At 38.6% G+C, this 113,032-nt stretch carries 128 protein-coding genes and 4 pseudogenes (1 of these 132 cut by a window edge); 107 read left to right on the forward strand and 25 right to left on the reverse strand.

Features of this window, described 5'->3' with window-relative positions; translation table 11 throughout:
- Nucleotides 1-201: IS3 family transposase (locus tag AC1Q6O_RS07500; protein ID WP_492401032.1), on the forward strand; the 201-nt coding region annotated here is incomplete at its 5' end.
- A 59-nt stretch (nt 202-260) separates the two neighbouring features.
- Here AC1Q6O_RS07500 and AC1Q6O_RS07505 read toward each other — a convergent pair.
- Both AC1Q6O_RS07505 and AC1Q6O_RS07510 read right to left on the reverse strand, forming a co-directional pair.
- Nucleotides 261-902: pseudogene (locus AC1Q6O_RS07505) on the reverse strand (HAD family hydrolase).
- Nucleotides 903-984: 82 nt separating this feature from the next.
- The gene (locus AC1Q6O_RS07510; protein WP_089984886.1) at nt 985-1,752 is read right to left on the reverse strand and encodes a sporulation protein; all 768 of its coding nucleotides are present in this window, start codon (nt 1,750-1,752) and stop codon (nt 985-987) included.
- Nucleotides 1,753-2,064: 312 nt separating this feature from the next.
- Here AC1Q6O_RS07510 and AC1Q6O_RS07515 point away from each other — a divergent pair, with 312 nt between their 5' ends.
- From AC1Q6O_RS07515 to AC1Q6O_RS07525, 3 genes are all read left to right on the forward strand, one after another.
- Nucleotides 2,065-2,802 (forward strand): urease accessory protein UreH domain-containing protein, encoded by a 738-nt coding sequence (locus AC1Q6O_RS07515; protein ID WP_090003141.1) that lies wholly within the window; start codon nt 2,065-2,067, stop codon nt 2,800-2,802.
- Between the two features lie 26 nt (nt 2,803-2,828).
- Nucleotides 2,829-3,539, forward strand: a complete 711-nt coding sequence (locus AC1Q6O_RS07520; RefSeq protein ID WP_427422115.1) for a cytochrome c biogenesis CcdA family protein — start codon at nt 2,829-2,831, stop codon at nt 3,537-3,539.
- Nucleotides 3,540-3,606: 67 nt separating this feature from the next.
- Entirely contained in the window at nt 3,607-5,088 is a 1,482-nt protein-coding gene (locus tag AC1Q6O_RS07525; RefSeq protein WP_089984879.1) for a multicopper oxidase family protein, read from the forward strand.
- Between the two features lie 52 nt (nt 5,089-5,140).
- Here the strand turns inward: AC1Q6O_RS07525 and nhaC are convergent, their stop codons facing one another.
- Nucleotides 5,141-6,523, reverse strand: a complete 1,383-nt coding sequence (nhaC, locus tag AC1Q6O_RS07530; protein ID WP_008175805.1) for a Na+/H+ antiporter NhaC — start codon at nt 6,521-6,523, stop codon at nt 5,141-5,143.
- A 544-nt stretch (nt 6,524-7,067) separates the two neighbouring features.
- On the opposite strand from nhaC, the gene AC1Q6O_RS07535 reads away from it, so the two are divergent.
- From AC1Q6O_RS07535 to AC1Q6O_RS07565, 7 genes are all read left to right on the forward strand, one after another.
- Nucleotides 7,068-7,688 (forward strand): DUF47 domain-containing protein, encoded by a 621-nt coding sequence (locus AC1Q6O_RS07535; protein ID WP_008175806.1) that lies wholly within the window; start codon nt 7,068-7,070, stop codon nt 7,686-7,688.
- A 15-nt stretch (nt 7,689-7,703) separates the two neighbouring features.
- Nucleotides 7,704-8,720: an inorganic phosphate transporter gene (locus AC1Q6O_RS07540; RefSeq protein ID WP_008175807.1), complete on the forward strand. Its 1,017-nt coding sequence runs from the start codon at nt 7,704-7,706 to the stop codon at nt 8,718-8,720.
- A 48-nt stretch (nt 8,721-8,768) separates the two neighbouring features.
- Nucleotides 8,769-8,891 (forward strand): hypothetical protein, encoded by a 123-nt coding sequence (locus tag AC1Q6O_RS07545; protein ID WP_346038125.1) that lies wholly within the window; start codon nt 8,769-8,771, stop codon nt 8,889-8,891.
- Between the two features lie 342 nt (nt 8,892-9,233).
- A complete protein-coding gene (locus AC1Q6O_RS07550; RefSeq protein ID WP_346038124.1) occupies nt 9,234-9,932 on the forward strand; it encodes a response regulator transcription factor in 699 nt (232 codons plus the stop codon).
- A complete protein-coding gene (locus AC1Q6O_RS07555) occupies nt 9,929-11,380 on the forward strand; it encodes a HAMP domain-containing sensor histidine kinase (RefSeq protein WP_008175812.1) in 1,452 nt (483 codons plus the stop codon). Before AC1Q6O_RS07550 ends, AC1Q6O_RS07555 begins: the two co-directional genes overlap by 4 nt.
- Nucleotides 11,377-12,447, forward strand: a complete 1,071-nt coding sequence (locus AC1Q6O_RS07560) for a LolA family protein (RefSeq protein ID WP_346038123.1) — start codon at nt 11,377-11,379, stop codon at nt 12,445-12,447. Before AC1Q6O_RS07555 ends, AC1Q6O_RS07560 begins: the two co-directional genes overlap by 4 nt.
- A 9-nt stretch (nt 12,448-12,456) precedes the next feature.
- On the forward strand, nt 12,457-12,678 hold the full coding sequence (locus tag AC1Q6O_RS07565; RefSeq protein WP_043990014.1) for a hypothetical protein: 222 nt from the start codon (nt 12,457-12,459) through the stop codon (nt 12,676-12,678).
- Between the two features lie 137 nt (nt 12,679-12,815).
- On the opposite strand, the gene AC1Q6O_RS07570 is transcribed toward AC1Q6O_RS07565, so the two are convergent.
- Both AC1Q6O_RS07570 and AC1Q6O_RS07575 read right to left on the reverse strand, forming a co-directional pair.
- Nucleotides 12,816-13,169, reverse strand: coding sequence for a DUF4260 domain-containing protein (locus AC1Q6O_RS07570; protein WP_089984868.1), 354 nt, complete (start codon nt 13,167-13,169; stop codon nt 12,816-12,818).
- Nucleotides 13,156-13,596: a MerR family transcriptional regulator gene (locus AC1Q6O_RS07575; protein ID WP_346038122.1), complete on the reverse strand. Its 441-nt coding sequence runs from the start codon at nt 13,594-13,596 to the stop codon at nt 13,156-13,158. Before AC1Q6O_RS07575 ends, AC1Q6O_RS07570 begins: the two co-directional genes overlap by 14 nt.
- 114 nt (nt 13,597-13,710) lie before the next feature.
- On the opposite strand from AC1Q6O_RS07575, the gene AC1Q6O_RS07580 reads away from it, so the two are divergent.
- The 3 genes from AC1Q6O_RS07580 to AC1Q6O_RS07590 all read left to right on the forward strand — a co-directional run bounded on the left by AC1Q6O_RS07580 (nt 13,711) and on the right by AC1Q6O_RS07590 (nt 17,082).
- Nucleotides 13,711-14,217, forward strand: a complete 507-nt coding sequence (locus tag AC1Q6O_RS07580) for a sigma-70 family RNA polymerase sigma factor (RefSeq protein ID WP_089984866.1) — start codon at nt 13,711-13,713, stop codon at nt 14,215-14,217.
- Nucleotides 14,210-15,400: a hypothetical protein gene (locus AC1Q6O_RS07585; RefSeq protein ID WP_090003148.1), complete on the forward strand. Its 1,191-nt coding sequence runs from the start codon at nt 14,210-14,212 to the stop codon at nt 15,398-15,400. Before AC1Q6O_RS07580 ends, AC1Q6O_RS07585 begins: the two co-directional genes overlap by 8 nt.
- Nucleotides 15,401-15,633: 233 nt before the next feature.
- Nucleotides 15,634-17,082 carry a tetratricopeptide repeat-containing diguanylate cyclase gene (locus AC1Q6O_RS07590; RefSeq protein WP_036225173.1) on the forward strand — a complete coding sequence of 483 codons (1,449 nt, stop codon included), beginning with the start codon at nt 15,634-15,636 and terminating at the stop codon, nt 17,080-17,082.
- A 47-nt stretch (nt 17,083-17,129) separates the two neighbouring features.
- On the opposite strand, the gene AC1Q6O_RS07595 is transcribed toward AC1Q6O_RS07590, so the two are convergent.
- On the reverse strand, nt 17,130-17,684 hold the full coding sequence (locus tag AC1Q6O_RS07595; protein WP_089984862.1) for a GNAT family N-acetyltransferase: 555 nt from the start codon (nt 17,682-17,684) through the stop codon (nt 17,130-17,132).
- Nucleotides 17,685-17,850: 166 nt separating this feature from the next.
- On the opposite strand from AC1Q6O_RS07595, the gene AC1Q6O_RS07600 reads away from it, so the two are divergent.
- The 9 genes from AC1Q6O_RS07600 to AC1Q6O_RS07640 all read left to right on the forward strand — a co-directional run bounded on the left by AC1Q6O_RS07600 (nt 17,851) and on the right by AC1Q6O_RS07640 (nt 26,092).
- The gene (locus tag AC1Q6O_RS07600) at nt 17,851-18,321 is read left to right on the forward strand and encodes a DUF2975 domain-containing protein (protein WP_008175822.1); all 471 of its coding nucleotides are present in this window, start codon (nt 17,851-17,853) and stop codon (nt 18,319-18,321) included.
- A 10-nt stretch (nt 18,322-18,331) separates the two neighbouring features.
- Nucleotides 18,332-18,544 carry a helix-turn-helix domain-containing protein gene (locus AC1Q6O_RS07605; RefSeq protein WP_008175824.1) on the forward strand — a complete coding sequence of 71 codons (213 nt, stop codon included), beginning with the start codon at nt 18,332-18,334 and terminating at the stop codon, nt 18,542-18,544.
- Between the two features lie 205 nt (nt 18,545-18,749).
- Nucleotides 18,750-19,397, forward strand: a complete 648-nt coding sequence (locus tag AC1Q6O_RS07610; RefSeq protein WP_346038119.1) for a TetR/AcrR family transcriptional regulator — start codon at nt 18,750-18,752, stop codon at nt 19,395-19,397.
- Between the two features lie 38 nt (nt 19,398-19,435).
- Nucleotides 19,436-21,754, forward strand: a complete 2,319-nt coding sequence (locus AC1Q6O_RS07615) for an ABC transporter permease (protein ID WP_089984860.1) — start codon at nt 19,436-19,438, stop codon at nt 21,752-21,754.
- A gap of 3 nt (nt 21,755-21,757) precedes the next feature.
- Nucleotides 21,758-22,516: an ABC transporter ATP-binding protein gene (locus AC1Q6O_RS07620; RefSeq protein ID WP_008175829.1), complete on the forward strand. Its 759-nt coding sequence runs from the start codon at nt 21,758-21,760 to the stop codon at nt 22,514-22,516.
- 124 nt (nt 22,517-22,640) lie between these two features.
- Nucleotides 22,641-23,159: a sigma-70 family RNA polymerase sigma factor gene (locus tag AC1Q6O_RS07625; protein ID WP_043990017.1), complete on the forward strand. Its 519-nt coding sequence runs from the start codon at nt 22,641-22,643 to the stop codon at nt 23,157-23,159.
- Nucleotides 23,146-23,808, forward strand: coding sequence for a TIGR04104 family putative zinc finger protein (locus AC1Q6O_RS07630; protein ID WP_171365403.1), 663 nt, complete (start codon nt 23,146-23,148; stop codon nt 23,806-23,808). Before AC1Q6O_RS07625 ends, AC1Q6O_RS07630 begins: the two co-directional genes overlap by 14 nt.
- A 148-nt stretch (nt 23,809-23,956) precedes the next feature.
- Complete coding sequence (locus AC1Q6O_RS07635) at nt 23,957-24,508, forward strand: biotin transporter BioY (protein ID WP_008175833.1); 552 nt, start codon at nt 23,957-23,959, stop codon at nt 24,506-24,508.
- Nucleotides 24,509-24,526: 18 nt separating this feature from the next.
- Entirely contained in the window at nt 24,527-26,092 is a 1,566-nt protein-coding gene (locus AC1Q6O_RS07640; protein WP_107921864.1) for an amidohydrolase, read from the forward strand.
- A gap of 27 nt (nt 26,093-26,119) precedes the next feature.
- Here the strand turns inward: AC1Q6O_RS07640 and AC1Q6O_RS07645 are convergent, their stop codons facing one another.
- A complete protein-coding gene (locus tag AC1Q6O_RS07645; RefSeq protein WP_089984854.1) occupies nt 26,120-26,329 on the reverse strand; it encodes a hypothetical protein in 210 nt (69 codons plus the stop codon).
- A 221-nt stretch (nt 26,330-26,550) separates the two neighbouring features.
- On the opposite strand from AC1Q6O_RS07645, the gene AC1Q6O_RS07650 reads away from it, so the two are divergent.
- The 7 genes from AC1Q6O_RS07650 to AC1Q6O_RS07680 all read left to right on the forward strand — a co-directional run bounded on the left by AC1Q6O_RS07650 (nt 26,551) and on the right by AC1Q6O_RS07680 (nt 32,940).
- Nucleotides 26,551-28,323 (forward strand): glycerophosphoryl diester phosphodiesterase membrane domain-containing protein, encoded by a 1,773-nt coding sequence (locus tag AC1Q6O_RS07650; protein ID WP_008175836.1) that lies wholly within the window; start codon nt 26,551-26,553, stop codon nt 28,321-28,323.
- Nucleotides 28,324-28,441: 118 nt separating this feature from the next.
- Nucleotides 28,442-29,392, forward strand: a complete 951-nt coding sequence (locus AC1Q6O_RS07655) for a stalk domain-containing protein (RefSeq protein WP_008175837.1) — start codon at nt 28,442-28,444, stop codon at nt 29,390-29,392.
- A 109-nt stretch (nt 29,393-29,501) separates the two neighbouring features.
- Entirely contained in the window at nt 29,502-30,035 is a 534-nt protein-coding gene (locus AC1Q6O_RS07660) for a cysteine hydrolase family protein (protein ID WP_008175838.1), read from the forward strand.
- Nucleotides 30,025-30,570, forward strand: coding sequence for a GNAT family N-acetyltransferase (locus tag AC1Q6O_RS07665; protein ID WP_008175839.1), 546 nt, complete (start codon nt 30,025-30,027; stop codon nt 30,568-30,570). Before AC1Q6O_RS07660 ends, AC1Q6O_RS07665 begins: the two co-directional genes overlap by 11 nt.
- A 22-nt stretch (nt 30,571-30,592) precedes the next feature.
- Complete coding sequence (locus AC1Q6O_RS07670) at nt 30,593-31,474, forward strand: DMT family transporter (RefSeq protein ID WP_342532629.1); 882 nt, start codon at nt 30,593-30,595, stop codon at nt 31,472-31,474.
- Between the two features lie 633 nt (nt 31,475-32,107).
- Nucleotides 32,108-32,317, forward strand: a complete 210-nt coding sequence (locus AC1Q6O_RS07675; RefSeq protein ID WP_008175842.1) for a hypothetical protein — start codon at nt 32,108-32,110, stop codon at nt 32,315-32,317.
- Between the two features lie 86 nt (nt 32,318-32,403).
- Nucleotides 32,404-32,940 carry a GNAT family N-acetyltransferase gene (locus AC1Q6O_RS07680; protein ID WP_008175843.1) on the forward strand — a complete coding sequence of 179 codons (537 nt, stop codon included), beginning with the start codon at nt 32,404-32,406 and terminating at the stop codon, nt 32,938-32,940.
- A 71-nt stretch (nt 32,941-33,011) separates the two neighbouring features.
- On the opposite strand, the gene fumC is transcribed toward AC1Q6O_RS07680, so the two are convergent.
- A complete protein-coding gene (gene fumC / locus AC1Q6O_RS07685) occupies nt 33,012-34,403 on the reverse strand; it encodes a class II fumarate hydratase (RefSeq protein ID WP_008175844.1) in 1,392 nt (463 codons plus the stop codon).
- Nucleotides 34,404-34,678: 275 nt separating this feature from the next.
- A complete protein-coding gene (locus AC1Q6O_RS07690) occupies nt 34,679-34,894 on the reverse strand; it encodes a hypothetical protein (protein WP_008175845.1) in 216 nt (71 codons plus the stop codon).
- 525 nt (nt 34,895-35,419) lie between these two features.
- Here AC1Q6O_RS07690 and AC1Q6O_RS07695 point away from each other — a divergent pair.
- From AC1Q6O_RS07695 to AC1Q6O_RS07715, 5 genes are all read left to right on the forward strand, one after another.
- Nucleotides 35,420-36,148, forward strand: a complete 729-nt coding sequence (locus AC1Q6O_RS07695) for an AAA family ATPase (RefSeq protein WP_043990020.1) — start codon at nt 35,420-35,422, stop codon at nt 36,146-36,148.
- Entirely contained in the window at nt 36,145-37,368 is a 1,224-nt protein-coding gene (locus AC1Q6O_RS07700) for a GNAT family N-acetyltransferase (RefSeq protein ID WP_008175849.1), read from the forward strand. The genes AC1Q6O_RS07695 and AC1Q6O_RS07700 overlap by 4 nt, the downstream gene beginning before the upstream one ends.
- A 136-nt stretch (nt 37,369-37,504) precedes the next feature.
- Nucleotides 37,505-37,642 carry a hypothetical protein gene (locus AC1Q6O_RS07705; RefSeq protein WP_008175851.1) on the forward strand — a complete coding sequence of 46 codons (138 nt, stop codon included), beginning with the start codon at nt 37,505-37,507 and terminating at the stop codon, nt 37,640-37,642.
- Nucleotides 37,643-37,712: 70 nt separating this feature from the next.
- Nucleotides 37,713-38,231, forward strand: a complete 519-nt coding sequence (locus AC1Q6O_RS07710) for a GNAT family N-acetyltransferase (protein ID WP_008175852.1) — start codon at nt 37,713-37,715, stop codon at nt 38,229-38,231.
- A gap of 316 nt (nt 38,232-38,547) precedes the next feature.
- On the forward strand, nt 38,548-39,759 hold the full coding sequence (locus tag AC1Q6O_RS07715) for an MFS transporter (protein ID WP_096364218.1): 1,212 nt from the start codon (nt 38,548-38,550) through the stop codon (nt 39,757-39,759).
- 74 nt (nt 39,760-39,833) lie between these two features.
- On the opposite strand, the gene pdxR is transcribed toward AC1Q6O_RS07715, so the two are convergent.
- Nucleotides 39,834-41,216: a MocR-like pyridoxine biosynthesis transcription factor PdxR gene (pdxR, locus tag AC1Q6O_RS07720; protein ID WP_346038118.1), complete on the reverse strand. Its 1,383-nt coding sequence runs from the start codon at nt 41,214-41,216 to the stop codon at nt 39,834-39,836.
- A 111-nt stretch (nt 41,217-41,327) separates the two neighbouring features.
- Here pdxR and AC1Q6O_RS07725 point away from each other — a divergent pair, with 111 nt between their 5' ends.
- Nucleotides 41,328-41,768, forward strand: a complete 441-nt coding sequence (locus tag AC1Q6O_RS07725) for a GNAT family N-acetyltransferase (RefSeq protein WP_089984837.1) — start codon at nt 41,328-41,330, stop codon at nt 41,766-41,768.
- Nucleotides 41,769-41,867: 99 nt separating this feature from the next.
- Here AC1Q6O_RS07725 and AC1Q6O_RS07730 read toward each other — a convergent pair whose 3' ends face one another.
- Nucleotides 41,868-42,551, reverse strand: coding sequence for a class I SAM-dependent methyltransferase (locus tag AC1Q6O_RS07730; protein ID WP_090003158.1), 684 nt, complete (start codon nt 42,549-42,551; stop codon nt 41,868-41,870).
- A 229-nt stretch (nt 42,552-42,780) separates the two neighbouring features.
- Here AC1Q6O_RS07730 and AC1Q6O_RS07735 point away from each other — a divergent pair, with 229 nt between their 5' ends.
- The 5 genes from AC1Q6O_RS07735 (at nt 42,781) to AC1Q6O_RS07755 (ending at nt 45,107) form a co-directional block, all read left to right on the forward strand.
- On the forward strand, nt 42,781-43,380 hold the full coding sequence (locus tag AC1Q6O_RS07735; RefSeq protein ID WP_239354487.1) for a CPBP family intramembrane glutamic endopeptidase: 600 nt from the start codon (nt 42,781-42,783) through the stop codon (nt 43,378-43,380).
- A gap of 71 nt (nt 43,381-43,451) precedes the next feature.
- A complete protein-coding gene (locus AC1Q6O_RS07740; RefSeq protein WP_090003159.1) occupies nt 43,452-43,637 on the forward strand; it encodes a helix-hairpin-helix domain-containing protein in 186 nt (61 codons plus the stop codon).
- Nucleotides 43,630-43,797 (forward strand): hypothetical protein, encoded by a 168-nt coding sequence (locus tag AC1Q6O_RS07745; protein ID WP_008175876.1) that lies wholly within the window; start codon nt 43,630-43,632, stop codon nt 43,795-43,797. The genes AC1Q6O_RS07740 and AC1Q6O_RS07745 overlap by 8 nt, the downstream gene beginning before the upstream one ends.
- 8 nt (nt 43,798-43,805) lie before the next feature.
- Nucleotides 43,806-44,438: a hypothetical protein gene (locus AC1Q6O_RS07750; RefSeq protein WP_008175878.1), complete on the forward strand. Its 633-nt coding sequence runs from the start codon at nt 43,806-43,808 to the stop codon at nt 44,436-44,438.
- Between the two features lie 360 nt (nt 44,439-44,798).
- Nucleotides 44,799-45,107 (forward strand): RNHCP domain-containing protein, encoded by a 309-nt coding sequence (locus AC1Q6O_RS07755; RefSeq protein ID WP_043990023.1) that lies wholly within the window; start codon nt 44,799-44,801, stop codon nt 45,105-45,107.
- 52 nt (nt 45,108-45,159) lie between these two features.
- Here AC1Q6O_RS07755 and AC1Q6O_RS07760 read toward each other — a convergent pair whose 3' ends face one another.
- Nucleotides 45,160-45,657, reverse strand: coding sequence for a hypothetical protein (locus AC1Q6O_RS07760; RefSeq protein WP_008175881.1), 498 nt, complete (start codon nt 45,655-45,657; stop codon nt 45,160-45,162).
- A 92-nt stretch (nt 45,658-45,749) separates the two neighbouring features.
- Here AC1Q6O_RS07760 and AC1Q6O_RS07765 point away from each other — a divergent pair, with 92 nt between their 5' ends.
- The 7 genes from AC1Q6O_RS07765 (at nt 45,750) to AC1Q6O_RS07795 (ending at nt 51,307) form a co-directional block, all read left to right on the forward strand.
- Nucleotides 45,750-46,490 carry a sulfite exporter TauE/SafE family protein gene (locus tag AC1Q6O_RS07765; RefSeq protein ID WP_008175882.1) on the forward strand — a complete coding sequence of 247 codons (741 nt, stop codon included), beginning with the start codon at nt 45,750-45,752 and terminating at the stop codon, nt 46,488-46,490.
- Nucleotides 46,491-46,502: 12 nt separating this feature from the next.
- Nucleotides 46,503-47,438: a PD-(D/E)XK nuclease family protein gene (locus AC1Q6O_RS07770; RefSeq protein WP_090003160.1), complete on the forward strand. Its 936-nt coding sequence runs from the start codon at nt 46,503-46,505 to the stop codon at nt 47,436-47,438.
- A 45-nt stretch (nt 47,439-47,483) separates the two neighbouring features.
- A complete protein-coding gene (locus tag AC1Q6O_RS07775; protein WP_492401033.1) occupies nt 47,484-48,137 on the forward strand; it encodes a hypothetical protein in 654 nt (217 codons plus the stop codon).
- Nucleotides 48,138-48,731: 594 nt separating this feature from the next.
- The gene (locus tag AC1Q6O_RS07780; protein ID WP_346038116.1) at nt 48,732-48,863 is read left to right on the forward strand and encodes a hypothetical protein; all 132 of its coding nucleotides are present in this window, start codon (nt 48,732-48,734) and stop codon (nt 48,861-48,863) included.
- 141 nt (nt 48,864-49,004) lie between these two features.
- Nucleotides 49,005-49,157 (forward strand): hypothetical protein, encoded by a 153-nt coding sequence (locus tag AC1Q6O_RS07785; protein WP_008175886.1) that lies wholly within the window; start codon nt 49,005-49,007, stop codon nt 49,155-49,157.
- Nucleotides 49,158-49,372: 215 nt separating this feature from the next.
- On the forward strand, nt 49,373-50,536 hold the full coding sequence (locus AC1Q6O_RS07790; protein ID WP_346038115.1) for an MFS transporter: 1,164 nt from the start codon (nt 49,373-49,375) through the stop codon (nt 50,534-50,536).
- Between the two features lie 111 nt (nt 50,537-50,647).
- Nucleotides 50,648-51,307 carry an MBL fold metallo-hydrolase gene (locus AC1Q6O_RS07795; RefSeq protein WP_043990052.1) on the forward strand — a complete coding sequence of 220 codons (660 nt, stop codon included), beginning with the start codon at nt 50,648-50,650 and terminating at the stop codon, nt 51,305-51,307.
- Between the two features lie 36 nt (nt 51,308-51,343).
- Here AC1Q6O_RS07795 and AC1Q6O_RS07800 read toward each other — a convergent pair whose 3' ends face one another.
- The gene (locus AC1Q6O_RS07800; protein ID WP_107921875.1) at nt 51,344-52,510 is read right to left on the reverse strand and encodes a Ger(x)C family spore germination protein; all 1,167 of its coding nucleotides are present in this window, start codon (nt 52,508-52,510) and stop codon (nt 51,344-51,346) included.
- A 137-nt stretch (nt 52,511-52,647) separates the two neighbouring features.
- Nucleotides 52,648-52,893: a YkuS family protein gene (locus AC1Q6O_RS07805; RefSeq protein WP_008175890.1), complete on the reverse strand. Its 246-nt coding sequence runs from the start codon at nt 52,891-52,893 to the stop codon at nt 52,648-52,650.
- Between the two features lie 320 nt (nt 52,894-53,213).
- On the opposite strand from AC1Q6O_RS07805, the gene AC1Q6O_RS07810 reads away from it, so the two are divergent.
- The gene (locus AC1Q6O_RS07810; RefSeq protein WP_089984824.1) at nt 53,214-53,405 is read left to right on the forward strand and encodes a transmembrane Fragile-X-F protein; all 192 of its coding nucleotides are present in this window, start codon (nt 53,214-53,216) and stop codon (nt 53,403-53,405) included.
- Nucleotides 53,406-53,460: 55 nt separating this feature from the next.
- On the opposite strand, the gene AC1Q6O_RS07815 is transcribed toward AC1Q6O_RS07810, so the two are convergent.
- Nucleotides 53,461-54,036 carry an LOG family protein gene (locus AC1Q6O_RS07815; RefSeq protein WP_492401034.1) on the reverse strand — a complete coding sequence of 192 codons (576 nt, stop codon included), beginning with the start codon at nt 54,034-54,036 and terminating at the stop codon, nt 53,461-53,463.
- Between the two features lie 80 nt (nt 54,037-54,116).
- On the opposite strand from AC1Q6O_RS07815, the gene AC1Q6O_RS07820 reads away from it, so the two are divergent.
- Both AC1Q6O_RS07820 and AC1Q6O_RS07825 read left to right on the forward strand, forming a co-directional pair.
- The gene (locus AC1Q6O_RS07820) at nt 54,117-54,434 is read left to right on the forward strand and encodes a MazG nucleotide pyrophosphohydrolase domain-containing protein (RefSeq protein WP_089984818.1); all 318 of its coding nucleotides are present in this window, start codon (nt 54,117-54,119) and stop codon (nt 54,432-54,434) included.
- Between the two features lie 78 nt (nt 54,435-54,512).
- On the forward strand, nt 54,513-54,908 hold the full coding sequence (locus AC1Q6O_RS07825; protein ID WP_255250339.1) for a GNAT family N-acetyltransferase: 396 nt from the start codon (nt 54,513-54,515) through the stop codon (nt 54,906-54,908).
- 16 nt (nt 54,909-54,924) lie between these two features.
- Here AC1Q6O_RS07825 and AC1Q6O_RS07830 read toward each other — a convergent pair whose 3' ends face one another.
- The gene (locus AC1Q6O_RS07830; RefSeq protein ID WP_008175907.1) at nt 54,925-55,377 is read right to left on the reverse strand and encodes an NUDIX domain-containing protein; all 453 of its coding nucleotides are present in this window, start codon (nt 55,375-55,377) and stop codon (nt 54,925-54,927) included.
- Nucleotides 55,378-55,473: 96 nt separating this feature from the next.
- Between AC1Q6O_RS07830 and AC1Q6O_RS07835 the strand changes: the two genes are divergently transcribed.
- Complete coding sequence (locus AC1Q6O_RS07835; RefSeq protein ID WP_008175908.1) at nt 55,474-55,971, forward strand: hypothetical protein; 498 nt, start codon at nt 55,474-55,476, stop codon at nt 55,969-55,971.
- Between the two features lie 70 nt (nt 55,972-56,041).
- Here AC1Q6O_RS07835 and AC1Q6O_RS07840 read toward each other — a convergent pair whose 3' ends face one another.
- Nucleotides 56,042-57,214 (reverse strand): multidrug effflux MFS transporter, encoded by a 1,173-nt coding sequence (locus AC1Q6O_RS07840; protein ID WP_043990054.1) that lies wholly within the window; start codon nt 57,212-57,214, stop codon nt 56,042-56,044.
- A gap of 369 nt (nt 57,215-57,583) precedes the next feature.
- Here AC1Q6O_RS07840 and AC1Q6O_RS07845 point away from each other — a divergent pair, with 369 nt between their 5' ends.
- From AC1Q6O_RS07845 to AC1Q6O_RS07875, 7 genes and pseudogenes are all read left to right on the forward strand, one after another.
- Nucleotides 57,584-58,132 (forward strand): GNAT family N-acetyltransferase, encoded by a 549-nt coding sequence (locus tag AC1Q6O_RS07845; protein WP_239355034.1) that lies wholly within the window; start codon nt 57,584-57,586, stop codon nt 58,130-58,132.
- A gap of 110 nt (nt 58,133-58,242) precedes the next feature.
- Complete coding sequence (locus AC1Q6O_RS07850; RefSeq protein ID WP_342532660.1) at nt 58,243-58,482, forward strand: hypothetical protein; 240 nt, start codon at nt 58,243-58,245, stop codon at nt 58,480-58,482.
- A gap of 815 nt (nt 58,483-59,297) precedes the next feature.
- Nucleotides 59,298-60,053, forward strand: coding sequence for an alpha/beta fold hydrolase (locus AC1Q6O_RS07855; RefSeq protein WP_089984812.1), 756 nt, complete (start codon nt 59,298-59,300; stop codon nt 60,051-60,053).
- Nucleotides 60,050-60,895, forward strand: a complete 846-nt coding sequence (locus tag AC1Q6O_RS07860; RefSeq protein WP_090003163.1) for a DUF2785 domain-containing protein — start codon at nt 60,050-60,052, stop codon at nt 60,893-60,895. The genes AC1Q6O_RS07855 and AC1Q6O_RS07860 overlap by 4 nt, the downstream gene beginning before the upstream one ends.
- A 231-nt stretch (nt 60,896-61,126) precedes the next feature.
- Complete coding sequence (locus AC1Q6O_RS07865) at nt 61,127-61,702, forward strand: dihydrofolate reductase family protein (RefSeq protein WP_089984807.1); 576 nt, start codon at nt 61,127-61,129, stop codon at nt 61,700-61,702.
- A gap of 761 nt (nt 61,703-62,463) precedes the next feature.
- Entirely contained in the window at nt 62,464-62,964 is a 501-nt protein-coding gene (locus tag AC1Q6O_RS07870) for a hypothetical protein (RefSeq protein ID WP_089984806.1), read from the forward strand.
- A gap of 28 nt (nt 62,965-62,992) precedes the next feature.
- Nucleotides 62,993-63,163 (forward strand): annotated as a pseudogene (locus AC1Q6O_RS07875) (DUF2268 domain-containing putative Zn-dependent protease); the annotation flags it as partial.
- Nucleotides 63,164-63,568: 405 nt separating this feature from the next.
- Here AC1Q6O_RS07875 and AC1Q6O_RS07880 read toward each other — a convergent pair.
- Nucleotides 63,569-63,889 carry a YflT domain-containing protein gene (locus AC1Q6O_RS07880; RefSeq protein ID WP_089984804.1) on the reverse strand — a complete coding sequence of 107 codons (321 nt, stop codon included), beginning with the start codon at nt 63,887-63,889 and terminating at the stop codon, nt 63,569-63,571.
- Between the two features lie 392 nt (nt 63,890-64,281).
- On the opposite strand from AC1Q6O_RS07880, the gene AC1Q6O_RS07885 reads away from it, so the two are divergent.
- From AC1Q6O_RS07885 to AC1Q6O_RS07910, 6 genes are all read left to right on the forward strand, one after another.
- On the forward strand, nt 64,282-64,815 hold the full coding sequence (locus tag AC1Q6O_RS07885) for a hypothetical protein (protein WP_346038111.1): 534 nt from the start codon (nt 64,282-64,284) through the stop codon (nt 64,813-64,815).
- Nucleotides 64,816-64,831: 16 nt separating this feature from the next.
- Complete coding sequence (locus AC1Q6O_RS07890; RefSeq protein WP_139150586.1) at nt 64,832-65,329, forward strand: GNAT family N-acetyltransferase; 498 nt, start codon at nt 64,832-64,834, stop codon at nt 65,327-65,329.
- Between the two features lie 301 nt (nt 65,330-65,630).
- A complete protein-coding gene (gene trhO / locus AC1Q6O_RS07895; protein WP_008175955.1) occupies nt 65,631-66,572 on the forward strand; it encodes an oxygen-dependent tRNA uridine(34) hydroxylase TrhO in 942 nt (313 codons plus the stop codon).
- A 284-nt stretch (nt 66,573-66,856) separates the two neighbouring features.
- Nucleotides 66,857-67,750, forward strand: a complete 894-nt coding sequence (locus AC1Q6O_RS07900) for an SDR family oxidoreductase (RefSeq protein ID WP_089984799.1) — start codon at nt 66,857-66,859, stop codon at nt 67,748-67,750.
- Between the two features lie 899 nt (nt 67,751-68,649).
- Entirely contained in the window at nt 68,650-68,805 is a 156-nt protein-coding gene (locus tag AC1Q6O_RS07905; RefSeq protein ID WP_181897678.1) for a hypothetical protein, read from the forward strand.
- A gap of 102 nt (nt 68,806-68,907) precedes the next feature.
- A complete protein-coding gene (locus AC1Q6O_RS07910; protein WP_089984797.1) occupies nt 68,908-69,327 on the forward strand; it encodes a YxiJ family protein in 420 nt (139 codons plus the stop codon).
- Nucleotides 69,328-69,438: 111 nt separating this feature from the next.
- Here AC1Q6O_RS07910 and AC1Q6O_RS07915 read toward each other — a convergent pair whose 3' ends face one another.
- Complete coding sequence (locus AC1Q6O_RS07915) at nt 69,439-69,834, reverse strand: hypothetical protein (protein ID WP_008175965.1); 396 nt, start codon at nt 69,832-69,834, stop codon at nt 69,439-69,441.
- 190 nt (nt 69,835-70,024) lie between these two features.
- Here AC1Q6O_RS07915 and nagZ point away from each other — a divergent pair, with 190 nt between their 5' ends.
- The 6 genes from nagZ (at nt 70,025) to AC1Q6O_RS07945 (ending at nt 75,924) form a co-directional block, all read left to right on the forward strand.
- On the forward strand, nt 70,025-71,725 hold the full coding sequence (gene nagZ, locus AC1Q6O_RS07920) for a beta-N-acetylhexosaminidase (protein ID WP_089984795.1): 1,701 nt from the start codon (nt 70,025-70,027) through the stop codon (nt 71,723-71,725).
- A gap of 66 nt (nt 71,726-71,791) precedes the next feature.
- Entirely contained in the window at nt 71,792-73,228 is a 1,437-nt protein-coding gene (locus AC1Q6O_RS07925) for an AcpB/EbpR/MafR family transcriptional regulator (RefSeq protein ID WP_237068771.1), read from the forward strand.
- Nucleotides 73,229-73,429: 201 nt separating this feature from the next.
- Nucleotides 73,430-74,137, forward strand: coding sequence for a purine-nucleoside phosphorylase (gene deoD, locus AC1Q6O_RS07930; protein ID WP_008175971.1), 708 nt, complete (start codon nt 73,430-73,432; stop codon nt 74,135-74,137).
- Nucleotides 74,137-74,277 carry a hypothetical protein gene (locus AC1Q6O_RS07935; protein ID WP_164908691.1) on the forward strand — a complete coding sequence of 47 codons (141 nt, stop codon included), beginning with the start codon at nt 74,137-74,139 and terminating at the stop codon, nt 74,275-74,277. The genes deoD and AC1Q6O_RS07935 overlap by 1 nt, the downstream gene beginning before the upstream one ends.
- Nucleotides 74,278-74,343: 66 nt before the next feature.
- On the forward strand, nt 74,344-75,525 hold the full coding sequence (locus AC1Q6O_RS07940) for a NupC/NupG family nucleoside CNT transporter (RefSeq protein ID WP_008175975.1): 1,182 nt from the start codon (nt 74,344-74,346) through the stop codon (nt 75,523-75,525).
- A gap of 213 nt (nt 75,526-75,738) precedes the next feature.
- On the forward strand, nt 75,739-75,924 hold the full coding sequence (locus AC1Q6O_RS07945; RefSeq protein WP_008175977.1) for a hypothetical protein: 186 nt from the start codon (nt 75,739-75,741) through the stop codon (nt 75,922-75,924).
- 67 nt (nt 75,925-75,991) lie between these two features.
- Here AC1Q6O_RS07945 and AC1Q6O_RS07950 read toward each other — a convergent pair whose 3' ends face one another.
- On the reverse strand, nt 75,992-78,169 hold the full coding sequence (locus AC1Q6O_RS07950) for a DNA topoisomerase III (RefSeq protein WP_008175979.1): 2,178 nt from the start codon (nt 78,167-78,169) through the stop codon (nt 75,992-75,994).
- Nucleotides 78,170-78,460: 291 nt separating this feature from the next.
- Between AC1Q6O_RS07950 and AC1Q6O_RS07955 the strand changes: the two genes are divergently transcribed.
- From AC1Q6O_RS07955 to AC1Q6O_RS07965, 3 genes and pseudogenes are all read left to right on the forward strand, one after another.
- Complete coding sequence (locus AC1Q6O_RS07955) at nt 78,461-78,940, forward strand: RNA polymerase sigma factor (RefSeq protein WP_492401035.1); 480 nt, start codon at nt 78,461-78,463, stop codon at nt 78,938-78,940.
- Between the two features lie 20 nt (nt 78,941-78,960).
- A complete protein-coding gene (locus tag AC1Q6O_RS07960) occupies nt 78,961-79,458 on the forward strand; it encodes a YbhB/YbcL family Raf kinase inhibitor-like protein (protein ID WP_253734967.1) in 498 nt (165 codons plus the stop codon).
- Nucleotides 79,459-79,480: 22 nt separating this feature from the next.
- Nucleotides 79,481-79,600: pseudogene (locus AC1Q6O_RS07965) on the forward strand (hypothetical protein); the annotation flags it as partial.
- A gap of 64 nt (nt 79,601-79,664) precedes the next feature.
- On the opposite strand, the gene AC1Q6O_RS07970 reads toward AC1Q6O_RS07965, so the two are convergent.
- A complete protein-coding gene (locus tag AC1Q6O_RS07970) occupies nt 79,665-80,279 on the reverse strand; it encodes a TetR/AcrR family transcriptional regulator (protein ID WP_008175985.1) in 615 nt (204 codons plus the stop codon).
- A gap of 380 nt (nt 80,280-80,659) precedes the next feature.
- Here AC1Q6O_RS07970 and AC1Q6O_RS07975 point away from each other — a divergent pair, with 380 nt between their 5' ends.
- From AC1Q6O_RS07975 to AC1Q6O_RS08035, 13 genes are all read left to right on the forward strand, one after another.
- Nucleotides 80,660-81,412, forward strand: a complete 753-nt coding sequence (locus AC1Q6O_RS07975) for an SDR family NAD(P)-dependent oxidoreductase (protein WP_008175990.1) — start codon at nt 80,660-80,662, stop codon at nt 81,410-81,412.
- A gap of 528 nt (nt 81,413-81,940) precedes the next feature.
- A complete protein-coding gene (locus AC1Q6O_RS07980) occupies nt 81,941-83,299 on the forward strand; it encodes an aspartate kinase (protein ID WP_089984789.1) in 1,359 nt (452 codons plus the stop codon).
- 104 nt (nt 83,300-83,403) lie between these two features.
- Nucleotides 83,404-83,586: a hypothetical protein gene (locus AC1Q6O_RS07985; RefSeq protein WP_025115645.1), complete on the forward strand. Its 183-nt coding sequence runs from the start codon at nt 83,404-83,406 to the stop codon at nt 83,584-83,586.
- A 205-nt stretch (nt 83,587-83,791) separates the two neighbouring features.
- Nucleotides 83,792-84,475, forward strand: coding sequence for an adenosylcobinamide amidohydrolase (locus tag AC1Q6O_RS07990; RefSeq protein ID WP_342532688.1), 684 nt, complete (start codon nt 83,792-83,794; stop codon nt 84,473-84,475).
- On the forward strand, nt 84,472-85,428 hold the full coding sequence (gene cbiB, locus AC1Q6O_RS07995) for an adenosylcobinamide-phosphate synthase CbiB (RefSeq protein WP_008181892.1): 957 nt from the start codon (nt 84,472-84,474) through the stop codon (nt 85,426-85,428). The genes AC1Q6O_RS07990 and cbiB overlap by 4 nt, the downstream gene beginning before the upstream one ends.
- Nucleotides 85,415-86,509, forward strand: a complete 1,095-nt coding sequence (locus tag AC1Q6O_RS08000; protein WP_089984782.1) for a pyridoxal phosphate-dependent aminotransferase — start codon at nt 85,415-85,417, stop codon at nt 86,507-86,509. The genes cbiB and AC1Q6O_RS08000 overlap by 14 nt, the downstream gene beginning before the upstream one ends.
- Nucleotides 86,506-87,114, forward strand: coding sequence for a histidine phosphatase family protein (locus AC1Q6O_RS08005; protein WP_008179843.1), 609 nt, complete (start codon nt 86,506-86,508; stop codon nt 87,112-87,114). The genes AC1Q6O_RS08000 and AC1Q6O_RS08005 overlap by 4 nt, the downstream gene beginning before the upstream one ends.
- A gap of 12 nt (nt 87,115-87,126) precedes the next feature.
- Nucleotides 87,127-87,702: a bifunctional adenosylcobinamide kinase/adenosylcobinamide-phosphate guanylyltransferase gene (locus AC1Q6O_RS08010; protein WP_492401036.1), complete on the forward strand. Its 576-nt coding sequence runs from the start codon at nt 87,127-87,129 to the stop codon at nt 87,700-87,702.
- 20 nt (nt 87,703-87,722) lie between these two features.
- A complete protein-coding gene (gene cobS, locus AC1Q6O_RS08015; protein WP_089985163.1) occupies nt 87,723-88,499 on the forward strand; it encodes an adenosylcobinamide-GDP ribazoletransferase in 777 nt (258 codons plus the stop codon).
- Nucleotides 88,472-89,071 carry a histidine phosphatase family protein gene (locus AC1Q6O_RS08020; RefSeq protein ID WP_492401037.1) on the forward strand — a complete coding sequence of 200 codons (600 nt, stop codon included), beginning with the start codon at nt 88,472-88,474 and terminating at the stop codon, nt 89,069-89,071. Before cobS ends, AC1Q6O_RS08020 begins: the two co-directional genes overlap by 28 nt.
- On the forward strand, nt 89,023-89,415 hold the full coding sequence (locus tag AC1Q6O_RS08025; RefSeq protein ID WP_043990657.1) for a bifunctional adenosylcobinamide kinase/adenosylcobinamide-phosphate guanylyltransferase: 393 nt from the start codon (nt 89,023-89,025) through the stop codon (nt 89,413-89,415). The genes AC1Q6O_RS08020 and AC1Q6O_RS08025 overlap by 49 nt, the downstream gene beginning before the upstream one ends.
- A gap of 32 nt (nt 89,416-89,447) precedes the next feature.
- Nucleotides 89,448-89,939, forward strand: coding sequence for an ECF transporter S component (locus AC1Q6O_RS08030; RefSeq protein ID WP_089984778.1), 492 nt, complete (start codon nt 89,448-89,450; stop codon nt 89,937-89,939).
- Nucleotides 89,940-89,950: 11 nt separating this feature from the next.
- On the forward strand, nt 89,951-90,625 hold the full coding sequence (locus AC1Q6O_RS08035) for a hypothetical protein (RefSeq protein ID WP_492401038.1): 675 nt from the start codon (nt 89,951-89,953) through the stop codon (nt 90,623-90,625).
- 187 nt (nt 90,626-90,812) lie between these two features.
- On the opposite strand, the pseudogene AC1Q6O_RS08040 reads toward AC1Q6O_RS08035, so the two are convergent.
- Nucleotides 90,813-90,962, reverse strand: a pseudogene (locus AC1Q6O_RS08040) (transposase); the annotation flags it as partial.
- A 460-nt stretch (nt 90,963-91,422) separates the two neighbouring features.
- On the opposite strand from AC1Q6O_RS08040, the gene AC1Q6O_RS08045 reads away from it, so the two are divergent.
- The 6 genes from AC1Q6O_RS08045 (at nt 91,423) to AC1Q6O_RS08070 (ending at nt 98,225) form a co-directional block, all read left to right on the forward strand.
- A complete protein-coding gene (locus tag AC1Q6O_RS08045) occupies nt 91,423-93,156 on the forward strand; it encodes an ABC transporter ATP-binding protein (protein ID WP_043990655.1) in 1,734 nt (577 codons plus the stop codon).
- Nucleotides 93,153-94,964 carry an ABC transporter ATP-binding protein gene (locus AC1Q6O_RS08050; protein WP_008179832.1) on the forward strand — a complete coding sequence of 604 codons (1,812 nt, stop codon included), beginning with the start codon at nt 93,153-93,155 and terminating at the stop codon, nt 94,962-94,964. The genes AC1Q6O_RS08045 and AC1Q6O_RS08050 overlap by 4 nt, the downstream gene beginning before the upstream one ends.
- Nucleotides 94,965-95,012: 48 nt before the next feature.
- A complete protein-coding gene (locus tag AC1Q6O_RS08055) occupies nt 95,013-95,435 on the forward strand; it encodes a DUF1801 domain-containing protein (RefSeq protein ID WP_089984774.1) in 423 nt (140 codons plus the stop codon).
- A gap of 147 nt (nt 95,436-95,582) precedes the next feature.
- Nucleotides 95,583-96,566 (forward strand): alpha/beta hydrolase, encoded by a 984-nt coding sequence (locus AC1Q6O_RS08060; protein ID WP_492401039.1) that lies wholly within the window; start codon nt 95,583-95,585, stop codon nt 96,564-96,566.
- Nucleotide 96,567: 1 nt separating this feature from the next.
- A complete protein-coding gene (locus AC1Q6O_RS08065; RefSeq protein ID WP_089984770.1) occupies nt 96,568-97,239 on the forward strand; it encodes a response regulator transcription factor in 672 nt (223 codons plus the stop codon).
- On the forward strand, nt 97,236-98,225 hold the full coding sequence (locus AC1Q6O_RS08070; RefSeq protein WP_089984767.1) for a sensor histidine kinase: 990 nt from the start codon (nt 97,236-97,238) through the stop codon (nt 98,223-98,225). Before AC1Q6O_RS08065 ends, AC1Q6O_RS08070 begins: the two co-directional genes overlap by 4 nt.
- A gap of 33 nt (nt 98,226-98,258) precedes the next feature.
- On the opposite strand, the gene AC1Q6O_RS08075 is transcribed toward AC1Q6O_RS08070, so the two are convergent.
- The gene (locus tag AC1Q6O_RS08075; protein WP_090003178.1) at nt 98,259-99,128 is read right to left on the reverse strand and encodes a DMT family transporter; all 870 of its coding nucleotides are present in this window, start codon (nt 99,126-99,128) and stop codon (nt 98,259-98,261) included.
- Between the two features lie 99 nt (nt 99,129-99,227).
- Complete coding sequence (locus AC1Q6O_RS08080; RefSeq protein ID WP_342532708.1) at nt 99,228-100,100, reverse strand: LysR family transcriptional regulator; 873 nt, start codon at nt 100,098-100,100, stop codon at nt 99,228-99,230.
- A 140-nt stretch (nt 100,101-100,240) separates the two neighbouring features.
- Here AC1Q6O_RS08080 and AC1Q6O_RS08085 point away from each other — a divergent pair, with 140 nt between their 5' ends.
- The 13 genes from AC1Q6O_RS08085 (at nt 100,241) to AC1Q6O_RS08145 (ending at nt 112,008) form a co-directional block, all read left to right on the forward strand.
- Nucleotides 100,241-101,446, forward strand: coding sequence for an MFS transporter (locus AC1Q6O_RS08085; RefSeq protein WP_089984764.1), 1,206 nt, complete (start codon nt 100,241-100,243; stop codon nt 101,444-101,446).
- A 29-nt stretch (nt 101,447-101,475) separates the two neighbouring features.
- The gene (locus AC1Q6O_RS08090) at nt 101,476-101,859 is read left to right on the forward strand and encodes an SRPBCC domain-containing protein (protein WP_008179824.1); all 384 of its coding nucleotides are present in this window, start codon (nt 101,476-101,478) and stop codon (nt 101,857-101,859) included.
- Nucleotides 101,860-101,968: 109 nt separating this feature from the next.
- A complete protein-coding gene (locus tag AC1Q6O_RS08095; RefSeq protein ID WP_036125356.1) occupies nt 101,969-102,685 on the forward strand; it encodes a toast rack family protein in 717 nt (238 codons plus the stop codon).
- Between the two features lie 201 nt (nt 102,686-102,886).
- On the forward strand, nt 102,887-103,411 hold the full coding sequence (locus AC1Q6O_RS08100) for a tubby C-terminal domain-like protein (protein WP_008179821.1): 525 nt from the start codon (nt 102,887-102,889) through the stop codon (nt 103,409-103,411).
- Between the two features lie 108 nt (nt 103,412-103,519).
- Nucleotides 103,520-104,278: an alpha/beta hydrolase gene (locus tag AC1Q6O_RS08105; protein WP_008179819.1), complete on the forward strand. Its 759-nt coding sequence runs from the start codon at nt 103,520-103,522 to the stop codon at nt 104,276-104,278.
- Nucleotides 104,279-104,455: 177 nt separating this feature from the next.
- Nucleotides 104,456-105,397 carry a VOC family protein gene (locus AC1Q6O_RS08110; RefSeq protein WP_427071676.1) on the forward strand — a complete coding sequence of 314 codons (942 nt, stop codon included), beginning with the start codon at nt 104,456-104,458 and terminating at the stop codon, nt 105,395-105,397.
- Between the two features lie 28 nt (nt 105,398-105,425).
- The gene (locus tag AC1Q6O_RS08115) at nt 105,426-105,632 is read left to right on the forward strand and encodes a (4Fe-4S)-binding protein (RefSeq protein WP_276526269.1); all 207 of its coding nucleotides are present in this window, start codon (nt 105,426-105,428) and stop codon (nt 105,630-105,632) included.
- Between the two features lie 15 nt (nt 105,633-105,647).
- Nucleotides 105,648-105,917, forward strand: a complete 270-nt coding sequence (locus AC1Q6O_RS08120) for a GNAT family N-acetyltransferase (protein WP_089984755.1) — start codon at nt 105,648-105,650, stop codon at nt 105,915-105,917.
- Nucleotides 105,918-106,271: 354 nt separating this feature from the next.
- The gene (locus tag AC1Q6O_RS08125) at nt 106,272-106,709 is read left to right on the forward strand and encodes a hypothetical protein (protein WP_089984752.1); all 438 of its coding nucleotides are present in this window, start codon (nt 106,272-106,274) and stop codon (nt 106,707-106,709) included.
- Between the two features lie 160 nt (nt 106,710-106,869).
- Nucleotides 106,870-108,552 carry a methyl-accepting chemotaxis protein gene (locus tag AC1Q6O_RS08130; RefSeq protein ID WP_492401040.1) on the forward strand — a complete coding sequence of 561 codons (1,683 nt, stop codon included), beginning with the start codon at nt 106,870-106,872 and terminating at the stop codon, nt 108,550-108,552.
- Nucleotides 108,553-108,625: 73 nt separating this feature from the next.
- A complete protein-coding gene (locus tag AC1Q6O_RS08135; protein ID WP_492401041.1) occupies nt 108,626-109,570 on the forward strand; it encodes a hypothetical protein in 945 nt (314 codons plus the stop codon).
- Nucleotides 109,571-109,804: 234 nt separating this feature from the next.
- Nucleotides 109,805-111,364: a right-handed parallel beta-helix repeat-containing protein gene (locus AC1Q6O_RS08140; RefSeq protein ID WP_239355050.1), complete on the forward strand. Its 1,560-nt coding sequence runs from the start codon at nt 109,805-109,807 to the stop codon at nt 111,362-111,364.
- Nucleotides 111,365-111,816: 452 nt separating this feature from the next.
- On the forward strand, nt 111,817-112,008 hold the full coding sequence (locus tag AC1Q6O_RS08145; protein ID WP_008179801.1) for a hypothetical protein: 192 nt from the start codon (nt 111,817-111,819) through the stop codon (nt 112,006-112,008).
- Between the two features lie 72 nt (nt 112,009-112,080).
- Here the strand turns inward: AC1Q6O_RS08145 and aac(6') are convergent, their stop codons facing one another.
- Nucleotides 112,081-112,515: an aminoglycoside 6'-N-acetyltransferase gene (gene aac(6') / locus AC1Q6O_RS08150; RefSeq protein ID WP_008179797.1), complete on the reverse strand. Its 435-nt coding sequence runs from the start codon at nt 112,513-112,515 to the stop codon at nt 112,081-112,083.
- A 166-nt stretch (nt 112,516-112,681) separates the two neighbouring features.
- On the opposite strand from aac(6'), the gene AC1Q6O_RS08155 reads away from it, so the two are divergent.
- A protein-coding gene (locus tag AC1Q6O_RS08155) for a class I SAM-dependent methyltransferase (RefSeq protein ID WP_492401042.1) crosses the window boundary here: on the forward strand, nt 112,682-113,032 show its 5' portion. 246 nt of this gene lie beyond the right edge of the window; the window shows 351 of its 597 coding nt (coding positions 1-351); it begins with the start codon at nt 112,682-112,684; the stop codon falls past the right edge of the window.

Consider the following 113,032-nt stretch of genomic DNA (forward strand, 5'->3'; position numbering starts at 1 on the left):
TGTTTGGACAACGCAGTCATCGAAAATTTCTTTGGCTTATTAAAATCTGAACTCCTGTATCTACAAGAATTTGAATCTATGGCACATTTTGAACAGGAGCTCAATGACTATATTCACTACTACAATCACAAACGAATGAAAGAAAAATTAAAAGACCTAAGCCCGGTGGAGTACCGAACTCAGGTCTTAGCAGTTGCTTAACTAAATATGTCTAACTTTTTTGGGTCAGATCTATTTCTCGTTGGCCATTGCCTATCATTTTATTGTTTGTTGTTTAAATAGTCGATGATGGAAGGTAATTCTGACAAATCATCAATGATGGCATCTGCCTCAACATGATCCCATTGAGCATCCTTTTTCCAAATACCTTTCATGCCAACAGCTTGAGCACCCTTCACATCATTTTCAGGGTGATCTCCTAAAAAAATGCTGTCATGAGGATAAACCTGTAGCTTGTCTAAAGCTCTCATAAATAGTTGGGGATCAGGCTTTTTAATATTCTCCCATTCAGAAACTAAAATCACATCAAAATATTTCTCAATGGCTAAAGCTTTAATATTGTCCATTTGAAAATGACCATAACCATTCGTAATGATTCCTAGAAGATTTTTATCCGTTTTCAATTGTTCTAATAGGCTAATTAGATTTGGGAAGGCGACACAATAATTTTTGAATTCATTGATGTAATCTAGCAGAAGCTCCTCCCAAGTGAGAGCTACTATATTAAATTCCTGCACTAATTGCTGATATAGTTAAATAAAACGAGACACATAGCTTTCTTTTGGAATATGATTCAATGTCATACCTAGTCGCTCATATTGCGACTCTATAAAAAATTTTACAGATTCATCTCTATTTAACAAAGTTCCATCTAAATCAAATAATACCGCTTTTATTCCCATACAATAAAGCCTCACCTTCATAAAAGGAGCTAGAAGAAAAACTAAAGTAGTTGAAGTGCTCTTCAACTACTTTTTAGTGAAATTATATATGCTTTGAAATAATTTGTTGGAATTTTTCTGGAAGCGTCGGTAAATCGTGCAGCGTAATTGTTGTTCGAACGTAGCTTTCATCCATCTCTAAAGCCTCTGCGAAGAAGCTCCCAATCCCTCTTACTTTGCGGTCAATTTGTAAAAGAATTTCTGCTGAATGATTGGACTGGGACAGGAAGACCATTTCAAGTTCATCTAAATGGCCTCTAAAGGAACCTGTTGGTACAAATTCAAACTCCTGTACAAATGGATAATACCCACGGAAGCGAGCTGGGGCTTGCTCACATTCTGCTTCTCGTAAACGAAAACCTAATCGACCTATAGCATCAAGTATTTGCGCTGCAAGGCTTGTTGGCTCGACACGAATATAATCTTTGTCACTTGGGTCAACTGCGTTTTTAATATCGAGTCCAGTTTGAATCCATACTTGCGTTTTGCCTGCACTAATCGGTGTTTCAAATGGCAGTGTCAACGAAATGGGAATGACCTTCTCTTCACTAGCAGCTAGTGTAAAAGGCTCTGTCACTTTGACTTTCTGTAGAGTGGCCACCTCTGTATGTTTATGATCATTTGACTCTCGTACATATGTCGTATTAATGGACAAATAGATGGAATCCACTTGTTGTTCAACTTGACCGCCACGCACGATGATTTCCCCTCGCATGACTTCCCCAGCTCGATAAGTATCCTTTTCCAACCTTGTATCAACTGTTGCTGAACCTATGCCAAAACTTGCTAGTGCTTTATGAAAAAAAGACATTCTTACATTCCTCCTACGGACATTGTTAGCTATACATACGCACAGTTTGAAAAAAGGTTTCAAGACTCGTAAATTTTTCACCATACTAATTGAAAATCCAAAAGGGGATGCAGTACCCCAAACGGAACGAACCGCTTTCTATGTGTAGATTCGTATTAATGCCTCTACCAACAAAAAGACAAACTTTGATCACATCATCGTCTTCTAAAAGCAGGAGAATCGATTTCTGCATCATTTATTCATATTTAACCTTTATACTAGTTTTGGCTAGTTTGTAAAGCTGAAATGATGAACAGATTGAAGGTGTTTAAATTGTATAGTTTTTTGTCAGCTATTAGTCAGTTTCTAAGTGAGCCGATTAATCAATTTTTAAATGCCTATGAGCATTCAGCATGGGCTATGGCACTGCTATTAGGTCTCATAGGGGCACTAGCTCCATGTCAAATAACCGGCAATATGAGTGCTATTACATTTTATGGAAATAAAACGCTGCAAATGAAAAATAATTGGCAGGAGATACTGTTTTTTATTCTTGGCAAAATAGTTGTTTTTAGTGGACTTGGGCTTTTTGCGTGGTTATTTGGACAATCGTTTGAAACTAAAATGACATTGTATTTTCCCATTTTCCGTCAGGCCATTGGACCAATTATGCTGATGACAGGGCTCGTTTTATTAGGTTTATTGAAGCTGAAATTTTTAAATCGTCTGTCGACGCTTATTCCTCCTGTTATGAAAGGGGGCAAACTAGGCTCCTTTTTAATGGGCGCTAGCTTCTCTATTGCCTTTTGTCCGACCATGTTTGTCCTATTTTTTGTATGGCTAATGCCCATCGTAACTAACACAACCTATGGGTTTATCTTACCTAGTATTTTTGGGGTTGCCACTTCTATACCATTACTCATCATGTTGCTTTTCATTTATCTGTTCGATGCGAAGCGACTCATTTTACGAACAAGCATGAAGATGGGGAGAGTTATTCAAAAAGTGGCAGGCATATTATTACTATTATTAGGTATAGTGGACACTATTACATATTGGGGAATCACTTAACATGAAAGATGTAAGGAGCGCTCAAAATGAATCCAGATATAAATCTTTTATTAGCCTTTGGTGCAGGGTTTCTAAACTTTATTTCGCCATGCACCTTACCGCTCTATCCTGCTTTTATTTCTTATATTACAGGGATGTCACTGGATGAGCTTCAGGGTGACAATAAAAAATTAAGAACGATGGGTATGTTGCATACACTGTTCTTTTTAATTGGATTTTCGGTGATTTTTATTTTCTTAGGATATAGCTCATCTGTTGTCGGATGGTTTTTCTTCCAGTACCAAGATGTATTGCGACAGGTTGGAGCTATTTTAATTGTTCTCTTTGGTTTAATAATTATAGGGGCTCTATCTCCGAAGTTTTTAATGCAAGAAAAACGTCTTTCCTTTAAAAATCGTCCTACAGGCTATTTAGGCTCCTTTTTCATTGGGCTTGCCTTTGCAGCGGGATGGACCCCTTGCACAGGTCCGATTACTGGGGCAGTTTTTATGATGGCTTCTCAACATCCAGGGATGGGCATGTTTTATATGGTAGCCTATGTTTTAGGGTTTGCCATACCGTTTTTCCTGCTATCACAATTTGTCACGAAACTCGCATGGATACGAAAATATAGTCAAACGATCACAAAAGTGGGTGGCTATTTCATGATTGTGCTAGGAATTGTTTTATTTTTCGACGGTTTAACAGTAATCATCATTTGGCTAAGTCCATTGTTCGATGGTTTTTCAGGATTTTAACGCTCTTCATTATTTCTCCATACTTCTTTGTTACAGTACTTTTGTCGTAACAAAAGGAGGAAAATAGATGAAATCTAAAATGCGGTTTTCATTACTGACAGTATTGATTGTACTTATAGGCGGGTGTAGTGCTAGTAAAACAGAAGACCATGTTTCGACTAAATCAATGAACAACGCTCATGAAGGAATGGGTATGACAAATGGTCATATGAGTCATACAAATCCTTTACAGCTTGCTCCCTCTACAGGAGAAAATGAGTTGGCTATACCTCCATTACTAGAACCAGATGGAAAAAATCCAGCTCACTATTCAATTGTGGCACAAGAAGGGACAACAGAGTTTTATCAAGGTGTCCAAACAGAGACCTATGGCTATAATGGTTCCTTTTTAGGGCCAGTGATTCGAATCCAATCGGGACAAACTGTACAATTTACAACTACGAATGAAATGAGTAAAGAGACAACATTCCATTGGCATGGTTTAGAAATACCGGGTGAGGGGGATGGTGGCCCACATGAACAAATAGAGCCTGGTCAATCGAAGAAGCTAACTTTTCCTATCCGCCAGCAAGCAGCTACTTTGTGGTTTCACCCTCATCCAGAAGGACAAACGGCTGAGCAGGTATATAAAGGGCTAGCTGGGCTCATTTATGTGGAGGATGAAAATTCACAGCGTTTAGGATTACCTCAACAATATGGCGTAAATGATATTCCGTTAATTTTTCAGGACCGCCAATTTGATGATCAACAACAATTAAATTATCAACAGTTCAAAAATAATGATGGGACAATTGGTGATACATTGCTTATTAATGGTACACTCAATCCGAAGCTCCATGTACGCCGAGAGCCTGTTCGCCTTCGATTGGTGAACGGCTCCAATGCCCGGAATTTCACCTTTATGCTAAGTACGAATGAGGAATTTCAACAAATCGCCACAGATGGAGGATTTCTAAATAGCCCTGTTCCACTAAATAAACTGACCTTAACACCAGGTGAACGTGCTGAAATTATCATCGATTTTTCCAAGCTAAGTACTTCCATTGATTTATCATTGATAAATGAAGAAGGTGTAGTCCTGTTACCGTTTACGATCACAAATGAACGCACTACTCCACAGAAGATGCAGGATGTATTTAATCAATTCTCTACAACTAGTGAAGAACAACAATTACCTGTATCTAAACGTTTAGAGCTATTTGGTATGGGGACGATGGTAACGATTAATGGCAAGCAATTTGATCGTACTAGAATTGATTTTGTACAACAACAAGGAGTGACGGAAATTTGGGAAATTTACAATAAACCCGATATGATGGGCGGCATGACTCATCCGTTTCATTTACACGGTACGCAATTTAAAATTGTATCCATTAATGGTCAGGCGCCACCGCTTAATGAACAGGGCTGGAAAGATACGGTGTCCATTGAACCAGATGAAACAGTTAAATTGGCAGTGAAGTTTCAAGATAAGGGTATCTATATGTTCCATTGCCATTTATTAGAGCATGAAGATAATGGCATGATGGGACAAGTGAAGGTAGAATAGAAACTTTTTGAAACATAGAAAAGGTAGCTGATCAACAATCAGCTACCTTTTATTATTGCTCAAGCTTAGTTAATGTTTTGCCGCTCCAACCAAAAAGTACAGTTAGAATTGGCCCAAGTAAACAGAAGAAGGTGAATGGTAGGTAATCCAGTGTGGAAATTCCAAGGACACTTGTGATGAAAATACCACAAACACTCCAAGGTACAAGTGGATTGACAACCGTTCCAGCATCCTCCATGACACGAGATAAGTTTTTAGGTGCTAGCCCAACCTTCGCAAATTGAGCTTTAAATGCTTCACCTGTTAACAGGATAGATAAATACTGCTCACCGATTAATGTATTAACTCCAATGCCGGTAAGAGCGGCGCCTGTAATAACGGAACCAGCACTTTTAAATAAGCTTTCAACCTTAGCTAAAATACTTTGTATAATACCAAGTGTGAACAAAAGACCACCCATTGTTAAGGCCAGTAAGACAAGAGCAATTGTAGCTAGCATACTATTCATGCCCCCGCGTGTCAGTAGGGCATCTACTTCCTTATTACCAGAGTGAGAGACATAGCCATCAAATAAAACTTTGAAGACGTCTGAAGCTGGTAGGGGATCTAGTGTATAAGATAGACCTACACCAAGAATAGAAACAACGGCTAATGTAATAACGGCAGGAGCTTTATAAAAAGTCATCATAACGAGGACGACAATTGGTAATAATGTATACCAATGAATAAGTCCTGTAGTTAATAATCCTTCTTTAAATTGCTCCACCGTGTCAAAAGATGTTGCTTCGCCTGTTGGCGATAAAATAGCGTATAGTACGAATGAGATCAGGAAAGCAGGGATTGTTGTCCAGCCCATATTTTTAATATGTTCAAATAAATCTACACCGACTGTTCCTGAGGCAAGATTGGTTGTATCGGATAATGGTGACATTTTATCACCAAAAAAAGCACCAGAAACAATTGCACCAGCTGTTATGGTTAATGAAATGTCCATGGCACCTGCGATACCCATAAATGCCACACCGACAGTTGCTACTGTTGTTAACGAACTACCAACAGAAATACCAACGATGCTACAAATTAAAAAAACAATGGCAAAGAAAAAGTTTGGTGAAACAGTTAAAAAACCATAATAGATGAGCGTAGGGATTGTTCCACCCATAATCCAGCTCGAAATTAAAATACCAATAAAGAAAAAGATGAAAACAGCGCCCAATCCAGCACTAGCACCCGCAATCATTCCACCCTCTAAATCGCGAAAGGGGACTTTTTTTAGTAATCCATAGGCTAGTAAAAAAGAAATAACTAAAAAAATCGGAATATGGGGTGTTGCTTTTAAATACCCAATACTAAAAGACATTGTGGCAATAATTAAAAGTATAACGAAGCTTGCCTCCATAAATCGAGGGTTGCTTTTAGCTTCTATTCGAAACATATGAAACCTCCTAATAAATACTTCTTCGCTTCAATGCGGTGAAGCCCAAAAGTATTATAGCACGCTAATATTTTTTGTCAATTGACAGAAAATTGCAGAATTCCTTCAAGTCAATGCTCTTAGGTTGGTGTCCTTACTTTTATGTATAAGCAGGAACAAGGACGAGCATAACAAATAGGAAAGGTGACATGTTTCGACATCTATAGGTAAAAAATAGCAGAGGAAATACTTATTTCGAATGTAAATAACGTTTACAATTCCTTAACATTTCATGTGGTAAATAAATAGGGAGAAAAAAGATTATTTCAAGTATTTTTATAAAAATAACAGAAAAAACGGTCATATTTAAAGAAAAAATAGTGATTTTTATTATTTGATTTCCAACGTTTTCAACTTGGAAACCAGCCTAAAAATAAATGTGGCAAATTTTATATTACAGTTTTGTAAAATCAACATAGAAGTGTTTAAAATTTTGTAGAATTGTGTAAATGTTTTGTTATGATGTTTCAGAAATTGATAATTTTTATTTTACAGGAGGAACAAGATGTTCAACTCAAACAAGCAAGATCCATTTTTTCAGTCATTATTAAAAATCGCTAAAAATGTGAATGAGGGAATTTATTATGCTCATAATGCCCATATTCAAGATATAGATGCGTTAAAAGAAATTGCCGATACAATGAAAGATTATGAAACAAGCGGTGATAAATTAATTCATGAGCTTATCGTAATGCTTAATAAATCATTTATGACACCAATCGAGCGAGAAGATATTTTAGCTTTAGCCAATAAATTAGACGATGTAATTGATGGAATGGAAGGCTGTATTGCCCACTTCAATATGTACAATTTAACAGAAGTAACGGAGCCAATGCGTCAATTCCTAACATATATTGCGAAGAGCACTGATGAGATGGTACAAGCCATGGAGCTATTAAATAATAAAAAGCTTGTAGAGATGCGTAAACATGCGATTCAAATTAAAGATAATGAACGTGAATGTGATGAAATCTTCCGTTCCTCTATGAAACAGTTATTTATTCAAGAAAAAGATCCAATGCGCCTCATTGTTTTCAAGGATATTTATGAGCAATTCGAGGATATTGCTGATAGCTGCCAAACAGTGGCAAACACAATTGAAACAATAATTATGCGTAACGCATAAGATGGAGTGTAACAAATGGATACAATCTTACTAATTACCATATTAGTCGTTATATTCGCATTAGTGTTCGACTTTATAAACGGCTTCCATGATACAGCGAACGCTATTGCAACGTCTGTATCAACCCGTGCATTAAAACCACGTACAGCGGTTTACATGGCTGCGGTTATGAACTTCGTCGGAGCTATTACATTTGTTGGGGTAGCCAAAGCTTTAACAAAAGATATTGTGGACCCGTTTACCTTAAATGCCTATGATGGCGATATCACAGGTTCTGTTGTTATATTAGCAGCTCTATTATCTGCCATTACATGGAATTTACTTACGTGGTATTTTGGAATTCCATCAAGTTCTTCCCATACATTAATTGGGTCTGTAGCAGGTGCCGCGATTGCAGCAGCTGGATTCAGTATTCTAAACTATGCTGGATTTATAAAAATCTTACAAGCACTGATTTTCTCACCTCTACTAGCGTTCGCCGCTGGTTTCCTAATGATGACCATATTAAAGGTCATCTTTAAAGATATGAATTTATACCGTACAAATAAAGGCTTCCGTACCATGCAAATCGGAACAGCGGCCTTACAATCATTTACACACGGAACGAACGATGCCCAAAAAGCGATGGGTATTATCACACTCGCTTTAATCGCAGGTGGATTACACACAGGCGACGATATTCCTTTCTGGGTACGTTTTGCAGCAGCAACAGCAATGGGTCTAGGTACCTCTGTAGGTGGTTATAAAATCATCAAAACAGTGGGTGGCAAAATCATGAAAATTCGCCCAGTGAATGGAGTTGCAGCTGACTTAGCTTCGGCTTCTATTATCTTTGGCGCGACATTAATTCACTTACCAGTATCCACAACACATGTTATTTCTTCATCTATCATGGGTGTAGGAACAGCACACCGTGTCAAAGGCGTTAAATGGGGAATGGCCCGTAAAATCGTCACAACATGGGTCATCACTATGCCAATCTCAGCAGTAATGGCAGCATTAATTTACTATTTTTTAAGTTTATTTTTCTAGTTCAATCCGAAGAATGCACAATCACTGTGCATTCTTTTTTTGTTTGGGATGAAGTGGGGCGGAGTGACGGATAGAGGGAGGAAAGTGACGGATATAACGGCAAAAGTGACGGATAGCGAGGGCAAAGAGATGGATAGAGCAAGGAAAGTAGCGGATAGCCCTGCGGAGTAGAGGAAAACGCGGAGGAAACGATAGAACAAGCAGAGTGACGGATAGAACAAGCAAAGAGACGGATAGCGAGGGCAAAGAGATGGATAGAGCAAGGAAAGTGGCGGATAGCCCTGCGGAGTAGAGGAAAACGCGGAGGAAACGATAGAACGAGCAGAGTGACGGATAGAACGAGCAGAGAGACGGATAGCGCGGCCAAAGTAACGGATAATTCCTCAGAGAAGAAATGAAAAACCCCAATCATTTGTGCAAAATGGGGATTCGTTCTATGTTAAATATAAAGAAAGTGTAAAGTTCGGAGAAAATCGTTTTTTCCGTAGTAAGGTTAGTGCAGGAGGAGAATGGATGAAGGTCAAGTTATTACTGATTGAGGATGATGCAGCTATTGGTCGCATTGTCAAAGATACAATGGAGCAAGAGGACTATCTTGTAACATGGGCCACTACGGGTCTTGAAGGGCTGGCAGATTTTCAGGAGCAACCATTTGATTTAGTGTTGGTGGATTGGATGCTACCAGAAATGGATGGTCTCACGGTTTGTCAAAATATACGTTGGGAAAGCGATGTCCCCATCCTTATGATGAGTGCTCGTAAGGAAGAAGCGGATAAGGTGGAGGGCTTGCAAGGAGCGGATGATTATATCGCAAAACCGTTTAGTTTAGAGGAATTAAAGGCTCGTGTGGCATCGCATCTTAGACGCTGGAGACGCTATAACAAGCAAGAAGAAGTAGAAGAGCAAACTGCCTATGCAAATGGATTAATCATTGATTGGCAACGAGAAATAGTGAGCATTAACCAGCAAGAAATAGCATTAACTCAAAAGGAATTTGCTCTTGTCAAGCTACTCGCAAAAAATCCGAGCCAAACCTTTACGAAGAAGGAACTGTATCAGTATATTTGGCAGCAAGCAACTTTAGAGGACACTCATACTGTCACAGTACATATAAAGGCACTAAGAGAGAAGCTTAATGATTCGGTGAGACATCCATATTTTATTCAAACTGTGTGGGGCAGGGGTTATCGTTTTATTGGTGAACCGTTATGAAAATTAAATCTTGGTTACTTATCACTTTTTTTATTGTCATGGTGTTGCCCATATCTGGTGCTTATAGTCTATATGTGTGGATAAATGCTTATTATCAAGATAAAAATGTTGCGGAATACTTTGACAAGTGGACAGAGCTAAATCAGGTAAAAGCGATCGTTGACAATCCAGCACTATATCAAAAAAATGCAAATTTAGAAGAGATAGAAGAGCTGACCAATGGGCAATTGGCGATTACACTTTACACCAAGTCAGGTTTTGTCTTATATTCCTCAAACCCTTTACAATCAGGCTATGTATGGAAAGAGCGTATATTTAAAGGTTTATATGATTTACAACAATCATACAACGCCTTTACCTACAAGGAGCCAGTATATCACAATGGGGACTTGTTGGGCATCTATGAAATTCAATTAATAAGAACTGATTGGGTAAAAGGTGTAGAGAAGCGTTCATGGCTTGTCATTATAGGCTCTATCTTGCTATTTTTAGTGATTTATATAGGGGTCATTTTGTTGCTTAATCGGAAACTTAATCGACCATTACGAGAACTGATGCATCAAATGCGAAATTTTGCCAAAGGTGAGCATATAGAATCCAATTTAAGTACAAGAAAAGATGAGATTGGTTCACTCGCCCAAACATTTGTGGCGATGCAACATGAAATTGAAAATACCCGGGTTTCCTTAAAAGTAGAACAACAGCAAAAAGAGATGATGATTGCAAGTATCTCCCACGATTTAAAAACGCCTCTTACCGCTATTCAAGCCTATGCGGAATCCTTACTAAACAATGACTTATCACAACAGCAGCAAGAAGAATATCAGCAGGTCATCATCACGAAGGCCGATCGAATGAAGCATATGCTAGAAGATTTATTGATGTTTACATTACTCCAATCAACGAGCTATGAATTAGAGCTGGTAGACGTTGATGGGGAAGAGTTTTTTGAGATGGCTTTGTCGGACTATGAACCGTTATGTGAGGAACAAGGTTTTACATTAGATGTATTCTGTGATGTAGATGGGCTGTATGCTGTGCATCCTAAACAACTTCAGCGTGTGATTGATAACTTATTGAGCAATGCATGGCGCTATGGTGAGATCGGCACATCTATTGGTTTAGCGGCGGTTAAAGCTGGAAGTTTTCCGGAATGGGGGTTTGATTTCCTGAAGCCAGCCCTAACGAAGCAAGAGGGTATGTATATGATCGTGCAAAATAGCGGGCAGGGCTTGCCACAAAAGGACATTGTAAAGTTATTCGAGCCCATGTATCAAGCGGATCATGCAAGATCAAAGGCTGGAGAACGGGGCACGGGACTTGGCTTAAATATTACGAAACAAATTATTGAAAAACATGGTGGTACAGTAGAGCTGCTTTCTAGTGAGAATATTGGAACAGCTGTTGTCTGCTGGCTCCCACCTAATAAAGGAGTAGACGAACTATGAGTTGGAAAAATTCATGCCGAGCAGCAGGCTTAATCGCTGTCATGACATTTAGTTTAGTAGGCTGTAATACCGAGGCATCGTATTCACCCCAGGAAATTATTGAGCAGACGCTCCAAGAATCGAAGCAACCGCTTACCTACTATGGCGAATATACGTTAGATATGGGAGAGCTAGGTGGCAAAGCTCAGGTAAAAGAATGGGTCAAGGATAAGTATAGACGTATAGAAATGAAAGGTGACAATGATGAACATGTCATCACGGTCAAAACTGACTCTGAGCTGATAAGCTATGATGTCACGGAAAATACAGCTTTTAAAATGGCGTATCCACAAGGCGAACTTGACGGGCTACGATCGCCTAGGGAAGAGGTACAGCTTGTTTTTAATTTGGTGAAAGATACTCATGAGATTAAGATAGCAGGCGAAGAGAAGGTCGCTGGGAGAGACACATATAAAATTGTCGCAAAAACTAAAAAAACCGAATCACTATTTGGGGATATAGAAGCATGGATTGACAAAAAAACATGGCTGATGTTAAAAATGAAGTCAGATAATGCAGGTAATCAAATAATCACCGAATACTCAAAAATAATTGTTGATGAAAAAATAGATGATCAACAATTTATACTTGATCTACCAGAGGATGTAACGATCCAAGAAATTAGCGGTGAAGATACTTCAGAATTAATTTCATTGGACGAAGCAAAGCAACAACTAGAAAAGTTTTTAATGGTTCCGCAAGAAAATGGCCTTTCTATAGATAAAATTTCAATGGTTAAAGGATTAGAGGATCGACCAGAATATTCCTTTGACTTTGGATTAGATGGGCAGCCAGCTTTTTTCATCACTATTTTTAAAACGGATGAGAGTATGAGTGAAATTGGTCCCATCTTAAATGAAAAAGAGATGGATATTCGAGGACAAAAAGGAACGGTTATGGATGATAAAAATTTCCGCTCGATTGCTTGGCAAGAAAACGGCTACCAGTATAGTATCGTTGGCGAAAATCCAGAGTTAACGATTGAGGATCTTGTAAGCTATGCACAACAAATGGAATTTGTTCAATGAGGTGATGCTATGAAAAGGGCACAGGGGTTGAAGAGTCTTGCATTGTTTTTATTTACTACTATTTTTTTATACGGGGTAGGCGATACCTATCAAGTTTCTTGGCTACAATTTCATTTTACGGGCCGATATGATGAAGTCGGTTTTTATTTCAGCTTTACTTCACTTATTCCGATATTGATTGGATTATTGATGGTAGGGCTTTATGAATCACTTTTAAAACGATTAATATAAAAAGTTTAGAAGCAGGATCTCGGTTGAGGGTCCTGCTTTTTATAGTAGGAGTACAATATTGTTTTATCATTGACCACGTTTTTTTTATGGTTTTGCTCAACCATTGATTTTCCTTTATTCAGACTTCTTCTTGTTCATTATGCTATCTGCTGTAAATGTGTTTTTGTAAAGGCTTCATCATATTTTAAGCCATAACCGAGTGCTCGATCTAAGAAAATATGTGCCAGCCAAATCAAGGCAACCATCAGTAGTGTTGGGATGGAGAGCGTATAGCCAATTACGAGAAGGATAGCGGGTATGAAGAAGCTATGCCCCGTATTATAGCAAAGGGCACCCATTTTTAAATTGATTATATAACCGGCCATCGTTATATCAGGCAGCAATAAAAATAAAATAAATGATAGCCATGAAAAATCTAAGTGCGCATAGAAAAAGACCGTCAAGATAAAGGCGATGACATATTCTAGAGAGATAATTTTACGTAGTTTCATTGTAACCACGACCTTCCTGTAAATTTTGGTACATATCTTCAATAAGTGAATTAATTTTTTCTTTATTGTTTTTAAATTGTCCATCAGCCATTAATATTTTAGTTAGCTGTAGCGATTGTCGTGCATGCTGATAAAAGTGCATGAGCTGTTCAATATGGGCAATCTTTGCAGAAAATAGTTGTACCGTTTCTTCATTACACTCTGTGGATATAGGTTTTTTTTCGAGTGTCAGTAAATAGTTGATTTCTTGTAAGGTAAAGCCGAGCTGGCGTAGGACGAGAATAAATTTCATGGTCTGTTCACATGTGCCATCATACACACGGTAACCATTGTTTAATTTCTGTGGATGTAAGAGTCCTTCTTTTTCGTAATAACGGACTGTATCGGTGGATAATTGAAACTTCTCGGCAAATTGTTTAATTTTCATATGAGCACCTCCTACAATCATCCTAACATTGGAGTATGCTCCAAGGTCAATACACTTTTAGAAAAAATTTGAAACGGAGATTCATTGGGAATCGTTTATTGTGTAGGAGGGTAGGTGGGTGGCATACTTGAACAAATCATTGATGAACATGGAGAGCATTTATTGCGTCTCGCTTATTTTTACGTAAAGAACCGGCAAACGGCGGAGGATATTGTACAGGAGGTTTTTATTAAATTCTCTCAGTGTAATTATGAGGAACGTGGGCAGCTACGTGCTTTCTTATCCACTTTAACGATTAATCAAAGCAAGGATTATTTAAAAAGCTGGCATTATAAAAAACTACTTGTACAAGAAAAAGTGTTTCCTATGAAGTGGAATAAACAGCGTGATGAGCTAGTCGTGGCGGAGGAGCGATCCTCTGTGGGAGCGGCAATATTAAAGCTATCACTTCTGTATCGAGAGCCGATTGTTCTTTATTATTTTGAAGAAATGAAAATACATGACATTGCCCGATTATTAGGGGTTTCAGATAATACGGTGAAAACAAGGCTGAGACGGGCAAGAGAGGCATTAAGGTCCTATCTAAAACAGGACGAATGGGAGGTGCTAAAGGATGAATAAAGTACACAAAGAATTGGTCAAAGTAACGGGGGATATGACGAGTAGCAAAGAACGTGTTAAACAACATGTGCTACATTCTAAGAATTCCAACAAGAAGCCTTATCGATTCACACTTTTATCGGTCGTGCTCACCCTATGTGTGGCAGGTTTTATATTGGTACAGCTGTTAGGGAAGGAAACGACCCAGACGACTATATGCTTTGATGAAACACAGCTAGATCATTTTGAGCGTATAACACAAATGATGTGGCCCAATCAAAACAAGGAATATTATAAAGAAGAGGCTTATCGTTCGTATGAGAAGCTTGTTGCCGCATATTTTTTTGCAGAGTCATTAGGAATTACCTATACGAAGGATGAACTTGAGACGGAGAGAAAAAACTTCGTTGAGCAAATGGAAATGCTACAGCAATCACCTAAAAATAAAGCCTTTTTTCGAGGTGTAGAACCGAGTAAATATGTGGATGTTTATATGGAACCTCTCCTGCCAATGTATACAGCTAGAACGAAGCTCTACGCGATGTATAAGGAAAAATATCCAACTTTTTATGCCTATAAAGGCGTAGCAGATATTGAGGCTATTCGGTATTTCCAAATGAATTTTGCTGAACAGGCGACGGCCTTTCAAAAGGAAAATAACATCGTGAACCCTTCTAGTACATCTGGCACCTCTTTAGTGGGAACCGTTGCAAAGGTTGAGTCAAATGCCTTTTTATTTATCGAGGGTATTATTCCAAAAGATTTCGATCATATGACAGAAGAACAGCTGGAGGAAAAGTATGAGCAAGCTGACTGGTACCCTGTATTAGCCGATTTTCCTGTAGAACAAGGGGACTATATTACCCTTCATTCGACTGAAACGGGTAGCATAGAGGAGAATGGGGTTGTCAGGAAATATGGCTTATTAAACGATGTGGAGGTATTAGAGCCTGATGTCACTGTAGAGCTAAATCTGCAAAATGAACAAGAAGTAGCTGAATTCTTGCAGGATATGCCCTGGCAGAGGGCTGACTATATGCGAAGGCCCCCTGATTACTCCCTTCAGGTGGAAGGGGTGCGTATTGAAATATGGAAAGGCTATGGAGGTTCACTTTACCTCCAAAAGATAGGGAGTGGAGAAATCAAATTAAGCTCCGAAAAGGCCAAGAAATTAAAAGAATTACTAGGTATAGAAGAATCTTAACAAGTCTCTGTGAAAGAGGCTTGTTTTTTGTTAGCGAGAAAATTATAGTGAAAGTACTATGTTAAATTTACCATTAAAATATAAAATTAGAAACATAGGATAATATACACAATAATTTGTTTGTCTAGTATTAATTGCTTAATTTTGTAAAAATAAATGAGTCCAAAGAATTGTAATATTTTATTCATGCAGGTAGTATTAAAGAAGTAAGGTTGAAGATAAGGGGGAGCGGTATGAACGTACAAGAATTTGAAGAATTATGGATTACGCTCAATGAATTATATAACGCGGATCGTTTTTTAGAATATATAGAAATAAGTAGTGCCGCAATCGAAAGTGCCATTAAGCTTGGAATGTATGATAAGGCAATCCTTTTATTACGCTATAGCTGTGCCAGTTATTTTCAAACAGGTGATTTACAGCTATCGATTAGTGTACTTGAACAATATCGTGAGCTAACTTTTCAACATGGCAATGATATTGACCTCATTCAGTATTATAATATAGCCGCGATTTATTGGGGGACATTTGGTCACTTAAAGAAATCTGAAGAGCTGATGCTAAAGGGCTTAAAAATTGCTGAATCTATTCAACATGTGGAGAGCTTGGGGAAAATTTATAATAATCTAAGCGATTTGGAAATATCGATGGGCAATTATCGTACAGCCAAGGAATTCGCCTTAAAAAGTCTTTATTACTCGAATGCGTTTGAAGTGCAGCATAAAGAGCCTTATACAGGAATTATGTATCCAAAAACAAACCTAGCCGTATCACTTATATGGCTGGATGAGTTTGATGAGGCCAATGTACTATTACAAGAACTACTAGCCACGATTCATAACCCGCCCTATTCAAAAGTACAATTAGAGGTTTTCAATGCCTATGCCATTCTCTGTGAACGACAGGGACGTGTAAGTGAAGCTATTGATTTATATCAAAAGACTAAACATTATGCTTTGCAAAACAATGATCTGTCTTTGCTTCAAATTATCTATAATTCATTAGTGAAGCTTATAGAGGATCAGGGCAATAAAATTGTTTTATGTGCTGTTCAGAAAGAATATATTAATATTTTGTTAGAAATTCAACGTGAAAATTACTCTCATGTATTATTTGAAATGGAGTATAACGATCATAAGAAGCAATTTGAAAAAAATGCTTATTTCGATCCGCTGACGAATATTTACAATCGACGCTATTTTGATGAAAATGCAAAGAGGATGCTCGAAAAAGCAGCTGAAGGTAATCAGCAATTAGCGTTAATGATGGTGGATTTAGACCATTTTAAAGAAATTAATGATATGAATGGTCATCTATTTGGAGACGATGCATTAACGAATACCGCCAAAACATTGCAAGATTATTTTCAACCCTTTGAATCGATTGTCGCACGTTTTGGTGGAGATGAGTTTATAATCCTCAGTCAAGTAAAAGAGGGAGAAACGGTGCAAACATTGGCCGACAATCTTTATCAAACCTTAACGGCTTTGTCACTTACGGTGAATGGTGAAACAGTTCAATTGGAATTTAGTATTGGTGTTAGTACTAATGATTTTGGCAAGATAAAGATAGTGGAAGAGCTTATCCAACATGCGGATGAAGCGCTTTACAAGTCCAAGCGTAATGGACGCAACCAAATTACACACTATAACCATTATTGTGATGTGGGAAATGGTATTTAAAGAGTAAGAGGCATAACTTTATAAGTAGGTGCCTCTTTCATGTACGTTTACAAGCTATGGTAAGGATTAATAATGCCGTAAAATATGATATCCTCAAAAGTACCGTTTTTAAAAACATGATCCTTTAACGTTCCCTCATACTGCATGCCACACTTCTCCATGATTTTGCCAGAGGCAGGATTGGAAAGAAAATACTGCGCATAAACACGATGATACTGTTTTTCCTTACAAGCAAATTCAATGATGGCACAGGCAGCTTCTGTTCCATAGCCATTTCCCCAATACGGCTCACCAATCCAATAAGCCATTTCTCCATTTTGGTGTTGCTGACGATTCGACAGTCCAATGGCCCCATATAATTGCCCACTTTGTTTGTCCGTTATGGCAAATTCATAGAGCTGCTCTTGCTCAAAATTTTGTTGATGATTGGAAATCCATGACAATGCACAGTCTAAGGTATAGGGATAAGGTAAATTTAACGTGCTTTTATATAGAGCAAAATTATTACACAATGCACTTACTTCAGGTGCATCCGCTTCTGTGAATAGTCGGAGCATAAGACGCTCTGTTTCTATTGTTTTTTTTGCAGCTTGGTAATTCATTGAAATACCCCCTTCAACAATGATAAAAACGATTATAGCACAATAAAAAGAAAAATAAACCAAATAATGGATATTATTAATACCATGAAATTAGATAAAAATTTATTGAAAAACGATAAATTATATGGTAAATTGAACAGGATATTAAATAAAAGAGGTGCGTAATATGAAACGGGAAACACTCTTTTTAAAGATTGCTGTTTTTCTAATGGGGTTGCCGGTTTTTGCCTTATGTATATGGGTGGTGCCACGTGTTGCTTTAGATACAGCTCAGCATTCACCGGTCTTAACAATTACTGCATTACTTGGCGTCTATGCAACGGCAATTGCTTATTTTGTTGCTCTATATACGACGATCAAGCTGCTAAGCTATATTGATCAAAACATTGCATTTTCAGAGTTATCAGTGAAAGCTTTAATTAAAATTAAATATTGTGCAATTGTCATTAGTAGTGTTTACGTGGTTGGCATGCCACTGATATACTATGCTGCGGAAGTAGACGATGCCCCAGGTCTTATACTTATTGGAATGGTCATTATTGGTGCTTCTTTTGTAGTTGCAGTTTTTGCTGCTGTTCTTCAAAAGCTTCTAAAAAATGCCATCGATATCAAATCAGAAAATGATTTAACGGTTTGAGGTGAATACTATGGCGATGATTATCAATATTGATGTCATGTTGGCAAAACGGAAAATGAGTGTAACAGAACTTTCAGAGAAGGTTGGCATAACGATGGCGAATCTTTCTATATTGAAAAATGGTAAGGCGAAAGCGATTCGCTTTTCAACGTTAGAGGCGATTTGTGAGGCGTTAGAATGTCAGCCAGGGGATATTTTAGAATATAAAAGGAACGAAGAATAAAGACTGTAGGTAAAAGCCGTCGAGCACGCTCGATGGCTTTTGTCGTTTTTTCTTGGCGGGTCATCCGTATTTAATTGGAACGAGGTAGCTTTTTTTATTGAAAAAAGACTGTAGAAAATATTGCCATATGGAATATAGTTGTGCTACGATAAAGCTAAGATAATTCGACAGTCAGTCGGTCGGTCGATTATAAGGGGTTGTTAAGATGAGGGAAATGAAAAAGGCAGAAGAACGCAGAAATGAAATTTTAGATGCAGCAGATGAACTGTTTACGCAGAAGGGATTTGATGGCACTAGCACAAATAATATTCTTGAAAAAGTAGGAATTGCACGCGGTACTCTTTATTATCATTTTAAATCCAAGGAAGATATTATGGATGCCCTCATCGAACGTTATACGGAAACGATGTTAACGAGGGCAAGGGCAGTGGCACGGGATAGTAGCATTGCGGTGAATGAGCGCATATTGAGGGCTGTGATGGCATTAAATATGCAGAATGAAAATGGTCAGGAAATTATGGACCATATTCATAAGCCGCAAAATGCATTAATGCATCGAAAAATACAGCAGGTGGTCATGAATCATGTACCGCCATTATTGACGAGTATCATCCGTGAGGGTATTGAACAAGGGATTTATCATACACCCTACCCATACGAATGCATGGAGATGATTGTCGCATATACAAATACCGTTTTTGATGATGATTTGGTGTTGTTGTCAGATGAAGAGCGGGCTGCTCGTGTCCCAGCATTTATCTTCAATGTGGAGCGAATGCTTGGCGTGGAAAGCGGTAGTTTGTTGTACATGATGAAAATGTTTGGTCATGAAGGGGAAGGCGGGACGAAATAATTGTACTTAGGGTCTTAAAACTGACAAAGGGGTGACCTATGTATTTCAAAATTGTACGGAATGATATAGCGAATAGTAAGCTGATTACAAGTTTGACAACACTGTTTGTAGCAGGTGCGGCTATGCTTGTTACGCTTTCGGCCGTTCTTATTGTTCATTTATCAACTTCTATTGATACATTATTAAAGCAAGCGGAAACACCACATTTTCTACAGATGCATTCGGGTACTATCGATCAAGCGCGTCTCATTGACTTTGCCGAGCGAAATGAGCTGGTGGATGAATTTCAGATCAACGAATTTCTCAATGTAGATGGTGCCAAGATCAACATTGCAGGCAACACACTTGCACAAAATGTTCAGGACAATGGACTGACTACGCAAAGTGAGAAGTTTGATTTTTTACTAGACCTTGATGGCCATGTAATTGAAGCGGATAACGGAGACATTTATGTACCTGTAGGCTATATGAAGGACGGCACAGCCAAGCTAGGTGATACAGTGATGGTCCATAATAAGCCCTTTACGGTTGCAGGTTTTTTACGGGATTCGCAAATGAATTCCATGTTAGCATCATCCAAGCGATTCCTCGTGAGTGAAGAGGATTATGCAGCGATTCAGGCAGCCGGCACTATTGAATATTTAATAGAGTTTCGTTTGAAAGATTTGGCTGATTTAAGAAGCTTTGAAGAGGACTATCATCGTGCACATTTAGAAGCGAACGGACCAACGATTACATGGCCGCTCTTCAAAATGCTAAATGCCATATCGGATGGTTTGATGATCGCTGTTATTTTATTAATCAGCGTACTCGTGGTGGTCATTGCATTTATGTGTATCCGTTTTACATTGCTAACTAAAATGGAAGAGGATTATCGTGAAATCGGTGTAATGAAGGCCATTGGTATACGTGTTTCAGATATTCAGAAAATGTATTTTGCAAAATATGGTGTAATAGCGGCAATTGGCTGTGTGCTTGGCTTTATACTTTCCTTTATGGTGAGGGATATTCTTTTAGCCAATATCCGCCTATATATGGGGGATACAGCCAATACATCATTGGTCTGGCTATTCACCATTATCGGTCTGGTGCTAGTATTTGCTTCTATCCTAATTTATGTACAATTAATGTTGAAACAGTTTCGCAAGCTTTCGGCTGTTCAGGCTATCCGATTTGGCGTGATACAAAGTAAAGCAAAACATGGGAAGTGGCTAAATATTAGCTCCAATAAAAGCCTTCCAATCAATCTCTTTTTAGGCGTGAAGGATGTGCTTTCCCGTAAAGGTTTATATGCCACAATGCTTACTGTCTTCATAGTAGCAACTTTTATTATCATTGTGCCTCAAAATTTATACCATACCATTTCCTCCAAAAATTTTATTACGTATATGGGGATTGGCAATAGCGACATCCGCATCGATATTTCGCAAGGCAGTCAACATGTTCAGGATGTAACAACTGTGGTCAAAACGCTAGAGCGTGATCAAGATATTACAGATTATACGGTTTTGACGACGAAAAAGTTTACAACCATTACAAATAATGGGGTGGAAGAAAGTCTAAAAATTGAGTTGGGCGACCATACCGTTTTCCCAGTAGAATATGCGCAAGGGAGTGCGCCGAGAGCTCAGGATGAAATAGCACTTTCTGTTCTTAATGCGGAGGAGCTTCAAAAAAAAGTGGGCGATACCATTTTACTTATCATCCAAGGTGAAACGAAAACCCTAACCGTAAGTGGCATCTATTCGGATATTACAAATGGTGGAAAAACAGCGAAGGCAGCATTCTCTGATGATTCCACAGAAAGTATGTGGAATGTCTTCTATGGTTCGCTATCGAAACAATCGGAAGTCGAAAAAAAGGTTGCAGAGTATACAGATAGCTTCCATTTTGCCAAGGTTTCAGGCATCGATGAATATATTTATCAAACATTTGGAACGACCATCAGCTCTATGAAGCAAGTATCGAGTGCGGCACTTATAGTAGCTCTCTTTATGTGTGTGCTGGTGACACTGTTGTTTATGAAAATGCTGATCGCAAAGGATCGATCTCCCATCGCTATCTTGAAATCGATTGGCTTTACAAACGTCGATATTTCCATACAATATGCGGCACGATCAGTTGTTGTCTTAATACTGGCTATTTTTGTGGGGACATTGCTCGCCAACACATTAGGGGAAATTCTGACGACCACGGTCATTGCATCCTTTGGTGCAGCTTCATTTAATTTTATAATTAATCCACTAGCTGCCTATGTTTTTTGCCCATTAGCCCTCCTATGCGTCGTACTTCTAGCAACGCTTATTGGGACTGTTAAGGCGGGACAATTAAAAATAATGGATTATATAAAGGAGTAGAACATGAAAAAACTTGTGACTGGTGAACAAATAGTCAAGTCATTTCAGGTCGGAACAGAACGACATGAGGTTTTAAAGGCTGTATCCATCGATTTATATGAAGGCGAGTTCGTTTCTATTATGGGTCCCTCAGGTTGCGGCAAATCAACCTTACTGTATGCTCTTAGTGGTATGGATAGCATTGATCATGGTCGGGTTTCTTTTGATGGAGTTGATGTAGCAACACTCCATGACAAGGAGCTAGCCGAGCTCCGCCGAACGCGAATGGGCTTTGTGTTTCAACAGCCAACCTTTCTTAAAAGCTTAAATATCCTTGATAATATAGTATTACCCGCAGTACGTGATCAGCGAAAAAATGTGGATGCATTAACGGAAAAAGCACAAAGCATCATGAAAAAAGTAGGGATTGCAGACTTAGCAAAGCGTGATATTACGCAGGTTTCAGGTGGCCAGCTTCAGCGGGCAGGCATTTGCCGTGCTTTAATTAGTAGTCCATCGATGATTTTTGGTGATGAACCAACAGGCGCATTGAATTCAACGTCTGCTCAGGAAATTATGGATATTCTAGCCTCTATCAATCAAGAAGGTACAACGGTTATGCTTGTGACACATGATCCGAAAATAGCTGCACGAACGGAGCGTATTCTCTTTATGAGTGATGGTTCTATCATCAGTGAATTGCGTTTACCACCATTCATCGGTAAAGATTTGGATGATCGAATGGCAAAAGTTGCAACGACGATGCGAGAAATTGGTATTTAATAGATGAATTCAAAAAATCCGCAACGACTTGGCAGTAGCCGTTGCGGATTTTTTATTTTTTTTAGAAAAAATGAATCGCTTTTGCAATAGCGTCCGTCAGTAGTATAGAAAGTAGGTGAGAGCAATGATGGATATTGAACAAGTGATCGAGGAGCATGGGGATTACTTACTAAAGGTCGCCTATTTATATGTGAAGAATAAAGCGACAGCGGAAGATATTGTGCAGGATGTGTTCATCGCTTTTTATCAAAAGCAGGAGCAGTTTCGCCGGCAAGCATCATTGCGTACATATTTAGTAAAAATGACAGTCAATCGGAGCCATGATTATTTACGGAGCTGGAAAAGTAAACGCCTGACATTATTTGAAAAGATTACGGGCCGCACAACGGCGATTACACCAGAGAAGGAAGTGCTCGAGAAGTCGGTCAAACAAGAGCTGACAGAGGCGTTATTTACGTTATCGGTCGCTTATCGTGAGGTTCTAATTTTGTATTATTTTGAGGAGATGACAACTGTAGAGATTGCACAGCTTGTCCGATGCCCAGAAGCGACAATTCGTACAAGGCTACAACGAGCGCGTAAACAGCTGGCAACAGCAATCGGTGACTTTGATTGGGAGGTGCTACGTCATGAATCAATTTAAAGAAGAGCTATTAAAGGAACTACAAGATATAAAATTCCCTGAGAAGCGTAAACAATTAATCGCAGAAAAGGCTAGACGGAAAGGAAAGCATAAAGTAGGTAATCAATGGACGTACCGCGTCGTACTAGCAACCTTTACTGTATTGGTCATTAGTTTTAGTTATCTTTTGTCAGAGCAGAAGGAACAGCGCTCCACAGGTCACCAAGCAGCAACTATACAGTCCGATGCCTGGAGCTGGTGGACAATATTCAATTCTGATTATGTTCGAGGAATTTTGTTGTTGGGCTTTTTTATCGGTGCTGCTTATATTGTCAAGCGTGTATTACTAAAAAAAGGATATGGACTTCCTATTTGTATAGAATGCGGGGAGAGCTGGTCTGAAAAGGAGGCACGCAAATTGTATCGCAAAAATGGAGAAATTGTGTGCCCTCATTGTGGACAAAAACAGTATCGTACGAAAAAATCCATGCAATTAGGGGGCATGCTTTCAATGCCGATACCACTATTCATTATGTTGCAACATGTGTTCCATAACTACTTCATCGGTTTTATTTTCTTTCTAGTAGGGGTGCTGATTTTTCTTTATCAAGTCGTGCCATATGTCTTTAAGCTACAAGACAAGGATTCTATGAATGAACCTTTATGGTAATAATAATAGCGAAGAGAAATTGCGATAGTTATCTAGCAATTTCTTTTTTTTACACCAAAATACATTGACAAGCGTTTTCATTTGCTTTATCTTTGTGTTAACTTATTTTTATTATTAGTTAACGTATAGCAAAGGGAGGCTTTTTACATTGAAAAAAGGAAGTACATATCAATATGTGTTAGCGGCATTTGGAGCAGCGATTATTGCTGTTTTGGCACAGGTGACCATTCCACTACCTCTAATTCCAATTACAGGACAAACTTTAGCAGTCGGCATTGTCGTGACTATTTTAGGGACAAGATTAGGAACATTATCTGTTCTATTATATATTTTACTAGGAGCAGCTGGTTTACCAGTGTTTAGTGGAATGTCTGGAGGTCTAGGGATTTTAGTTGGTCCGACAGGGGGATATATTGTAGGATTCCTTGCCACAGCGATTATTATGGGCTTATACTTAGATAAATTTGGTATTACATTTACCCAAGCGATTATTGCAAATATCATCGGCATGATTATTACGTTATCATTTGGTACGGTATGGTTAAAAATCGTAGCAGATTATACATGGACAGCAGCCTTCTTGGGTGGTACTGCACCATTTATAGTAGTAGGGATTGTCAAAGCGGTAATGGCGGCATGGATTGGTGTGATTGTCCGTCGCCGCTTAGAAAGAGCACATTTAATTGAAGCAATAGCATAGGACATAGGGGGAATTGTTTTGGCAACATTATGGACAGGTGGAAAGATTTACACGATGGCTCAGGTTGGTGAAACAGTAGAAGCAGTCCTTGAAGAAGATGGGAAAATTGTGGCGACAGGCTCAGTGGAGAGCTTGTCGCCATTAGCTACTTCTACTCGACATTTACAAGGCAATGTCATGTATCCAGGCTTTGTAGATAGTCATTTACATATTATTGGTTACGGGGAAAAATTAAAGCATATTGATGTATCGGCTATTACGAGTAAAGAGGCGTTACTTGAAAAGCTTCAAGAGCGTATGTCCAAGGCATCCCCCAAAGAATGGGTCATAGCGATTGGATTAAATGAAAACCAATTTGAAGAGCCCATTTTCCCAACTTTAGCAGAGCTGGATGCGCTTGGTGAAGCCTATTTAATCATCAAGCGTAGCTGTCACCATTTAATTTTAGCTAATTCTAAGGCACTTGCTTTTGCAGGGATTACCAATGCTACACCTTCACCAGAGGGGGGGATCGTTGAAAAAATAGATGGTCAGCTCACGGGCGTATTAAAGGATGCGGCTTTATATTTAGTGGTCAATCAGATGCCCCATATTACACCTGTATATATAGAGGATGCTTTAGTGAAAGCGGTTGCCTCATTACAAGCATATGGTTTAGTGGGAGGTCATTCGGAAGATTTAAGCTATTACGGACCGCCAAGCCAACCCATTCAAGCCTACCGTAAAATAGTGGAATCTCAGCAATCTTTCAAAGTTCATTTATTGCAGCATCATACCGTATTTAAGGAGGTAGAAAAGTTGGATACTACTTCCTCGCCTTTCTTGGAGTTCGGTGCCATGAAAATCTTTATTGATGGAGCCTTTGGCGGAAGAACGGCAGCACTACGTCAACCATACAATGATGATCCAGACAATACAGGAATGCTTATTCATACGACAGAGCAATTAACGAAGTATGTGCAGCTAGCTCGTCAATATGGACAAACTGTCGCCGTCCATGCAATCGGAGATTTAGCCATCGAACTGATTTTAGATGTTTTTACGGCACATCCACCACAGGCTGGTCAGCTTGATCGGGTAATCCATTGTAGCTTGGTCGATGAGGGCATATTAACTAAACTAGCTGAATTGCCTGTTGCTATCGATATGCAGCCGCAATTTGTACAGGGGGAGTATGACGCCGAGCTATTAAAGCTTGGAGAGGAGCGCGCTCAAGGCTTACATCCTTTAAAGTCACTTCTTGACCGTGGACTTGTGGTGGCTGGTGGTAGTGACGCGCCGATTGAAGTACCGAATCCATTAATCGGAATCTATGCTGCTGTCACAAGATGTAATGTGGGAGAAAAACATGATGGCTATAATCCTAAGGAGAAAATTTCTCGTTTCGAAGCGGTCCATTTGTATACAGGGGGAGCGGCTGAAATCATTGGACAGCAGCACAGTCGTGGTAAAATTGCAGAAGGCTATACAGCCGATTTTACGATTTTAAAAGAGGATATTTTCACTGTGGCTATAGAGCAACTACCTCACATTGAAGTATTTTGTACTGTGGTAGATGGTAAGATTGTATATGAAAATCGCTGAAGGGTAACCTTGCAGCGATTTTTTTAGTTATTTCCTATTTGTAAAATTATTTACTTGGTGTTCTAAGCTTGTCACTCGTTTTGTTAAGTCCTCTACTTGCTGTTGCATGGTTGGTGGAGGAGGCACAGGTATTGTTGCTTTCATTTTTTTGATCATACGAATCATGCCGAAAAAGATAGCTAAAAACAGGCATAGAAGAACCGTTGTACTAATCATATCGCCAATGTCGAATTTCATGTTTGCGCTCCTTTCGCTACGGGGTATCTAGTTATATACAGGATAGCTTCGAGAAAAGTTTCAAGAAAATGGAGAACGTCACGATAAATACACAAATCTTTTCTCTCCAAGCTGCATAGGATACTTGAACATATTGCTATTTTATTGCTTTGAGTACTGTGCCGTGGCGGTCAAAACATACGTTAGAAGAGAGCGATTTTAACTGTAACAGGGGTGATTATGTGCACAAGGCAGGACAAGTAATGCGACAGGCTGTTTATAATATTTATATATATCGATTTGACTATGTACAGGTTTTCGCATTAATTAGAATCTTTCAGTTTTTATTAATGATCCCTGTAAGCTCTACGATGTTAAAGCTCATGCTCAGAGTAACAGGATATACACATATTACCGAGCAAAATTGGCAAAGCTTTGTGGCCCATCCCTTTGTCATTATGATGATTTGTCTATTAATCTTGTTGTTCTTATTATTTGTTTATTATGAAATGGGCTTTTTATTTTTAATGGCCTTTCATCAACAAAGAGGAATGCGCTATCGATTTTTTTCTATATGGCAACAACTGAATCGTAAGGTTGTTTATTTTTTTAGTGTCCAAGTACTATTTTTAATCGTCTATCTTGCTCTATTAATGCCACTCGCTTCTTTCATGCTACCACTCACCTTAACCCAATCCATCTCACTTCCACATTTTTTAACAGAAGAAATCATGAGTAGTCGAACAGGTAGGTTAGCATATACCGCAGTGGCAAGTATTTTAGTAATGATCGGCATTCGGAGTATTTTAACGTTACCTATTTTTACGATCCAGCCAAACATTTCTATTTTACGTTCATTCAAGCAAAGCTGGCGATTTTCCAAAAGAGGTTTATTGGAGCTTTTAGCCTTATTGGTCATGCTTTTAACAGGGCATCTATTCGTCATGCTCAGTATAACGGTAATTAGCACGGTTCCACTTTATTTAATGGAACGCTTGCTACCAAATGCCGCATTGGTGACAGCGGGGTTAACGCTCGCCTTTTTAGAAATGGTCTTTGTGGTGCTCTTTAGTTTATTACAGGCTATGTTTTCACAAGTCATGGTTGCCATTACTTACAATACACCGGTTATAGGGAAAATCAACAAATCGGGTAAGCATAGGAAACGACGTTATAAACCTTTACTGCTCATTAGCTTTGTTGTGTTTGTAGTATTAAGTATGATCAATATCAATTCTTTAGAGAAAAGTGTCTATGCACCCGATACAAAAATTATTGCCCATCGAGGCTATGTGGCTGGCAATGTTGAAAATACGATTAGCGGGCTAGTGAGCGCGGCTAATGCCGGTGCAGACCTCATTGAAATTGATATTCAGCAAACAGTGGATGGTGAATTTGTCGTATTCCATGACCGTACATTGCGGCGATTGGCAGGTAAAAACGGGGTCATTGCTAATATGACCTTAAGTGAATTAAAAACGTTAACGATTCATCAAAATGGCTATAGTGATAAAATTGCCTCTTTAGAGGATTGTATCGAAATTGCTAAAGCTTTAGATGTTGCGTTACTCATTGAGTTAAAGGTACATGGCAAGGAAACGGAAGATGTGTTACCCAAATTAGTGGAAAAGCTACGAAAATACAAGGTCCTGGATTCGTATTATGTGCAATCTACAGATGGACAGAAAATGACCCAATTAAAAAAATTAGTACCGAATCTAAGAGTGGGTATTGTCTACGCGCTTAATATCGGTCCAATGGAAGAAGGTGTGGATTTCATTGCCTTAGAGGAGTCATGGGTAACAGAGCAGCTTATTGAGGAGCTGAAGCAGAACCCGATGGATTTATTCGTGTGGACGCTGAATGATGACCGTTCGTTACAAACCTTTATCGAGAAAAATGTGAGCGGCGTCATTACCGATCATCCTGATGTTGCCCACGATTTAAGGACAAAACAAAGCGAACATCAATACTTCTTGCAACGCATCCTAAACCGATTGAAATTTATATTTTAATAAGGAATGTGATACCTGTATAATGACTGCTTTCAAAAAAATTTGGTCATATTGTAACCTTTTTCATATGAGGACGACTACTTCTATGAATTCGTGAAATGAAGGAGATGCTTTTTGTATGAAAATGAAGAAGGTCGTACCATTTGCTATGACAGCATTATTAGTAGGGAGCGCAATGGGCGTTCCAACTGCATCAGCGAGCGAGGTTGAGGCTGTTGTGAATACTTCAGAAACTAACGAGCAACAAGCTCAGCCAGTTTTTGTTAAAGTAACTGGAAAAGTTGAAAACGTTGATGTCCGTGACAACGCAACCTACTATACGGTGGTAGAAGGTGAACAGACGAATATTGTGGTTGTCGATAAAGATTCATTAGTATTCGACAATATGGGGAAAGAAGTGAAGCTTCAAAAAGGGGATAAGGTGTCAGCTTACTCTTATGCGAAAAAGCCTATGCTTGCTATTTATCCACCACAGTATAACCCAGAAGTAATTATTGTAGAAAAAGATAATATGGGCAGTGTGGAAGTCGATTACTTCGATAAAAACTTAATCGATACTGACAATTATTTGAAATTAAATGTGGGGGAAGATACAAAAATTGAAAGTGTTTCTGGCAAAGAGCTAAAAGCTAGTGATTTAGAAGAGCAGCACTTAGTAGTGTTCTATACAATCGCAACAATGAGTATTCCTGCCCAAACACCACCTTCAAAGGTTATCGTGTTAGATAATATTGAGAAGGAAGAGCCAGTTGAAGTGGACCCAGTGCCAACGCCTGAACCAACACCAGATAATGGAGCCATTGAAGAGATTATTCAAAAAGATTTTTATGAAGTAGAAGGGACAAAAATGGTTCCTCTACGATTAATCGTAGAAAAGCTTGGCTTTGAAGTAGAAGTAACGCCTAAAGGTGCAATTATTTCTAAAGGTGCTGTTTCCTACACAATTACTCGTGGTCAAAAAGAATATGGCTATAATAAAGCGATTCGCCAATTTGACGTAGCACCTGCTTTATTAGAGAGTGGTAAAACATATGTGCCGGTTGAGTTTGTTGAAGAATTAATGAAATAAAGAGGTTGAAGTATCTAGCAAATCGCTAGGTACTTCTTTTTTTATATTTTCTTCCAATAAAAAATTCAGTACAATAATTAAGAAAAAGTCGCAAATAAAGGAGAATCCTATGAAACAAGCTCTAATCATTATCGATATACAAGAAGCCTTCTTTTTAGACAGCCAACAGAATCTATGGAATGACGAAATGGTCATCAACAATATTAATTCGTTAATTGCATGGGCGCGCCACAATGAAGTACCTATTATTTTTATTCAGCATACTGATGCCGAGGATGTAGACTTCGCTTACGGTCAGCCTGGATGGGAGCTATATCATGGTCTTCATCAACAAGCGGAGGATAAGGTGATTCAAAAACCAACATGGGATGCCTTTTTTCAAACTGAGCTTGCCCAATACTTGCAGGAGCAACATATTGAGCAATTAATATTTGCTGGTGCACAAACGGAGTTTTGCCTTGATACAACGATTCGTAGTGCTTTCAGTCATGGCTATCATCACAATATTTTAGTGGAGGATGCCCACAGTACATTATCTAATGATGTTCTTGCAGCACCACAAATCATTCAGCACCATGAATGTATCTGGCACAATCGATTTGTACGAATTCAGCCAGTTGCGGAGTTCCAGCATGCTGATTAACAAAAAAAACTATCAATATAAAGAGTTGTGCTATACGGTCCGTTGTGCCGAACCGGACGATGCCCAAGCCTTGTCAGATTTACGTTTACAATTAGATGGTGAAACGGAAAACTTTGACCGAGCACAAGGGGAGGGGTTCATTGATCGAGTAGGATTCGAGCAGCTCATTTCCAATGACCTAGCAAGCCCTAAAAATCTATGTTTAGTAGCAGTCGTTGATGATCAACTTGTAGGATACTCAAGATGTGAGGGTTCTACATTGATAAGGCTTGCCCATAAGGTTATTTTTGGTGTCGGTGTCAGGAAGGATTTTTGGGGCTATGGCATTGGTAAAGCCCTGATGCAAGTATCGATCGACTGGGCAGATGCTAATGGTATTCAGAAAATGGCATTAGAAGTGTTAGAATCCAATGATAAGGCCGTTCAGCTCTATCAAAAATGTGGCTTTGAGGTAGAAGGTATTTTAAAACATGATAAGCGCCTCTCAGATGGACAATACTATCACACTATCATGATGGGCAGATGGAAGGTATAGGGAAGTTGAAGGAATTTACAGTATGACGAATTTTATGTATATATTTTGTTTAATCGTTTGGGGTCTTAACTTTATTGCTGTAAAAATACAAGGGACCCCCGTTAGTTTAGAATTATCGTTAACCTATCGTTTAGTCATAACAGCTCTATTATTTTTAATACTTGCATGGTTCATGAAACCACAGGGGAAACCACAAAAGCAGGATATTCCTTTTATCATTGTTTTTGGAGTTTGTAATTTTGCATTCAGTTATTTATGTTTGTATTACGCGACGATGCTCAGCTCGGCAGCCATGGTCACGTTAATTTTTTCATTAAAAGTAATATTAACGCCTATTGCTTTACGAATTTTTCTGAAAGAGCCGTTACATCGTCGTGTTCTTCTTGGCGGTATTTTAGGCGTTATGGGAGTGGGTGTATTAATCTATCCAACTTTACATAGTTTTTCTGGATTAGCTGATTTCAAAGGGATTCTGATTGCGTTTTTAGGAACGCTACTGACAGCAATCGGTGATGCTAGTTCTGCCAGAAATGCGAAGCGCCAAATTGACCCGATTTATGCCAATGCGATTGGCTTTGCTGTTGGTAGTGTGGTCATGTGTGGAATTGTTTGGATGGAAGGACAAAAAATGACGATTCCGACATCCATTACTTATTTATCGGCATTGCTGTATTTAACAGTTATTGCCTCGTTTCTGGCCTGGCTATTTTATTTAAAGCTAGTCGAAAGGATTGGAGGAGCAAAAAGTGGCTATATGGTCGCATTATTTCCTGTTATTGGAGGCATTGCCTCTGTTCTGATTGGTGAATCTACAGTAAGCATTTATTTGATCGTGGGCTGTCTATCCAGTTGTATCGGAGCGGCGATTGCCTTAGGGTTTAAAATTAAGCCTATTTTACGATGAACGAAAACCCTTATCTTTTCATAAACTAGATAAGAACGTTTGAAAAGGGTGAGGGAGTTGGCATTCGTTCCGAGAAGCAGAGAAAAAGATCAGGATCATTGGGATATCGATCGTTGGGAAAATGATGGTGGCAGCAGTATAGGGGGAAAGGGGAGGCATATTTGTCTCCCTAAAAATAGTTGAAACCTTTTTCATCTCTGTTCGTATGAATTAGTAGAAACAGATTAGATTTGAAAAGGGAGAACTGAAATTTTTGAGCCATTGAACAAAACGATTACTTTTAATTATTTACTTGATTGTTATTGCGGATGCGTATTACACAACATTGTATATGGAACCCAAAACACCACCGCAACATCAAACGATCAAAGCAACGGCTATTACCGTGAACATATTACGGTAGCAAGCCAAATAAAAAGAAACGGACAACTCGTCGTTTCAAACCGATGACCATTCAGCCATTTCAAAAGAAAATACTGGACGAAATGGTCATGTTCATAAAGAGTTTAGTCGTACGTCCATCAATACTTATATTTTTACGATATCAACAGCTTCGTTGCTGACGCCCTGTCCACTGACAGGGTTTTTTTATGATAAGCATCAAAATGGCATGAACCAAGGGGGGAAAAGGACATGACGAAAATTTATTTGATGACCATTACTAAAGGAAATGATGAGCAGGATTACGAGCAACAGATGAACGAAAAAATATTTGAGAGAAAGTCAGACCTAAAAGAGTATTTAAACAAAGAAGGCTATTTGAAAGAATCCACCTATCAATATGTGAAAATAACGGAAGAGTCTATATTTGTTGCTGAAATTCAAAAAATTAAACTTAAATAATAGTGTTACTAAAAAATAAATGAAGCAATTTTCGCTCTATTCATATAAAATATGGAAGATATAACATACTTGAAAGAGGTGGCCACATGTTCCCTACTTTAAATACTGATCGATTAGTATTACGAGAAATTACAGAAAATGACGCACAAGCTATTTTAAATTGCTTTTCTAACCCTGACGTATTACGTCATTACGGTCAAAATCCATTAACTAGTTTAGAGCAAGTTAAACAAATCATTAATCGCTTTTCAAAAAACTATGAGGAACAACAAGGTATTAAATGGGGGATAGAACTAAAGGGGAGAGAAGGCCTAATAGGTACTATTGGATTTCAAGAATGGTCAACAGAGCATAAGAAAGCTGAAATCAGTTATGCCCTTTTCCCTGACAGCTGGGGAAAAGGCTATGCACGAGAGGCATTGGACCAAGTGATTTCGTTTGGCTTTCAAGAGATGGCGTTATTGCGGATAGGAGCCATCGTTTTCACAGAAAATGATGCTTCTAACAAGCTATTAACAAAAGTAGGCTTCGAAAAAGAAGGCTTACTAAAGAAATATATGCATCAAAATAATGTGCCATATGATACATATATTTATTCTCTAATCAATATTGAAAAATCATAATCAACGTTCATGAAAAATAAAAGGATTGGGGACATAACCCCAATCCTTTTACCTATTTTGTTACACTTAAATCATTTCACGTTCGGATAAATCATTGTAGCTGGATCTACATATTCATCGAATTGTTCTTCTGTAAGCAGACCACTTGCGATAGCTGCTGCTTTTAACGTCGTGCCTTCTTTATGAGCTTTTTTCGCAATTTTTGCTGCGTTTTCATAGCCGATATATGGATTTAATGCTGTTACAAGCATTAATGAGTTTTGTAAGTTATGATCAAGCACTTCTTTATTTGGCTCAATGCCAATTGCACAATGGTCATTAAATGATTTCATTGTATCTGCTAATAGGCGAGTTGATTGTAAGAAGTTATAAATAATTACTGGCTTAAAGACGTTTAGTTCAAAATTCCCTTGAGATGCTGCGAAAGCAATCGTCGCGTCATTACCTACTACTTGTGTAACTACCATTGTCATCGCTTCACTTTGGGTAGGGTTTACTTTACCAGGCATGATAGAAGAGCCTGGTTCATTTTCTGGAATTGTGATTTCACCAATCCCTGAGCGAGGCCCACTTGCAAGCCAACGAACGTCATTAGCAATTTTCATTAAATCAGCCGCTAAAGCTTTAAGAGCACCATGCGCAACAACGGCTTCATCATGGCTTGTTAAGGCATGGAATTTATTCGCAGCAGAGGTGAATGGTTTACCTGTTAGCTCACTAATTTCCGCTGCAACACGATCCCCAAATTCTGGGTGAGCATTGATACCAGTACCAACCGCTGTTCCACCAATCGCAAGCTCTTTCATATAGTCGATATTTTGAAGAATCATGTGCTCTGATTTTGCCAGCATGGCTGCCCAGCCACTAATTTCCTGACCTAATGTAAGAGGTGTTGCATCCTGTAAATGCGTACGGCCAATTTTTATAATATCTTTAAATTGAGCTGCTTTGTCTTCCAAAGTCGATTTTAATAAACGAAGTCGTGGTAATAAGTAATCTTCCACTTTTAAAACTGCCGCAATATGCAATGCAGTAGGGAATGTATCATTCGAGCTTTGTGATTTATTGACATCATCATTTGGATGAATGCGGTCTGCCTCGCCAGCATCCTGTAATAGTTGGTTCGCACGGTGTGCAATGACCTCATTAACGTTCATGTTTGATTGTGTACCACTACCAGTTTGCCAAACAACTAATGGGAATTGATCGTCCCATTGTCCATTTAAAACTTCATCTGCAGCCTGTACGATTGCATTCGCTTTAATAGCTGAAAGCTTATCTAGTTTGTTGTTCGCGATTGCTGCACTTTTCTTTAAAATAGCCATGGCCTGCACAAGCTCAATTGGCATATGTTCCGTACCAATTTGGAAATTTTCTTTACTGCGCTGTGTTTGCGCACCCCAAATTTTATCAGCAGGTACTTTAATTTCACCCATAGTGTCTTTTTCAATACGATAATCCATGTCAAACAGCTCCTTTAGTATGTAAAAATCCTCCATATATACAGATAAAAACGGATACTCTTAGTCTGATGTAAGAATATCCGTTTGATACATGCTTATTCAAAAAAGAGGGGGATTCTGAAATAAGCAATTTGGAGAAAAGAAATAATCTATTGATAATGATAATTGTTATCAATTAAAATGTCAACCAATTTCTTTGAAGAAATAATGAGGTGAGAATAATTCGCAATAGTAGTATGAATATTCCCGAATTTGGTGGAAATAAACGTTATGGATTATCTCTTTTTCTTTCCTAAATCTTTAAGAGGTTGCTTTTTAGGGATTTTTTCAAAAATAATCTTCACATGATAGTGGTTGTCGTCAATTTGAAGCACTTCCGTTACTTTGGCTTTACGCCCTTTAATTCGAATATCCTCTTCGATGGCAGGGAGCTTGACGAGCAATTGACTTAAGACGGACGTTTTATTTTCATAATAATGAGTAACAAACATTGTTCTTCACCTTCTAACATTTGATTGTTACTCAATTTATGAGGGGAGCCTAGTTTATAGAACTTTTATGGGTGGAAATAGGTGCACGGAGAAAAATTGTTACTCAAACTGCATGTAAGGGACCTTACCTGTAAGAATGCTGATTATATTGGGCATAATCATAGAACTCCTTTGAATATTGCTGGGAAATTATAATCTTCACAATTGAAAAATATCATTCATACGAAAATCGTGCTGCCACTTAATTTTATGGAAATCAAAAATATGACATAATTTTACGGAATAAAATTGCAACTTTCGACATGTTTTTTATTTATTTCTCGGGAAATATCTATTACACAATGGTGGTATAGAGTGGGACTACTAGCACTCGATTTTACACTACTCCTGCTGTGAACTTTCATTGAAAAAATAATGACTTTATGATTTGTTTGACTATTCTTAATTCTTTTTCGTAAAAGAGGTAGTGCGATGACGTTTCAGCAGAGGAGTTGTTCGTTATAATAAGAGAAAGGAGGAAATGAAATGTATTTAAAATCATGTAAAGTGCTACAGAACACTATTCCTAATAAACAAATGTATCCTTTTAATATCCCGAGCTTGCAGGATTTACAGGAGTTGGAGTTTCCGACAAATGTGACATTCTTCGTTGGGGAAAATGGTTCGGGAAAATCAACATTACTAGAAGCTATTGCAGATCGGTGCGATTTTAATACGGCAGGTGGTGGCCGCCAAAATCTGTATGAAGTACATAAGGCAGAATCTTCACTGGGTGAATATATCCGTTTGTCGTGGATGCCGAAAATTTCAAATGGTTTTTTTCTTCGATCCGAAACATTTTATCAATTTGCCAGTCATATTGATTTGATAGAAGATCCAAGGAGATATAACGCTTTTGGTGGAAAATCTCTACATCACCAATCCCATGGGGAGTCTTTTCTTGCTTTATTTATGAATCGCTTTAAAGGGAAAGCCATTTATTTATTGGATGAGCCTGAGGCAGCATTGTCTCCAACAAGGCAGTTAAGCTTGTTAAAAATTATGAAGGACCTTGAGCATGAGGCACAATTTATTATTGCTACACATTCGCCTATTTTACTCGGTTATCCAAATGCAACGATTTATAGCTTTGACAATGGAGAAATTGAAACGATCCGCTATAAGGATTCCATTCATTACATTGTCACCAAGCGGTTTTTAGATGCACCACAAACAATTTTAAGTGAGTTATTTGATGAGGAGAGGGAATCATGAATCAACGAAAAGGCTTAGTCATGCGAGAAATTCGATTGGATGAAATGGCACAATCCATTGATTTATTGAATTATGTCTTTCAAATGTCGATGTCTATTCATAAGGACCGTCGTTTTGTGAATGCAAAAAGTAGACAATTTAATGAGGGACATGCTATCGGATGGTTTGATGGCTCACATTTAGTATCGCAAATTTTAAGTTTGCCTTTTGAGGTCAATGTCCATGGGAAGATTTATGAAATGGGGGGGATTACAGCAGTTGGCACCTACCCAGAGTATTCAGGCCATGGCTTGATGGAAAGCTTGATTATTGAAAGCCTACAAAGTATGCGCAACGAGGGACAATGTATATCCTATTTATTCCCATATTCAATTCCTTATTACCGAAAAAAGGGATGGGAAATTATGAGTGATATCGTAGAATTTCAGGTGAAGGATACACAGCTTCCGCATTATTCCGGACTCAATGGGAAAATTCGGCGTGTTGATCCGAAACATCAGGATGTTGTGGATATCTACGCCCGATATGCCGAAAAAACACATGGTGTAATGGTGCGAAATAGTATTGCATGGAATGAGAAATTTCAGGAGGATTTCTGGGAAGAGAAATTCATTGACAGTGATGTTAACCTTCAGGCTGCCGTCTACTACGATGAAGGAGATGTGGCGCAGGGCTACATGTTTTATCGTATTATGGAGGAAAATTATTATATTGATGAAATCGTCTATTTACAGGAAGAAGCACGTAAAGGGTTATGGAATTTTGTCTCTGCCCATAGTTCCATGATTTATAATGTCTATGGGAAAACGACAGGTAATGAAGCTGTAGCATTTCTATTAGAGGATAGTGAGATTATTCAAAAGGTCTCTCCTTATTTTATGGCGAGAATTGTTGATGTTAAAGAGTTTTTATTACGCTATCCATTTGTCAGTCAAAACTTTGAGCTTCAGCTAGCCGTAACGGATCGGATTGTCGCTTGGAATAATGGTACATTCATCATCAAAATGGTGGATGGTAAGCTGTCTGTCCAAAAGGTGAGCGAGACATTAAATGATAATGCTGTCCATTTAACGGTGCAAACCTTGGCCACTATGCTGCTAGGCTATAAACGCCCAAGGTATTTAGAGAAAATTGAACGGTTACAGGGACGTGCGGAGGAAATTGCCTTACTAGAGGACGTATTACCTGTAGGCATACCGACATTCATTGATTATTTCTAAGCGCGTGGAAACAGTTTTGGAGCTGAACTAATTTTTACATTAGTTCAGCTTTTAATGATCATCAAGACACTGCATATTTGAACAAGGGAGTAACTTTATATACATAGACAAACATGGATATAGAAGGGGAATAGAAATGAATTTATTAGTCGGAATAGCTATTGTACTCATTGTGTTTTTCTCTTCAAGCATAATTGAAAAAAGGTTGAAGTCTATAGAAAAACAAAACAATCGTGTTATTGAAATACTGGAAGAAATAAGAGATAAAAAATAAAGGGATTTGCCAATATGGGGATTTTACTTCAAGGTAAGAGTAGAACCTATTGGAATGGAGCTTATATAACATGGATATATATATTGAAAGATTACAAGTGGCAGATGCCGAAGGATTGTATAAATTTGAACTTGAAAACAGAGCATTCTTCGAAGAAATGGTGCCTACTCGTGGAGATGAATACTATAACCCTAAGATTTTTAAAAAAAGACACGAAGCTTTACTTGAAGAACAAGCTCAAGGAAGGTCATATTTCTATTTAATTAAAGATCAAGATAGTTCTATTCTAGGAAGAATAAATTTAGTAGATATTGATAGATTTTTTAAGATCGGTCATCTCGGTTATAGGGTGGGTCAAGAACATGCTGGAAAAGGAATTGCTAAAAAAGCATTGAAAATATTAATCGAAACAATAACTGAAGAAGGCATAAAACAGATTAAAGCGGAAACAACAACAAATAACATAGCTTCTCAAAGAATTTTAGAGAAAAATGGTTTTGAGAAAATAACGACTAGTAGTGAAAAATTCGAAATGAACGGTCAGAAATTAAGTTTCGTGTATTATGCTTTGACTATCTCGCCTTGTTAAACTAACTGAGTGCCTTATTTAAAGATTAAAGAGCTGTTTAGACAGCTCTTTTTTTATATTGAACAATGAATCGGCTTAGCTTAAGAAGGATTAGTTATGGAATAAAAGGGTATGGTAATAATTTACTGTGGATGTGTAATATTAAAACAAACAATGCTATAATTCAATTAAATTTGTATGGATGATAAAAAACTTGTGATAAATCGATATCCCCCAGATTTATCCGCTAGATGAAAGGAGTCAAAGTTTAATGAATAGTCCAATCTAATTTTCCCCCATGAAGCCAAAATTCAAATGAAATATCGGGGGATATAAAATGAAATTGAATAGAAATTTTTCTTTATTACTATTAGGTCAATCACTCGCTAATATAGGCGATGTATTATATATAGTCAGTGTTATAAGTACGATTTTTTTGTTGACGGATTCTGCAATTTCAGCATCGTTTGTGCCATTTACGATTGCTTCCTCTATGTTCATATCCAGTATGCTGACACCTCTTTTAGTGGAGAAACTAAATCTTAAATGGTTACTTGCTGGGTCACAAATCGCAAAAACCATTTTACTCTTTATTCTAGGGTTTCTGGTAATGGGATTATCAGCAGCTAATTATTATTTTATCTTTTTAATAATAGGGTTGATTGCTTTTTTTGATGGATGTGCAAATCCAATAAGACAGACATTGACTCCACACTACGTTAAACCTGAACAGCTACTTCAAGCTAATGGAATTTCCGAAACTATTACGCAGGTCATTCAAGCAGGTATGTGGTTCGTAGGAAGTTCATTATTACTGATTATGAGCTCTCAGCAACTGATTTGGTTAGTTGGATGTCTATTTGTATTGGCAAGTCTATTACTTAGCCTTTTAGAAAATGTAAACAGCCATGAATCGACGGAGACAAAAGGGAAACTAGAAAAGATGAAAGAGGGTTGGCAAACTTTATCAAATACGCCAGTTTTAAAAAGGATTGCTTGGATAGAATTTTTAGATACCATCGCTGCAACAGTTTGGATAGCCGCTATTTTATATGTGTTTGTCAACGACGCGTTGAACGTTGATGAAAAGTGGTGGGGCTTTATTAATGGAGCCAACTTTTTAGGTCTGATTTTAGGAAGTGCTTATTGTATAAAATTTTCTTCTGTTGTAGAAAAGAAAATAGGAACCTATATTTTTGTCGGCTCCTTTGCAAGTTTCATATTTACAATAGTATTTAGCATCAACAGCATTCCGATGATTTCCTTACTTCTATCATTTTGTGTAGGGCTTTTTGGACAAATTAAACAAATTCCTCAACAAACAGTAATACAAACCAGTGTATCAAAAGAACAGTTGTCAACTGTCTATACCTCATTAGGTGCTATCGGAACTGGAATTTTCGGCATTGGCTCTCTTGTTATGGGGGTAATAGCAGATTTAGTAGGAATTAGAATGGTTTTCGTGATTTCGGGGCTATTACTGGCGACAGTCAGTGTAATCGCACATAAAAATAAGCAATTGTTTGTAAGAAATGTTTTGAAACCATAAAATTAAAGAAGAAGTAGGACCATCGATTTTGATGGTCCTTTTTTATTGAACACAATGTACGAACTTGGTGTTATTTATGAGGACCATGCTTTTTTAAGTAATTGGACACCTAATTTAATTTCTTCCATTGTTAATGTGCTAAAGCCTAGCTGTAGCATCGGTTCTATCCGGGCTTGATGGAGAAAAAACGGGCTGGTTGGATAAACTTTTACCCCGTGGGCCTCAGCTTGTTGGATTAGCTGTTGTTCCGAGAGGGATGACTTTATTTTCACCAAAATATAGAGTCCTGATTGTTCACCTAAAACCGTGATTTGCTCCCCAAATTGTTTTTGTAGCTCCTGCACAAGGCAATGCATTTTTTGTTTATAGGTTAGGCGCATTCTTTTAATATGGCGGGTCCATTCGCCTTGGGCCATAAAATGAGCCATTGTGCGTTGATGTAGGGTGGATGCATTTTGTTCAAAATGAGCAAATTTTTCTTTATAAGGCTGCATAAGGGCATCTGGTAACACCATATAGCTTATTCGTATGCCTGGTAAAAAGGATTTCGAAAATGTGCCTAAATAAATGACCCGAGAGGGATCGATAGAGGCAAGAGCAGGGAATGGCTGTTGTGTATAACGAAATTCACCATCATAATCATCCTCAAGAATATAGCCATTCACTTTTTGAGCCCATCGTATTAGTGCTTGCCGCTGTTGAATGTTCATGGAGGCACCATATGGAAAATGGTGTGATGGTGTGACATACAATAGCCGTGAGCGACAAGTTGTTAAAATATCAAGCTGTGCACCTGCTTCGAAAACAGGTAAGGCCTCAATGTCAAAGTTATGTAATTGAAATGCCTCTCGAGCCCCATCATAGCCTGGGTCCTCCAGCAATATGCTAGGGAAATTTTCCTTCAATAAAAACCCAAGATACAGAAGCATTTGCTGTGTACTACTCCCAATAATGATATTTTCATTATTGGTATATAGGCCTCTTGCCTGCAGCAAATATTGGGCAAGCTGCTCTTTTAGCATAGGTTCTCCAAACAGTTCACCATATTGATAGCAAGTGGAATCCTGTAAAACCTGATTGGCGATTTGACGCCACGTCTTGATGGGAAAGTGCTGTTGATCGACAGCCCCTGCTTTGAAGTTTACAAGGAATGCTGTAGTATCCTTTAGTGGCTTCGATCGAATGGGCTGTGGCTGCTCTTGAAAGAAAACTTGCTCCAGCGCATTCACAAAATACCCTTTCCGACCTTCACCACGAATGTACCCCTCAGCTACAAGCTGATCATAGGCCGTTAAGGTCGTATTGCGGCTCACCTGCAATGTTTCTGCCAGCTTCCGAATAGAAGGCAGAGAATCATTTTTTTGCAATGTGCCCTCCATAATGAGGGTTTTCATTTGCTGATAGATTTGTTTATATTTGGCCTCTTTGTCGGTTAATAAAAAGATGAAATCGTCCATAACGCACCTCTTCGACATGTTGAAATGTTTGATACTGTCTCTTTTGAAATGTCAGATAATCTACTACCATCATACTAGAATGACAAATAAATTGAAATGGGGGAGTGGAATATGAATATTTGTACTGTGACACAGGCAACAATTGGGGAAGTGGTCCCGTTATTTAATGCCTATCGTGAGTTTTATGGACAAGCGACTGATTTAATACAAGCCGAGCAGTTTATCCAAGAACGTGTGGAAAAGGAGCAATCCATTATGTTTCTCGCATATTTAGATGGGGAAGCAGTAGGCTTTGCGCAGTTATTTCCTATCTTTTCATCCGTAGCTATGAAAAGGGCGTTTATTTTAAATGATTTATTTGTGGCTGGGCATGCCAGAAAACAAGGGGTGGCCAAAGCATTAATCGATCAATGCTACGTCTATTGCCAGCAGGAGAACGCTCGTTACATGATGCTCGAAACAGCAAGGGACAATGTCAATGCACAAAAGCTCTATGAAAAAGTAGGGATGACCATAGATGATCATGTTTATTATTACAGTATTTATTGGTGAAAAACAGGGCTGTAGTTTTTATAAGCCTTTATTTGTATGAAATCTATAATCCACCTGTTGAAAGACCCCCCATTTGAGCTAAATGGCGGGGTCTTACGGTTAGGCGTGACTCATCCAGCCAGCAAAAAGACCTGAACTGAAAAAGCGCGTAATCTGCTTAAATCCAGCCTCCTTCAATAATTCTTGAATGTCTTGATCGGATAGGAAAGAGATATTCATAATGACTTGTCCCATATCTTCAACTTTTGCTTTTTTATATCCTGCCTCTAAAAAGAAGCTTTGCCAGATTTTAATGCGATCTTGCAGTTCGTCACTATTACGATCACCGTAGGCACAAGCAAGGACAAAAGGTTTGCCAGGCTTTAATTGCTCATGAATGTTGTGCAGTAAGTTAAGTTTTTGCTGTCTATCTTCCATAAAATGCAGCACAAGGATACAGCTAGCCGCATCATAGGTTAATGGAGAGGAGGGCAAGGTATCAATGGTTCCTTGGAGAAGCTGAACTCGGCTTTCAATAGCTAATTGCTGTGCTTTATACTGAGCAATTTGCAGCATCTCTTCAGACGGGTCTATACCTGTAAATGTCCAGCTTGGATTAGAGGGTCCCCATGCGGACAGCTCATTACCGCCCCCAGCTCCTACAACTAGCAGGGAAGTTTCTTGCTCACCTAAATGAGCTCGGAAATAGGCTTGTGTCATGGTGAACAGAGTGTCATAAGCTGGTACAGAGATACGAGTACTTTGTTCATAAATGCGAGCCTTCTCTAATAAATGTGTCTTCATAGTCATTACCTCCAATGTATATTGCGTATATTAAAGACCTTGTTTGTCTGTAATTGAGTATATATGAAATTTAACCGAAGCACAATAATGAAATCTTACCCTATTATAATTAAAGTAAAACGATTAATACTTAATTTAAAGGATTAATAATTTAACGATTATCATTAAATTGTTATTGAATTTAATAGGTCTTTCTTCTACACTTAACGTAATGAATAGGGGGAGAAATATGATTAATGCAATTGTGCAAGTGGTGTTATTTTCAGTCATACCGTTTGTTTGGTGGAGTTTTACAGCTAAAAAGAAACAACTATTCCTCGAATGGTTAGGATTTCATAGGCCAGTTATTGTCGATAAGGGGAAATATGCCATGTTTTATATGCTTGCTATTGTCGTATTAGTGGTGCCTAATTTCGCTCTCGTCTTTTTTTACATGGATGGTTCCATATTAGCGTCCAATCAATTTACTGGTCTTGGCTTAGCGGGGGTCATACCCGCTCTTCTGTATGCTATGATTCAGACCGGCTTATCAGAGGAGATTTTGTTCCGTGGCTTTTTACTGAAAAGGCTGGCAAAGTCATTTGGTTTCCAGGTCGGAAATTTGCTACAAAGCCTCGTTTTTGGCTGTATCCATGGGGCTATGTTATGGACGGTATTATCATTTCCAATCATCTTGTTAGTTGTACTATCTACGGGGCTAGCAGGCTATGTGATGGGATGGATGAATGAGCGAGTTAGCGGGGGCTCCATCATGACGAGCTGGAGTATTCATAGTTTGACTAATTTAATGACTGCTTGCTTATCCATGTTTCAAATTCTATCTTTTTGACTTATTTGCATTTCTTTGCCGTCACTTGCATAATAGGGCAGAGAAGATTTTTCTTGAAGGGAAGTGCAAACATGACAGAATGGCCAAAGGGAGTAGCCAAACCTGCAATTCGTGCATTACAGGCAGCAGGCTATACACAATTGAAACAGCTGGAAAACGTTGACCTTTCCACTTTAACTCATTTACATGGAATGGGACCAAAAGCGCTTGCTGCGATTGAGGCGGCATTAAAGGAAAGTAGGGAGCCTCGTGAATAAGCTGACATTATTTTTACTGGCAATGGTGGTCTATTATATAGTCGTTGTTTTCCTCATCAGTAAGCTTTTTATCATTCCTATCATGAAAGTAATGGCACTTGTCTTCTTTATAGGAGCGGGTTTCATCTTTTCACGTAAAATGCGCAGGAAATTGCAGTAGGAGGCATTATGAAAATTGTTCAATTAACAGTCATTTATTTAGCCATTATTTTGCTGGCTATGGTGCTATCTTTATCAGGTGTTCGGCTATCCTTTTCACTCGGTATAATTGCAGTGTTCGTGGTAGCTATTATTTACCGTCATGTACATATTTTATATCGATCAAACAATATGGAACTTGTAGATAAATGGGTGAAGCGCCGTCAGAAAGAACCAATATTTGCGGCTCTCTATGCATCCGCTTATGGGACGGTAGATGAACAGATTCGTGCTATCGATGTCATCATCCACCATTATAAGCAGCCAGCCATCAAATATAATTATCTATTTACGAAAGCAATTATGGAGAAAAATCTTGGAGCGGCAAAGGCTGCTGCCCAGCAAATTAACAAGGAGCCATTGTCAAGCTATGCCCTATGCTATATTGCAGCGATGGAAGGTCGAACGGCTGCTATGAGAAGCGACAAGCTGACACAGCCTTGGATGCAACCCGCTGTAGAGGCGGTATACGCCCATAGTCAAAAAAATCAAGAATTATTCCGCCAATGGGCTGATGCTAGCATCGAACAAGCGCGTGGTGTACAAAAGTATGGTTTAATACATAATTTTAGACAAATGGAAAGAGAATTGGATCGTGAATAACTATTTGGTTTACTAAACAAAACATGAAACTTATGAGGAGTCGTTCATTTGAAGGTAAATAGATTTCCTACAATTGTTCATAAGGGGACGAATGCCTAACTTAGTGATGATCAATGAGCACCGACTAGTGGAAGGTGGAGAGGTCCGTCTTACAGTGATTGATACAATTTCCTAAAGTCAATCGTGGTTCGGATAAAGAGATGAAATAGGCTCTTTTGAAGGTGGAATTAGAAGTAATCGTTTTGTAGAGCAAAACGGTGAATGGGTTAAATCATGATCAAAGCCTAATACTATTTGTATAGAAAAACAAAACGGAACCCTTTCTCCAAAGATGAAAAATTCGTCTTGGAGGAAGAACAATTGAGTAGAAAAACTAAAAATACAGCATTTCATTGTGAACAATGTGGGTTAGACGTGACACCATTAAACAATGGCAGTTTCCGCAATCATTGCCCACATTGTTTATATTCAAAGCAACTAGATATTGTACCTGGTGATAGAGCCAATCCATGTAAAGGGTTAATGAAACCTATTACTATTGATTATTCATCTAAAAAAGGGTATCAACTTGTACATCAATGTACAAAATGTGGTCACCAGTCACGCAATAAAGTAGCCGTGGATTGCACACAAGAGGATCAACTTATTCTATTTATGCAATCTATATAGTCGTTTCATGTTTGTAAGACGTATTAAAGAGCAACTCTTTAATACGTCTTTTTTAACGCTTTTTATTCAATAAAATGCCTCGTACGATCCCCATACTGAAAATACCACAGAGCAAGAAAAGAAAAAGATATGCATGCCATTGTTGTAAAATGCGAACGCGTCCCAATGCAATCGTAAGGTCGTTGAAAAGGGAGTAAGTAAAGTACAGTAAAATACTATTTTTTATGAGACAAAATGTCATGATGCCATTTTGACGCTGGCTATGGGACAGCGGCGGTTTATTTTTTCTCATCATAGGATAGGCTGCTTTCATCTCTAAATAGTGTAAAAGTAAAAATAGCATGAGTGCGATAAATGGTAAATAAAAAATAGCAATTTTTGGCCCAAACTGTGCATGGTCACTTGTAAAGCTTTGTAAAACGGGAATCGTTGCAGGAAGCTTTCGATATTGAATTAGTGTAGCTGTGAAGCCAGCTAAAAAAATGGTGGCCACGATGACCGTCAGCTGGTGACAAAAGCGTGGTGTTGGTGTTTTTTGTTGTGTCTGCATCCTTGCCCCTCATTTCCATCATCATTCAAAATTACAATCTGTTATACTGTATCATAGAATGATTGCTTTTGTGAGAGAGAAAGAAGGATATGATGGAATACTTGTTATTTTTATTCATTGGCATCATTGGGAATGTCATTGGAACGTTAGTGGGTGGCGGTGGTTTAATCACCTTGCCAACGATGATGTTAATGGGGGTGCCTGTCCATTCAGCAATTGGGGCTAATAAAGTATCCAATATGGTAAGTGCATTTTCGAGCTTTTATACGATTTATAAACGTAAGGAATTAGCATGGTCAGAAATGAGACCGGTCTTATTGGTATCCCTAATTGGTGGAACATTGGGTGGACTTTTTGCTTCATTTATGAGTAGTCAAGCATTGACGTTTATTGCCATCATTTTACTAGGATTTGCGTTAATGATGTCCTTTATGGGTGGGGCAGATTTTGGCGATAAGGAACTCTTTATTATGAATCGAAAAAATGGTCCAATCCTCCTTGGAGTTGGTTTTTATGATGGTATGTTTGGGCCAGGCAGTAGTACACTAGCCCTTTATACATATGCGCATGAGAAAATATCTTATATTAAAGCAGTAGGACTCTCAAGGGTAGGGGTATTCGCCATGTGCTCAGGAGCAGCGATTACCTATATTGCTACGGGGAAAATTGAATGGCCACTGACATTGATTTTAATGGTAGGGTCTACGATTGGTGCGCAAATTGGTATTGTTTTAGCAAGAAAGGTGAACGCAAATCAAGTCAAACTGCTACTTCGTATTGTAACCATTGTTCTGATTGTACAGCTTGTCTATGATTTTATCCAGCAGCTATAGGAGGCGATTGTCGTGTTTGAAATTACACCGTACCCTACGTTTTCATGGTCATTATCACGTCATAAAACGCTAACAAGCTGTGCCCGTAAATATGGCTATGAATATTATTTTTCCCATAACGGGTGGCTAAGCTACAATGTGGAGCCTTATCATCAACTTGTGTATCGTTTAAAAAAACTTCAACCCATGCCTATTTTATTTGGGCAAATTGTTCACCGTTTTATTGAACAGGCTATTAATGATTATTTACAAACAGGGAAGCCTCCCACATTAGAGGAGCTGATTCATTGGGCTCGAGGACAGCTGAATGCGGCTTTTATTGATTCTACTCGCCATCTTAAATCATGGAGGCAAAAACCAAATAAATACTATATGATGCAGGAAATTTACTATACTGGCAAACTTCCTACCGATCTAGTACAGGACTATAAAGAACGAATTAAGCTTGTTTTTGAGCATTTTTTAAGGAGTGAAACATTTCAACAAATTACGTCACAAAGAGGCTCTTTGCGAATTGGAGAGCCCGAACAGTTTCGCTCAATGAAAATCAATGATATCCAAGTGTTCGTTGTAATGGATTTTCATTACTTTAATGAACTAACAGATAAATGGGTAATTGTGGACTGGAAGACGGGGGGCGAGTCAGATGATGATCGCCAGCAATTAGCCCTCTATGCCTATTATGTCCAGCAAAAATATCGGGTGCCACTTGAGCAAATCGAGGTCTATAATGAATATTTACTAACCGGAAAACGGAAGAAATATAGCTTCACCAATTTCGATATGGAAAATATTTTACATACATTTCAGTATAGTGTGTTAGAAATGAAAAAGTATCAAGCTGATATTTTTTCTAACGAGCCTGTGGACTTGGAAGATTTCGAACAAACACAAGAAAAATGGCATTGTCGTGGATGTAATTTTAGAGAATTATGTGCGCAAAAGTAGAAATGGAGCTTCGCCTATTTGCTTTTCTACTAGAGGAGGGAGAATATGATAAGAAATAAAGGGGCGCTTGTTACGTCCATCATCCTTTTAGGAATTTGTATGTGTTTATTTTTCCCATTTCCTAACTATCAAATGGTGAATGCACGAGTTTCCTTTATGTCGTTCCCAATCCTCACTGATGAGGGCTATGTGCTGCTTGGGTTACTTGGTTCAGCTCTCTTTATCCTTGCTTTGATTTTTCTTGTCAAGGGTCTGAAAAAATTTCACCTCCTATCAATGGGTGTAGTGCTAATCACCTTTGCCTTATTACCCATTCTTCTGATGACCATCTATCAAGAGACATTCGCTCGTGGCATTATGGCGATTTCTTATACTGAGAATGGCGAATGCCAATTTGATGTAGTAAGCAAAGATGTATTACAAGGAGAATGTCATCTTGAATTACAAAATCGAAGTAATGAAGCGGTGTCATTTGAGCTAGAGTTTTTAGATGATCATTTAACGGATAACGGACAGCGTATCGCGTCTCTGATGAATGTAGCTGGCCCTTATTATGTGAAGATTGAGCCTAATCGTATAAAGTTCATTCATATAAAGGAATTACTTGATTTATCTGACGTGCCCAAACATATTCAAGGAGGCGGTTCGTCGTTTATACATATTAAAATAATCGACGGGGAGATTGCACGAATTTTATAAAAAGGTATTCAAGAAGGAGAGCTTTAAAACAGTTGAAGTGAAGGTAGTAGCTTATGAGTTGCATTCGCAGCTCTTTTTTTATTGAACTTCTGAGCCGTTTAGTTGCATAAGATATGAAATGTTTTATGTTAAAAAAATGGAAGAAAAAACCAGGAGGGGTGAAGTAATTGTGTTGAGAAAATATTTGAGTATGATTTCATTGTTATTATTTTCTTTGTTCATGGTCTTTGCTTTTATTACCCCCATTGTAGTGAATGGAACCTCTGAAATAGGGGATATTGTGGTCATTTCTAGCTGCTCTTTTTAGTCAAAAGGGGAAGCTAAGAATATTGGCTTTAATTGTTTCCTTGATTCCAGTGCTTTTGCTAGTAGGGTTCATGTTACTTCCGCTATTTTACTTACTAGAGTAATGAACGGGTATATTCCTTTTATTCAGTCGAGATACAGGTTGCTTTTTCTTATTCAAATGAAAGTACTAGGTATAAAGATGTCTCTATTTTTTCCTCTAGTATAAAATCTAGTTATTAAACATATATAAGATAAGCAGCCAATAGAGTGTACAATACCTTTTAAGAATCATAAAGGGGGATGAAAATGGATAAACAATTAACCATGTTTGAACTTTTGATAACTCCTATGAAAAAAACGCCAGATGATCGTATGGAAAGTGTTGAAAAGCAAAACGTAGTGGCACCACGTAAGGTAGGGTATATTGTACACAGATAAAGGACAATTCACCTAACTTCACATGATAAGGTTGTATCAAGTAGCCCTAAAAGAATGTGAGAGCGGAAAACTGAATTTGCTTTTTTGATTATTTTGTATTAAATTATATTGTATTGATATTTCGAGAGGAGGCAAAAAGTGATGGAAACTGTTTTCAGAATGGCTGCAATTGAAGTTAAAACATTTTTACAATTAGCTGATTTCAATTCAACGGGACCAGTCTGTCGTTTTTTAGAAAAACTTCATATAGAATTCAGCAACCGAAAGCTTTTTGCCTGTGTATTTAATAGATAAAGAAGATCCTTTATGATTGTTCTTTTTAAATACTGTATACATGTTATGACGCCGGTTAGCTGGCGTCTTTTTGTGTTGTTAAAGAAGAATTATTAAAAATAAAGCTTTTGAAAGGGTGAGACGATTGCTTAAAAAGTTAAGGCAATTTAGGAATGTTTCAGTGTGCCAAGCGCTTCTAATTTAAAAAAGATTAATTAGAAGCGAGGAATTTTAACATGCAAAAACAAAGAATTTTTACTTCAGCATTTCTTTTTTTATTTATTAGTAACTTTTTAACTTTTATAGGATTTGAAATGTTACTACCTATTTTACCAGCCTATTTAATTAGCATACATGCTTCTCCTTTTCAGGTAGGGTTGGTTACTACAGTATTTACAATAGGGGCTATTATCATTAGACCTTTTGTAGGCTATTATTTAGTCGATAACAATAGAAAAGGTTTAGCAATTGGTGCGGGGGTTATGTTATTAATGATTACAATTATGTATCCCTTTTTGAGCACAATCTGGCTCTTCCTACTATTACGGTTTTTCCATGGAGTAACATGGGGAGTGTCAACAACTGCGAATAGTACAATGGCGGTGGATTTAATTCCAAAAACAAGATTAGGTGAAGGGATAGGCTATTTTTCTATTTCAACAACAGTGGGAGCTATCATTGCCCCTAGCTTAGGCATCCTAATCTATCATTCTTTTTCTTTCCAACTATTAATCTATTCTTCCGTCATTCTTTGCCTTTTGGCAGTGATAATTCTTCAATTTGTTTATTCTGCTGAACCGGTTAAACATGAGAAGCAGCCATTTCGATTTATAGAAGCGATTTTCGAACGAGAAGTATGGTTTCAAGCATTACTGACTGTTATGACAACGCTTGGCTTTGGTGCAATTATTACCTTCCTTGTGCTATATGGCGAACAAAGAGGGTTAGATCAAATTTTTTTATTTTTCCTAATCAATGCGATGGTTTCCACTTTACTACGTCCATTTACAGGAAAATGGTTTGATAAAACGGGGCCGTGGTCGATTATCATTGTGTCAGCAGTGCTAGGTTTTTTATCATTGATTGTGTTATCCTACGCGACAAATAATGGGATGCTTATTATCGCAGCTATCCTATTCGGAGCGGGCTATGGAACCGTTATGCCTTGTTTACAAACATGGACAGTTCAAAAAGTAAGTGAGGCAAAAAGTGGTGCAGCGAATGCCACATTTCTTTCTAGTTTTGATATTGGAGTTGGCATTAGCGCATTCACCTTAGGGCTTTTAGCTGAATGGATTAGTTTAGAGATGATTTTCCGTGTTGTTAGTATAAGCTTTCTTCTTGTTGCTCTGTTTGTTTATAAAGATGCTAAGAGAACGAGAAAAAATAATCATATGTAGCCAATAAAATTTTAAGTCCATGATAGGGATGGCAGGAAATTTTAGGCTGAAAGCAGAAACTAAAAGAGGATCACCATTATCTTTTCATGTTTGGCAAAGGGGGCAAATGCTATAGAAATATCAAAAGGTGTAAAGGTACTGAAACTGAGCTATCAAGGATTCATTATTCATCCAACGCTTTTGTGGGATCAAGATATGGCTGTGTTAATAGACACAGGTTTTCCTGGACAAATGGAGGAATTGCGAGAGGCGATGGCACAGGTTGGTGTTTCTTTGGACCAGCTAAGTGCGGTCATTCTCACGCATCAGGATGTGGATCATATTGGGTGCTTGCCGGAATTAATACAGACATGTGGACAGCATATACGAGTATATGCGCATGCACTGGAGCAACCGTATATTCAAGGGGAGCTACCATTATTAAAAGATGCGCATTTAGAAAATCCACCAAAGGGGAGAGTGGATGTGACCTTGAGTGATGGTGAAGAATTGCCTTTTTGCGGAGGCATTCAAATCATCCATACACCTGGACATACGCCAGGCCATCTCAGTCTTTATTTGACACAAAGCAAAATATTAATTGCCGGTGACTCCCTATACAGTGTAGAAGGCCATATTGCGGGTATCCATGAACCGTCTGTATTAGATTTAGCGGAAGCTCAGGAGTCTTTACAGAAATACCTAGACCTCGATATCGAAACGGTTGTATGCTATCACGGAGGAATAAGTAGAGGAGCTGTCCTTGATCAGCTTCATCAAGTATTATCATAAACAAGAGACCACTCCTAATAGGGGTGGTCGTTTTTATTATTCGGTAATTGTTTCTTCAAATGATTTTCGCCCAGGGCTTACTTTGTTAATATGAATATCGATTTTACTAATGGAATCCTTGGTTAAAGGGATTTTGCCATCCTTCTGTATGTTTTTCCATACCTTTACATTATCGCGATAGAGATATTCTGACAATCGATAGACATCCGCATCCATGTTTAAACCTTCCTGGAACGTAGCCATAATTTCCTTTTTGACTTCACTTTCTACTTTTTTTCTGACCTGGCTAGCTGTCACTTTTCCTTTAAAGCCATTCAAAATGGTGTTAAATTTTAAATACACTTCAAATTTTACTTGATTGTTTTCAACAATTGGTTTGACATTGACATCTAATTTTTTAATATCAACAGTTAAGTAGTCGCGCTCCTCCGTATTGTTTAATTTGATCGTGATTTCTCCTTGCTTCGTTTCATTATTCATCCATTCAATTCCTCGTGCTGTATTGCCTTTAATAAAGCCTTTAAAGGTGTTCTTTGACAGGATACCGACACCTGCAAAAACAGTTTCAGTGCGAGATTCCTTGGCTGTTTCCCAGTCTTGATTGATGGAAATGAATGGGACCTTCATTTCATGATTCGGCTCATTTAAACCAATGACTAGCTGTCTCAAGTTCACCGGCTCTACAAATGATTCTTGTCTCGAAGTATTTTTAGGATTACTCAGCTTGGTCGCAGTCGGTGATTTTTCAAGAATAGGAGATACTAATAAAACTTCCTCGATGGGGTCTTGTGTACAATAGACCCAAATATGATATCTTGTTTCTCGAAAGCGTAGAAACGTGTCGATAATGGGAATAGCATGCTCACTTTCCATCGCTTTTTCTGAGAAAAGGAGATAGGTCATATGTCCCCAAAAGACTTCTTGGTCCATTGAACGATACAATTTATAGATTGCTTCTTCAATTGTTTTTCCTGTAGCTTTCCCGACTTCAGTTGGTGCAGCTTGTGGATTCGATTGTTCTGTTTTTGCTACATTGGCAAAGTTCATAAGTTGGATGTACGCTATATATTCATTATCCTTATAATCAACACCAACACCTTGCACATAATACATCCGTTGGGGTTCTGTTACATCCCAACAGCCTGACATGAGGAGTGTAGTTGTAAGCATTAAAATTACAAGCATGATATTTTTTTGGCTCATATATCTCCCTACTTTTTAAAGTTCCTATTATTTATTTTGTACAACTATTAGGTGTATTATAAGTAGATATTATAAGTATGTAAGGAGAACCAATAAGAAAGTGCTGCTCGCCATATTTTCGCGACAGCACTTCATGATTAATGAAAATATTTTTCGACACGTTGAACGACGTCGTTAGCTGAAAGCCCATTCGCATCAATGACAGGACCTTCTATAACTGGGTCACTAATCCCCATGACGTCTCTGTCCTGACCCGTAATGATGCAGGCATCACATTTTTTGGCATCCTCTTCATTGCGAAGCTGGATGACTTCATAGCCTTTCGCTTTTAAAGCCTCTTCAATATTAGATAATGATTCTTCAACACCAATAATTCTCGACATAATTTGTCCACCTCCTACAAGTAATGTGCCATTTCATGTTGCGCATTATTCATATTATTTTTTTGAAGGTGGCTAATGACTGAAAAAGTAAAAAACCATTCTAAAGAGAAATCCTCTCTTCATAATGGTTGCTAATGATTCGTCTGTTAACAATTCAACATCTTTAAGCTTCGGCTGGAAAAGCAAATTCTGCTTTTATTAAAGGTGCAAACTCACTTTTTGCAGAAATAGGATACATTGAACTTTCTACTGTTGTATGATTTACCTTTATTATTTCCCTATACGTAGGTACATAGTCTACAGACAAAGGTGGTGAAGAGATGGGCATTGTAGAAGTATTAACTGTTGTTTTGGTCCTATTAAAGCTAACGGATATTATTGCTTGGTCATGGTGGCTTGTTTTACTACCAGCCATATTATCATTTAGCTTGTATATAATCATAATTGTGGTGAAGCTCATCATGGTATTGGTAGCTGTACTTGTGGTAAAAAAACGAGATGCGACGAGATAAAAAGAAGCGGTGGTAAGATCAGTCGAGTATGACTATGACTAACCTTACCAACTGATTATTTGCTTAGCTCGTAGGTTTTTATAGCTGGAGGAACAAAGCTTTGACATTTATCTAAAAGCGCTACCGCATCTGCGTCAACGATTAATGCTTCTCGAAATTGTGCTTTTAAAAATTGTTCCTGTTGCATATGATCAAAAAATGAAATTAATAAATCGAAATACTGTTCAATATTGAAAATGGCACAAGGTTTTTGGATGAGGCCGATTTGATTCCAAGTAAACACTTCGAAAAATTCCTCTAATGTACCAGGACCACCAGGTAGGGCAATAAAGCCATCTGCTAGTTCCATCATTTTACTTTTGCGTTCATGCATCGTATTGACAACGATCAGTTCTGTTAACTGCTGATGCGTAATTTCACGCTCCTCTAACAAGGTTGGAATCACGCCAATAACTTTTCCACCTTCTTGTAGCACAGTATCGGCTACTGTTGCCATAATGCCAACGCTTGCCCCACCATAAATAAGGGTAATTTGACGTTTGGCTAGCTCTTTCCCAAGTTGAATTGCGCCTTCACGATAGGCGTCTGAAGCGCCGATACTAGATCCGCAAAATACTGCGATACTGTTCATTATTGATTCCTCCATATCTGATGAGATTCTTTTATAGTATAATTTAATTTGAATAGGAAAGAAATGGAGGAAGAGCAAAAATGGAATTAAATGAGTTCCAACATTGGGTGAAGGACTACTATGAAAGCCGTGGGTGGTCAGAGCTCAACATATTTACACGAATTGGCTTTTTAGCAGAAGAAACAGGCGAGGTTGCTAGAGCTATACGAGCATTAGAAATTGGCCGAGATCGACCTGATGAAATAACACAATCCTATGAGGAAAATAAGCAAGAGCTTATGGAAGAGCTAGGTGATGTTATAGGGAATATTATTGTCATTGCCAATCAATATGATATACCACTTGAGGAAATTTTCGTGGCGCATCAAAACAAACTTTTGAAGCGTTATCAGGATTAGGAGGAACCCCATATCGATACGCATATTTCAATTTTATATGAACAGCATGATGATTTTGCGATTTTTTTAAGTGAAAAAATTCGTAGCTTTAATAACGAACATTCTTTTCACCATCGAGAAAGTAGGAAGAAGGGAGCCGTTCGTCCTCTCCATTTGATCGTTACTGATCAACACCAGCAATGGGTTGGGGGTTTGACCGCAGAAGTGTATTGGGGATGGATGGAAATACATAAATTTTGGTTTCAAGAAGAGTATCGAGGAAAAGGCTTGGGCAGTAAATTACTGGCACAAGCAGAAATAGCTGCACAGGAAATGGGTGCTAACAAGGCGTTGCTTACCACCTATTCGTTCCAAGCTCGTACGTTTTATGAGGAAAGAGGCTATCAAATGGTGGGAGAAATAAAAGATTATCCGCCTGGCAGTAGCTATTATACGATGGTAAAACCATTTGAGGCTGAAGAAGGCTGTCTATAAAAATAGGCAGCCTTTGCTAATTGATGTCACCTAAATAAATAGTTGTTTCTAGCCCTTGCACATATCGCTGAAGTTGTGGAATTAATGCTTTCGGATAAAGTTGGAACTCATGGAGCCTTGCCACTGAGACCCATTCAGTCCCAATTTGGTGACTATCTGGATTAGAGGGTTGGTGCAATTGTTCATGGAGCTGACATAGAAAATAATACTCTACTTGATGAACATCTGCGTCAAAGGCAGCATGCTCATGATTTTTTCCAATATATTCGCGGATAAAAAGAAGTTTTCCAATATGGACAGAAGCACCAATTTCCTCAAGGCATTCTCGTTGAAGTGTCGCATGAAATGTTTCACCATGCTCCTGTCCGCCTCCAGGACAAATATAAAAATATTCCTCTGTAATTTTATTTTTGATCAGCAATATTTCACCATCCACGAGGATGATGGCTTTGACAGAGTTTCTTATCATAGGAACCTCCCTAGGTTTGTTAATTTTTTATGATTATGACTAAAACGCTTCATGAATGTCTACCTTAATAAAAAGGGGAGATGAAGCGTGTATTCAATGTCCAATTTTAAAATACTTGTTGAAAAACAGACTGAAATTGATACAATTTATCAAAATTGTGATGATTTAATCCAATCAACGGTCACGCCGAAACTAGATGCTGAGGTCGATCAGTTTTTACAGCTCATTGAACAACATTTGACAGAGCAAGGCTTTAACATTACACAAACTTCTACAGGCCTAGTTGCCCATTTTCAAAAGGCGGTCATTAATGTCGATAAACATTCTAAGCATTTGGAACAATGCTTTTTTATCAATTTAAATAGCTACGCAGAGGATCAGGTGTCAATTGTGTTAGACATCTCACCTATTATGCTGCCTAAAATTTCAAATCAGCTAGATGGCTATACGGATATTATTGAGCAAATGACGGATAAGCTAAAGCAAGCTAAAAGTCTGGAGAAAGCCTGTACGAATCCTAAATTCCTTTATAAAACACAAAGTAATAAAGTGTTTCAATCCGCACAGGAAGTGGTGGAACACTATTTTCAATAAAAGAAGAAGCCACCCTCAGCAAACAGGGTGGCATTTTTGTTTAATTAGATAAGATGCCCGCTAGCATCCATTATCGAATATATTTTTTTGCACTAAACCACATCATGATCGTTAACACCAAGAAATAAAGAGGCATCGTCAGCAAGGATTCATTGTGAAGCAAACTCATACCAGATGTGATTACACTGACAAGCAAGTAATAGCCGAGACTAAAGATGGCACCTGCTGTCCCAATGACGTCCTGAAAGTCTACCAATGCTAGACTTAAACAATTAGGAAGGGCAATGCCCGAGCCTAACAGCAAGATAAAAATGGTAACCATGATGCTCATGGCTAGCATACTAATAGGCAATGGTAAAGTACAGACAATCATTAAAAGGAAAGCGCCCATCAACATCACGGAACAACCTATATAAATAATTTGTTGAGGTGGATGCGTGGCGATAAGTCGCTTAGAGATCATCGCTCCTAAAATCGAGGCCAATGCTACGATGATGCCAAGAAATCCATAGAGTCCAGGCGTCATCTGAAAGTGACCAATGAAAATAAAAGGTGCCTCCGCATAATAGCTAAATAGCACACCGTTAATGCCCCCGATGAGCAAACCATAGACAAGAACGGTCGGCGAAGCAAAAATGCGTTTGACGACTGGCCAAATTGCTATTCTTTGCCTAGTAGCTGGTTGCGTTGTTTCGGGTAGTCTGGCATAGGCATAGATGAACAACCCTATACTCATGACCACAAGGACAAAAAATACTGCCCGAAAGCCGAGTGCTTGATCCACCCAGCCTCCAATTAAAGGTCCTACCGCAGGAGTAAACGCAATGACTGCGGAAATTTGTGCGAACATACCATGTCGTTTATTACCGGTTACACTTTCGCGCAAAATGGTTTGCGTAATAATAGAGCCAGTAGCAGCACCGAATGCTTGAATAAAACGACTGATGATTAGAATGGAGATAGTGTCCGCATAAAAACATAATGCGCTCCCTACTCCATAAAAAACTAAACCGCCTAACATGGCAGGTCTACGACCAATAATATCAGAAATCCATCCCCAGCAAAAAACACCTAATGCAAATCCAATAAAATAGATGCTTAAGGTTAATTGGACAGAGCTATTGGATACACCAAGTGCATCTGCAATGTCCGGTAGAGATGGTGTATAAATGGTTTCACTAATTTGTGGGAACGCCACAAGAACAATCATTAACAATAAAGATGGTACTGCCTGTTTTTTCAACATATTGCCCTCCTACAAGCAAATTCTACTTTGTTCGTTACAAGTAGAAAGCGTAGCTAGGGAACCGGCGGGACCATTATTAGAATACGTTCATAAGATAGCATGTTGAAATCACCTTTATATGCTTTAAGTAGGAGTGCATAGTCAGCTTTCTATTATAAACTATTTTATAATTTTTATATAGTAATAATTTCTATTTCTATTAAAATTTAAGAGAAACAACTTGTACAGAAAATGGAAATTTCATAAGATGGAATAAATATGTTTTCTCCAATAGGTAGATGAAATGGGAAAGCACATCATGACCAGTGAGCAAGACGCCATTATGCTTGATGGTTAAGGATAAGAAATGATGAAGGGGGAAGACCGATGTTTCCAATGTTAGAAACGGACCGACTTAAGTTAAGAGAACTGACGCAGGCTGATGTAGCTGCAATTTTTCATTGCCTTTCAAATGAGGAGGTCACACGCTATTATGGGCAGGAACCTTTTATAGAAAAACAACAGGCTGAACAGTTAATCAAGCATTTTGACAAAAACTACGAGGAAAAAAGAGGTATACGGTGGGGTATTGAGCTTAAAGAAACAGGAGAGGTCATGGGTACGATTGGCTATCATTTATGGTCTGCTCCCCATAAACGAGCGGAAATCGGCTATGAAATCCATCCAGATTACTGGCGTAAGGGGTACACAAAAGAAGCAATCCAGCAAGTAATCAACTATGGCTTTGAACACATGAATTTACAACGTATTGGAGCTGTCGTGTATGTAGAAAACGAAGCATCCAATCAGCTACTGCTAAAGCTAGGGTTTCAGCAAGAGGGAATTCTAAGAGACTATATGGTGCAAAAGGAAAAGGCATATGATACGTTTATCTATTCTTTGTTAAAAAAGAACAGCCACAATAACTTCAATTAAATTAGAATCAGTGAGAAATCGAAAGAAAAGTTTGTTCATCTATTGGATGTTTCATGGAATACAAATGAATACTTCAAATAGGGATTGATATGTAACGATTTTTGGGGGTGATGCTAAAAATGTTTGATACAATCGTAGTCATTATTTTAGCGATGCCATTATATGGAGTATTAATTTGGAGCTATTTCTACCCTCAAGAAAGCTTATTATGGGGAAAGCGATGGATGTACAAAGAAGAACCACAAATAGCAGATGGTGCTATTCGTTATATAAAAGTGGCATCTTTCATCAGTATTATCGGATTGACGCTAGTTTTCATTATTTTAATACTAACTCAATTTAGAAGGTGATTCTTCGTCGTTGGGATTGTGATGTGGATGAATAGGTTTGTAGAGGTAGCAATAATTGATAATAAAGAGTTTATAAAGAATGTCAAAAGGCTACAACTCTCAACAATCGGGTGCTTTCCTTGAATAAGGAAAGTGTTTTTTATAAAGGGCCAGATTATTGAATAACATTTTTTATGACACGTACCAAACGACGCTTTGGGCATATAAGGGATTACAATGTTCGCATGATCTTCTTCAATTAACTAGGCATTTCAATTGAAATGTAACTTTATTCTATTTTTAAGAATTGTGAAAGCTGCAAGCCGAGAAATAAATATTTTTTTATAATTAGTCATTGTCAATTTTCCCCTTTATTAATGTACCTCCCAAAAATAGTTACATAATTCTATTTACAACATAATTTTACTCATTTTTTACAAGTATAGTAAATGTAAATTCCTGTTTTGAAACTATTATTATTTTTCTCAGAGTTGTTACTTTTGATAGTGAACGAATTATTCCTAAGGCAGCCAAGCAACTCCCTTGTTCCAAAAATTATTTGTCTGTCATCTATTCCAATACTAATTATCGAATTGTTTCATTTTGATATAGATAGCCGAATTATAATCTCTATGGAGATTTTAAATAACAATAAAGTTGTTTATTCAACAAACGGGCCAGATTGTCGAGGAACATTTTCTATAAATTGGTTATTATTGTTGAAATATAGAATAAGATTGTGAAGATCTCACTTTAACTAACGGAGGACTTTAGCAAATTATTACTGAGTTGCATAAACGGCCCTTTTTTTATATTGTAGAAATAGGTGATTAAAAGTGACGATACAACATGAAAAGATAATCAATTTCTATGATAGGCGTATACTGTTCAATAAATATCGTAAAAATACACCCAGCGTAATCTTTATTGCAGGGTTAGGCGATAGCCATGAAACATGGAAAAAGGTCCAAGACCGAATATCGGATGAAACGTCAACCTTGTCCTATGACAGGGCGGGTATTGGCAGGAGTCAAGACGTAGCTGTCCCGCGAACTTGCTGTGATCTTGTTGAGGAGCTCTCCGCATTGGTGCAAGCGCTTGACGTGGAGAAGCCTTATATATTAGTAGGCCATTCCTTTGGTGGATTGGTCGCCAGATTGTATACTAGTCTTTATCCGCTGGACATCTGTGGTATGGTTTTGGTTGACGCTGCACCGGAATATAAAGAACTTGCTTATGAAAAGGTTCTACCAGAAAATCTACTTGCAGGAAATAGGGAATATTTCAAGAATCCTATGTTGAATAGTGAGAAAATTGATAAAATACAGAGTTATAAGCAAATTGTTGATTATTCAAAACAAAGTGACATTCCTCTCTCAATTATTACAAGAGGTTTACCCGATAATAATGAAGATGGATGGCCCTCACAAGAAATATTAGAAATTGAACAAAGTCTACAAGCAGAATTCCAATGGCTGTCAACGTCAAGTAAGTTCCGGATTGCTAGTCGTAGTGGACATTATATACATCATGATGAGCCTGATATTGTAATAGAAGAGATTTTATTAATGTTAAAGGAGATGGGAAAGTGAGCGAAATAAGGATGAAACTTATGAAGGATTTGCAAAGAATTGAGGAGAATGAGTATCAGTTAGGCGAAGGTGAGCAGCATCAAGATTTCTTACCTTTGTTACTTCAATATATCGGCGATCCTCAGCCAGAATTGCGGGATAACTTGATATATCCGATGTTTTATATGTGGATTAAGGAAGAGAATAGGTTCAGTGAAGAGGAGTTGCGTAGTCTCTTAACTGTTCTGACGGATGAGAACCATTTGTTCTATAATATTGGCAGCAAGGATGATCAGTCAGTCTTTACAAGGACGTTTTCTGCTTTGCCTATCGCTTTGATTATACAACGCCACAGACAGAATCCATTTTTAAATCAAGAAGAAATTGAGCAATTAATGCAAGCAATGCTCCGTTATTACAATGAGGAGAAGGATCTGCGAGGTTACCTTTCAGTAGGAGGCTGGGCTCACAGCGCGTCTCACGGTGCAGATGTTTTTGTTGAGTTGGTGCAGTGCGAGGAGAGCAGCATTGCAATGTTACATGAGGTTCTTGTCGCTATTTCTGGCATGCTACATAATGGAATACATATTTTTAGTGATGAGGATGATGAGCGGTTGGTCAATATCGTGGATACGATGATTGACAAAGAGTTACTTCCACATCAAGAAATTGCTGATTGGATTAGCTGCTTAGCGCAATGCTGCGATTTGCCGAGAAGTCGCAGTCAGGTGATTGCTCGTGTGAACAGCAAGAATTTTTTACGCAGTCTCTATTTCAGAAGGAGACAAGATAGCCAGGAGAATGAGCTTAAAACTGCAATACTTGGCACTGAGGCAAAATTAAACAGGTTTTCTATCAGTTAAAGGATTAAGGCGTTGTCCCAGTATATACGTTTAAAGAACTTTCATTCAATTAAGACACTCATGTAGAAATGGGTGTTTTTTTATTATAGGGCCAAATTGTTTAATAAAGAAATTTTGCAATCTAGAAGAAATTATTGATTCTTATGTGTGCTATACTTGACTCTGCACATAACATTAATGAAAACTGCAAAGTATAATGAGACATCCCTCATGAACAAAGGAGAACTGAAAATGAGAAAACTTGTTCTATTTCTGCACGCATCGCTTGACGGTTTTGTAGAAGGGCCAAACGGTGAAATGGACATTGGCTGGGTTTCCTACGATTCTGATTTGGAGAAACACGCGAAAGAGATTCTGAGTACTGCCGACACTGTCATTTGGGGACGTGGGACTTATCAGATGATGCACAGTTACTGGCCATCTGTGCCTTCGAACCCATCAGCTTCGCAGTACGAACGGAATCATGCCGAGTGGATCGAAAAGACAGCCAAAATCGTTTTTTCCACGACGCTGGAGAAAGTCGAATGGAACAATTCCAGACTGGTGAAAGAAGATGTCGAGGAAGAGATCAAGAACCTCAAACAGGAGCAAGGCAAGGACATGGTCATCCTAGGAAGTCCTAGATTCGCACACTACCTTATGCAGCTTGATTTAATTGATGAATATAAAATTACGGTTTCTCCCGTCCTGGTCGGCAGCGGGTTGCCGTTATTCCAAGGTCTCAAGGAGAAGGTCAATCTTAAACTTATCGAAAACAAGACATTTGATTCTGGAGCCATAGGTCTCGTTTACCAGACGGGTAGATGACCTTGTCACTTAAAATAGATTACGCTAACTTTTTAAACCAACCCCAACCCCTTTTTAAGTAACAGGGGAACAATGGAAATTGTAATTGTATTATCTTGAAATCAAGTCTTCCATATAAGGGCGCGATTCTGTCACAAGAATCAGCGCTCGTTTTCATTAAAGGGCCATATTGTGGAGCAATACCACCCAAGAAATAGTCTTATGGACCGGCCTAGATAATTATGTTTAAAGGACAGTCTAGCTTACATACTAAGCTAACCAACGTTTGATAAAATGCATTACCAAGTAACTTCTTAGAAGAAACTTAGGTAATGCATTTCGTGAGTATGTCTATTTAGTAAACAATCGTATGTGGTTGTTAATATCTTTTTCTGAAAAGGACTGTTGTAAAATAGTATTTACCTCACTTCAAACCGTGGTTAGCTTTTTTTAACTGTAACAAGAAATCTTCTTTCGTGTTAGTACTTTGTACATCTTTCATATAGAACAAAATGGAGCTGCTATCGGCAGGTTTCCGCATGTCTTCGACGACCACATAGGTAATGGGAGCGCCACTTTGTTTTATTAAATTTTGCAGCTCAAAGAAACGGTCCAATTCATTTTTTAAAAGGTAGCCATTTCAATTGGAGTAGCAGTATATAAATAAAGAGCATGCTTTTTCGTTTCATCCGAAAAGAGTATGCCGATCTACTTATTAGTATAGTCTGGACCTTGAAACCCGAGGCCTTCAATAGCTGGAATCACTTTATCCAATTTGTGCAATGAAAGAGTCTACTCCTAAGACTGAGCAGTTAAGCAAATCAACAATGAAAACAGTAATATCAGAGAAACAGTATCCCTATTATATTTGTGAACAATTAGTAGAGTTTCAATACATGAAGGATTTATTCATAGTAAACTCGATGAAAGCTATGGAAGACAAAGACAAAGAAAAAGATATTTTAGAAACAGCAATCAAGATGGATAAGATTTTAGACAATATGGAATATATAAAAGTTCCTGATAAATACAAAGACATTCACAAAGACATTCACAAAGACATACAAGTAGGGGTAACAGATGCAAGAAAAGCAACAAAGCTTATTAAAGACGCTAATAAAGAGGATAAACCGAATATGCAAGAAGCTGTACTAAAAAGTACTCCACATTTATCAGGTGTAGATAGGGAAAATTGGAAAAGTGCACTATATGAGTTAAGTAAGGAAAACAAAGATGCTTATGGTAAAGCACTTGATAAATTAATGAAAGAACATGCGGAATAATATAGTACCATACAACAATTATAAGGGAGAAATTATTCTGGGAGGTAATGGCCTTCCTAATCGTTATGGTTACAGTGAGGGCTATAAAATGGTAAAATCCTATCTTGATTTGCACCCAAATGTAACCCCAGAGGAATGGACAGCGCTAAGTGCAAAAGAAATTTTTGAAAAAGGAAACTATCTTGAAAACTATAAATAACAAATCAATGCATGAATTGACATATATTCTAGGGGTAAATATATGTTATTGATTAGTTAAAAATCATTGAGTTGCGTATGCAGCTCTTTTTTCAACAGGATGCTTTAGTTCAATAACGATCTTCAACAAAAAAATGGTCAACCAGAAATATTTTCTGGCTGACCTTATAATACGATCGGGCGCGTTTATTTAGGAACGCGTTTTTTCCTTTTAAAGGGTCATATTGTTGAAGAAGACTCTTTAATGAAGAAGATGAAAATTTCCTCGAGCAGATCATTGACAATAAAGAAGGATGGTTTTTTTACTGACTTGGTTGAAAGGCTATCTGGAATACAGAGTTCACGGAATACGAGGAGGACTTGTAAAATGAAAAACAAACCCGGGATGGGATTCCCGGGTTTGTTTTTACTTATTGGCAACTATGACCAATTTACCTGTATCCAGTTCTTTTTCGAATTGAGCAGCTTCCGATTCACTTAATCCGACAGAAGCTAACTCATTGCGGAGTTCATCTCCACGGGAATTCACCAGATTCTTCATAAAAGTCAGGAACCCTTGCTCGCCAATGCCAGCTTCTTCTGTCCCGAGTGCTTCGTTAATATCATCTTCACGTTCTTCATAGTGCGCAAAGATGTAAATGTTATCTCGAAGATATCCTTGCGCTTCTAATTTCTCCACTTCTTGTTTCGCCTGTACTACGTTTTCTACTGTCAATTTGACTGTCATTATTTATCCCTCCTAAGAATGTTCACATTCAATCTATTCCACTAAATTGAATGAATAAAACATTTTTTTAGTTTTTAATTATGTAGAGTGGCATTAATAACTAATGGAATACTAATGAACAACTCGAAAACAATGTAAGTTGTTATTCTATAATTGGGTACTATTCTATTTAGGGATTGTACCTTATTCAAGAATAGGGCGCAATTCTGCAACAAGAACTGTGCTTTTCTTCATACCGATTAGACTGTATATAAAAGATTCCGTGAACAAATATACTTAAGCTATAACAGCAGAGGAAAAGGATTTGAACGTCAATGGTAGCTTTTATTCATTTTCCATTATATGTATAATTAGGGTGTGTTATTTTTTTTATTATGTTAGGAGGGATACAAATGGGCATTTATCCTGATTGCCCTGTTATTGTTAAATCAATAGAAATTGGTGGACTAACAAAATGGCAGCTTATTCAAAAGTTACAAGAACATTCAATCTCGATGAATCATTATGGTGAGCAATTATTATCTGATGATCAATTTATTACTTCTGAAACAAAGTACAGCCTAGATACTGTTGAACTGGCTGTTAGGAATCTTGGTTTTCCTGATGGAGCTACTATGCCTCAGCTTATAAAACAAGCGAATAAACTTGGTTTGGAATTATGTCCACTTGAGGTTGGACCTTACGTAAGACTTGAATATTTAGACCAAGCTGAGGGAGATTTAGGGAATTCTCTACAACAACATCAAGCTCCTTCTGGATCCATCACAATAGCATCAGAGATAATACGTGATGATGATGATTTTCCTAAAGGATTTTACCTTAGAAAAATTGCCGGCGTACTATGGCTACGTGGTTATGTTGCTGACGACTTGCATATTTGGAATCCTGATGATCAATTTATCTTTAGGAAAACAGAGAAAATGTAAAGAAGGGGAAATAAGAATGATTGAATTACGAAAAATAACCGGTGAAAACATAGAAGAAGTCATAGCACTTGAGGTTGAAGAAAAACAGAAGGACTTTTTAGAAACTACGAATCTCAAAAGTTTTGCAGATGCTCATATGTTGAATACAGACGGGATACCAGCGACTCCCGTTGCCATTTATCTCGATGAAGTTGTGGTTGGGTTTATGATGTATATTTATGATACGTTAGATCATGAATCATTTGAAAATGAAGATTATTACGGAAAGAAGAGCTATTTTATATGGCATATGATGATTGACAAAAGGTATCAAAGGAAAGGATATGGCAAACTTGCCTTTGAAAAAATGTTGATGGAAATTGAACAGATGCCATATGGGGAAGCGAAGTATGTAACTCTCTTTTATCATACAAGCAATGCCAAAGCTAAAACATTATATGCTTCCTTTGGCTTTGTGGATACAGGCATCATTCAGGATCACTCGATGTTGGCGATAAAGCATTTAGAAAAGTAAATAACCTTAGCTTACTGAAAGTAATGAGGCTTCTCGACCCCTCACCAAATTTAATAGTTATACCCCAATCGGATGCTTTGAAATAAGAAAGCATCTTTTCTTTATGAAGGAGGCTAGATTGTGCAATAACACTTCTTGATAAAAAGGTTCGCTGACCAATTCACAAATTTATTAACAATATTTATAACTATTTCAGTCTAATTACCGATAGCATTTTAAGTGATTTTCCTTTATTGTTAATAGGTCGTAAAAGACACTATCAGGAATATCCTGCAAATATTGAAATGATAGGTGGAAAACAATGAATTATCAAGTTTTATTATATTACCATTACACAAAGATTGAAGATCCAGCTGTGTTTTCAGCAACGCACTTAGAAATGTGTAAAGAGATCGGTTTAAAAGGTCGTATTTTAGTAGCCAATGAAGGCATTAACGGTACTGTTTCAGGTACGATTGAGCAAACAGAGCAATACATGGCAAACATGCAAGCTGACCCATTATTTGAAGGTATTGTCTTCAAAATTGATGCGGCGGATGATCATGCCTTCAAAAAAATGCACGTACGCCCTCGACCTGAGTTAGTAAACTTAGGCTTAGAAGAAGACGTAAACCCGCATGAATTAACAGGTCGCTACCTGTCACCAGAACAATTCCTTGCAGAAATGCAGGATGAAAATACAGTCGTATTAGATGTGCGTAACACATATGAATTCGATGTCGGCCATTTTCGTGGTGCGATTCGACCAGATGTAAAAAACTTCCGGGATACACCGGAATGGGTACGTGAGAACCGCGAGTTATTCGAAGGGAAAAATGTGTTAACATATTGCACGGGTGGCATTCGTTGTGAGAAGTTTTCAGGTTGGATGAAACGTGAAGGCTTTGGTGATGTCGGTCAATTACATGGCGGTGTTGCAACATACGGAAAAGACCCTGTTGCGAAAGGCCAATTATGGGACGGACAAATGTATGTATTTGATGAGCGCTTAACGGTGCCCATCAATCAAGTAGAGCATGTGATTATCGGTCGGGATCATTATGACGGAGAGCCTTGTGAACGTTACATTAACTGTGCAAATCCTGAATGTAACAAACAAATTATCGCATCTGAAGAAAATGAAGCCAAGCATTTAGGTGGCTGTACAATTGAATGTACAAAGCATGAGCGCAACCGCTACATCGTGCGTCATAATTTAACAGAAGAACAAGTAGCCCAAACGATTGAGGCGTTACAAGTTTAAGTATGAACAGCTAGTTAAACATACAAAACAATATTAAATATCTTTCCCTCTACTAACTATATAGAGGGACTTAAAACACTCAGTGTAAGTGTTCGAACTATCCATTTCAAAATCGGACTAGTTTGCTCGCTTACATGGGGTGTTTTTTCTTTTGTAGGAAAAGAGTAAATGACTGTAGCTGTTTAGAGTAAATGATCACAGGGTATTCAAAAAATGTAACCGCATTTAATTAGTGCAAGCTCACAAAGTGTTTTTAAAATAATTAATATAGGAGATGATTGATAATGGCAAACCCACATCTAACCGACCCACGTAAGAAATATCATACGGGAAAATTCCCAGATCAAGAACAGAACACTCCAGCGCTACAGAATGAAATGAGCCCCAAACCTGACTGTGGAGAAGAATCATATAAAGGATACAATCGTCTGGAAGGGCGCAATGCCTTAATTACCGGAGGCGATTCTGGGATTGGTCGTGCCGCTGCTATTGCCTACGCACGCGAAGGGGCGAATGTGGCCATTCAATTCTTCCCGGGCGAAGAGGAAGATGCCAACGAAGTCAAAACATTAATTGAAAAAGAAGGCAGAAAAGCACTACTGCTACCATATGATTTACGGGAAGATGGTACTGCGACAGAGATTGTTACAAAAACAGTGGAAGCCTTTGGTGGATTGGACCTGCTGGTATTAAATGCTGCGCAACAAATCGCACAGCCATCTCTAAGTGACCTAACAATCAACCAAGTGCAAGACACTTTCAAAGTAAACATCATCAGCATGTTCGAGACCGTCAAAGCTGCTGAAGAGCATCTGAAGCCAGGAAGTGCAATTATTACCACCACATCAGTTCAATCTTTCGATCCATCCTCATCTCTCATGGATTATGCCGCTACAAAAGGTGCGATAAGCAACTTTATGGTATCCCTGTCCTCGTACTTTGCTTCTAAAGGTGTCCGTGTCAATGGTGTCGCACCTGGCCCGATTTGGACGCCGCTTCAGTTGGATAACGGGAAATTAGAAGGAGAAATACCTGAGTTTGGTCAAAATACTCCTCTCGGCCGTGCGGGACAGCCAGTAGAGCTTGCACCCGTTTATGTTCTTCTGGCCTCGGATGAAGGAAGCTATATCACCGGTCAGATATATGGGGTGACAGGCGGCAAGCCAATAGATTTGTAAGCTTGGGTATGTGATAAATAGACTCCCTCGAAATCAGTGATGTTTCTTAGACTACTACTTTAATAGGGCAAGGGAACGGATATTAGTTAGTAAACAAATAGACCTAAGATATCCCAACTCGACAATGAATATTTGTATGGAATAATGTAGGAGGTAACAGTAGCTATCGTTATCAGGGAGGATCATAATAATCCTGCAAAATGAACTTTCTAAAGCTATTTAGAGTAGTACCATGAATTTAAACTTCGTCTCTTCTATAAGGCGGAGTTTTTATTTTTTTTGAATGGATAATTTACTTATAATTGGAACTTATACTCATTTTGACCGTATTAGAGTAAACGGACTATGTCAGTTAGAAGAGCTACATATAAAAAAGGAGAAAATGAAATGAATATTTATTTAGTACTATTACCAATGGTTAGTATGTTGATAGGTTTGTATTTAGTTTGTTTGGGACTCTGGGAATTAAGAGTTGGCATAGATAGGAAAAGATTTATAACCTTCTCATTTACAGGGCTATTTTTGATTTTTATATTACCGAATATGTTTAGTTTTTTAAATGTAATGGTTAATAACTTCTAATAAATATCTATTAGCGAATTGATTTATGGGGGCTTTACTTCCATATGGAGTAGAGTTTTTTCTACTAAAAGTAGCGGAGCAGGATAGTTGGACAAACCCAACGTTCAAAAGGCTTATTCTTTATATTTGAAAGGTTTCATTTAAATCATCGGGTTGCATTTTCTCATTCAATATCAGATGAAATTAAGGAATTAGAAGCCCAGTTACTTGAAATGCGGGCGAGATGTACTTTATTAACTGTGTCACCAGAGAATTTAGAGCAAAGAATAATATGTAGAAGAAATCCTCATGAATGGGAGGGGAAAACCTCAAAAGAAATGAAATTGGCATGTGAATTATTATTAGAACAACAACCAGCGTATAGGAGTCAAGCAGCAAATTCAATCATTCCTACAATTGAAATAAATACTGATAATAAAGATTGGGAATCCTACGCAAAACAAATTTACTTATTTAACGAATTGCTGCTTTAGTGCGGCAAGCATTTCAAGAACCTTCCCAAAAGAAGCTTAAGAACGTTTGTGCTTTGACTAAAAAATAAATTTGTTAAATGACACACTTATAGGGGCCGAAATATGGATAATATAATAAAAAAACTAGCTGAATTGGAAAATGAATTAAAAAAGCCATTTCCTACTAAGGATATTAATAAAATATGTGAGGATTATCGAACAGAATTTTTGAATTTACCTGATGTGGTAGATTTCTATGAAGATTTTCGTTACTACTGTGTGAACATATCAGGAACGTTAAGTTATGTTTTAGGCGATGTAATAAATCAAATTCCAGAGGGACAAATTGATATGCTATATAAGTCTTTTTTTGAATACTATAATCAATATGAATTTTTGGAAGGCCAAATAGCAAACTATCATCATTTTTTTCAAGAATATAAAACCCATGAACAAACGAGAAAATGGTTATTACAACTGTTGTCAAATAACCACTATCCATTTAAACGACAGAATCTATACACAAAAATAAATTTGAAATGAACTTGAAAATTTTTGTTATAGTTAGCCCATTCTGGATTATGTTTTCTGACGCAAGATCCACCGATATATGATAAACACCCTCATAGTTGTAATTATGAGGGTATTCGCTAATTATTTGACCAATGCTAGTAAAAACTGGTCTCGATCCGTTTCTTCCTGCATTTTACTATCTACTAACATCGCACCTGATTGAACTTTTGTCCTGTCATTGTCCACAAGGAATTGCATATTGACCTTTGTAACTTTATTATCAATGGAGCAATCTCCTTCGAACTCGACTACATCCTGTCTTTTCTGTGTTTCAAAATAAACCCAATACGGATTTTCGCAGGCAGCAGCAAAGCCATTTTCTAATGTTTTTGTACTATTTTCATAAGAATAGTTTTTTACATATGTAATATATTCATTGTCTGTAATATCCTTTTGTGGACCATAGAAGTACCAAAACACCCCTAAAATACCGATGGGTACAATCCACAATATATTCCTTTTACTTAATTTCCCCATACCTTGCCTCCCCCTTTATGAGAATATTTTAACATCTTCCTCCGCATTTTTGCTAGCTTACGATAATATTTTCTAAAGAGAGAGTTGTTTCTGTTGATTTCACATATTTTGAATTCATTCGTTAGATATGATAACGTTAGCTGGTAGAATGATATGCTACTACTAATGGTTGGATTGAGGAGGTTTTTTCATGCATAAAAGAAGACGTGGCTTTCTCGTATTTCTTGTGCTGATTTTAATGGGTTTGCTCTTTTTTATCGGTATGAAGATGAGACCAGCCACACAAACGACTAGAAATTCGGAGTCACCCCCAGTCCAAGAGCATAGCGATACTGCTACTGAGGGCGGCGATACCGGAAATCTTGACGTAGTCATTCAGGAAATTGTCAACCTAGCGGGAGAAGGGAAAGTACCTGATGTGCCATTTACCGCAGGGGAATCAGATAGTCGTACGGTTCATCAGCAATGGGGGGACCCTCAGCAAGTAATGGAGACCGCTAATGCACAATACGAAGATTTTCTTCAACAAGAGATAACGATTGGCTTTCAACGTACAAAAGCTTTCGATATCCGTTCGTTTAAAGCAAATATAAGGAATATTCATTTAGCAGATATTAAAAATAAGTTAGGCGAGCCGGATGAGGTCCGCTATTATCAGGATACAAAGACCGATCAAATTATTTTGGTGTATCAAGTGAACGCCAACTATCAACTAAAGTGGATTTTGCCAAAGCCGACTGACAATGAGGCCAATCCTGCTGTTCATCACATCTCTGTCTATACAGAAATAACGGATGAGATAGCAGAGACGATCAACCAGATGACATTGGATGAAAAGCTTGGTCAAATGATGTTTGCGGGTGTTTCAGGCACATCCCTTCAGCAAGAGACTAAAAGTTTGATTCGTGATTACAAGATTGGAGGATTGATTCTTTATGCCAATAATCTTGAAACACCACAGCAAACGGTCTCACTGATGAATGATTTGATGACAGCGAATGGGACTAATCGACTGCCACTATTCTTGGGAACTGACCAAGAAGGGGGGAAAGTAGTCAGATTACCGGGGCCGTTAAAAAATTTCCCGACGAACCAAAAGATTGGGCAAATCAATCAACCACAATTCTCCTATGAGATTGGAAAATTGTTAGGGGAACAATTAAAGGCATTTGGCTTCAACCTAGACTTTGCCCCTGTCATGGATGTGAACAGCAATCCGAACAATCCGATTATTGGGGATCGTTCGTTTTCTAATAAGCCTGATATCGTTAGTCAATTAGGTATTCAGACCATGCAAGGTTTAGAAAGTCAGCAGGTGATTCCGGTCATCAAGCATTTCCCTGGTCATGGTGATACATCAGTAGATTCTCACTTAGAGCTTCCTAAAGTGTCGAAAAGTCTTGACGATTTAAATAAGCTGGAGCTTATTCCATTTAAAGCGGCCATTGATAAGGGTGTTGATGTGGTGATGGTCGGCCATATTTTATTACCTAAAATCGATCAACAATTCCCTTCATCGATGTCGAAGGAAATTATTACTGGGCTATTAAGAAATCAGCTTGGCTTTGATGGGGTTGTAATGACCGACGATATGACGATGAAAGCCATTACGAATCATTTTAGTATCGGGCAAGCTGCTGTAGATTCTGTGAAGGCGGGAAATGATATTATTTTAATTGCCCATGAATTCGCCAATGTCACAACGGCCATAGATGCATTGAAGGCAGCCGTAAAGAACGGAAAAATCTCAGAGCAGCAAATTAATGACAGTGTCCGTCGAATCATTCAGCTGAAAGAAAAATATCAGCTTGTGAATCATCCGGTATCAGCAGTGGATCTGAAGAAGCTCAATGCTCGTATGGACCAATTATTAAATACGTATATGAAATAAAAGAGAAAGGGATATACATATCGATATGTATGTCCTTTTTTGTGAATGATAGAGAAGGGTGAAGGCATGGATAAGGAATTCAAATTAGCTAGCCAATTATTAACTTTGCTAGATGCTGAGCAAAGATGGTTTACCTTAGCAGAGGTTGAACAAAGTTTACATATTTCTGATAAAACGATACGAAAGTTAGTGGAGGAGATTAGTTCGCAATTGCCATCAACGATGACCATTGAAGTGTCTAGAGGAAAGGGCATTTTTCTACAACGTGATGGGCGCAGTACAACGGTTAGTGAAGTGATTGCCAGCATGTTCAGGCAAACAACCTTTTATCAACTTATGGATGTATTGTTTACAAATGAGGATCACTGCTCAATGGAGGAGCTTGCGGAAGCCATGTTTATGAGCACTTCCTCTTTGAAGAAATTGATTATGCAATTAAATAATGATGATTTAAAGCCATATCAATTACGAATTTCATACTCGACGCCAGCAGTAAAGGGAAATGAATTGAATATCCGCTATTTTTATTGGAAATTTTATGGGGATGCTTACGAGTTTACGGGGTGGCCATTTACGAATAGTGACTTTGATGTTATTCATCAATTAATCACAACTATAGAGAATGAAAAAAATATTGTTTATTTCATCAATTCCAAAAGGAAATTATCCTTTTTAGTAGCAATTGTTCTGGAACGAATAAAAAAAGAGAACTACGTAAAAATGAATGACGGTCATTACCTGTGGGAAAAAGGTATTTTCTATGGGCCCGTAAAAAAACTTGCGAAGACACTGGAAGAAAGATTTTCAATGGAATTGCCAAATAATGAATTGTTTTTCCTGCAAGCGCTATTTAGTCTAAGCCAATATCATTATTATGAAGGGTCAGAGATGACACCACAGAAAGAAATCGAATTATACAAGAATAGAGAAGAAGATCAAATGGGCCAGCAGCTATTAGCTTTATTGGCAGAGGCTTACCCGAATTTAAATAGGAATGAGCGATTTATTTTGGAAGTATATGAGTTCCTTGACAAGCTTTTAATCGATAATGCCATTCCTGAATGGATGATGATTTCAAAAAGTAATTTAACCGCGTATGTTCACCATGAGTGTCAGCAAATTTATCAAGATATGGAGACGTGTCTGCACAAGTGGCAATTAATCTATCCTTCTGTTCGATATAATGACTATCATCTAACAAAATTAACATTACTTGTTCGTTCTGGCCTTAATTATAAAAGTAAAAGTGCTTTTTTGGTCATTGGTGAGGAGTTTTCAATCCGCCATTATATAGCGAATCTAATAAAAAATGAAATAGGGGATCAACTGATTATTAATACGTCCATTTTGAAAGGACTTACTGACGAAATGGTCCAGCAGCAACAGATTGATTTTGTTATTAGTAATTTCCCTGTTGACCTAAAGACTGTGCCAGTTGTCATTATTTCAACGATTCCTTCCAAAAGAGATTTAGATAACATACGGAAAGAATTACTTCAGTAATTTGGTCAAATATTTTCCGTACACAACGTAATAATCTGGTCTAGTTGATCATCGTAAAAAAATCTTATACTCATAGTAGTTTCTGGACGGATTCCTTTTAAGAGGAGTCGGTTTGGAAATAGCTATGGGTATTTTTTGATGGTAAATGAAAACGGTTACCTAATGGATTGTAGATAAATTTTATGACTTGGAGGAATAGAAATGAGTAGGCATTTAAGTGCAAAAAAGGGAGAAATAGCTGAAAGGGTATTACTTCCTGGTGATCCTTTACGTGCAAGGTTTGTAGCGGAACATTTTTTAGAAAATGCATTTTGCTATAACGAAGTAAGAGGGATGTATGGCTACACGGGGATGTACAAAGGTGTGCCGATATCTGTTCAAGGGACAGGGATGGGCAATCCGTCGATGAGTATTTATGGTACTGAACTGGTAAACGATTATGGCGTGAAGCAAATGATTCGTATCGGCACATGTGGTGCGATGCAAAAGGAAATTAATATCCGTGATATCATCCTCGCCCAAGCAGTATCCTCAGACAGTAATTTGACGGAGAAAATTTTCTTAGGCAATAATTATGCGCCTACAGCAGATTTTTCTTTATTAATGAAGGCGTATCAGCAGGCACAAGGTAAAAAAGGAAATGTCTTTGTAGGCAATATATATAACTCGGATGAATTTTATCGTGAAACATTAGACAGGCTTCACAAGTTTATGGAATTCGGTGTGCTAGGGGTAGAAATGGAGAGCACAGCGCTCTATACGCTAGCTGCTAAATATGGGGTAAAGGCATTATCCATTTTGACGGTAGGGAGTCAATTACTCACAAATGAATGCTTAACACATGAGGAAAGCGAAAAGTCCTTTTATGAAATGGTGGACGTTGCTTTGACTACCATTATCGATGAATAGTGCCGTGTAAATGGGTAGAAGGACAGCAAGAAAGTGATGAATGTCATTTTGTCTGGATAGCAGTGGAGGGTATTGAAAATGGTAGCTCCATTGCTATGGTAGATTTAGCTAATTTAACGCCCGAAAAACGTCTAGGCTGATCCAGTGGACAAGCTAGGATTCGTTAAATGTTGATGGTACACGTGGAAAGTTACGGAGGGGAATAGATGCATTATTTAATTTCTATAGTAGGTTTACTGTTAGTTTTATTTTTAGCATGGGTTGCGAGTAATAATAAGAAAAAGATTAAGTATCGTCCAATCATTGTGATGATTGTCATCCAGCTTATACTAGGATTTCTTCTGATTAAAACAAGTATCGGAGAATTATTAATTAAAGGATTTGCTGATAGTTTTGCCAAATTACTAGAGTATGCAAACGAAGGGACCAATTTTGTATTCGGTGGGATAGCTAATGAAGGAGCGCATACTTTTTTCCTGTATGTGTTAATGCCCATTGTTTTTATGTCCGCAATAATCGGAATATTGCAACATTATAAAATCCTTCCGTTTATTATCAAGTATATTGGTCTAGTACTAAGTAAAATAAATGGAATGGGAAAACTAGAATCTTATAATGCGGTCGCTGCAGCTATAGTAGGACAAAATGAAGTATTCATCTCGGTGAAAAACCAAATTGGATTTTTACCGAAGCACCGTCTCTATACATTATGTGCTTCTGCGATGTCAACTGTATCGATGTCAATTGTTGGTTCCTATATGACGATGCTAGAGCCCAAGTATGTAGTCGCCGCCTTATTATTAAACTTATTCGGTGGTTTTATTGTCGCCTCTATCATTAACCCGTATGAAGTGAAGGCGGAGGAAGATATAATCGAAGTGCAAGAAGGCGAAAAGCAAACATTTTTTGAAATGCTAGGCGAATACATTATGGATGGTTTTAAAGTAGCCATTATAGTTGGCGTTATGTTAGTAGGCTTCGTTGGGTTAATTGCCCTTATTAATGGTCTGTTTAATGGCATATTCGGCATCTCGTTCCAAGGTATCTTAGGGTATGTTTTTGCGCCAATTGCCTTTCTTATGGGTGTACCTTGGCATGAAGCGGTTAATGCGGGTAGTATTATGGCGACAAAGCTTGTGGCCAATGAATTTGTTGCTATGCTGGACTTCGTTAAAATCCAAGATAGCTTTAGTGAACGTACGGCAGCCATTGTATCTGTATTCCTTATATCCTTTGCAAACTTTGGCTCCATTGGGACTATCGTAGGTGCCGTAAAAGGGCTACATGAAAAGCAAGGCAATGTGGTTGCGCGCTTTGGTTTAAAATTGCTCTATGGCGCTTCACTAGTCAGTGTTTTATCGGCAATCATTATCGGTATTGTATTTTGATCGATTAACTATAAAAATAATGAAGGCTCTAAGACGAGACACACCTTGATAGTTTACCTATTAAGGTGTTTTTATGATGGCGGTGTACGATTGAACATAGAAGTATTTAATACTTAATGAATATGTAAGGAATGAGAAAGAAAAAAGTGATGATTGACAGCTACAATGAAAATAGATTGAAAGATTGGTGAGAAGATAAGGAGGCTATAGGAAATGGGCATGATGATAGGGATTATTACAGGTGCAATAATAGGGGTTGTTTTATTATGTATCAGCTTCATATTATTTTGGATAGGGAAGAGAAAGCAAGAAGAAAACCGATATGCAATATGGGTGATGGTTGCAGGTTTATTAGCGTTAATTACTTCTGGGAGCAATGCTTTAAACTATTTCTTATGAGGAAGTGGGACCAAAAGGGCGGTATCTATGTATCGCCCTTTGATGTGTACCACCTAAAATGCCCTAATTATTGAGGGAATTTAAAATGTACCTTATGTTCTTTTTCATCCCAAATAAGATGCGCATTGAAGGTTTTTTGTCCCTTTTTAAACCCTTTGATCATGTCTGTTTCACCAGTGGCAAGTAGCTTTCTTACATTTGTCTGTGAAATGGTTTTACTGAGAATTTTCTTTGAAACTGAGAATTTACAGTTGGCAGTTTTATAGTTTGAACAGCCGTAAAAAGTACCATGATCTAGGATAGAGCCATCGCAAAGAATACACTTTCCGACAACAGTTTTTTCTTTTTTATATTTCTTTTGATAAGGATTATTGGCACTGATTTTGTCGACTTCCTTTTGATCGAATGCCCATACTTTTTCACGTTCATGCGCATCTGTAATCAATTTATAGGTGAGCTTTTTTACTTGCTCCATAAATGCTTGAGGAGAAGCATGTCCTTCACCAATTTCAGATAGTCGCTGCTCCCATTTTGCGGTCATCGAGGGTGATGTCAGTAGGCTGTTTTCACCTAATGCTTCAATTAATAACATACCTTTAGATGTAGCAAATACTTGGTTTTTCTTTATTTCAATATAGTTTCTGTCTTTGAGTGTACCAATAATGCCGGCTCGTGTTGCTTCAGTTCCTAATCCTTCCGTTTTAGATAAAACCTTTTCTAACTCAGCATCATCTAGGTGTTTACCGGCTGTTTTCATTAATGTAATTAAATGACCTTCTGTATATCTATTAGGTGGCTGTGTTGCCCCTTTTTTAACGGTAGCTTGAGCCACAGTCCCGAGCTCATTTTCATGAAGAAGCGGAAGCATTTCTTCTTCCTCTTGAGATGCATTTTCTTTAGATAGATAAATGACTTTACGCCAACCCTCCTCAATTTGCTCCTTCCCCTTCGAAATGAACTCAGCTCGTTTATCGACAAGCGAATGAATCGTTGTGTACGCAAAAATGGCATAGTTATAATGTGCTGCAATGACTTGTCTCGCTACTAAATCGTAAATCTTTTCTTCTTCCATGCTTAGCTTAGCCAGGTTAGGTATTTGATCTGTCACAATGATCGCATGGTGGTCCGTAACCTTCTTCTCATTGACATATCTTTTGTTATTCATAATTGAATTTGTTGGGGGAGGAAGAAGGTTTTTATATTTATCTATTTTGCTCAAATTGTTTAATATAGTTGGTAGTGTTTTGGCTTCTTCACTTGTTAAAAATTGCGAATCTGATCTTGGGTATGAAACTAAACCTTTTACATAAAGCTTTTGTAAAATATCAAGAGTTTTTTGTGGCGAAAACTTATAAGACTTATTTGCTGTAGCCTGTAACGCGGACAAATTAAATAACAGAGGCGGTGCGTATTCCTTCGTCTCTTTATTTATTTTCGTTATTTCTACATTTTTATGTAGACAGAAATTAGCAATGGCTATCGCTTGTTTTTCCTCCGATACTCTTGACATATTATTTTTATGCCATTTTGCTTTTAGCATTTTACCTGCGAAATGAAAGACTGCTTCGACTTCCCAAAAAGGTTCTGATTTGAAATTCGCGATTTCATGTTCCCTATGAACAATTAACGCAAGGGTTGGGGTCTGAACTCTGCCAATGGAAAAGACATCTTTGACACCGTTTTTCTTAAGTAGGACCGTATATAATCTCGACGTATTCATGCCAATTAACCAATCTGCGCAGGAACGACTTAATGCTTCGTAATAAATATCCTTCGTTTTCGCTTCGGGCAGTAAATTTGAGAAGCCATTTTTGACCGAGTTTTCCGTTAAGGACGATATCCATAATCGTTTCATCGGTTTGTTTACACCACATACCCTTAAAATGGTACGAATGATTAATTCTCCTTCACGCCCGGCGTCTCCACCGATTATAATTTCTTGAATGTCTGGTCTTTTAACTAGATTTTTTATGATAGTAAATTGTTTATACTTAGATTTAGAAACTTTATATTCAAATCGATCGGGAATAATGGGTAATGTTTCTAATTTCCACTTTTTCCATGTTGGATCATATTCTTCTGGTGTTTTTAATTCACATAAATGCCCAATTGCCCAAGTAATAATGGCTCCATTGGGAAAATATGAGTTGGCTTTGACTTCAAAGTATCCTGTCTTTTTAGTAAAAGAAAAGGGAGCAGCTAACTTGGCAGCCTGATCTGGTTTTTCTGCAATTACTATTTTCATCTATCATTCTCCTGTAACTAATCATTCCAACTCTTGTCATATCATTATAAATTAATATTCAGTATAACGGTTATACCAAACATTTTGTCGATCTATTTGATATTTATTATGAAATCCTTCCTGAGATGGTGATGAAATCTGTTATGAAAATTTAAGGAGAGGGGGATTTATTTTCCCTTCTTTTTTCGTTTTGGACTGTCACCAATAATTCATACCAGTAAAAAAATGGCCTATTGCACGAATTTTAAAAGATGAATCGTATTATGAAAAGAAGGAGGCTCGATAGGAAATATGAAAAAGTTTGCTGGCTTATGTGTTCAAGAGATTGTTCAAACATATAGTGACACCTTAATCCGTATTGCTGTGCATCAGACAAAAAATATGTCTGAGGCGGAGGATATTGTCCAAGAGGTTTATATGACTCTTATGAAACAGAAAAAGCCCTTCGATCATGAAGATCATTTAAAGGCTTGGCTCATCAAAGTAACTTTCAATAAATGTAAGGATTACTTTAAGTCTGCCCGTGTGAAGAAGACGGTACCAATTACCGAAGAAATGTCCTTTATCGCCAAAGAGGAGCAAATGGTGCTTACGGAAATTTTTGAGCTGAATCCAAAAGAGAGAGTCATTGTTTATTTACATTATTATGAAGGCTATACAACTGCAGAAATCGCCAATCTATTAGGAATGAACATCAACACGATTGGCTCAAAGCTAAGACGGGCACGAATGAAATTGAAAATCATATTAGAAGAAGGGAGTACGGTCTGATGAATGCTTATAAAAACGTGATGAAGCAGATTCATGCTTCCGAAGAATTTAAGATAAAGATGGAAAACGAGATGATGGAATTTCAACAAAAAGAAAAGAGGGTCTTTATGAAAAAAGTACGAATAAGTGTGGGAAGTTTAGTTGCCTGTGCAGTAATAGCGGTAGTCGCTTCTTTAGTCAATGTAAACAATGACACAACAATCGATTTAACAGATAGAATTATGGTGGATCATTCAGCTCCTGCGGCAAGTGCAGTAGTCAATATCGAAGGAGTGATCACAGAAGTTGGAGAAGATGGACTGAGCTTTACGTTGGATAACGGCATGAAAGTAGTCGTTACAGATGAGACGAAATTGGGGATAGATGGTCCAACCGCACCCCCTAAGGAAGAACAATTTTTTGAGCCGACATTTAGAGTAGGTAATCTAATAGGCGGTTTCACGGAAGATAAGACTACAGAGCCAGTAACGGCGGCTGTCATTTATACGAACTGGAATTTTGAGAAACCTATCCGCTGAGGTACAGCCAAAATAACCCCATATGACAGCATTTACGTACTTCCACAACCCGTATTTTGCTGAAAGATGGAGCAACAGTGACCATCAAGCATTATTTGAACAGGTATGGTCCGTTGTTTGTAAATCTCCATCCAATGCATAAGACATGTACAGGCAAAAAAATACGTAGTGAACCAATAAAGCTGGCATATAGGAAATGCCAGCTTTTAAGATTGCTGAAAGGGGTTATCCAAGTAGGGTCCTTTAATGGTAATACGCATTAACTGAGTCGCCATAAATTTTGGCGTATAGGGCATATCATTTTCTAACCACCAGACGATCACCTCAAGAAAGGCAGCGGCATAAAAACGGATAGCCATCTCACGCGGTACGGTTAATTTTTGATCATCAGGCTCCATCAATTGAATACCACTTGATACAAAATCGATAATTATCTTTTTTAAGCCTGCAGAAAAATAAGGGATATCTTTTTCTGTGAGGTAGACTTTGTAAAGCTTACTATTCAGCGCAATTTGTTCAAACAAATGCATAAATGTCTCATGAGGCTGATCATAATGAGGCAATAAATCAAAATCTCTCTTCTCTTCAAACGTTGGGTGAATACTTCCTACTAATTCATGTAAGATTTCCTCAGAGCTCTGGTACAGTAAATCTAATTTGTCACGGTAATGTAAATAGAAAGTGGCACGGTTCAAGGTTGCCCGTTGAGTAATATCTTGCACAGTAATCTTCTCATAGCCTTGTTCATCTATTAACTCCACTAATGCATCTCTTAATAGTTGGCGCGTTCTTATGACACGAGGGTCCATCTTTTTCGACATTTTTAAGCTCCTTGTATTAAATTTATCGTTTACACAACATAGTAGCCTTACATGTTGTCAATACATCAATTCATGCTCTTATGTTGTTTGCCCTTTTTGAACAGACAGTTATAATTATATTAACGACACGGTGTCGATAATACAACTAGTTGTTAATGTTTTCACGAATTATTCATTTATTTGATTCAGCAATTTTATATCAAACATACGGAAATGTCCCTTTTCTATGGGGGAGGATGTATGCTTGTGATGCTCTTTTTAGAGGGTGTTCAAACATCTGCTGAAGCAAAATGAAGCCTCTAGCTTCTGTAGCGGATTGAAAACATCTGGTGACATTTGCTCGGAGGAAATGGATTGATAATAGAAAGGGAGTTTTATAGATGGGACGTTTAAATGGGAAAGTAGCGATTATTACGGGAGCAGCGATGGGCATGGGAGCTTCTGAGGCAAAGCTATTTGCACAAGAAGGGGCAAAGGTGATTGCAACAGATGTGCAAATCGAGCCATTGAATAACTTAGTGAAAGAAATTAAAGAAAATGGTGGAGATATTATTGGTCTTTCACATAATGTAACGTCTGAGGACGAGTGGAAAGCAGTAATTGCAGAGGCAGTGAAGGCATATGGTAAAGTCGATGTACTAGTCAACAATGCAGGAATTTCATCACCAAAAACGATTGCCAACATGGAAATGGACGAATGGAATAAAGTGATGGACATTAACTTAAATGGCTGTATCATTGGTATGAAATATGTGATTCCAGAAATGCAAAAGGCTGGTGGCGGATCTATTGTCAATATTTCTTCCATTGGTGGAATCGTGGGAATGGCAGGGACAAGTCCTTATACAGCAGCAAAAGGAGCACTTCGGGTGTTATCTAAATCGGCTGCGGTAGAGTATGGGAAAGATCATATTCGTGTAAATTCTGTTCACCCAGGCATCATCGTTACGCCTATGACAGCGCCAACGATGGAAGAAGGGGGCGCTTTACCTTTCTACAAAACCTATACACAGCTACCGTACTTTGGTTCACCAGAGGACGTAGCCTATGGAGTAGTCTTCCTTGCCTCTGACGAATCACGCTTTATGACAGGCGCAGAATTAGTCATTGACGGCGGCTGGACGGCAATTTAAACGAAAATAGCTTGGAAAAACTAGGTTTCACTAATTACATGTGATCCTAGTTTTTTTGCATGTGAGGGAGAGATGGATAAAATTATCCACAGTTCAAGCATACTCGTCATGAAGTTTTACATACTGGCAAAAAAGTGATGTAGCTATTTTCTAGAAAAAAACCTGTCCAGAAGCATTCGTCCTCCTACTCAAAACCCTCCTTTCGCCTGCAAATTAGCACAAACACCGAGGATGTTTGTGCATATCATAGTGGGGAGTAAGCGTTTTCCTCTTTATATAGAAGAAAGTCAAAACGGAAAATTTCACGAATCTGTGAATATCACGAAAAAAAATTCATAAAAACCTTAACTATTTCATACGAAATCCGTATAATAAATCAAACAGTACGAAAATTGTCCATATTTCTCAGTAAATTGCGCGAATTTTTTAAATTGTATTGACGTAGGAATCGATAATTTGTACACTGTGTACAGTCAATTGTTTTTTGGAGGAATACAATTAATTTGAAAAAGTTAGGATTTGATAGATATGATCGTGTGTAAATTTGGTGGAACATCTGTAGCAAACGCAGAACAAATTCAAAAAGTAGCAAATATTGTGAAATCTAATCCGGCACGTAAAATCGTTGCCGTTTCAGCACCAGGTAAACGATCTGGTGACGATATAAAAGTAACCGATCTATTAATACAATTAGCAACTGCCGCGTTACAACATGAAGATACCGAAGACAAATTGCATATTGTAGTCGATCGTTTTCGAGCAATTGCAGATGGTTTAGGGTTAGATGATGCCATTTGTGACGTGATTGCGGAAGATTTACGTGAACGTGTACAAGGTGACAAAACAAACGTGGAATTATTCATTGATAGCATTAAAGCAGCAGGTGAAGATAATAACGCCAAGCTTATTGCCGCTTATTTTAATGCAATTGGAATGCCCGCACGCTATGTAAGTCCTAAGGATGGATTAGTGGTCAATGATTTACCTGAACGAACATTTGCTTTACCCGAAGCGTATGCTAATTTAGCCCCTTTAAAACACACAAAAGAAATTATTGTGTTCCCAGGGTTCTTCGGTTACACTAAAGCGGGCGTATTGCGGACATTTGACCGCGGAGGATCTGATATTACTGGCTCCATTTTAGCAGCAGCTGTTGAAGCGGAGTTATATGAAAACTTTACGGATGTGGATTGTGTGTTCTCCGCGAATCCGAAGGTTGTCAATGATCCAGTGGAAATTAAAGAAATTACGTATCGCGAAATGCGCGAATTATCATATGCAGGCTTTTCAGTGTTCCATGATGAAGCATTAATGCCTGTCTACAAGATTGGGGTGCCCGTTAACATAAAAAATACAAATAATCCATCAGCCCCAGGTACTCGTATCGTACCAAGTCGTCCTGCAACAGGTCGTCCCGTTACAGGTATCTCGGCAGACAGTGGTTTTTCAACTTTATATGTCTCTAAATATTTGATGAATCGTGAAGTAGGCTTTGGACGAAAGCTACTACAAATTTTAGAAGATGAAAATATTTCTTATGAACACACACCTTCTGGCTTAGACGATATTTCAGTCATTATGCGTTCGAATCAGATATCACCTGATAATGAAGAGCGTATTATTAGTCGAGTGAAAGAAGAGCTACATGCTGAATATGTAGAAATGCGTCATGGTTTTTCGATGATCGTGATTGTTGGTGAAGGTATGCGCCATAACACAGGTTTAGCTGCGCGTGCTGCTACAGCGATTTCAAGAACCGGCGCAAACATTGAAATGATCAATCAAGGCTCTTCTGAAGTAAGTCTCGTTTTTGGAGTACTTCAGGAATTTGAAAACCGCATTTTACAGGCGTTATATGAAGAATTTTTTGCCCATGCGAAAGCTTAATGACACAATTATCACTAATCCAAGGGTTCCATACTTGGATTAGTGTTTTCTTTTTGCTAAGAATACGGTAAAATCGAGGGCGTACATAGTTGGGAGGGTTTTTCATGAAGAATTTAACGATTGGTATGCTTTTTTCGGTTGTTGGGATACTTTTTGTCTGTTTAACGATTATGGATATTTTACCGTCATCGACAAAAACAATGAAAGTAGTTTACATAGCTATTGGTTGGGTCTTTATCATCATTGGCTCCGTAATCCGCTTTAAAAATCTTAAACAAAAGCAGTAACAACACGTCAAAATGGAATTGTGGCAACAGGCAAACTTATGATACAATTTCAAAGAAAATAAATAATTTGAGTATTATGAAGTTGTTATTCTGTACAAACGTTCAGAAGGTTCAAATTTTAATAAAGAATCGACAGTACAAATTCTTCTTTGTAAGAATTTGTTTTTTTATGTTCATAATCTATTTATCGTCAGGAGGCGATTGAATGCCCATAATTTCAAAGGATCATATTCAAATTTCTGACCAATATGTAGCACTTCAAGCGGTTTCACCTATGAAGGTTGTATCTTCTGCTATGCATAATCCAGGCTTTGGTTATTTTACTCATCTGATGAATCGGACTGTGCCCATTACGTATGATGATCGACAGCCACATCGTGATTTACAGCATTTTTTGCAGGCGCATGATTTTCCAGTCGATAACACAGTGGCGATGATGACGGCAGTCCAAGCCAAATTTGCGACCATTCGTGATTTTACATATGAAGGTATTCATCTAGTCATTATGATTACTGCGGGTCTAGGCAATGCCGTAGATATTACACGTGCTTTTCATCGTGCGGAGCAATACCATGCAGGAACGATTAATACATGGGTGCTTATTAACGGGAGATTGTCTGATGAAGCGTTATTTCAGGCTATGATTTCGACAACGGAGGCGAAGGTGAAGGCGTTAGCGGATGAAGGTATAACTGATCCTACAACAGGCACGCAAGCAACCGGAACATCCACTGATAGCTTACTCATTGCTGCTACAGAAGAAGGGGACTACCATCAATATGCCGGTCCTATCACAATGCTAGGCAAGGTCATTGGCTACGGTGTCTATGAAACGATGCGTGAGGCTATTCGTAAATACAAAAAGGATAAAGAGGAGAAGGCGTTATGATTGCCATAGTGATTGCCTGTATCATAGGAATTATATTCGATATTTTAGTAGGAGACCCTCCGAAGCTTCCACATCCTGTGCGATGGATTGGCAAGCTGATTCAATCACAAACAGCTTTATGGAATCAAGGCAAATGGCGGAAACTGCGTGGTATGGTGATGGCACTTGCCGTTGTAGGGACAACGATGTTTGTGGTCACACTTATTTTACTACTCAGCTATCAGGTAAGCTTGATTTTTGGTGTTTTAGTCGAAGGGCTTCTAATAGGTATTGGGCTTGCACAACGTAGCTTAAAGGAGGCGGCACTGGCAGTTTATGAGCCCCTTGTAAAAGGTGATTTTGCGGAAGCGCGCGTCAAGTTATCATGGATTGTTGGGCGTGATACAGAAAAGCTGGGGGAAGATGAGATTGTGCGTGGTGTAGTAGAGACCGTTTCAGAAAATACAAGTGATGGAGTGACCGCCCCACTATTTTATGCCTTTTTATTTGGTGCTATCGGTTTATGGGGCTACAAGGCTGTCAATACGTTAGATTCCATGGTCGGCTATAAAAATGAAACATACAAAGATTTTGGCATGTTTTCTGCCAAACTTGATGATGTCCTGAATTTTATTCCAAGTCGTATTACGGGCTTTCTTATCGTGCTAGGTACAAAAAATGAAACGAGTTACTCATTTGGACAACGATTAAAGCGTTGGGCGCAAGACGCTAAAAAGCATCCTAGTCCAAATAGTGGTTATTTAGAGGCCGCAACAGCAGTGCAGCTTGGCGTCCAACTAGGTGGGAAAAATACTTATCAAGGCGTTGTTTCGCATCGGGCGATTATGGGAGAAAAATTAGTTCCGTTAACAAAGGAACATATAATGGCATCTATTATTCATATGCGTATTGCCATGGTGCTCTTTACGCTTGTCATGTTAGCAGTGGAGGTGTTCATTTATGCTATTACCTAATCACGGAGCAAATCCGCAAAATGTTTATCAGCAATTAGGTTTAACGATGCCTGAAGAGGTATATGATTTTAGTGAAAATGTCAATGCGGCAGGACCACCATCCTTTGTCGAGGCACGTTGGCGTACATTTTACCCGCTCATTCAACGCTATCCAGATCCAGATGGAGAGCCTTTTCTATCAAAGGTTGCTGCTTTTCATCAAGTGGCGAAGGATATGGTTTTACTAGGCAACGGGGCGTCAGAGCTCTTTAGTGTTATTGCGAGACGTTATGCGCAAAAGCGCGTCATTGTCGTCCATCCTACTTTTTCAGAATATGAGCGAACATTGCTAGCCGCAGGAGCTATTATTATTCCGGTTTTGGTGACGGACTTTATCCAATACACATTGCCAATGGAACGACTTAAACAAGAAATGGTGGAAGCGGATGCACTTTATATTTGTACACCGAATAATCCAACAGGTGTGTTGCCAGAAAAGGAAGTTTTACTAGCGTTATTAGAGCATGGTCGTGCTGTCAAATGTGAGCTTGTCATCGATGAAGCCTTTATGGATTGGGTCGATGAGGCGAATTCTCTCATGCATGAAAGTATGGAAAATTCACATGTCCTCGTTGTGCGTTCGATGACTAAAATGTACGCAATACCTGGCTTACGTCTTGGCTATTTAGTTGCTCATGCCTCTATTGTCAGTGAGCTAAAGGACATGCTGCCCCATTGGAATTTAAATGCCTTTGCACTGGTCATTGGTGCAGGCTGTTTGGATGAGCAGCAATATAGTCAGCAGGCAATTGCCTATGCGACAACGCAAAGAGAGCAGTTGCATCGTTATTTACAAGAAAACGGCTGTGTTGTCACTAATAGTGTGACGAATTACGTGTGCTTTTCCTTGCCAAAGGAACAGCAGTCGGATGCCTTTTTTACGTATTGTTTAGCACAAGGAGTTGTCCTGCGTCATACGAAAAACTTTAAAGGGTTACAGGGCGAATGGTTTCGTATTGGGATTAAAGATATTGCGGCCATGACGTATTTACATAATTGTCTGCAGGCGTGGTTTAACGCAAATAAGGGGAGAGAAAAGTGACAACTTTTTATCTAGTAAGACATGGGGAAACACAATGGAATCAGGAGCAAAGACTACAAGGATGGTTGGACTCTCCGTTAACGGACAATGGTAGGGAAGCGGCTGCTAAATTACAGCAGCAACTACAGTTAATCCCATTTGCGGCAGCTTATTGTAGTTCAAGTGGTCGTGCGAAAGAGACGATGGATATTCTGACGGCTCATCGCCAATTACCGGTTTACTATGAGGATAATTTACGGGAAATTTTTTTAGGGAATTGGCAAGGTAAGCGAATTGAGGACATTTTGATGACAAATGGGCTTGATTATGAATTGTATACGAAATACCCTGCGCAATTTATCGCAACCCATACGGAAAGTTTTGGCGCTGTCACAGAAAGAGCGATGTATACGTTGAAAAAAATAGCGGAGCAACATCGTGATGAGCCTATTTTGATCGTTTCCCATGCGGTGACGATTAAATGCATGATTAATGCCATTTTACAACGCAATATTAGTGAGCTTTGGACAGCTCCTTATATTCATGGGACAAGTGTCACCGTGATTGAACGTCAGGGACAGCAGTGGGTAATCCAAGAGATTGGTACTCTACATCATTTACAATAGGAGGTATTACGAATGCCCCTCATTTTTATTACTGGTGGTGTGCGTAGTGGCAAATCTTATTTTGCAGAACAAGCCGCCATACAGCACTTCCAAGCACAGCCTAATATAGAAAAACGTTTAATATATATAGCTTCTGGTATTGCTTTGGATGATGAAATGGAGAAGCGAATTGATCGTCATCAAGCTGATCGACTAGCCCAGCCAATAAAATGGTTAACAGTGGAGGCCCCTTATGACATCGCACCCGTATTTGAGACACTCAAGGATGGGGATGTAGTGCTATGGGATTGCGTCACTACTTGGCTGACGAATGCTTTTTATGAAGGTTATGATTGTGGAGAACCCTGTGTAACGAAGCCTGGCTGTTTAGCATCTAAGCTTCGAACTGTTAAACAGGCCATTCAATCCCTGCAAACGAAGAACGTGACATTATTAGTGGTGTCGAATGAGCTGTTTGATGAGCCACCTTATCAGAACGAAGAGGTGGAGCTGTATCGAAGAACATTAGGACAGCTCCACCAATGGTTCGTAGCGTCGGCCCAAGAGGCGTATGAAATGAATTATGGTATCGTAAAGAGATGGAAATAATCGAGAAGGAAGGCAAGACGATGAAAAGTTTTTGGCATAGCCTGTTGTTGGCATTTCAATTTTTTACGGTTTTGCCCGTACATAAGGAATTACCTTTAACAAGGTCAACGATTACAGGGATGTTTGCTTGCTTGCCATGGCTAGGGGCATTGATGGGCACAACTGTAGCCGGAGTTCTTTACTGCCTTACACAATGGACGGCTAGTAGCGAGGTCATGCTTGCCTTTATCGTTATCGGGCTGTTTGCTTTATGGACAGGCGGTTTACATTTGGATGGCTTTATTGATATGGGAGATGCATATTTTTCTTATCGCGATCGGGACAAACGACTTGAGATTTTAGATGATCCTCGGGTTGGTGCTTTCGGAGTGCTATCAATACTTTTTTTGTTATTTGGGAAATTTGTCGTTTTACATGAGCTTTTTGTGCAAAATAAATTTGCACTATGGATGGTCGTATTCATTCCTTTTTTAACAAGGGTCGGCATGAGCTTTTATTTTATGTCACTTAACTGTTCAAAGGAAAAAGGCCTTGCCTATTTCTTTCAGTCGCATATCAACGTGAAATTATTAAAAATAATGATGCTACTGTCTCTTTTATTGGTCATGCCGGTTGTGCTGATCATCACAAAGTTCTCGATGCTACCAATACTATTAGTGATCGTTTTAGCATTTGCGCTCGTTATTTTTCGACAATTTACATTGCGTAATTTTGGCGGTGTCTCGGGTGATCTACTAGGTGCATCGATTGAAGGGGTGGAGGTTGTTCTATGGGTGACATTGTTACTGTGTGCTTAATGCGGCATGCGCCCACAAAGGCCAATTTAGAAAAGCGTTATTTGGGGTGGACGGACGCACCATTAGCTGCTGATATCTCCAAGCTCTCTGTAGTGGATGCAGGTGTCGAAAAGGTATATGGCAGCGATTTACAACGCTGTCGAGTCACAGCCGCCCATTATTTTCCGAATGCTAGCTATGAAGCAGATGAACGGTTTCGTGAATCCAATTTTGGTGAATTTGAGGGGAAAACCTATGAGGAGTTAAAGAAGGATGCTCGTTACCGTGCATGGTTGGATGACCCTATTCATTCGCCACCGCCACAAGGCGAGGCTTTTGATGATTTTGTGGCAAGAGTGGTAGAAGGCTTCAACCATTTACCAAAGAATGAGGATTGCTATGTTTTAGTCGTTCATGGCGGGGTGATTCGTGCCTTACTCGTTGCCTATGCGCCAATAGAGCAGCCGTTTTGGTCATACCAAGTGCCACATGATCATCAATTTAATTTAACATTTACTAGAAAGGCTTGGGAGGAGGGAGCTAGATGCATGTTTTTATCGGAGGCGCCTATAGCGGAAAAACCGATTATGTAATGCGTTTATATGAACAACACGAGGTGGTACTTATCGATGGCGAACTACCGGATGTTGCACCAGCCTGTGAAATCCTAGTCATTCAACATATGGAGAAATGGCTTATGACACAAAACCTTGAGGAAGATGAGCTGGTCGTACAATCCGCCCTCACTAAGTTATCAGCCCTTGCCCAACATTGTTCGCTGGCACTTATTGTGACAGATATGGGCCGCGGTGTTGTACCGATGGAAAAACAAGCACGTTTATTACGTGATACATGTGGCCGCCTATACCAAGCATTATTTGCTGAAGCGGAGCAAGTTGTGCGTATTTGGTACGGGATTGGCGAGCAACTCAAGTGAGGTCAACATACTAACGGAAAAGAGGAAATGCAATGGATCGACAAAAATTAATGAAATGGATACTAACGGCTATGGTAGCGGCCATTTGTGCTGTAGGAGCCGCCATTAAAGTACCCGCTTTTATTTCAACGGCAGCTCTTGATTCAGCACCTGCCTTTTTAGGTGTGGTCTTTTTATCGCCATTATTAGCTGGGGTAGCTGGTCTCATTGGTCATTTTATTAGCGCATTAACTGCTGGCTTCCCACTTGGCCCACTCCATGTAATTATTGCTATAGAAATGTTTATCGTTGTCTGGATTTTTGGGGTCATGCATAAAAAAGGCATGCATGTATGGAAATGGCCAGTTGCCCTCATATTAAACGGCATCGTAGCACCACTGCCATTTTATTTTATTATTAGTCCTGCCTTTTTCTGGGGTGCTTTAGCGAGTATTTTCATAGCAACCGCTATTAATTTAATGATTGTCGCGGTAGTCATGCCCATTCTGTCAAAAGTTTTTGTGCGTAAGGCAGGTCGAGTTTAGTGAGAAATGCTATGAAAGTGGGCGGATTTATTGCGACAATGGATAATGCGGCAGCCATCGGGGAAAAGCCACAAGATATTGTGCCGGCATCCGATCAATTGACAGCCTATATGACAGCCCGTGTGACATTTCTAGAACAGCTGGCTGCACAAGCACTTCCTGTTCAAATTCTACTTGCTAATTTTTCAGGGGATGCGGCATGGTCACGCTATGAAAGTGGGATTCAGCAAGTGTTCGAGGAAACGGGACTATCCTGTCCAGCTATTGCTGGTAGTTCGGAATCCAATATGCCAACATTACAGTCAGGTCTAGCAATTACTATGCTTGGGGAAATACAACAGCGAAAAGCATGGAACCCTGAACAGCTTAGTTGGTACACATACGGCTTACCACTTGTTGGCGAGGAACTATTAGCACAGCCTGATGATGTGGCGCAGTTGCAACCTGTTTATCAGGCATGGCTGGCGGAAATCGTTCAGCAAGTGTGGCCTGTCGGATCAAAGGGACTTCAAGGTGAATGTGTGCGCCTTTTTGACGAGCAAGTAGTGGAGTGTTCTCATCATATGACCAAATCAGCCGGACCAAGTACAGTTATTTTACTTGGTGTTCATCCCGAGAAAGAGCAGTTGGCCCACCAATTTTTCCAAAGAAATTTTGAAAAACTACGGATAAGTCCCATGCAATAGGGTATGTTTAGAGCAAAAAGACTGCCTTGAAAATAATCCAACGAGCGGTACAAGAATCATTTAAAGCGACCTCCATGAATAGACGAGGGCACTGAAAAACTTATGTTTTCATAAAAGCGAACCTTTTTCAAATAAAAATAAGGCATTTCTTGTTCAATTTTGAACAGGAAGTGCCTTATTTCTGTCTCACTGGATCTTCTGTTGCCATATCCAAGAAATAGTTGAATGACATATCATACTTTGAGCGCTCTACTAGGTCGACGTCTGATACATCATTCATCGCTTTTAATAATAAGTACTTAAACATGCGAATTGGAGGAATGGCATTACGTCCATTGGTTTCCTGATTTGAAATCATTGGGGCACCACCTACATATTCATTCTTTTATTATAAAGGAAAGTGTGACTAAAATAATAGAATGATACATTGCGTTGTTTGGAGAAGCATCGCTCGACTCCTGCGGGAAAGCGAGACAGACGAGACCCCGCACGAGACCCCGCACGAAGCGAAGCGTAGGAGGAGACTCGGCGCTCGCCCGCGGAAAGCGAGCGGAATGCTTCGGAAAACAACAGTAGAGTCACAGTGCCAAATGAAAAAAAGATATGGACTTTTTCAGTGCCCTTTGTATAGGCATGGGGGTTTTTTATTTGGATGGATGTCAGCCATAAGCTCGACGATATCTCCTCAATTAGTTAAATCTCAAATATTACGAGTCTCGAAAAAATAGTGCCAAATGGGAATAGTTTTCAGTTATAATGAGGAACGAATGGGATTTAAATAGAACGGAGACGAATGTATGCAGGCAATAAAACAGTTAGGGCAGTATTTGGAGCCCTATAAATTTTTCACCTTAATTGCGCCTCTTCTCATGGTGCTGGAGGTGACAATGGATTTAATTCAGCCGACGATTATGCAGCATATGATTGATACAGGGATTGCCAATGGGGATCATGCTTATGTGCTAAGCATGTTTGTATGGATGCTAGCAAGTGCGGTGATTGGGCTTGTTGGTGGGATTGGCTGCTCTTATTACAGCTCGAAGGCAGCGATTCATTTTGCTTCGGATGTTCGACAGGCTCTCTATGAGAAAATGATGACTTATTCAGCTAAGGAGCGGGATGACTTTACGACAGGTAAGTTAATTACTATTTTAACGAGTGATGTGGAAAGTATTCAACGCGCGTTTATGATGACACTACGTATTTTTGTGCGTGGACCACTACTCTTTATCGGGGCAGTCATTATCGTCTTTGTAACCGCACGGGAGCTTTTTTCAATACTTCTTATCATTGTGCCGATTTTGATTGTGGCTATGTATTTTTTCACGAAGTATTCGGGGCTGCTCTATCGTCGCGTCCAAGAGGCTATTGATGCAGTGAATACGAAGCTACAGGAAAATTTAGCGGGTATCCGTGTCGTTAAAGCCTTTCGCCGTGAAACCCAACAGGTATCCCAATTTGGTGAGCTGAATGATGGGCTGACAAAACGCTTCATCACTGCAGAACAAATTATAGGGGTGCTTGTGCCATTTACGATGTTCGTGATTAACCTAGGGATAGTTGCGGCGCTTTGGCTTGGAGCTATTAAGGTCGAGGCAGGGACATTAAAGGTTGGGGTTATTCTCGCATTTATTAACTACTTAACCATTATCTTAAATGGTTTAATGTCTTCTAGTATGGTGCTGATGCAAATTGCGCGTGCATTGCCTTCGGGAGAACGAATTGTGGATGTCTTAAACAAGGACATTGCCGTTAAGGAAGCAGAACATGCATGGACAGATGCTATAAAAGGAGCTATTGAATTTGATCAGGTGAGTTATCGTTATTATGAAACGGCGGAGGATGTTCTTAAAAACATTTCGTTTTCTGTGAAGCCAGGGCAAACAGTGGGCATCATTGGAAAAACGGGTAGCGGTAAATCAACACTTGTAAAGCTATTACCTCGCCTTTTCGATCCAACAGGTGGCGCCATTTACTTGGATGGCAAACCGCTTTCAACGTACTCTTTAGCCACGTTACGGGACCATATCGGATTTACCTCACAAAAGGCCTTATTGTTTTCTGGAGCGATTGAAAAAAATATTCGCCTTGGTAATGAACACGCAACGGCAGAGGAAATACAACAGGCATTGGACGCTGCCTGTGCTAGTGAATTTGTGGAGCGGCTTGATAAAGGCTTAGCACATGAGCTGTCACAGGGGGCTACAAATCTCTCTGGTGGGCAAAAGCAACGCTTGGCTTTAAGTCGGGCATTCGTTCGAAAGCCAGCTATTCTCGTGCTGGATGACACGACCTCAGCCCTTGATAGTGCGTCAGAAAAACATGTGCAGCAGGCCATTGCCGCCCATTATCAAGACACGACGACATTGATGGTAGCTTCGAAAATTGCCTCGATACAGCAGGCAGATGTCATTCTTGTCCTAGAGGATGGCGAGATTGTTGGGCAAGGAACCCATCAACAGCTACTTCAAAACAATGTACATTACCAAGCAATTTACGCGTCACAGCAAAAGGCTGGTGAAGAAGGATGAGTCAAAATCAACCAAAGCAAATGAATTTTGGACGTGGACCTCGTATGGGAGGGCCAGCTGAAAAGGCGAAAAATCAAAAGGCAACACTGACAAGAGTTTGGCACTATGTCAAACAGCAAAAAATAGGGCTGTATTTTTCCATCATCTTGGTCATCGCTTCTACGTTTTTAAGCTTAGCGGGGCCTTATATGATAGGCCATATCATTGACGATTACATTATGAAAAAAGATATTGACGGGACAATTCGACTAGGAATCCTATTAGCCGTGATTTTTACGGTAGCGTCTATTCTGACCTGGCTGCAAACCTATGTCATGATTCATGTGGCGATGAAAACGATTCGGACGTTGCGTCTGGAACTGTTTCAAAAACTACAAACGCTCACATTAAGATTTTTTGATCAGCGTGCGCTCGGGGATTTAATGAGTCGTGTCACTAACGATATCGATAATTTAAATACAGCGCTTGCTCAAAGTGTGACGCAAATTGTATCGTCCATCTTAACAGTCGTTGGTGTTAGTATTGCCATGTTCACATTAAGCTGGCCATTAGCGATTGTGACCTTGATCATTATTCCGCTAATTGTTTTCACTACTAAGCAAATTATCAAACGCAGCAGTAAAAATTATGCGGCTCGTCAACGAGATCTTGGTAAGCTGAATGGCTATATTGAGGAAATGATTACAGGTGCAGAGGTACTCACGCTTTTTGGCAAGGAACAGCAATCCATCGACACGTTCCATCAGCAAAATGAAAACTTGCGAAACTCCGCACAACGCGCAGAGATTACGTCAGGTTTATTAGGACCTATCAATAACTTTATGAATAACCTTGGCCTAGCGATAGTCATCGGGACAGGAGCTCTTTTAGCAGTAAAAGGTTTAGTGACGGTTGGTATTATCGCTGCATTTGTCACCTATACACGGCAATTTTTCCGCCCGCTCAATCAATTATCTAATCTGTTAAACACCTTTCAGTCTGCCATTGCAGGAGCAGAGCGTGTATTTGAAATAATAGATGAACCGTCAGAGGTAGCTGATCGACCACAGGCTATTGAGGCACCTTCCTTAAAAGGCGACGTCGTTTTCAAGCAAGTATCGTTTAGCTATGAGCAAGGGAAGCCAGTTCTTCAAAACATAAACTTCCAGGCAAAGGCAGGGGAAACGATAGCTCTTGTTGGTCCTACTGGCTCAGGGAAAACAACCATTATTAATTTACTAACACGGTTTTATGACGTGGATCAGGGTGAAATTTTAATTGATGGGCACCATATTGAACAGTATAAAATGTCTACAATTCGCCAACGGGTAGGTGTGGTTTTACAGGATACCTATTTGTTCTCTGGCACTATTCGTGAAAACATTCGCTTTGGAAAGCTGGATGCGACGGATGAAGAGGTTGTGGAAGCGGCAAAAATTGCGAATGCCCATCATTTTATAAAATATTTACCTGCACAATACGATACGCCTGTTCAAGCGGGTGGTGCTAATTTAAGTCAGGGACAACGACAGCTCATTGCTATTGCTCGTGCCATTTTGGAGAACGCGGATATTTTAATTTTAGATGAAGCGACTTCCAGTGTGGATACGCAAACGGAAGTCGATATTCAAAAAGGTTTACAGCATTTAATGCAGGGTCGCACAAGCTTTGTTATCGCCCATCGTTTGAAAACCATCGAGAATGCAGACCAAATACTCGTTATACAACAGGGTGAAATTATTGAACAAGGCAATCATCAAGAGCTGATGGAACAACAAGGGATGTATCGTCAACTCCAACAAAAACTTTTGTTAGAGCAGGCGGAATAGGGAATAATAGGAATGAACAATCCGATTTTGTGAAGGCGAGGGATACACATGTATGAATTAAAGACGAAAGAAACCGATGCAAGTGTCATTGAATTTATTGAAAGTGTGGATCATCCAAAAAAGCGGGAAGATGCCTATCGACTATTGGACATTTTTACAGAGGTCTCAGGCTATGAGGCAAAAATGTGGGGTCCTAGTATTATTGGGTTTGGTCATTATCATTACAAATATCAAACGGGCCATGAAGGCGATGCTCCACTTGTCGGATTCTCCCCTCGCAAGGCAAAAATTAGTTTATACTTTGCACCAGGTGATAGTGAGCGAGAACAGCTATTACAGCAATTTGGGAAACACACAACAGGGAAAGCCTGTGTTTATATTAATAAACTGGCTGATGTCGAGGAAGATATTTTAAAGGCTCTAATTCAACAGTCTATCGTCTTTTTACAGAAAACCTATCCAAATGAATGACTCTAAAAATGCTGCCACATGATGTAGGCAGCTTTTTTTGTTCATTGACAAGCATCTCAACGCATCTTGTAAACATTTCTTCGAAAATTAATTAGTTATTAATTTTTCACATGTATCCTTACAAGTATCAACGGAGAGGAGAGGCGTATGAAAAAAATCATAAAGAAAATGTTTATTTATTTGGGGGTCATCGTAACGCTCAGTATCGTAGCAGTCAGTATATACCACTATAGTTTAATCCAAAAAGAGGAGGCCATTTTACACAATAATGGCATGATGGTAAACGTTCATGGTCAACGCATGAATGTCTATCAGGAGGGGGATGGGGAGGATACATATGTTTTTATGGCAGGATCAGGCATTGCGGCTCCTGTTTATGAGCTAAAGGGGCTGTATAGTAAGTTTTCGCAGCACCATCAAATTGCAGTAGTGGACCGCGCAGGCTATGGCTTTAGTGAGATCGCCCATGATGAACGAGATATTGATACCATCCTTATGCAAACAAGGGAGGCACTTCTGGCAAGTGGGCTTCAGCCACCCTATATTCTTGTCCCTCATTCTATTTCAGGACTTGAAGCGATTTACTGGGCACAAAAATACCCAGAAGAAGTAAAGGGAATTATCGCTCTAGATATTGGCCTGCCTAGTCAGTATGTAAAGCATAAGATGGGTAACTTCGATAGATGGATGGTGAAGGGGATGAGTCTAGCTACTAAGGTAGGTTTACACCGCCTAGTACCCTCACAGGTGTATAATCCGCAAGTTCTGAACATGTCCTTTTTAACGACGGAGGAAAAGGAAATCTATCAGGCGTTGTCCTTTAAGCAATTTTTTAATGAAGATATGAAAAATGAGCTGTTACACGTCTATGAAAATAGTTTACAATCAGAACAGCTTTCATTGCCGCAAGACATCCCCATTTTAATAGTTGATGCTATTGCGAAGGAGCATGTACATTCAAAGTATACAATGCAAAATCGTCAAGATTACGCAGACTTCGCGAAGCAATTCACCCATGCAGAAGTGAAAGAGGTCAGTGGCACTCATAGTATATATCTTTATCAACCCGAGGAAATCTATCAACTAGCGATAGAGTTTATGAAAACGAATGCTGATGAGAGAGGTCGTTAACATGAAAGGATTTAGAATTTTAATTGTAGAAGATGATCCCATGATTGGTGATTTACTTCAAAAGATAATGCAACGAGAAGGCTATGAAGCCATATGGAAAACAGATGGCCGAGATATAATGAGGCTCATTCAGGAAGTAGATGTAGTCATTATGGATATTATGCTACCAGGAGAGGATGGCTATCAATTAAGCAAAAACATTAAACAATTAGGCTTAAATATACCCATCATTTTTCTATCAGCTCGTAGTGATATTGAAAGCAAGCTAGAAGGTTTAACAGTTGGAGAAGACTATTTGACAAAGCCGTTTGATCCACGAGAGCTATTGTTAAGAATCCAAAAAATGCTAGTGCAACAATATGGAACGTTTACGCAAATACAGCATTTATTCATTGACGGAGAGCATCGTAAAGTATTTCATCACCATCTTCAAAACGAAATTTCATTGACGGCTATAGAACGAAAAATTTTCTTTTATTTATTTGACAACCGTGACAGAGTTTTAACAAAGGACCACTTTTTTGATTATTTATGGCCGTTAGATGATCGCAACCATAATATTCTCAATGTCTACATGAAGAAGATTCGGACAAAGCTGGACGATTCAACAGGCATTATTTTACAAAATATATATGGAGAGGGGTATCGTCTAAATACCCATATAAAGAAATGACATTAAAAACTAAATATAGAACACTCTTGTTGGTAGCGATTGGGAGTGTGCCCATCGTATTATTAGGTATTAGTGTGTTCATGTCCATACTATATGACAAGGTTTTTAAAACGAAAAATAATGGCATCCCGTTCCATGAATCCTTTGCATATCCTGTTATGCTGCTTGCCTTTGTGCTGTCTTTAGGGATTCTTGCCTTACTATTTTCCACATCCATCCATTCATTATTGACTAGAATTACAATGCTCAATCAAACAATACGGGAACTAGCGAGTAATGAACGGATACCCGATACGTTAACGGTAAGCAGCGAGGATGAAATAGGGCAATTAATTCAATCGGTGAATCTTTTAATTGAGCGCACGACTTATCGGGAATTAGAGTTAGCTCAACAGCAGGAGCTCCAAAAAGAGCTGCTTCAAAAATTAAGACATGATATCCATACACCACTGACAGCGATACGTTTGCAATTGTTTTATTTAGAAGATCAACTACAAGAGCAACCAAAATTGGTGGAATCATTAAATGCACAAATTCACTATATCGCGAATTTAACGAATGAATTGCAATACCAGTCTTTTGATACGAGCGATAATGCCTTTGTCGTTCAGGAGGAAGTTCATCTAGCGTTTCTATTAGAAACGATGATCAAGAAATGGAGTTATTTATACCACATGCAAAATATTGCACTCCATTTTCATCCAATAGATGCAGAGGTAATTTGGACAAGTAATGAATTATGGTTACAACGTTTATTTGATAATGTCTTTCAAAATACATTAAAGCATGCCCAAGCATCTAAACTAGTGGTGACGATTAAAGAGGGAGAGGTATGGATGTGTGATGACGGCATCGGCTTTGATTCAGATATCGAACATAGTGGACTTGGACTGAAAATTATCCACGATATTGCTAGAACAATAAATATGGAAGCCTCTTTACAATCCAGCAAGGATGGTACGACCTTTCGCTTTACTCAGCCATAAAAAAACAACGGCATTTTTAGCCGTTGTTTTTTATTATACCGATTTACGTTGTTGGAGTAAAAAGAGGGCAAGTCCTAGTAAAATGACCATTATGCCAATCCCTTGTTGAACGGAAATCATTTCATCTAAAATAAAATAAGCTAAAATACATGTGCCAATTGTTTCTCCTAAAATACTCATAGAGATGACGGTTGTACTTAACCATTTTAATAGCCAATTAAAGATCGTTTGCCCAAAAATGGTTGCAATCACAGCTAGTCCTAATAGGGACCACCATGTGGATGCGGGATAGTCGAAAAACGATTCCTGCATAAAGAGGGCGTAAATGGCTAAGAAGATTGAGCTACTGCCATATCCGATAATCGAATAGGTAATAAGTGATAAATCCTTCCGTACAGATTGCCCAATAAAAAAGTAGGCTGTAATAATGCCTGCTGCGATAAATGCCAGAATATCGCCATAAAGAGCCTGTCCACTAATTTGAAAATCCTGCCAGCCGATAATGAAACAGCCGATGATCGCTACCAAACAGCCAACAATAGCCCCTTTGGAAAAGCGCTCTTTAAATAAAAAATAGCTACCTATTAAAGAGAATAACGGCTGTAGCGTGACGATAACCGTTGAACTGGCCACGGATGTGTAGTTTAATGATTCGAACCATAAAACATAATGACAGGACAGAAATAGACCTGATAAAATGCCCAGTCCCCACTGTTTTTTAGACAGGTTAGCTAGCTCTTGTCGTAGTCCCTTTTGTGCTAATAAAAAGGGAAGGAGCACGAGCATCGCAAAAAATAGTCGATAAAAAGCCGTAATAGCCGGCGGGGCATCCGCAAGCTTAACAAAAATAGCTGATGTAGATAAAGCAAATACTGCCAAAAACAATGAGATGTAATAAAACATGATGTACTCCTATGTATTTAATAATATCAAACCTATTATAGTGCAGCTTGCGTGAATAATATAGGCTTTTTAAAATATTCGCATAAAGAGCAACCTGAGCTAATGATCACCCTGCTCATTCCTTTCAAGCAAGGATTCTATTACTTGCTTTAATTGCAGTATAGAAGACTGCTTATGGTTTTCCTTTTTATAAATAAAGACAGTCTCGATGACCTTGTTAAGTGTCTCCATTTCATAAAAATGCAGGTCAGGACAAGGGTAGAGTGCCAGTAACTTCGTATTTAACACTGCCAATGTATGCTCGATTTCTAGAAAATCAAGAATACTACTTACGGATTTAATTTCCTTCATTGTAAAAGGGACTTTCTTGTGAGTAAGCCATTCGGCTAATGCCTTCGAATACATACAGCCCTTACTTAAAACTAGGAGTGTCACAGGTGTTTGCCTGTCAAAATCGATGACATGTGCAGGGCTCGAGATGACTTCAAATGTTTCGGTTGTCATTAAATCATAGTGTAAATCGGCATAATGCTTTATTGGATTACTCGTTAATGCACAGTCTAATTCCGCCAGATGGACTTTGTGATTTAACGATGTACTCGATTCGACCGTGAAATCCACATCGATAGGACTATGACTAGTTTGTAGCGCATTCATGATAGACGCACCATATATTTTAATTGTCGTATGGGAGGTTCCAAATTGAATATGGGCTTGCGTGAATCCTACGGTTTGTAAAAATGCCTCATATTGTTGGGCAACCTGCTTTAAAAATTGTAAATAGTGGTCACCTACCTCTGTTAGCTTTAAGCCCTGAGGTGTTCGTTTAAAGACTTCCTGTCCAATTTCACTTTCCATCTTCTTTACCTTCGAAGTTAAGGCCGACTGTGTATAGTTGGTGATTTCGGCTGATTTACTTAAATTTTGCCTTTCTAAAAGCTCAATTTTGATGGCAATTTCTTCAATGTTCATGTTATTCGTCACACACCTATTAAATTTTTTGATAGCCGCTATCATTTTCCTCCATTTTACGTAAGCAAGCTGTCAACGTAAACTCAAGATATCTAAATGTACCGTATAAATAGTGCGGTATATAGCTCTGGAGGGTTTATATGCATACATATTATAAATGGATCATTTTACTGGTGGCTACGCTTTCGCAAACAGCTTCCACCTTTGTCACATACGGGATGGGGCCAGTTGCTTCCTTTTATCAAATGGAATGGCACTTAACATCATTCCAAACAGGATTAATTGTTTCTGCCGTGAATATTGGACCGATATTCTCGATGCTTTTCTTTGGCTATCTCATGGATAAAAAGGGAGAAAAACAAATTATTGGATGGGGCTCTATTTTTCTTGGCCTCTGTACGTTCCTCTTAATTCCTGTGAATCATTATACGACATTGCTAGTCGTATTAATAGTTGTTGGCTTTTGGTACGGTAGTGCTCAAACGGGAGGTAGTACGGCCATCGTGAAATGGTTTCCAGACAAGCATCGGGGTTTAGCGATCGGAATTCGCCAAACAGGTATTCCAATCGGTGGGGCTCTCGCTTCCTTCATTCTTACCTATTTATATCATCACTCCCATCTGACGGCTGTGCATGGGGCACAAGGTTTCGTAGCAATCGGTGGCGGTTTACTATTTTTATTGATGTATCAGGAGCCAAAACAGCAAAATACGGCAGCAGCACCAATACCGTTTAAAGAAAAGATGAAGGCTATTAAAGACAATCGAGCACTCTATCCGATTTTTTTTGTGGGCATTGTGATGATGTCCTTACAGATGATCCTCATCGCCCATTTGATGAGTTATTTACATCAGGAAGGCGGCTATTCTTTAACAGCAGCAGGGAAGTATTTGAGTTTGGTCTTGCTTGGAGGGATGGTAGGAAGAATTGCTCTTGCTTGGCTGAGTGACCGATACTTTGCTCAGAAGCGCGAGCACTTACTAATAATCGTTATGCTTGCCACATTTGTGATGGTCGCTTGTATGCCTGTTGTTTTACATGCTAATAGCTTAATGATGTTATTTTGTGGTGTAATGGGCTTTTTCGCACTAGGCTGGTATTCCTTATATATAGCCAGTGTAACGGAGCAGTCTGATCCTCAATCTGTGGGACTGACTGTTAGTGCGGCTTTAACGATCAATCAATTCTTTATTGTTTTAGCTCCGTCTATCTACGGTTTACTCGTTACCATTCTTTCAAGTCATCAAATGGCCTTGGATATAGTAGCAATGATGGTCATTGTAGGAGCATTTTATTTATCGAGAACAACCAATCGTAGCTTCTCTTCTGAAAGTTCGGTAAAATAATGAAAAAATAGGAAATGAGGGTGTTGCGGATGAGTAGTTCAATTTGGATTCAGGCGGCAATTGAAAATGTGTGGCAAGCGATAACAGAGGAGCAATCCCTTTCACAATGGTATGCGCCAGGCTCTACTTGGGACATTCCTAAACTGGCTGAAGGGGAAATGATGACCTTTACTTTAATGCCTAATGACCATAATCAGCTAGCAGATCCACTGCCAATGCAGTTAACGATCCAGCAGGTCCAAAAACATGAGATTTTTTCATTTTACTTGGAAGTTCCAGAAACGGTAATCGCGATGTCTTTAGCAGAACAGGACAACGGCACAACGGTTAGCTTCAATATGCAGGGCTATGATGCGTCCCTTGCTAATTTAAAAGCATTGCTAGAGGGTGAGGATCTTCCACGCCAATCGTAGCTACTACGTCTCAGGTCTTAGATAAATTTCAAACGCAGGGTCGTATTTTCTATTATCCACTCCTATATAATGAAATTATTGGTAGAATATATAGCGGGAGGAAATTAAATTGAAAAAATTAGTTGGATTAGGTGTCGTGATGGGCACATCAGTATTCGTCTTGTCGGGGTGCTTTTCGTTTATGCCAAACAAAATGCAAGAAGAAACCATCTTAGTAGAAAAGGATAAAGCGAAGACGCTAGAAGTAGATATTGATTTAGGTGTCGGCGAAATGAATCTAACTGGTGGTGCCAAGGAGTGGGTTGAGGGCAAGGCGGACTATAATATTAAAAAGCTAGCCCCCCAAGTTACCTATGATGTAAGCGGCGATACAGGAGAAGTTGAAATTAAACATAAAGGCTCGACGAAGCTGGGCATCTCCAATATTAAAAACACATGGGCAATCCAATTAAATGATGATATTCCGATGGATTTGACGGTAGAAACAGGTGCTTCCTTAGCCAATCTTGATTTACAGGGACTGCAGCTAGAAAAACTAGATATAGAAGCGGGTGTCGGTGATCTCACAGTCAATTTAGGCGGTGATTGGAAAAAAAGCTTTAAAGCGAATATTGAAACTGGGGTAGGTCAAACGACGATTATTGTACCTTCAAAGGTTGGTGTCAAATTAACAACCGAAAAGGGCATAGGTTCATCCAATATCGAGGGTCTCATTTCAAAGGGCCAAGGTGTCTATGTCAATGAAGCATATGATAAGGCAGATGTTGTGCTGGACATCAAATCAGAAATCGGCGTTGGAGACATTACATTTAAATTAGATAAATAAAGAAAATTTGGGAGGCTACTAGTAAAGAAGTAGTCTCCTTTTTGTATGTAAAAAAATGATGCTAAGCATTTGCACATTAAGCTTGTAAGCTTGAGTAAGACAAATTTATGATATCGCACCATCTGGCGTTTACATTCTTTGAATTGGGCGCATATTTTATGTTAGTTTAAAGGAAGCAATTGTTTTGAAGGAGCGAGTCGTTTGAAAACCTATACATATAAACAGCCAATGGAAATAGATTCTACCGAGGTGGTCTCTATTTTAAATGAATCAGGAGAGACATCATCAACGGTTCAACGTGTTTATTCGAATGCTCTTAAAAAAGCATTCGATAAGACGATGGATTTTCGTTATTTTGTTCGTTTTGACGTCCATGATCATGCTGGCCAACCTTTATTTACTTGTAAAAAAGTATCTCGTCGTGGTCGCGTGCATTTTCGAGGCAAGGATTTAGTGACAGGGAAAGACTATATGATTGCCTATGATGGCTGGCAAATTATGATTCCTGATTTACTTATAACAGATGGAGAGCAGCAAATTAAGCTCAGCAAAGAAATGGAAGACTGGTCGATCTTTACATGGAATGAGGAGCCGATAGCGCGTTGGCAAGCGACTTTTTGCGAAACTCATTTTGACATTACACTAGAAATTGAAGACAACAGTCCTATACAGCATGAGGCCTTTTTTATTGCGATTGGACAGGCTGTATTATTTGTGGGAGCGTAACAGCAATAAAAATTTGGCATTATATGTCGCTGTGGTCAGTGGCATATGTAATTCGATTATGCTATAAATACAACAAGAAGGTAGCCTTAAATATGGCTACCTTCTATTATGATGAACGTGAAGAAAGGTTCTGATATGGTGCTAACTATTTTACCGGCTAAAGAAATATACTTGAAAGGGAATGAGCATGCAATATTGCTTTTACATTCCTTTACAAGCCATACAAGAGATATGAAGAAAGTGGCGACGAAGCTCCACGAAGAGGGCTATACCTGTTATGTACCTCTTTATAGAGGACACGGTCATAAGCCAGAACCGTTATTACAGTACAAAGTTGAGGACTGGTGGCAAGATGTGGTGAAGGCGCACCAATTTTTGCTGAATGAAGGCTATCAAAAAATTTCCGTTATTGGCTTATCCATTGGTGGTATTTTTACATTAAAGCTTGCCCAATTAGAAAAGCTAGAGCAAATCATTGTGTTATCGGTACCAATTGATAAGGAACCAGCACAGCTAAAACAAAGAATCATTGACTACGCTTATAATTTTAAACATATCGAGGGTAAATCAGAGCAGCAAATTACACATGAAATGAAGCCGTTTAACGATATGCCCTTGGACGCGATGATTGGATTTCAGCGATTTATTAAAGAAACGATGCAACAGCTTGAGAAGATCACGATGCCAATTGCTATTTTCTACGGCAAAAGAGACGAGGACTTATACGAGCATAGTGCCGACACTATTTATCAGCGAGTTCATTCTATGCAGAAGCTTAAAAGAGGCTTTGAAAACTCCAAGCATTTAATGACATTAGGTCGGGAGCAAGATGAAATCCTTCAGGAAATCATGCAATTTTTAAAGTGAAGAACTGACGATCAAAGGGTATTGACTACCTATAAAAAATCGTGTTATTATTATCTCGAATTAGAGATATATTAATTCGAGATAATGATTTTGTCATAGTTCTTAAGACAAACACAAGCATGTTTTCGCAGTTGAACAAGTCTTCTTTTAAAAGCATAGCGGATAGGAGAATATTCGATGTTAAAGATCACAGGACACCATCATATTTCAATGATTACGAAAAATGCTCATGAAAATCATCAGTTTTACCATCATATTTTAGGACTTCGCCGCGTGAAAAAGACAGTTAACCAAGATGATCCCAGTATGTATCATTTATTTTACGGTGATTTGACAGGTAGTCCTGGTACAGGCTTAACATTTTTTGAATTAGCGCACGCCGGGCGTACACATCGCGGAACTGATGCGATTACAAGAATTGGTTTACTCATTCCTTCTTTCGACAGCTTAATGTACTGGGAAAATCGATTGGATGAATTTCAGATGGAGCACAGCGAGATCACAACATATGGTGACACGGATGCGATCTATTTTGAGGACCCAGACGGTCTACGTCTAGTGTTATTAAATAATCAGGACAAGCCTATTCCACAAGAATGGACAAAGTGGCAAGATTCATCCGTAGAGATGGCTCATCAAATTTTAGGAATGGGCTCAGTGGAATTAACTGTAAGCTCTTTAGAGAATGCTGCGAAAACCATCGTACAATTATTTGGCTACAAAGAACGATCAAAAACTGAAACTGAAGCTGTTTTTCAAGTGGAGGAAGACCAATTGCAAGGACAGATTATCATTGTCGAGCAAGAGGGTCCTAAAGAAAAACCAGGAAGAGGTAGTGTTCACCATTTAGCTATCCGCGTGAACGATAAGGAAGAGCTTGAGCAATGGGAACAGCGAATAAAAGACTTTGGTTTTCCTATTATAAAAAAAGCGGATCGATACTATTTTTCAAGTATTTATATGAAAGAAACACACGGCATAATAGTTGAACTAGCGACAGATGGACCAGGCTTTACCGTGGATACGGCTGTGGAGGATTTAGGAACACATTTAGATTTACCACCATTTTTAGAAGAACGGCGGCAGGAAATTGAAGAAAAATTAACACCAATAGAATAATAATCTTACAATGAGGGACGTGTTAGGTATGGGGTACCGTGAATATAGAGGAGAAGAGATAACCGTTTATTTCGATAAGGACATGTGTCAACATGCGGCTGAATGTGTAAAGGGCTTGCCAGAGGTGTTTAATGTCAAAGCAAAGCCATGGATCGCACCAGATGAAGCAGCGGCCAAACATGTATCAGAAGTTATCAATCGATGTCCAAGTGGCGCATTAAAATACAAAATTTAAAAGGAGCATTATGTCATGGAAATTAAACAAGGTAACCAATCCTTTTATATCGGAAACGAGGAAAATAGTGAGGCAGAGGTGCATTTCGTTCGTGTAGGGGAAAGTCGAATCATTCTCGATCATACACATGTAGGCGAGCATCTAAGAGGTCAAAATATTGGACAGCAATTAGTTAAAGCGGCTGTTGCCTATGCGAAAAAAGAAAAGTTACTAGTTATCCCATTATGTCCCTTCGCAAAAGCTGAGTTTGAAAAGCATCCTGAATACCAAGAAGTAGTAGGCTAAAATTATGTAGATGCACCCCAGCAAACCGGGGTGCGTTTTTATTTTTAATTAAACTAACAATCACTATCAATAAAATAAACATCAACATTAAAAATTGAAGATTTGACAAATCCTCACCTCACTTTTGTTGTATGTTAATTATACACAATAAATACATTTATTTACTATCTAGCTACTTGCCAAGTAAAACAACCAATCTATCGCAAAGAAATACCGCTTTCTATTATATCTTGCTTATCTCATTCACTTTACGATTGCTATTTTGAGTAAATTAATTAATTTGAACGATTTGGAAGGAATAGGACTAGTTAAAATAGAAGGTCCATAGAGTGACAAACATGAAGGAGTGATTGGATGCGATTAACAAAAGGAATTACTGGTTTTGATGCTGACCATTTAATCGAACAAGATGTGCGCATGTTTCAATCGATGGTGTACCATTTAGCAACAAGTGAACAGCGAGCGAAAGTACGACATTTTATCGATCGACCGCATTTTGTCTATATGCAAGCACTAGTGGAAATAGATGGGGAAATGGTGACCATTCTTCACCATCGCTGGATGCCGTATATTGCCTTTGCAAAATTGGATGAAGAGCTTAGCTTTGCCTTTTTATCGAGACCACAGCTACACAAATATTTTCCAATGCGAAAATGTTTGGAAGCAGCAACGCTAAATACGTTACTGGAAAAAGACCGAGCCTTGCATAGTTTATCTGCTATGGAGTGGAAGAACATTGCCTATTTCAAAAGTGAAACTATTGGTGACGTCATGTTTCATGCTTGGGATTGATTAGGGCAAATTACTCATGATGGAAGATGCTATAAAATACACAAAATTGACCAAGTTATTTCTGGAAATATAGCAAAAATTCCTAAAGCCACCAATCTTTCTTTGAAAATGGTAGATTACTTTTTATGGAATAGATTCGGAAAATAAGGGGTTTTTGCACATGTCATTCAAAACGATTAGTAGAAGAATTGTTTTTTCCTTTAGCATTGTTATTACGATCATGGCGTTATATATCGTGTACAACTATTTTGCTATTAAGCAAAGTAACCATGCAACAGAACAAATTGTTGAGCAAGAATTACAGCTATTAACGACAGATTACGGACAAGCGCAAACCATCGATGTAAGAATAGCTGCTGCTAGAGGCTATGTATTGTCTGGCGATGAAAAGTATAAAGCTATTTTTCAAGATAATGTAGCGCGTGCAGCGAGCAACGAAAAACAACGATTAGCCATGACAAGCTCTGAAGATTTCAGCAAACTTGCAGAAATGGCGAAGGAATGGAATCGCTATATTGAACAACAAGTATTTGCTGTTTATGATCAAGGTAATGCGGAGCTCGCGATTCAAAACATCACAAAAATGGATGCAACAGCCACAACCATTCGTGAAGGCTATGAAGGTTTAGCAGAGCAACGCAAGCAAGCGATCAATGAGGTAGGCGCTGACATGATAGTTGCTGGGGAGAATAAGCAGCTTATTGGCATCGTCGTAGGTATACTCATTTTTGTCATAGCGATTATTGTTGAGCTATTGAGTGCCCGCGGTATATCAAGACCTATTATGACATTAACGGAGCGAATGCAACGAATGACGAATGGTGATTTAAGCGGTCCTCCTTTAAAGATTCAATCGAAAGACGAAGTGGGCCAGCTAATGGAGGCAACCAATACGATGGCGGATATTTTGAATCGCTTATTGAAGCATATTCAAACGGTATCGAATGACGTAGCGGCCCATAGTGAGGAGCTATTGCAATCAACATCAGAAGTAAAGACGGGGACAGACCAAATCGCCCATACGATGACAGAGATTGCAAGTGGGACGGATGAGCTAGCCAGCCACACGACAGATGTTGCGACTTCCATGAATGACTTTGCAGGAAAAGTAACCTCTGTTCATCAAAGCAATAAAGACGTTCAGCACTATTCTCAGGATGTTATAGCTTTAACAAGGGAGGGACGGGACTTAATGTCCTCCTCTACTAAGCAGATGGGAGCCATTCAAGATATTGTGAAGGATGCAGTAGATCAGGTTGATGGATTAAGCAAGCAAACACAAGAAATCTCAAAGCTTGTCACGGTCATTCAAACCATTGCGGCACAAACAAATTTACTAGCATTGAACGCAGCAATTGAAGCAGCCAGAGCGGGGGAACAAGGCAAAGGATTTGCCGTAGTGGCCAATGAGGTCCGAAAATTAGCCAAGCAAGTGTCATATTCTGTGGAAGATATTACAGGTATCGTCCGTAACATTCAGGATGGTTCCAATAGAGTGACCGCTTCTCTTGAGCAGGGCTATAGTGAAGTGGAGAAAGGGGCATTGAAAATTACAACGACCAATGCAACGTTCCATCATATTGCCGACGCAATTGAGGCCATTACTACAAATATTGAGGGGATGTCCTCTGGGCTAGATGATGTCGTTCACAATACTGTCACGATTAATAAGTCCATAGATGAAATGGCAGCTATTTCTGAGCAGTCAGCGGCAGGCATACAGGAGACCTCTGCCACAATTGAACAGTCCGCTAGCTCTATGGAAGAAATTAAACATAGTGCTGAGCATCTAGCAGAGATGGCCGAGCAATTAAATAGTTTAATACGCCGATTTAAACTGTAACGATTTGACCCGTTAATTTCAAACTTCCATCACATTTACGCTGTATACTAATGTATTGGAAGGTGGAATCATTTTGAGAAAATATTTACTTTTATTACTAATGAGTACTTTATTCATGGCACCTGCTGCCTACGCCCATACGATGGATAAAAGTACACTATTTACGGATGTCCCTGAAACAACTTCAACTATTAAGGACATATTGGTGTTACATAGTATTGGGCTCCTTGGGTATAATGGCAAAGATATGGCCTTAAACCCAACTGACAACTTATCACGCAAAGATTTTGCAAGCTGGGTAGGTGGCTTCTTTGGACTTGAAGGAGCAACAGTGGATGAATTAGCACAAGCAGCACAAAAAGAAGAATACATTTCTTCTTTAGAGGGCGACCTTACATACAAGGAAATAAATACAGCACTTTTTCATCATAAACTTGAAGTAGAGAACCCAGATGCGACAATGACGAAAGAGGAGTATATTACCTTCTTAACGGAACACCTAGATGTTGATATGGGCGGTCATACGCTTCTTCAAATGGGTGGCTTTGCCGAAGGTCCAACTGGCACTATTGAAGATGTCGTGACAGGTGATGAAACGGGCATTATCATCAACGGTAAAACGTATATGCTGTCAGGACACCCTCGCATTTTTGCAGAATCAACGGATGCTAAAAGCTGGGTAGGTCAACAGCTAGAACGTTCTATTTTTACGACAGCTGGAGATCACCATCATGGACATGATGACAATCAAGAAGGACAAGGTGATCATGAAGAAGGTCATGGAGACGGCCATGATGCACCGGCATCCAATGCAGCCACACTTCAATATGTGCAAATCAGCTCTGCTCAGGTAGCAGCAGATGACACGAAAGAAGTACAGTCTTCGAATGCCACACCAAGAGAAGAGCAGCAAACTGATGAAACAACATCATCTAACTCAAGCACAGTGTGGATCATTGCTATCCTAGTCGTGCTCGCGGCTATTTTTGCCTTTGTTTTTGTGAAAAGAAAAAAATAATTGAGAGTAATAAGAACCAACAAAGATGGAATCATCCTTTGTTGGTTTTTTTTTGATTCACCTCATATACGTATACATGGAGGCGTGTCAGGACGGCCATGAACCGTCATAAAATCTTCATTCCTCACAAACGAATACATGCATAATCCAGTAATTTTACACAAAATTGAATAACCACAAGCCTGTTCGGTATATAAATAGGATACGATCATTTTTAGGCTGAGGAGTGTGTAAATGGCAACGCTTGTAGTAAAGAGAAGTATTATGCATCGGTACCAAAGCATTGGGCAGGCAATTGAAGAGGCTATGCCTGGGGATATGATAGAAATTCGAGATGGTATTTATGAGGAGAGCTTGGATATTTCCAAGCGGCTGACATTGTATGGAGTTGGCAATGTTACAATTAAAGGTGGTGTTTTTATTCGCTACCAGACCCATGTAGATATGCGTAATTTACGTTTTCGCCAAGGGCAGGGACTTTATGTAAAAGGAGATTTACAGTTAGAAAATTGTATTATTGAGGAGCAATTGATTCGCACGCAGATTATGGTAAGCTATGGTAGTTTGCTGATGAAAAATTGTGCTGTGCTTGCTACACCGCTCAATCATTTTGGTCTACGTGTTGCTAATGGTTCCAGTGTTATTCTCGTTGATACAACACTTGAGCATCATGTGAAAGCTCAAATTATTGCGCAAAACTGTGAGATGGCATTAAGCAATTGTCTGCTGCTCGAAGGGAAGAAACATGGTATTTTTGCGATTCGTCATGTGAAGATGGTCATGGAGGATTGTGAAGTTCATGGTCATGAAAAGGAGCAAATTGTAGCGGCGTCTAGTGAGCTGGCAATCACCAATTGCCTTATTCACCAAGGACAGGGGGTTGGTATACAGCTATTTGATGATACGATTTTACGTATGGATGGCTGTGAAATCAAGAATCATCATGACACGAATATGATCGTCCACCGTAGTGAGGTAATGGTATCTGATTCTATATTTTCAGATGGCCAAGGACTCGGGCTGTACCTGGGAGAAAAAACAGAAGCTCAATTCTACGATTGTCAGTTTAATCGTCATGTGAAAGCACAAATGCTGATAGAGAATAGCAAGGCAGAGTTTCGCAAATGTCATGTACGTAATGGAATGGCTGTTGGTATGACCATCGTAGATGAAGCTGATGTTTCGATGACCGAATGTCAAATCCAAAACCATCAGCAATTTCATATCATTGTGGATGCAAGTGGGCTACAGCTCCATCAAACGACTATTCAATTTGGGCAATCAGGTGGTATTTATGGCAATGATCATGCCAAAATTATGCTTCACCATACAAACATTCGAGAGCTAGAAAAGCAACATGTATATTTGAACAATGCCCGTTTGTTTACACAGCATTGTACGTTTGAACAAATGAAAGGCAACGGGATTACATGTATCGATGCCATTTTTGAAGTAGCCAACAGCCATTTCAAAGACTGTCAGGATAGCACGTATGCGATGATATGGTCTGATCGTTCAATGGGACGTATTGAACATTGTCAAGTAGGCGAAGCAGCACGCCCATTTTTAGCTTTGTCCAATCAATCTTTATTAGAAATACGTGATACAGATTTAAGTGCAGTGAAAGCTCCTGCGGTGGTACAGGAAAACAGTCAGTTATATGTGCAAAAGCATGTTCAGACAACAACTTGGCATCAAGACACGACATCAAGAGTATCACAAATAGAGATGGTTCAAACAAATGATGAGAACCATATAAAAATGCTGAAAAATGATATTAAAAAAATAATTTAATAACCGATTATACAACTAAGACAAGTAGTTTCAATTTTGAAATTACTTTTTTTGCGGTAGGCATCAGAAGGTTTCAACTTTATATTTATGGGTAAAGTAATATGTTTGGGTCAAAAACGATGAGATAAATAGGCAGCGAAAACTCTATTATTCGACAAACTGACTGATTATTTTTATAATGGTATAGACAACTTCTTTTCAATTACTGCAATTTTCCAAAAAAACAAGAAGTAAAATGGTATATTTTCTTGCAAATGTTATTTTTTGAATAATAAAGTTTGGAATTGATGTAAAAAAAATATTAAGAAATTTTAGATAATAGATTGATTAGTTTCGGTGAATTAGCCTATAATTAGTAAAAATGGTTCATATATAAGATGATTATATGTTATTTGTGAAGTGTGTTTAATTTGTTTAAAATAATAATAAAAAAGGAGTGGGGGTGATAAGAGATGTTTGGGCTGACAAAAGAGGAAATTCTTTTAAAGTTAGAGGAAATTGAATTAGCAGAGAAGCATAAAAGTGCGATTGCTGATATCTTACATCTAAACAATATGCGAATAGAACAACAGCTTGCATTATTGATCCATTTAATTATCGATGAGCGCGAACGTAATATTTCTAACCATACATATTTAAATTAACCTATATATATATAGATGCAAAAAATCACAAGTGCAGGATTCGAAGCACTTGTGATTTTTTTATCACATTTTTTATAATTTTTTTGTAAAACAAATGATTCGATTCGCTTCCGTAAAACCAAGCTGTAAATGTACTTGTAAACTTTCTGTATTGTCCCATTCACAATCGCTTGCAAATTCTGAGCATCCCATATGCTTGGCCCATTGTTCACAATGTGCTACAAGCTGTCTAGCATAGCCTTGCTGTCGATAGTTATCCATGACGAATAATCCTTCTAAATAGCCGACTGGACTAGAGTCCGTACCCTCTACATAATCTGTTCTCAGCTGACATTGGGCAAAGCCAATCGCCTTGTCATGGTCGTAGGCTAAGAAAATGACTGCATGGTCATCCTTTAATAAATGTGTCATGCTTTCAGTAAATTCCTCTACTGTATGATTAGGCCACAGCAATAAAGCTAATGTGGCAGCTGCCAGGGCATCCTGTTGCTCTGCTTGTTGAATCATTCAAAGTCCCTCCATCCTATTCATTCGAAAACGAAACAAAAATCATTTTTGCACGTACAAACTAGTAAGAGTTTCTGTCGTTGATGTGCTTTCTATTATTATATACAGGGTATACATGTAAAAAAAGGATAAAATCCACATCGATTTTGATGAGAGGGGAACCGATATGTCATTATTACAATCGTTAATTGAACAGGCAAAAAATCCAAAAGGATGGATGGGTTCATGGATGCTACGTATCATGAATATCACTCATCGTGGCATGAATAGCTGGTTTTTCCGGCAAGGTGCCATCAATGATGGGGACCGTGTGTTAGATATTGGCTGTGGCGGAGGGAAAACACTCAGAAATTTATCGAAATTGAATCCCAATGGTATAATTTATGGGATCGATATTTCTGCACAGGCCGTAAAGGAATCCATCAAAATGAATGAAGCGAATGTCGCAAGTGGCAGTATGATTGTTAAGGAGGCAAGTGTGTCTCAAATACCATATGAGGACCAATTTTTTGATGCC

It is taken from the genome of Lysinibacillus sp. GW823-FHT06C08 (genome assembly GCF_058795135.1).

What these genes read in the sequence shown, in the direction of transcription:
- AC1Q6O_RS07510 (WP_089984886.1), bottom strand. Translation starts at nt 1,752, where the DNA reads ATGTCTTTTTTTCATAAAGCACTAGCAAGTTTTGGCATAGGTTCAGCA.
- AC1Q6O_RS07800 (WP_107921875.1), bottom strand. Translation starts at nt 52,510, where the DNA reads ATGAGCCAAAAAAATATCATGCTTGTAATTTTAATGCTTACAACTACA.
- AC1Q6O_RS07790 (WP_346038115.1), top strand. Translation starts at nt 49,373, where the DNA reads ATGCAAAAACAAAGAATTTTTACTTCAGCATTTCTTTTTTTATTTATT.
- AC1Q6O_RS08080 (WP_342532708.1), bottom strand. Translation starts at nt 100,100, where the DNA reads ATGAACATTGAAGAAATTGCCATCAAAATTGAGCTTTTAGAAAGGCAA.
- AC1Q6O_RS07890 (WP_139150586.1), top strand. Translation starts at nt 64,832, where the DNA reads ATGATTGAATTACGAAAAATAACCGGTGAAAACATAGAAGAAGTCATA.
- AC1Q6O_RS08075 (WP_090003178.1), bottom strand. Translation starts at nt 99,128, where the DNA reads ATGTTTTATTACATCTCATTGTTTTTGGCAGTATTTGCTTTATCTACA.
- AC1Q6O_RS07810 (WP_089984824.1), top strand. Translation starts at nt 53,214, where the DNA reads ATGGGCATTGTAGAAGTATTAACTGTTGTTTTGGTCCTATTAAAGCTA.
- AC1Q6O_RS07880 (WP_089984804.1), bottom strand. Translation starts at nt 63,889, where the DNA reads ATGACAGTCAAATTGACAGTAGAAAACGTAGTACAGGCGAAACAAGAA.
- AC1Q6O_RS07695 (WP_043990020.1), top strand. Translation starts at nt 35,420, where the DNA reads ATGTATTTAAAATCATGTAAAGTGCTACAGAACACTATTCCTAATAAA.
- AC1Q6O_RS07845 (WP_239355034.1), top strand. Translation starts at nt 57,584, where the DNA reads ATGTTTCCAATGTTAGAAACGGACCGACTTAAGTTAAGAGAACTGACG.
- AC1Q6O_RS07520 (WP_427422115.1), top strand. Translation starts at nt 2,829, where the DNA reads ATGAATCCAGATATAAATCTTTTATTAGCCTTTGGTGCAGGGTTTCTA.
- AC1Q6O_RS07900 (WP_089984799.1), top strand. Translation starts at nt 66,857, where the DNA reads ATGGCAAACCCACATCTAACCGACCCACGTAAGAAATATCATACGGGA.
- AC1Q6O_RS07670 (WP_342532629.1), top strand. Translation starts at nt 30,593, where the DNA reads ATGACGAATTTTATGTATATATTTTGTTTAATCGTTTGGGGTCTTAAC.
- AC1Q6O_RS07525 (WP_089984879.1), top strand. Translation starts at nt 3,607, where the DNA reads ATGAAATCTAAAATGCGGTTTTCATTACTGACAGTATTGATTGTACTT.
- nagZ (WP_089984795.1), top strand. Translation starts at nt 70,025, where the DNA reads ATGCATAAAAGAAGACGTGGCTTTCTCGTATTTCTTGTGCTGATTTTA.
- AC1Q6O_RS07870 (WP_089984806.1), top strand. Translation starts at nt 62,464, where the DNA reads ATGAAAGAGTCTACTCCTAAGACTGAGCAGTTAAGCAAATCAACAATG.
- AC1Q6O_RS08130 (WP_492401040.1), top strand. Translation starts at nt 106,870, where the DNA reads ATGTCATTCAAAACGATTAGTAGAAGAATTGTTTTTTCCTTTAGCATT.
- AC1Q6O_RS07540 (WP_008175807.1), top strand. Translation starts at nt 7,704, where the DNA reads ATGGATACAATCTTACTAATTACCATATTAGTCGTTATATTCGCATTA.
- AC1Q6O_RS07610 (WP_346038119.1), top strand. Translation starts at nt 18,750, where the DNA reads ATGAGGGAAATGAAAAAGGCAGAAGAACGCAGAAATGAAATTTTAGAT.
- AC1Q6O_RS08145 (WP_008179801.1), top strand. Translation starts at nt 111,817, where the DNA reads ATGTTTGGGCTGACAAAAGAGGAAATTCTTTTAAAGTTAGAGGAAATT.
- AC1Q6O_RS08110 (WP_427071676.1), top strand. Translation starts at nt 104,456, where the DNA reads ATGTTAAAGATCACAGGACACCATCATATTTCAATGATTACGAAAAAT.
- AC1Q6O_RS08060 (WP_492401039.1), top strand. Translation starts at nt 95,583, where the DNA reads ATGAAAAAAATCATAAAGAAAATGTTTATTTATTTGGGGGTCATCGTA.
- AC1Q6O_RS08105 (WP_008179819.1), top strand. Translation starts at nt 103,520, where the DNA reads ATGATGAACGTGAAGAAAGGTTCTGATATGGTGCTAACTATTTTACCG.
- AC1Q6O_RS07765 (WP_008175882.1), top strand. Translation starts at nt 45,750, where the DNA reads ATGGAATACTTGTTATTTTTATTCATTGGCATCATTGGGAATGTCATT.
- AC1Q6O_RS07660 (WP_008175838.1), top strand. Translation starts at nt 29,502, where the DNA reads ATGAAACAAGCTCTAATCATTATCGATATACAAGAAGCCTTCTTTTTA.
- AC1Q6O_RS08120 (WP_089984755.1), top strand. Translation starts at nt 105,648, where the DNA reads ATGGAAATTAAACAAGGTAACCAATCCTTTTATATCGGAAACGAGGAA.
- AC1Q6O_RS07655 (WP_008175837.1), top strand. Translation starts at nt 28,442, where the DNA reads ATGAAAATGAAGAAGGTCGTACCATTTGCTATGACAGCATTATTAGTA.
- cbiB (WP_008181892.1), top strand. Translation starts at nt 84,472, where the DNA reads ATGATTGCCATAGTGATTGCCTGTATCATAGGAATTATATTCGATATT.
- AC1Q6O_RS07590 (WP_036225173.1), top strand. Translation starts at nt 15,634, where the DNA reads ATGAACGTACAAGAATTTGAAGAATTATGGATTACGCTCAATGAATTA.
- AC1Q6O_RS07735 (WP_239354487.1), top strand. Translation starts at nt 42,781, where the DNA reads ATGATTAATGCAATTGTGCAAGTGGTGTTATTTTCAGTCATACCGTTT.
- AC1Q6O_RS08050 (WP_008179832.1), top strand. Translation starts at nt 93,153, where the DNA reads ATGAGTCAAAATCAACCAAAGCAAATGAATTTTGGACGTGGACCTCGT.
- AC1Q6O_RS08045 (WP_043990655.1), top strand. Translation starts at nt 91,423, where the DNA reads ATGCAGGCAATAAAACAGTTAGGGCAGTATTTGGAGCCCTATAAATTT.
- AC1Q6O_RS07750 (WP_008175878.1), top strand. Translation starts at nt 43,806, where the DNA reads ATGAAAATTGTTCAATTAACAGTCATTTATTTAGCCATTATTTTGCTG.
- AC1Q6O_RS08070 (WP_089984767.1), top strand. Translation starts at nt 97,236, where the DNA reads ATGACATTAAAAACTAAATATAGAACACTCTTGTTGGTAGCGATTGGG.
- AC1Q6O_RS08085 (WP_089984764.1), top strand. Translation starts at nt 100,241, where the DNA reads ATGCATACATATTATAAATGGATCATTTTACTGGTGGCTACGCTTTCG.
- AC1Q6O_RS07975 (WP_008175990.1), top strand. Translation starts at nt 80,660, where the DNA reads ATGGGACGTTTAAATGGGAAAGTAGCGATTATTACGGGAGCAGCGATG.
- pdxR (WP_346038118.1), bottom strand. Translation starts at nt 41,216, where the DNA reads ATGGACGATTTCATCTTTTTATTAACCGACAAAGAGGCCAAATATAAA.
- AC1Q6O_RS07700 (WP_008175849.1), top strand. Translation starts at nt 36,145, where the DNA reads ATGAATCAACGAAAAGGCTTAGTCATGCGAGAAATTCGATTGGATGAA.
- AC1Q6O_RS07705 (WP_008175851.1), top strand. Translation starts at nt 37,505, where the DNA reads ATGAATTTATTAGTCGGAATAGCTATTGTACTCATTGTGTTTTTCTCT.
- AC1Q6O_RS07550 (WP_346038124.1), top strand. Translation starts at nt 9,234, where the DNA reads ATGAAGGTCAAGTTATTACTGATTGAGGATGATGCAGCTATTGGTCGC.
- AC1Q6O_RS07620 (WP_008175829.1), top strand. Translation starts at nt 21,758, where the DNA reads ATGAAAAAACTTGTGACTGGTGAACAAATAGTCAAGTCATTTCAGGTC.
- AC1Q6O_RS07925 (WP_237068771.1), top strand. Translation starts at nt 71,792, where the DNA reads ATGGATAAGGAATTCAAATTAGCTAGCCAATTATTAACTTTGCTAGAT.
- AC1Q6O_RS07885 (WP_346038111.1), top strand. Translation starts at nt 64,282, where the DNA reads ATGGGCATTTATCCTGATTGCCCTGTTATTGTTAAATCAATAGAAATT.
- AC1Q6O_RS07905 (WP_181897678.1), top strand. Translation starts at nt 68,650, where the DNA reads ATGAAATTGGCATGTGAATTATTATTAGAACAACAACCAGCGTATAGG.
- AC1Q6O_RS07595 (WP_089984862.1), bottom strand. Translation starts at nt 17,684, where the DNA reads ATGAATTACCAAGCTGCAAAAAAAACAATAGAAACAGAGCGTCTTATG.
- AC1Q6O_RS07680 (WP_008175843.1), top strand. Translation starts at nt 32,404, where the DNA reads ATGTTCCCTACTTTAAATACTGATCGATTAGTATTACGAGAAATTACA.
- cobS (WP_089985163.1), top strand. Translation starts at nt 87,723, where the DNA reads ATGAAAAGTTTTTGGCATAGCCTGTTGTTGGCATTTCAATTTTTTACG.
- AC1Q6O_RS07665 (WP_008175839.1), top strand. Translation starts at nt 30,025, where the DNA reads ATGCTGATTAACAAAAAAAACTATCAATATAAAGAGTTGTGCTATACG.
- AC1Q6O_RS07615 (WP_089984860.1), top strand. Translation starts at nt 19,436, where the DNA reads ATGTATTTCAAAATTGTACGGAATGATATAGCGAATAGTAAGCTGATT.
- AC1Q6O_RS07830 (WP_008175907.1), bottom strand. Translation starts at nt 55,377, where the DNA reads ATGATAAGAAACTCTGTCAAAGCCATCATCCTCGTGGATGGTGAAATA.
- AC1Q6O_RS07785 (WP_008175886.1), top strand. Translation starts at nt 49,005, where the DNA reads ATGGAAACTGTTTTCAGAATGGCTGCAATTGAAGTTAAAACATTTTTA.
- AC1Q6O_RS07815 (WP_492401034.1), bottom strand. Translation starts at nt 54,036, where the DNA reads ATGAACAGTATCGCAGTATTTTGCGGATCTAGTATCGGCGCTTCAGAC.
- deoD (WP_008175971.1), top strand. Translation starts at nt 73,430, where the DNA reads ATGAGTAGGCATTTAAGTGCAAAAAAGGGAGAAATAGCTGAAAGGGTA.
- AC1Q6O_RS07600 (WP_008175822.1), top strand. Translation starts at nt 17,851, where the DNA reads ATGAAACGGGAAACACTCTTTTTAAAGATTGCTGTTTTTCTAATGGGG.
- AC1Q6O_RS07820 (WP_089984818.1), top strand. Translation starts at nt 54,117, where the DNA reads ATGGAATTAAATGAGTTCCAACATTGGGTGAAGGACTACTATGAAAGC.
- AC1Q6O_RS07545 (WP_346038125.1), top strand. Translation starts at nt 8,769, where the DNA reads ATGAAGTGGGGCGGAGTGACGGATAGAGGGAGGAAAGTGACGGATATA.
- AC1Q6O_RS08035 (WP_492401038.1), top strand. Translation starts at nt 89,951, where the DNA reads ATGAAAGTGGGCGGATTTATTGCGACAATGGATAATGCGGCAGCCATC.
- AC1Q6O_RS07575 (WP_346038122.1), bottom strand. Translation starts at nt 13,596, where the DNA reads ATGAAAATTAAACAATTTGCCGAGAAGTTTCAATTATCCACCGATACA.
- AC1Q6O_RS07985 (WP_025115645.1), top strand. Translation starts at nt 83,404, where the DNA reads ATGAAGAATTTAACGATTGGTATGCTTTTTTCGGTTGTTGGGATACTT.
- AC1Q6O_RS07605 (WP_008175824.1), top strand. Translation starts at nt 18,332, where the DNA reads ATGGCGATGATTATCAATATTGATGTCATGTTGGCAAAACGGAAAATG.
- AC1Q6O_RS07865 (WP_089984807.1), top strand. Translation starts at nt 61,127, where the DNA reads ATGAGAAAACTTGTTCTATTTCTGCACGCATCGCTTGACGGTTTTGTA.
- trhO (WP_008175955.1), top strand. Translation starts at nt 65,631, where the DNA reads ATGAATTATCAAGTTTTATTATATTACCATTACACAAAGATTGAAGAT.
- AC1Q6O_RS07535 (WP_008175806.1), top strand. Translation starts at nt 7,068, where the DNA reads ATGTTCAACTCAAACAAGCAAGATCCATTTTTTCAGTCATTATTAAAA.
- AC1Q6O_RS07980 (WP_089984789.1), top strand. Translation starts at nt 81,941, where the DNA reads ATGATCGTGTGTAAATTTGGTGGAACATCTGTAGCAAACGCAGAACAA.
- AC1Q6O_RS08000 (WP_089984782.1), top strand. Translation starts at nt 85,415, where the DNA reads ATGCTATTACCTAATCACGGAGCAAATCCGCAAAATGTTTATCAGCAA.
- AC1Q6O_RS07560 (WP_346038123.1), top strand. Translation starts at nt 11,377, where the DNA reads ATGAGTTGGAAAAATTCATGCCGAGCAGCAGGCTTAATCGCTGTCATG.
- AC1Q6O_RS07715 (WP_096364218.1), top strand. Translation starts at nt 38,548, where the DNA reads ATGAAATTGAATAGAAATTTTTCTTTATTACTATTAGGTCAATCACTC.
- AC1Q6O_RS07570 (WP_089984868.1), bottom strand. Translation starts at nt 13,169, where the DNA reads ATGAAACTACGTAAAATTATCTCTCTAGAATATGTCATCGCCTTTATC.
- AC1Q6O_RS07690 (WP_008175845.1), bottom strand. Translation starts at nt 34,894, where the DNA reads ATGTTTGTTACTCATTATTATGAAAATAAAACGTCCGTCTTAAGTCAA.
- AC1Q6O_RS08010 (WP_492401036.1), top strand. Translation starts at nt 87,127, where the DNA reads ATGCCCCTCATTTTTATTACTGGTGGTGTGCGTAGTGGCAAATCTTAT.
- AC1Q6O_RS07990 (WP_342532688.1), top strand. Translation starts at nt 83,792, where the DNA reads ATGCCCATAATTTCAAAGGATCATATTCAAATTTCTGACCAATATGTA.
- AC1Q6O_RS07955 (WP_492401035.1), top strand. Translation starts at nt 78,461, where the DNA reads ATGAAAAAGTTTGCTGGCTTATGTGTTCAAGAGATTGTTCAAACATAT.
- AC1Q6O_RS08030 (WP_089984778.1), top strand. Translation starts at nt 89,448, where the DNA reads ATGGATCGACAAAAATTAATGAAATGGATACTAACGGCTATGGTAGCG.
- AC1Q6O_RS07950 (WP_008175979.1), bottom strand. Translation starts at nt 78,169, where the DNA reads ATGAAAATAGTAATTGCAGAAAAACCAGATCAGGCTGCCAAGTTAGCT.
- AC1Q6O_RS07835 (WP_008175908.1), top strand. Translation starts at nt 55,474, where the DNA reads ATGTCCAATTTTAAAATACTTGTTGAAAAACAGACTGAAATTGATACA.
- AC1Q6O_RS08065 (WP_089984770.1), top strand. Translation starts at nt 96,568, where the DNA reads ATGAAAGGATTTAGAATTTTAATTGTAGAAGATGATCCCATGATTGGT.
- fumC (WP_008175844.1), bottom strand. Translation starts at nt 34,403, where the DNA reads ATGGATTATCGTATTGAAAAAGACACTATGGGTGAAATTAAAGTACCT.
- AC1Q6O_RS07760 (WP_008175881.1), bottom strand. Translation starts at nt 45,657, where the DNA reads ATGCAGACACAACAAAAAACACCAACACCACGCTTTTGTCACCAGCTG.
- AC1Q6O_RS08020 (WP_492401037.1), top strand. Translation starts at nt 88,472, where the DNA reads ATGGGTGACATTGTTACTGTGTGCTTAATGCGGCATGCGCCCACAAAG.
- AC1Q6O_RS08140 (WP_239355050.1), top strand. Translation starts at nt 109,805, where the DNA reads ATGGCAACGCTTGTAGTAAAGAGAAGTATTATGCATCGGTACCAAAGC.
- AC1Q6O_RS07555 (WP_008175812.1), top strand. Translation starts at nt 9,929, where the DNA reads ATGAAAATTAAATCTTGGTTACTTATCACTTTTTTTATTGTCATGGTG.
- AC1Q6O_RS08025 (WP_043990657.1), top strand. Translation starts at nt 89,023, where the DNA reads ATGCATGTTTTTATCGGAGGCGCCTATAGCGGAAAAACCGATTATGTA.
- AC1Q6O_RS07710 (WP_008175852.1), top strand. Translation starts at nt 37,713, where the DNA reads ATGGATATATATATTGAAAGATTACAAGTGGCAGATGCCGAAGGATTG.
- AC1Q6O_RS08055 (WP_089984774.1), top strand. Translation starts at nt 95,013, where the DNA reads ATGTATGAATTAAAGACGAAAGAAACCGATGCAAGTGTCATTGAATTT.
- AC1Q6O_RS07910 (WP_089984797.1), top strand. Translation starts at nt 68,908, where the DNA reads ATGGATAATATAATAAAAAAACTAGCTGAATTGGAAAATGAATTAAAA.
- AC1Q6O_RS07585 (WP_090003148.1), top strand. Translation starts at nt 14,210, where the DNA reads ATGAATAAAGTACACAAAGAATTGGTCAAAGTAACGGGGGATATGACG.
- AC1Q6O_RS07630 (WP_171365403.1), top strand. Translation starts at nt 23,146, where the DNA reads ATGAATCAATTTAAAGAAGAGCTATTAAAGGAACTACAAGATATAAAA.
- AC1Q6O_RS07565 (WP_043990014.1), top strand. Translation starts at nt 12,457, where the DNA reads ATGAAAAGGGCACAGGGGTTGAAGAGTCTTGCATTGTTTTTATTTACT.
- AC1Q6O_RS07645 (WP_089984854.1), bottom strand. Translation starts at nt 26,329, where the DNA reads ATGAAATTCGACATTGGCGATATGATTAGTACAACGGTTCTTCTATGC.
- AC1Q6O_RS08090 (WP_008179824.1), top strand. Translation starts at nt 101,476, where the DNA reads ATGAGTAGTTCAATTTGGATTCAGGCGGCAATTGAAAATGTGTGGCAA.
- AC1Q6O_RS07850 (WP_342532660.1), top strand. Translation starts at nt 58,243, where the DNA reads ATGCTAAAAATGTTTGATACAATCGTAGTCATTATTTTAGCGATGCCA.
- AC1Q6O_RS07675 (WP_008175842.1), top strand. Translation starts at nt 32,108, where the DNA reads ATGACGAAAATTTATTTGATGACCATTACTAAAGGAAATGATGAGCAG.
- AC1Q6O_RS07805 (WP_008175890.1), bottom strand. Translation starts at nt 52,893, where the DNA reads ATGTCGAGAATTATTGGTGTTGAAGAATCATTATCTAATATTGAAGAG.
- AC1Q6O_RS07970 (WP_008175985.1), bottom strand. Translation starts at nt 80,279, where the DNA reads ATGTCGAAAAAGATGGACCCTCGTGTCATAAGAACGCGCCAACTATTA.
- AC1Q6O_RS07740 (WP_090003159.1), top strand. Translation starts at nt 43,452, where the DNA reads ATGACAGAATGGCCAAAGGGAGTAGCCAAACCTGCAATTCGTGCATTA.
- AC1Q6O_RS08125 (WP_089984752.1), top strand. Translation starts at nt 106,272, where the DNA reads ATGCGATTAACAAAAGGAATTACTGGTTTTGATGCTGACCATTTAATC.
- nhaC (WP_008175805.1), bottom strand. Translation starts at nt 6,523, where the DNA reads ATGTTTCGAATAGAAGCTAAAAGCAACCCTCGATTTATGGAGGCAAGC.
- AC1Q6O_RS07625 (WP_043990017.1), top strand. Translation starts at nt 22,641, where the DNA reads ATGATGGATATTGAACAAGTGATCGAGGAGCATGGGGATTACTTACTA.
- AC1Q6O_RS07775 (WP_492401033.1), top strand. Translation starts at nt 47,484, where the DNA reads ATGATAAGAAATAAAGGGGCGCTTGTTACGTCCATCATCCTTTTAGGA.
- AC1Q6O_RS07730 (WP_090003158.1), bottom strand. Translation starts at nt 42,551, where the DNA reads ATGAAGACACATTTATTAGAGAAGGCTCGCATTTATGAACAAAGTACT.
- AC1Q6O_RS08115 (WP_276526269.1), top strand. Translation starts at nt 105,426, where the DNA reads ATGGGGTACCGTGAATATAGAGGAGAAGAGATAACCGTTTATTTCGAT.
- AC1Q6O_RS07915 (WP_008175965.1), bottom strand. Translation starts at nt 69,834, where the DNA reads ATGGGGAAATTAAGTAAAAGGAATATATTGTGGATTGTACCCATCGGT.
- AC1Q6O_RS07780 (WP_346038116.1), top strand. Translation starts at nt 48,732, where the DNA reads ATGGATAAACAATTAACCATGTTTGAACTTTTGATAACTCCTATGAAA.
- AC1Q6O_RS07725 (WP_089984837.1), top strand. Translation starts at nt 41,328, where the DNA reads ATGAATATTTGTACTGTGACACAGGCAACAATTGGGGAAGTGGTCCCG.
- AC1Q6O_RS07940 (WP_008175975.1), top strand. Translation starts at nt 74,344, where the DNA reads ATGCATTATTTAATTTCTATAGTAGGTTTACTGTTAGTTTTATTTTTA.
- AC1Q6O_RS07960 (WP_253734967.1), top strand. Translation starts at nt 78,961, where the DNA reads ATGAAGCAGATTCATGCTTCCGAAGAATTTAAGATAAAGATGGAAAAC.
- AC1Q6O_RS07945 (WP_008175977.1), top strand. Translation starts at nt 75,739, where the DNA reads ATGGGCATGATGATAGGGATTATTACAGGTGCAATAATAGGGGTTGTT.